Below are 113670 nucleotides of genomic sequence, written 5' to 3' on the forward strand. Positions count from 1 at the left end.
GGTTGGATGATATTGGATATAATTTCCAATATTTACTTCTATGACCAACATTTGTTTTCAAACCTGCAACTTAAAAGATAGTTATTCATTAAAGGAATATTATGGATAATATATATTCTATAAAATTAAGCTAAAAATCATGTTTTAGCAACTAGCAAAAGCGAGTACAACGTAACCACGTCTTTACTCGCTTAATAATATCTAATCATTATCATCTTCCACTAATTTTTTAGATTTATCTATACTGTCTATGGTTTCTTGAAAGTTTTTAGAGACATAACTCATAAATAAAATATCAATAATATGAAGTTGGGCTATTCTTGTTGAAGTTGCTGCGCTGCGACTGATAGCTTCCTTTTTAGGCGAAGAATATATCGCACAGTCCACTAGATCTGACATTGAACTCTTTCCGTATTTAGTAATACCTAAGGTGCGTACTTTTAATTTTTTCGCCTGTTTTAATATGTTTATCGTTTCCTTCGTTTCCCCGGAAAAAGATATAAATATAGCTAAATCGTCCGGACCACAGTGAGCTAATGTAGTTAGAGTTAAATGAGGATCTTCAAAATAATAACTGTTTAACCCCACACGAAGAAATTTTTGCTGACAATCATACGCAATTATGCCTGAAGCGCCGATCCCATAAATAATTATTTTGGAACTGCTCTCTAGCCATTCCAATGCTGTTTCTATCTTTTCTTTTTGAATGTAATCTTTAGTTTCGCTGATCATACTAACTGTATTATATGTCATTTGATCAATGATATTAACAACAGGTTCATTTACTTGTATATCTCTATACTCAAATGAATCACTTTGCTGAAGATCCCCGGCTATTCTCATCTTCAAATCTTGAAAACTTGATAATTTCATTGATTTACATAAACGTACCACAGCTGCTGAGCTGGAATTACTGCTTTCACCTAATTCCTGTGCTGTCATTGTTACAGCTGCGTCAGGATGGTCTTGGATATATTGAGCAATTTTTTTCTCAGAAAGCGGCAGTCTACTCTCAATAATCTTAAGCATTGATAACCCGCCTGATATTTGTGCCATAAACCTACTCCCTACTAAAAAATAATAATAACGACATAATTACATACAATACTACCTATTAAAGAAAAACTAATCCAACTTAATTTAGAAAAAGAGTAGTTTTGCAATTTTACGATTTTCACCGTTAAAATACTAAAAAAAACAAATAAACTTATACTCATAGCCAAAAACATGCTCAAGCTGTCAGATTCAAATGCAGATTGGAAAACCGGATATATGAAAAACAACCCTGCGCTTAATAGCAAAATTAACAGTCCAACAACTTTAAAATTTCTATTAGGAAAAGATATAGACAGCATATTGAACCTCCTATATAGAAGGCTAAAATAATTTTTAGCCCTCTTTTCTTTTTACTTTATTATGATGTTCTTTCTTTCTGCTTTTTATCGCTGTCTATTTCTTCCTCCTCTTCATTCTTTTCCTGTTTTAACAGCTGATTGTCATAAATCTTAAAAAATGGATAATAAATCATACAGGATAAAAAGATATTAACAAATACCAGGACAATCGCCCGCCAATCTCCACCTGTTGCCAGATAAGCTCCTATAGGCGCTGGTAGTGTCCATGGGGGCATCACGTATGTTTCGGAAACCAATCCAAGAACGGTTGCAATATAAGAAAGTGTGGCCAAGATAAGTGGAATGGAAACAAACGGAATAATAAGTATAGGGTTCAACACAATAGGAGCACCAAATATTATCGGCTCATTAATATTAAATAGTCCAGGCACAGCTGTTGTCCGCCCCAGCGTTTTCGAATATTTTGATTTTGCAAATAAAAGCATGACAATCACGAGTCCCAAAGTGGAACCTGCGCCACCAATCCAAATGAACCATTGGAAAAATGTTTCAGGAGCCACGTGAGGAAGGCTGTTTCTGCCATCTGCTACTGCAGCTGAGTTTTCCACCAAGTACACTTCCCAAAACGGGCGGGCAACAGTACCTACTATAGAGACCCCGTGAATCCCAAAAGACCAAAAAAATGTTATCAAAAATACTGGAATAATTACTCCGACAAAACTGTCACCTACAGCAACAATTGGAGCCACTGCCTGTTCTACTAAATGATGAATATCCAATCCAATTAACACAGTTACTATCGAAATACCTACAATTACAATAGCTACTGGAATCAAAGCTTCAAACGAACGTGATACAGAGGTTGGAACCTGGGGAGGCATTTTAATTGTTACATTTTTTTCTTTGCATAAACGCATAACTTCAACTGCGAAAATAGAACAAAGCATAGATACAAATAAACCGGCTGGACCCAGCGGCTCCATTGGCAGTACATATTCGGTTTCATTTATGATTTGCGGAGTGATGGTAAGTAATAATGCTGCTACAGCAATTTGTGCACCAGACAACGCATCTATCCCGTAGCTTCTGGCCAGATTATATCCTATACCAAAAGCTACGTAGAGAGACATTATAAACATCGTGAGCCGATAAGGGATTAATATATCTGCTGCATTGTTACTTGCCCATTCTGTAACTCCCCAATTTTGAGGTAATGGAGGAGAAGCGATAATCAGGAAAAAAGAACCAATTATGATAAAAGGAAGCGCTGAAATAACACCGTCTCTGATTGCCTGCAAATGTCGCTGTTCGGCCAGTCTCGCCATAGGTCCAGATAATTTTTCATCCATCCAATTTGCAAAGTTATTCATTATGCCCGCCTCCCTTTATTGGTTCACTGTGCTATTCATGGTTTCAAGCATTTGTTTACCTCCCATAGGATTGTAGGCATTTGGAGGAATTTGTCCACACGGAATACTTTCAGCCTGCGCAATTTTTTCGATCTTTTTAAATTGATGTCGTATTTGCGGTGCTACCATGCAAACATTCCAGTCATTTTTTATTTCATCCTCTACCTCGCTGCTTCCAATTGCTTTTACGTGCAGCTCTTGCCCATTTTTTTCTGCCTCTTTCTTTAATGCATCCACAGCGATAGCACTCGACATTCCACCTGAACAAATAAATAATACGTTCATCATAAACCCCCTAAAATTTAAAATTTTATTTTAACCTGAGTACATTATATGCTAATATAAAATTAAATTTCAACAATTTACTGAAATTTTTCAAAATTTTGGTTTGAAAGGAGTTTTTTCTATGGATACAACATACGAACAGGACATTTTTGAAATCATTTCTAATGCAGGTGATGCTAAGAGCCTGGCTTATGAAAGCCTGGAAATGGTCGAGAATAAAGATTACAAAGAAGCTGATGAAAATCTACAATTGGCGGATGATCAACTGAAACGGGCGCACAATACACAAACAAGATTAATTCAGAATGAAATTAATGGCGATAAAGTCACTATGTCCTTGCTGATGGTTCATGCCCAGGACCACCTTATGGGCGCTGAATCAGAAATCACCTTGATTAAGCATTTAATTTCTTTACAAAAGCAAATTCATGGCTAAAAAACCAGTTCTTAAGTTATTTTATTTTGAAATTTTATTTCAAAAAAGAAAGGATGATTATAATTAAAAAGCTAGGCATTTCTATTTACCCAAATCACGCTTCTTATGAAGACAATATTAATTACATCCGCCAGGCTCATGAGTACGGTTTTTCGAAAATATTTATGTGCCTTCTCTCCGTTGAAGGTTCAAAATCTGCTATTTTAAGCGATTTCAAAAAGACGATAACGGAAGCAAAACATTTAGGCTTTGAAATTGTAGTGGATGTCAGCCCAAAAACTTTCACCGCATTGGATATCGATTATAATGATTTGTCTTTTTTTAACGATTTAGGCGCTGATGGCCTCCGATTAGATCTCGGTTTTACTGGACTTGAAGAAGCAAAGATGACTCATAATAAATTCGACTTAAAAATCGAAATTAATATGAGCAACGCCACCCACTACATCGATAATATTCTTTCTTATCAGCCCAACCGTGAAAATCTAATTGGCAGCCACAACTTTTACCCACAGCGCTACACAGGTTTATCTTATGACTTCTTTGAAGAATGCAGCCTGAAATTCCTTAAGTACGGCCTCCATACCAGTGCATTCATTACCTCTCCTGAAAGTTCTTTCGGTCCCTGGCCTATCATGGAAGGCATGCCTACTCTGGAGGAACACCGAAATCTTTCATTAAAAACGCAGGCAAAACACCTCTTTGCGACTCAATTAATCGATGACGTTATTATTAGCAACTGTTTTGCCTCAAATGAAGAGATGAGCATTCTTTCAAATTTATCTAAAAGCATGATTACTTTTAAGATTCATTTGGCCGATAACGTTACTGAGTTGGAAAAAACAATTCTTTTTCAAGAACCCCACTTTTATCGCGGGGATGTTTCTGACTATGTTATTCGGTCTACACAAAGCCGTGTAAAGTACAAAGAATATTCTTTTCCGGCTCATGATTGCAACAATATTCAACGCGGAGACATTGTCATAGGTAATGATAATTACGGTCAATACAAAGGAGAACTCCAAATCGCTCTAAAAGAAATGCAGAACGATGGTAATAAGAATATCATTGCCAGAATTGATGATGAAGAAAATATTTTATTGAACTATTTGAAGCCTTGGGAGATGTTCGCCTTTGAATAAATCTTTTTACGGGCAATACATCGTAGTAATAGATGCTGGTGGCACAAAAACTGTAGGGACTCTTGTAGAAATGCAGTCGGAAAAAATTTTATTTCAAATTCAGACCGGGCCGGGCAACATTGTCAGTAATAATGATTCCGCTGAACAAAATATTGAAGATGCCTTAATACAATGTGCTGAACAAATACAAATAAAACCACGCCGGGCCATTATAGGAATTGCTGGTTTTAACACATATAAACACCGATGGCATACCCCTTTGCATTGGTACAACTATATAAACGATAACATTGCAGTTACCAGTGATATTGAATTGGCTTATCGGGCAGAATTCCCTGAAGGAGAAGGTATGCTTGTAATTTCCGGCACTGGGGCCATTATTTGCTTGGAGCATCAAAACAAATTGAAGACTCTTGGAGGTTGGGGGCATCTATTGGGTGATGAAGAAAGTGCATATGGAATTGGCAAAAAGGCTATACAGCAGGTTTTAGAAAGTATGGAATACTGCTACAGATCTATACTTAAAGATCAATGGATAAAAGATGATTATCCCGCCTCAAGCAATAAACTTAAAGAATGGTTTTACTGCCAGGATAAGGAAACCATTGCCCAGCTCTCTCTTTGGGTAGAATCAACAGCTAAAAATGGAAATTCAGAAGCGCAGAGCATTATAAGCGAAGCCTCACGAAAGATGGCAGGCAGTGTTTATAAAGCTATTACATCTCTCGGCTTGCCTTCCAGTATTCCTTTGGTCGTTAAAGGAGGAATGTTTGAAAACAATGAAAGATATTTTAACGAATTCCAAAAGCATATAAGCAATTTTCAATTAACAAATACGGTATCGAAATCAAATAAAAACATATTTGTTGAAGCCGCCTGCTTCAATTATTACAAGGGAGTGAGGAAATGAAAAATATAGATACAGAAAAGCGAAATCCGAAAACTACAAACATTGACAATTTACCAACCAATAAAATGCTGGAGTTGATCAACAATGAGGATCAAACGGTTCCTTTAGCTATTGCAGACATCATCCCAATTATCGCTGAATCGGTTGATCGTATAACTTCTTCCATGAATAAAGGAGGCCGTTTATTATATGTAGGTGCCGGCACAAGCGGACGATTAGGCGTACTTGACGCTGTCGAATGTCCACCGACATTTAATGCAGAACCTTCTAATGTATTAGGTGTAATTGCCGGGGGCGAAAAAGCAATTTTCCAGGCTGCAGAAGGTGCAGAAGATGATATAGAAGCAGGCAGAAAAGATATTCAAAATCTTAATGTAAATAAAAACGACACGATTGTTGGTATCGCCGCAAGCGGCCGGACCCCATATACTATAGGAGCCTTAGAAGCTGCTAAGGAAAACAGTGCTCATACCATTGCATTAGTCTGTTCCTACGGCTCTCCATTAGCTGAAACCGCCGACACCGCTTTGGAAGTAAACACAGGACCAGAAGCCATAACGGGGTCAACACGCATGAAAGCCGGAACTGCTCAAAAATTAATACTAAACATGCTATCAACAGGCACTATGATTCGCCAGGGAAAAGTTTATGGAAATCTGATGGTGGATCTTCAGCCATCAAATATTAAACTTCGTGAAAGGGCTCTTAGTATTATTATCGAAGCCACAGGATGCTCGGAATCTGAAGCCATTGATGCACTGGAAAATTATAAAGAAGTTAAACCTGCTATAGTCTCGCTTTTAACTTCACTTCAAGGTAACGAAGTAGCTAATGCCCTTCTTCGTCATCGTGGTCGCATTCAGGATATATTAAATGGATATCCTTCTGCTGATACTTTAAATAAAAGCTGAACCAAGAATTCAGGGGGTAATTATTTTGAAAAAAAGATTAGCATTTTTAGCAATGGCTTTGATGATGATAATCCCTTATACAGGCACCGCTACCGCTAAAGCAGAGAGTGATTCTTACCAGCCTAAAAGAGAGATGAGAGCAGCCTGGATAGCCAGTGTTGAAAATATTGATATGCCGCCAGGGAAAAATAAAGAAGAATTTAAAGACTGGGCTGCTAACACTATGTCACAGATTGAAAATCAAAATTTTAATTCTGTGGTGTTTCAGGTTAAACCCGCAGGCGATGCCCTGTACCCTTCTGACATAGAGCCCTGGTCCTCTTATATAACAGGAGAAAATCAAGGGACTGATCCAGGGTATGACCCTTTACAAATAATGCTCGATGCTGCACATAAGCGTGGTATTGAATTACATGCCTGGGTTAATCCATATCGATTGACGATGCCGGGAGAAGAGCTATCGGATTTGTCTGAAACAAATGTGGCTGTTAAACATCCTGACTGGGTGGTAAATTACGGAGATCAATATTACTTGGATCCTGGTATTCCAGAAACGCAGAAGTATGTGATAAAAACGATCGAAGAATTAGTGAACAACTACAATATTGATGCAGTGCACATGGACGACTATTTCTACCCTTACAGAATTGCAGGTGAAGATTTTCCGGATAGTGACTCTTTCGATCAGTTCGGAGAAAATTATGAAGATAAAGAAGACTGGAGAAGAAATAATGTAAATACTCTCGTGGACGATATCAATACTGCGATTAAAAGTATAGACCCTTCTGTGGAGTACGGTATATCCCCATTCGGAGTATGGAGAAATGACTCCGTAGATCCAAGTGGCAGTGATACTACAGCCGCTCAAACCAACTATGACGATTTATATGCAGATACTCGTCAGTGGATAAAAAATGGTTCTTTAGACTACATTACTCCGCAAATTTATTGGTCAAGAGATTTCCAGCCAGCAAATTATACAATATTGCAGAAATGGTGGGAAAACGAAGTAGACCAATACTCACAAGTTCACCCTACTAATTTATACATTGGATTAGCTGACTATAAAGTAGGCACAGACACGATCGATGATACATGGAATAACCCTGCCGAGTTAACCGAACAAATCGAAGATAACCGTGATTACTCCCGTATTGAAGGCCAAATGCATTTCTCATGGTCCAAAATTTTGCAAAATAACCTTGGTTATATGGACCTTGTGCAGAAGAACGTTTACCAGACCAAATCTTTAGTGCCTAGCACCCCTTGGAATGGGGGGCAAGAGCCCAAAAAACCGAATAAAGTAAACATTGAAAACGCGAACCATCTATATATCTATGACCACAAGAAAGCAGAAGCTGAAAAATTCGTGGTCTATCGGTTTAAAGGAAATAAAGAAGGTGATTACTCTAATCCCGAAAATATCGCCGGCGTTGTTTATAGTGAAGGCAAGGAAACCCATTTTGTAGATGAAGAGGCTGAAAAAGATCAAGAATACACGTATGGAGTCAAATCATTATCTTCTACAAATATTGAAAGCAAAGATGCTAAAAAGGCTAAAACTAAAAATCATAATTCCTAAAGTGAGGAGAAATGATGACTATTTTAGGTATAGGTTTAATGTCCGGAACTTCTTTAGATGGGGTTGATGCTGCTCTTATTGAAATAAGTGATACTGATTCACAAACAAACTATAAAATTGCAGGCCAGTATAGCGAACCTTTTCCTACAAAAATTAGAGCGATGTTGCATCAATTATGTGAACCTTCTTCTGCCCGAATTGAAAAAATTTCTTCGATGAATGCCTATCTAGGAAATATGTATGCAGGTATAGTGAAAAAAACATTAAAAAAATATCATCGAAGTAGTGATGAGCTCTCTTTTATCAGTTCTCACGGCCAAACTATTTTTCACCAGCCAACTATGAATCAAACTGACGAGCTCGATATCCCAAACACTTTGCAAATTGGTGATATTTCAGCATTATCTTATCACACAGACACTCCGGTTGTTGGAAATTTTCGTGTTGCTGATATTGCAGCTCGTGGTCAGGGCGCTCCCCTCGTATCTTATGTTGATCATCTGCTTTTTCGGGAAGATAAAAAAGACGTAGCTGTCCAAAACATCGGCGGTATAGGAAACGTAACGTATTTACCCCCAAAGCTGAGCCAATCTGAACCTGTGTCCTTTGATACCGGCCCTGGAAATATGCTGATTGATCAGCTGGTAAGCAGGTTCACTAACGGTAAATTGGCCTACGATTCTGAAGGTGAGATAGCTTCAACAGGGTCAACTAGTCAGCAGTTGCTTAAATGGCTCATGCAGGAGCCTTATCTGTCCCGAGAGTACCCGAAAACCACTGGCCGCGAATTATTTGGACACACCTATGTTAATCATATACTGGCAACAGGTGAAAAGTTAGGCTTAAAGATGCCAGATATTATTCGAACAGTTACGGAATGGACAGCTGAAACCATCGCTTTTCATTATCGTCAGTTAAACCCCGCCTCTCCTGTTTCCAAAGTGATTATTGGCGGCGGTGGAAGTCGTAATCCTGTGCTTATGAATGATTTACGCCAAAAACTAACCGGATCTCAATTTCTTTCCCACGATGATTTTGGAATTGACAATCAAATAAAAGAAGCTATGGCTTTTGCGATTTTAGGATATAAACGTTTAACGGGGGATTATAATCAGCTTCCTGTTTTTACCGGAGCCAAATCTTCAGTAATCATGGGAGAGGTAGCTTGTAACACTAAAAATGCATTTAAAAAAGTTCATCGTTTCTATGATTTAAAGTAAATTAATTGATTCGTTAAATGTTACATTACTACCGAGGGTTAGGCTATAGAGCATGTACTCTGAAGATAAATTTAAAATACCTTTATTTAATGTGTTTTAACTGAAGGCATAAGCTACAAGCGCCCTCTTCCCTCATTACTAACTATAGTAAAAGACTGGCGATAACCTCAATAATTAAAAATATTTTTAGCAGACTGAAGGGTTCTTAGACATTTATCTAAGAACCCTTGTTAATCACTTCAAATTATTTTTTATCCGCAGTCTTACCATGTTCCAGGACATGCGTGGCAGTTCTGCCTGCAGCTGCTTGTCTTCCAGGACAGCATTTCCACGGCTGTGCGGTGCTACTTCTTCTTTTTCCTTCGTGTTCACGGCTTTTGGATCATCGTGTTCGAGCACAATATGCTCCACTACCTCTGCCTGTTCAAATGAACGCAGATCATACGAAATGGCCAATGACGCTTCTAAATGCCTGTTGGTCATAAACAGGACCAATTCATTGTGTTCTTCATTTAATACCACGGCACTATCTAAATAAGGCACATCTGTAAACTCTCGGGAATCGTATTTATCCGAATGGATAATTGGCTGCAGTGCTTTTCCCCGTCCGTACACCGACAAATAATAATACGGATAGTAAATCGTCTGCTTCCATGCCCGGCCCTGGTTTTCCGTCATGATGGGGGCAATGACATTGACGAGCTGAGCCATGCAGGCCATTTTCACTCGGTCTGCGTGGTTGATCAGCGTATGCATCATGTTGGCCACCAGCAGGGCATCTTCGAAGTTATAAACGTCTTCCAGCTGCGGCGGGGCCACCTGCCAGGACTCCAGCTGTTTATCCGCTTCGGTCGAATGAAACCATACGTTCCATTCATCAAAGCTGAGGTTGATCGTTTTCTTGCTTCGTTTTTTGGCCTTAATGTAATCACATGTTGAGATGACCGTGCGAATGAACTGATCCATATCCAACGATTTCGCCAAAAAATTGGCCGTATCGTTCTCGTGATTCCCATAGTACTGGTGGAGCGAAATATAATCGGCAAATTCATACGTGTGGGAAAGCGTCGTTGCTTCCCACTCCGGGAAGGTCGGCATCGCCGAGTTCGAGCTGCCGCAGCTTACCAGCTCAATCGAGGGGTCTACGGTTTTCATTGCTTTTGCTGTTTCATAAGCGAGCCGCCCGTACTCGTCCGCCGTTTTGCCGCCGATCTGCCAGGGTCCGTCCATCTCATTGCCAAGGCACCACGTCTTAATATGGTGCGGCTGTTCGTAGCCGTGGCTTTTCCTCAGTTCACTATAGTACGTCCCGCCGGGATGATTGCAGTACTCCAGCAGATTTCTTGCAGCGTCGATGCCTCTTGTGCCGAGGTTCACAGCCATCATGATATCGGTTCCGGCCTTCGCCGCCCAGTCTGCAAATTCATTGGTCCCCACTTCATTTGTCTCGATAGTGCTCCAGGCAAGCTCGAGCCGTCTGGGCCGTTCCTCTCTTGGCCCCACGCCGTCTTCCCAGTTATACGCAGAAACCATGTTCCCGCCCGGGTAACGGACGATGGGGACCTGCAGATCCCTGACTAGCTGCAGGACATCCTGACGAAAACCGTGCTCATCTGCCTGTTCATGATCCGGCTCGTAAATACCGCCATATACAGCCCGCCCCAGCTGCTCGATGAAAGAGCCGTAAATCCGCTCATCCACTTTCGAAATGACAAAATCTTTATCGACAATAACTGAAGCTTTAGGTTGTTTTTTCACCATATTTTATCACTTCCTGAAAATATTTCGTTTTTAAATTTCTGCATTCAACGTGGCGTTCTTTCAATTATAAGTATAAATCATCCGTAACAAATATTATTTATATTGCGAGAATGCTGCAATATCTAACAATTCTTATACGTACAAGTTCTTTCTATTTAATCATGCGCTTTTTTCGATTGCAATCGCTTTCTTCATTTTAATTTATTGTATAACCACTAATTTCATGTAGTTGTTGGTGTTCCAAATTTCCTTCAGTTGTACGCATCTGTATGATACGATAAAAAGAAAAACGAGGTGTATGATGGTCTCAAAATACAAACAATTAAAGCAGCATATTCAGTCTAAAATCCTGGACGGCAGTTTCCGTCCCCACCAAAAGATTCTTTCTGAATACGAATATGTAAAAGCCTTTGGAGTAAGCAGACATACAGTTCGCCAGGCTATCGGCGAACTCGTGAGTGAAGGGTGGCTGTATCGTGAACATGGAGTCGGAACCTTTTGTGCTGATCGATCAAAATTTTCTTCCCCGTCTTTCCGTAAAAACATTGCTATTATTACTACCTATATTTCTGACTATATTTTCCCTTATATTATAAGAGGTGCTGAGAGATATTTAAGTGATAAAGGCTATAATGTCATACTCATGAGTACTAATAACGATTTTGAAAAAGAAAAGCAAGCTTTGGAGAACGTTCTCTCCCAACAGGTCGATGGTTTAATTATTGAACCGACGCGAAGTGCCCAGGCTAACCCTAATCTCAATTATTACCTTAATCTCGAAAATTCCGGTATTCCTTACGTAATGATGAATGCTTACTATGAAGAACTTGAACCGCTGAGTTTAACGTTAAACGACCAGGAAGCTGGGTTTCGAAATGCAGAGCACTTAATTCAGTTAGGTCATAAGAGAATTATTGGATTATTTAAAAATGATGACATGCAGGGTGTGCAGAGAATGAAGGGTTTTCTTAAAGCTCATCGTCATTATAACTGTCCAGTAGATCCCTCTTTGTTAATTACTTATTCTACTGACGATAAGTTTTCCAAACCTGAGCAGGCTGTTGAACAAATCTTAATGAGCCAAACCGAGAGCCCGACCGCACTCATAAGCTATAACGATGAACTTCTGCTTCAACTGCTCGATGTACTTCGCCGCAGAAATTTGCAGGTGCCTCGCGATCTATCTGTTGTGAGCTTTGACGATTCTCACTTCGCTCAAATTTCTGAAGTAAAGTTTTCTTCCATTGTTCATCCAAAAGAACGCATGGGCGAAGATGCCGCTAAATACGTCACGAGTCTGATTGAACAGCCTGATGCCATGCTCTCCTCCATTGTTTACGAACCTCATTTTATTGACCGGCATTCGACAAGAAGCCTTCACTCTGCAGCGGCTGTAGAAACGGAATAAGATTTCAACCTTTAACAAATATTGATTACATTTACACATAAAAGAAAGCTGTCCTTAATAAAAGAGACAGCTTTCTTTTTCAATTTTTACGTATAACTATTTTTCAAAGCGCGGTACTTTCTTTGAGGGCTTCCATATTGTTTCAATCTCTTCTAAGGATTTATTTTTCGTTTCAGGAACAATAGTCATCACAAAGGTAAAGCAAATCACATTAATGATCGCAAACATCCAGAATGTAAAGGCACCTCCAGCGTTATTAATAAGCATGGGCGTAAATTGGCCGATTGACCAATTAGCTCCCCACAAAAACATAGTGGCAATTCCTACCGCTTTTGCACGCATATAGTTCGGGAAAATTTCCGGAATCATTATCCAGGGAATCGGTCCCATCGAGATACAAAAAGCCGCTGTGAATCCCATGATGAACAAAAGCGCCCACATTCCATTTCCTACGTCGAAATAGAAAACGCTTCCAATAAGAACCATAAAAACTGCCATTAAACTCGATCCTAAAGCCATCAAACGTTTCCTGCCTGCTTTGTCAATCAATATAATCGCAACAACTGTAAATATTACCTGGACGGTTCCAATCAAACTTGTGGCTAAAAATTCTGTGTTGTTTTCAAAACCAACCATCCTGAAAATCGTAGGACCATAGTACGTAACCGCATTCATTCCAATAACCTGGTTAAATAAAGCTAAAAATATACCCACCGCCATTGCCTTGCGAAGACCCGGTTTTAGTAGTTCTCTTATGGAAGTACTATTTTCACTTTGAAGAGACGTTTTAATAGAATCTAACTCTAACTCCGCTGTGCGCTTACCATTAATTTTTTCTAATGTGCGGAATGCTTCTGTATGTTGGTGTTTTTTTACTAAATACCTCGGACTTTCCGGAATGAAAATAAGCATGAGAAAGAAAAGTACGCCAGGTATAACTCCGTACCCAAGCATCCACCGCCATCCCGTTTCTACTCCCCATCCATAACTACCAGCATTCGCCACGGCAAGATTAATATAAAAAGTAGCAGAGATCCCTATAATTGTAAATAATTGATACATTGAAGCCAACCGGCCACGTATAGCTGGCGGAGCGCACTCAGCAATATACGTAACTGACAGCGCAGAGGCAAATCCAATTCCAAGGCCGCCCAGGACTCTTGCGAGAATAAGGGAAGTTACGCTCATTGCAAGAGCCGACCATAAGGCGGAAACAGCGAAAAGCACCCCGGAAAGCATGAGGATCTTTTTCCTTCCGAAGCGGTCGCTTAAATAACCTGATATTCCTACCCCTACAACCCCTCCTATCATCACACTTGAAATAATGAACCCTTCCATTGCTGGACTTAAATTATAAAGTTCCTGTAAAAAACCTATAGCTCCTGAAATTACTGCAGTATCGAAACCATATAAAAACCCCGCCATTCCTGCTGCTGAAGCTATCAACAAAACATACCAAACTGAGTGTTTCTCCTTCATTTTGTTCAATGTCTCCTTTCAATCTTTGGAAATGATAACGATTACAAAAAAATTATCACATGTTCGTACAAGAGTCAATTAAATAATGTATTTTTTAACATTCATACGTATAAGCATTGAGCTTCGAGATTTTAGTTAAATTGTTATTCTTTTATTAATATGAAAGAGTCTCTAACAAATGACACCTTTTATGTTCCGATACTTTTTAAGTTTATGTTTTTGACTTCAATACCCTTTTTTGAAGGGTTTTATGGACAATTATTATTAAAATCACAACTAAATACATTAATAAAACTGCCTGAAAGCAGAAGCTCTGATTAATACTGGTACATTAAAAATAAGATTAGTATAAACAACCAATATAGAGAAAGCGGTTGCATGAGAGATAATTTTATGATTAAATGATGTTAACTTATACGTACAAGTTAGCGAGTGATTTAAATTACTAAAAATGTTTTTAAAAGGATTGATGAAAAATGAATCAGTCAGGAGTTAAACAAGCCATTACTCAGGGAGAAACTTCACTTGGGATTGAATTTGGTTCCACACGAATCAAAGCAGTGCTGATTGATAATAATTCCAAAACAATCGCCACTGGAAGTTACGAATGGGAAAATCAATTGGAAAATGACTTTTGGACTTACAACCAGGTGGATATTATCACCGGGCTGCAGGCAGCTTACAGTAACATGAAGTTTGCAGTAGAAAGTAAGTACGGAGTTACCATCCGTACTATTGGCTCGATAGGCGTATCGGCTATGATGCACGGCTATATGCCATTTGATCGCACCGGAGAATTACTCGTCCCCTTTCGGACATGGCGCAATAACACTACCAGCGTTGCGGCCAGTGAACTGACAGACCTGTTTCAATACAATATCCCGGAACGGTGGAGCATCGCCCACCTTTACCAGGCCATTCTCGATGACGAAAAACACCTGCCGCGTATTCACCTGATTACCACTTTAAGTGGATACATTCACTGGCTGCTGACCGGAAAACAGGTACTTGGAGCTGGAGATGCTTCAGGAATGTTTCCATTCGACGAAACGACGCAGGATTATAACAAACCCATGCTTAACCAGTTCGATTCATTAATTACATCAAAAAATTACCCCTGGAAGGTAAAAGATATCCTTCCTAAAACAATTATGGCCGGTGAACAGGCAGGTACGTTAACCAATGCCGGCATCAAAATACTGGATAGATCACAAAACCTGCAGCCTGGCATTCCATTTTGTCCTCCGGAAGGCGATGCCGGAACTGGAATGGTAGCTACAAATAGTGTAAGAAAACATGTTGGAAACATTTCTGTAGGAACCTCTGTGTTTGCGATGATTGTGCTGGAGCAAAAAATTTCTAACATTCATCAGGAAATCGATTTAGTTGCTACACCAAGCGGAAATCCTGTTGCCATGGTTCACGCGAATAACTGTTCAAGTGATTTAGACGCCTGGCTCGGTTTGTTTCGGGAATTTTCAGAGGCTCTGGGACAAAAGCTTGATTCCAATGAATTATTTGAAGTAATGCTGGAAAAAGCTCTCGACGCGGACCCCGATGGTGGCGGCCTGCTCAGCTATGGTTATTTCTCCGGTGAAAATATTACAGGCCTTGAAAGCGGTCGTCCCTTGTTTGTCCGCTCTCCGGAAAGTAATTTCAATTTAGCTAACTTCATGCGAACGCACCTCTTTTCTGCTTTCGGTGCCTTAAAAATCGGCATGGACCTTTTAACGAAAGAAGAAGATGTTGCGATTCATACAATGTTCGCTCATGGAGGTTTGTTCAAAACTCCTGTGGTGGGTCAGAAAATTGTCGCAGCTGTAATGAATGCTCCTGTTTCAGTTATGAATACAGCTGGAGAAGGCGGAGCCTGGGGAATAGCGGTTCTCGCCTCTTATATGAAAAACAAAGAGCGTGATGAAGCACTGGAAGAATTTTTGGATCAGAAGGTTTTTAACGAAATCGAAACGCAGGAAATTCATCCTGATCGTTTTGATGTAGAAGGCTTTAAAGCCTTTATGGAAAGATATAAAAATGGTCTCGCCATCGAACAGACGGCTGTTGATTATCTCACACCAACTAATTTAAAAGAGGACCCTGTGAAAATACAATAAATTTACCAATAAGAAAAGAGGACTAATTATGCCCGCTATTGAAAAAAAAGAATTCTGGTTCATCGTAGGCTCCCAGCAGCTATACGGGGAGGAAGCTTTAAAGGAAGTAAAAGCTCATGCCCAGCATATAACCGATGCATTAAATGAGAGCGGCATGTTACCCTACCCGCTTATTCTAAAAGATTTAGCAATCAATACCGATGAGATTACACGAACCATGAAAGAAGTAAACTATCGTGATGAAGTCGCCGGTGTTATTACATGGATGCACACCTTTTCCCCGGCAAAAATGTGGATTCGCGGAACCAAAATACTTCAGAAGCCACTGCTTCATCTAGCTACCCAATTTAATGAAAGCATCCCTTGGGAAACCATCGACATGGATTTCATGAACCTGAATCAATCAGCTCACGGGGACCGGGAATACGGCTTTATCAATGCCCGGTTAAACAAGCAGAACAAAGTAGTCGCAGGCCACTGGGAGCATACCGGCATCCAGGAGGAAATTGCTCAATGGATGAACACGGCTGCCGCCTATAACGAGAGCTTCAATATTAAGGTTGCCCGTTTTGGAGATAATATGCGCAATGTGGGCGTTACGGAAGGCGATAAAATTGAAGCACAGATTCAATTTGGCTGGGTCGTCGATTATTACGGAATTGGAGACCTTGTCGAATACGTTAACAGCGTTACAGAAAAAGAGATTGAGACACTTCTTTCGGAATACGGGGAGCTTTATGAATTTGATTACGGCAGCTATACAGAGGAAAAGTGGAAAGGAAGTGTGAAAGTACAGGCAGGGTATGAAATTGCTATCAAACGCTTTCTGGACGACGGAGGCTATGATGCTTTCACGACCAACTTCGAAGACTTACATGGGATGAGGCAGCTTCCCGGCCTTGCCGTTCAACGCTTAATGGCGCAAGGATACGGATTTGCTGCTGAAGGAGACTGGAAAACAGCTGCGCTTGACCGTTTAATGAAGGTAATGAGCCATAACGAGGCCACAGGTTTTATGGAGGATTACATCTATGAGCTGACGGCTGGAAAGGAAGCTATCCTTCAATCCCATATGCTTGAAGTAGATCCCACGCTGGCAAATAACAAACCCAAAATCGTCGTATCGCCATTGGATATCGGAAATAAAGAAGATCCTGCCCGCCTGGTTTTTGATGGCAAATCCGGTGATGGGGTCGTGGTTTCCATGGCGGATTTTGGCACCCATTACAAGCTTTTGATTAATGAGGTTTCAGCATTTGAACCGCCTGTGCCTGCACCGAACCTCCCGGTGGCCCGCATACTCTGGAGTGTTAAACCAAATCTCCAGGATGGGATAAAATCCTGGATTGAAAATGGAGGCGGCCACCACACTGTCGTTTCATTAAATGTAACGACCGATCAGATTATTAATTATGCGAAGCTTGTAGGTCTTGAGTACGTCGTTATCAATTAATATATTTCAGCTTAAGCTATTAATCATTTAAGGAGGTTTTCTCTTGCTGGAACAATTGAAACAGGAAGTGTGCAAGGCGAATCAGGGGCTTGTTGATCATGACCTCGTTACGTTCACCTGGGGGAATGTCAGTGGATTTGATCCCGAGACAGAATTACTCGCTATCAAGCCTTCCGGGGTGCCTTATGAAGAACTCTCCCCCGCGGATATTGTATTAGTGGATTTAAAAGGAAATGTTGTCGAGGGCGATTTAAAGCCCTCCTCTGATACCCCTACCCACATCGAGCTGTATAAAGCTTTTCCAGACGTCCGGGGTATTGTTCATACGCATTCCGACTGGGGCACGGCCTGGGTCCAGGCCGGTAAAAGCATCCCATGCTCGGGAACCACTCAGGCAGATTATTTTTACGGGGACATTCCCTGCACACGTCAACTAACAAAAGAAGAAGTGCAGAATGGTTATGAAAAAGAGACAGGAACAGTCATTATAGAAGCCATGCAGGGAAAAAATCCTGTGGAAGTACCGGGAATTGTTGTACATGGACATGCACCGTTTGCCTGGGGCGGCTCTCCCGAAGACGCGCTCCATAATGCCGTTGTACTTGAAAAAGTAGCAAAAATGACGTTTCTTTCCTACCAGCTTTCGGGTGAACTTCCTCTTGACGACTATGTGCTTCAAAAGCATTATGAAAGAAAACACGGGGAAAATGCTTATTATGGGCAGTCTAAATAAAAATAATTAAATTATTTTAATCGTCACCGTTTTTCGCTCTGTAGATATAAAAGGCCTCCGGATTTCATTTCCGGAGGCCTTTGTCTACAATCTAGAAGAAAAGTATGCTTTATCCAATGTAACGAATTGCGATAAATTAGTACATTGCGGTTCATTATCATCATGTTTCAAACTGATACAGAACTTAGAAGCAAAGACAAAGCTTTCTTTAAATTAAGGTCTGGTTTGTTTCAAATACCATTGCCGTGCGTTCGAATATAAAATTTTGTCGGCTGCCTCTTCATCAAACAGTTCCTGAATTATTTCCACATCGGCGTACTTAAACGGCCTCTCTGCTCTCGTGGAGGGGAGATCCGTGCCAAACATGAGCGCATCCGGATTCGTATTGTAAATGGATGCTAATGCGTTCCCAAGGTTTAAATCCACACGCCCAAATCCAGTTGCTTTTACCCGCATTCCTTTATCCACCAATTTCAACAAATAAGGCAGTCCCTCCTCTGACAGCCCTAAATGATCAATGGATACCGCAGGAAGCTTGGCAATCGTCGATTCAATCTCCGGAAGTCTGGCAGCATCCATATAAAGTTCGCAATGCCATCCTGCTATTTCATACACTCTTCGGGCAAAGTAGTCCAGGCGGGAAATGTCTTCGGGCCCGCCCCTTCGGATATTAAACCGAACTGCCCTTACTCCGTGATGGTGCAGTCGAACAATCTCCTCATCGGTGACGTTAAATGGCAGCTGCGTCACCCCGTAAAAGGCCGGGCCCATTTGTTGAAGGGCTTTTACCAAATAACCCTGGTCGAGTCCCTGGAAGGATCCGGAAACTATCGCCCCTCCCAACACGTTAAGCGCTCCTGTGTCCTTTTCATAGTCAACTACTAGATATTCCGGCGGCAGATAACCCTGATTTTCCGCTACAGGAAAATCAAAATCAATAATATGGAAATGTGCATCAAACGTTCTCACCGCCTCCCTCCTTTTCCTCTAGTGTTAATTTGCCAAGCGTTTACGAGAAGAACGAAGAAGCTGTGCCACCATCGCGAGCACCGGCAGCTCGATCAGCGGGCCAATCACCAGAGCCAGGGCCACCAGAGGCTGTCCTGGAAACGCTGTGACGGCGATCGCCAGAGCTACTGGCGAATTTCGTGCTACCGTAGTCAATGTGAGGCTGACCGTATCTGCATACGAAAACCGGAACAACCGCCCTGCCGTCTGGGCTACCGTTACATTAATCACAAAAAATAGAAGAACCGGAAGCACCAGTACAGTAATCACGCTCAAATTATTCAAGAGCGCTGCTCCCTGCGCAGCAAACATCGCAGCCACTGCCAGGGATAAAAAAATTATCTGTGCGTGGGAAAAGAACGGAAGCAGCTTCTGCTCCAGGACATCCGGGCGTTTTCTCCATATGTACTTCGTTCCCTGTGCCAGGAGAAACGGCAGAAGCAGCACTAACAGCACGCTTTCGATGATCGTCGCAAGTGCTACTGTTTCAATTGTCCCCGCAAAAAGGAAAAGATACAGCGGCAAAAGCAGAAACTGTAGAATCATATTCAAAGGAAGAATGGATGTCGACAGTGAAAGATTTCCTTTCGCTATAGATGTAAAAACAAGATACCAATCGGTACAGGGAGTTACCATCAACATGATAAACCCGAGCCATAAAGCCGGATGTCCGTCCAGAAACAACGCACCGAGCCCCCAGGCAAGCAGCGGGGTCCACACAAAATTAATCCCTAGGCTAACACCTAGAAAAGTCCGGTGGGTAAAAGCCTGCCGAAGATCCTTGAGCGGGATGGCCAAAAACAAGCCGTACAGCATCACCAGCAGAAAAGGCACAACCAGCACTTCCGCATAGGCAGCAAGCACAGCTGCCTGCCCGAGGACGAGGCCTGCAATTACCGCCGCCAATATCAATAGCGTCTGAAACTTCTCGATGATATTCATAGACTTTTCCCCTACATAATAAAATCAGTCCGGCACTATATTTTCACATAGCCAGTATATCAAAAAATGGCAGCGCACTTTTCCGGAATTATGATTTTTCACTCCATGCTTATTTTTATCTTTAGAAAAATTTACTAACAATAAACCGCAGGCAGAAAAACCGAAAAGACCATACTGTCAGCTTGGAATTATCTTTATTTTCAATATTTTATGATTTTTAAACTGTTTTTCTGAATTATTAAAGGGTGCCCCGATTTGTATGGCCCGCATAACAATCCGCCGTACCATATGGATAACAAAGGTTGGCAGCGGTATAAAAAAACAAATACCACATGTGAACCTCATTAGTAGAACATCTACTTGTTTTTCCTCTTTTTAGAACCATTGATAGCTAAAAATATTACCACAAACAATGCAATCCATGAGCCTATCCCCATAATCTAAACCTCCTTAACACTCGATTAAGTATCTTATAAAATCTAGATTATACGTAATTTCTATTACTGCCCCTCCTAATTTAATTTTCTTTCCGCCAAACGGGGAACATTCTGCTTTACCGGCACCATTGAATTCGATCATGCTTTTAAATAATTCATAGTCCGCTGGTTGTTCCCATGGAATACACACCAGCTGTTTCGTTTACTCATAGCCCGCAGCGGTTATTTCATCTGAAAAATGGGTGATTGCCGTTTTCTCCGGCGCCGCTGCTAAATGATGTTTAGAAGTGCTGAAGGCAATAATAAAGATCCCGTGATCGGTAAATATCAGCTGATTCCATGCAGTTTTCGAATTCAGCTGTGGAAATTGCTCCTATGGCCACTCCAGAACTTTCTTCGTCCGTCTACGGTGCTCTGAATTTTCTATTTTCTTCAGGTGTTCTGAAAAATTCTCTATGTGTACCCCTCCAGTTAAAATTTTTTTGCTACTCAAGCTTTTTAAAACAGTTTCTATTTATATTTTACCATTAGATAATTAAAAAGAATCCACGACGCGCTTATCAGCGGGCTGGCTAATATTATCTCTAACCTTTGAGATATAAATAAGAGCAGAGGTGAAATACACCCTTGCTTTTTATTGCCTTTTGTCCGGTTTATTTAACTTTGAAGATGCAGCATTAAAACGCCAGCAGCAATCAATACTAAAGATACGAGTTTTTTTCTCGTAAGCGGCTCGTGGAAATAAAGAGCACCAAGTGTTGCCGTTGCTGCGACCATCGCCCCCGACCAGATCGCATACGCGATACTGATGTCCATATATTGAATACTCAACGTCAAAAAATAGATGCATCCAAGAAAGAACAAATAGGCGGCAGCGCTTGGCAGTTTTTTCTGAAACCCTCTGGATAATTTCACCGCCACGTTAGCGATAACAGCAAACACTAAGCTTGTGATTAATAATAATGCGCCCATCACCAAGCTCCTTTATTATCATGTTGCCGTTCAGGAATGTTTAGGCCTACCATTCCCGCCACTACACATACTACTCCAGCGGCTTTGATAATAGACATGCTTTCCCCAAGAAAAACGGAACCGATCAAAACAACCAGCACCGTACCGCCTCCTGCCCATAAGGCATTGACAATTCCTAACTCATAGTTTTTAGTAAGAATAATGTAGCAGCTGAGCGCGACAATATAACAAAAGGCGACCATCAGCGTCCCTTCCAGATTGGCAAAACCATTAGCCACCTTCATGTAGGCGGCGCCTATCACTTCTAAAATAATAGCAAAACTCAGTAAAGTATAGTATTTTAGCATGGAAACTCCTTTTACTTTCAGAATGGATGTGGACAGATGAATATACGCATGCTGGATTATTTCCTGGCTGTCGCCCAGGAAAAAAACATTTCCAGAGCTTCTAAAAAATTATTTATTTCCCAGCCAGCCTTAAGCAAACAAATTAAACAATTAGAACATATGCTGGGGTTCACCCTTTTTGTGCGTTCCTCTTACGGCATGACGTTAACCCACAAAGGAGAAAAGCTATATGAAGATATCGAACCTCTCGTAAGCCAGCTGCAGTCCCGTATGAAAAAACATACAGAAAGCAGAATTATTCACATTGGAGCTGATCCTTTACTGGCTTCGCATTACTTTCCTCAGCATATGGAAACCTTCATGCCTTTTCGCATACAGCTTACACACATCAAGGAAGATACGGTCGATCTGCTGCCACTCCTTCGTGCAGGCAGCATCGACGCGGCTATTGTTCAGGACCGCCCCTATTACTAGGGCTTATCGTCTGCTTTTTTATTTCATGATGAATTTTTTGCAGCAATCCCTGCCAATCATCCGTTGGCTCAGTTTGACCGTCTTTCTATGACTCAATGCTTTCAATACGCGCAAATCCTTACCCCATTCACCCCTTTATATCAGCGAATAACCCGTTTGATGGGGGACTTGAATGTTCAGGCTCCTTCTATTATTGAAGTTCCTTATAACGCTATCGTGGGATTTGTAGCCCAGGGGTACGGCATTTCCTATCTCCCTTCTATGATCGTCCAGAAGGTTGACTATCGAGGAGTGGTCTTTATCCCTTTGGAGGACGCCCCTCTCCACCGTGACATGTATCTTTTTGCTACCGACCGGTCCTATCTGGAAATACTGCAGAAAGGCCTCGATCTATAAACAGCGTAATGGTAAATTCGAAACACGCATAATGCTTATCCTTCATATAGATATAACCAAAAGTTATACCTGCCCAAAGACTCTCTTTCCTTATTAAATATAAGGAGCCCTGCACAAAAGCAATACAACACAAAGAACGCCTGCGGGTAAAGCTGCAGCCGTTCTTTATATTCGAAATTAATTTCGCGACTCCCCATCTTCCCGGTACTCTAAAATATCTCCCGGCTGGCACTCCAATGCCCGGCAAATGGCTTCCAGGGTCGAAAAACGTATAGCTTTTGCCTTGCCATTTTTAAGTATAGAAAGATTTGCCATCGTAATGCCGACCTTCTCTGAAAGTTCGGTTACGCTCATTTTCCTTTTCGCAAGCATCACGTCGATATTAATGATCACTGCCAATTCATTCACCTCAGACCGTTAAATCATTTTCATATTGTATATCTATAGCGTGCTGAAATAATTTTTGAAGAACAGCAGCAAAGACTGCTACTACGGCAGGAGCAAATACAAACCCTGCTCCAATAAGGATAACTCCCGGGGCGTCATCTAATTCCGCGAAGATGTAAAATAACGGCATCCCCGCTACATACAGACCGCTGATAACTACCGCGCAGTACTTAATCATTTTCAACGCATTGAGAGCTAATTCCGAAAACGCTTTGTTATTGTCAATGTAATTCAGCAGTTTGAATGCCTGATACAGAGCGATAAAAAAAGGAATTGCTGCCGCATACATTACAGCTAAAATTCCGTACATCACGTAAGCAAACCCTGTTTCGCTTCCCGCTGCTTCTCTCGCAATCACAGGCAGGCCAAACAAACATAAAGCAAGCACCGGAAGCCCAATACAAATTACAGCTATTTTTAAAAAGAGCGTAGAGGCTTTTTTCATGACAAGCACCTCCTTGTTAATGATTTTATTTTATCATTTTTTTATTGATAATCGATAAATTTTTATTCCTAATCGAATATAAAACACAAATAAAGCAGGACTCGTTTTCATCCAGCCCTGCTTTACTGCAATAAATATTCTTTATCATTTATTCTAGAAGTCAACTATAAATGCTCTTTAATTTTTTGGATAACCTGGTTCGTAGCATCTTCCCCGTCCTCTGCCCGGATCGGGTCTACTTCAATGTAATTGCTGCGGTTAGTTAACTCTTCTGCCCAGCCAATGAAAAGATCTTCTTCATCATCCTTGTCCACAATGGAAATTTCCCAGTGAACGTTTTTGTCCTGCTGCTTCAACTCAAAATAATACTTTGCAATCGGCATTAATTCTGCCCTTGCTTCTCCGTCAAACTGTTCTTCTAAACTTTTTGGCTGTTCAGCCATTAAAAATACTCCTCTCACTTGAATGCTTAACTGCGTGCAAAATATTTTGAAACAGCTCAAATATGCCTGCTTCTATTCCTTTATTTCCGTTTATACTTATTATTAATCGTTAAATATGGAAAACAAAACGACAAGCGATTCATTTAAAATTAATCAATACTGCTTTCTTAGATCACTCAGCCGGTTTAGCCCAAACCAAATACAAATATCCCCACTGAGCCTGTTCATATTTTACGATGTGTAGTCGTGATGCCTCAACTAACTTTATAATATCCCGGTCTTGATGGCATCCACATGCTTTAAAGAATAAGGGATTCAGCTGACGCTGCAACCATTGAAAGCTCTTACGGTTCATGAGCCCGTGCTCAAGCAGCAGAATTTGTCCTTCATTTTTGCACCATTTATTTAAGAGATTCAATACCTGGATTGGATCTTCGTAGCAGCATAAGGAACCTGTGGAAAGAATCGTGTCAAATCTGTTGGCCGGAAAAGAGAGAGTCTCAACTTCAGACAAAATAAACTCAGCGTTCACCCTGTACTCTTTTGCACCAGCCATAGCCCCTTTGAGCATCTCCGGACTGAAGTCAACGCCGGTATATGCGGCATCGCCGGGCAGAAAAGCGTAGTTCATTCCTGCTCCCACAGCTATTTCCAGCGTTTCACCTCTGACAGACCCACATATTCTTTTTCTCCATTTATTACTTGCCTCTTCTTCTCTCTGCTTTTCCTGCTTCCAGGCCCGCCTGTTAAATTTCTGCACCAATTTCTCGTTCTTCATTTATCAGCCCTCCTGTTTTTGTACCTGGACGGACAGCATTTCGAACCAATTGTTGCTGTAATACGAATGGTTTCCTTATATCTATTATACGCTTTTCCACCAGACTGCCGGGATTTTATTGTTCTACAGCTGATAAGCTTTTCGCTGCTGAATTAAAAATAGCCCAACACCGAACAGCACAACTAGTCCGCCCAAAACCTGGAGGAGAACGACTTTTTCCCCGAGAATGAAAAACGCCAGAATGGTGGCCCCGACTGGTTCTCCTAAAATGGTCATCGAAATAGTAGAGGTGTTAATGAAGTTCAGCAAATGATTGTAAATGACGTGGGCAATCGTCGGAAGGATGGCAAGAAGGACAAATATTTGCCATTCTTCTGCTCCGTATCCACGTATCGAAATTCCGGAAACTGCGTTAAAAACGTGTAGGGAAACGCCGGCCACAAAGAATACAATAAAGCTGTACAGCCAGTGGGTGACCTTTTTTACTACACGCTGGCCAATGAGCAGGTATACAACAACCGCTATTACGCTTAAAAAAGAGAGCAGATTGCCAAGCAATGCGGTACTGCTGCTTCGCCCCAGGTCTCCCAGGCCAATAACTACTACCCCCAGCATCGACAGGCTGATCGTGACTAACTGCGGTACGCTGACTTTCTCCTTATAAATCAAAAAGCCTCCAGCTAAAGCCACTACTGGTTGCAGGGCTAAAATAATAGTAGAGCTTGCTACTGTAGTCAGCTTTAACGACCCAAACCAGAGTGCAAAATGCATACCAAGAAAAATACCCGAAAAAATAAACAGTACCCATTCCTGTTTGTTAATGTTTTTGACGTCGTGCCTATTCAGCCAGACAAACGGCAATAAAAACAGGCTAGCAAGATACATGCGGTACATGCTTAAAACGGCAGCCGGAGCATCGGACCATTTTACAAATATTGCTGCGAAGGAAATGGCGACAACAGAGACTACCAATAAAAACGCTGTGGATTTATTCATCCTTTTTTCTCTCCCTCCTTTATCATTTTCTCTTTATGTTATATATTAAATCGTATCAAACGGGCATTTAAAATTCCGGTATATTATTGCCTATTTCCAGTTACTTTTTTCCGGTGCTTAATTACCCATTATGATTCATGATAGTAGCCCTGATCAGTCTAGAATTTCTTTTTGGAAATCATGAAATTTTATTTGAACATTTATAGTATTTAATAATTTATATTTCTTAAAAATATTATAAAGAATTCTATTCTGTGTAAAAATTAAGGAGAATTCGTTGTGAAGAAAATGCTTTCCGGCTTGCTGGCACTGGCTGTCATTATTGCTCTCAACTGACTCGCTGCCTTCTTTTTTCTGCTGCTTTCATTGAATTTTCGTTTCTCACCGGCCTGGCTGCGGTGATTGTGATAGGCTGGTTTACTTCTTCCGGCAGTTTTTCATTGGAGCACGTTCGTATGCAGACCCAGGGAGATGCTGGGATTAGAATGGAGACAAAGTCTCGCAGCGGCCTCCGGTTTTCGGTGCTCTTTTTTGCTGCGTTGATCTATACTCTCCTCACTTTATTAATTACGTTCTATCATTACTGGGATTTTTTTAATACATATTAGCTTTTTTCTTTACTTTCCATACTACCGGCCTTAAACCAAAAAAGCCTTTTCTCAGCTATTCAAACTGAGAAAAGGCTTTTGGTATTGACCAGATTCAACTTTACGTCATTTGCGGCTGTTTCTGGTTCTTCAACCCAAGCGTGTCTTCGGTGGATTTGTGAATTTCTTCGATCATTTCTGGTTGCTCTGAAAGGTTTATGCCGTACGAAGGGATCATTTCTTTTAGTTTCGGCTCCCATGTATCGAGATATTGCGGGAAGCATTTCTCAATGATTTCGAGCATAATGGATACTGCTGTAGATGCGCCTGGCGACGCTCCGAGAAGGGCTGCTATAGATCCATCTTCCGCATTGATGACCTCTGTTCCGAATTGCAGCGTGCCTTTTCCTTCTTCCGTGTCTTTAATGACCTGCACCCGCTGTCCGGCTACAAGCGGCTCCCAATCCTCTGTTTTCGCACTCGGAACAAATTCTCTTAGTTCTTCCATCCGCTGCTCCTTCGAAAGCATTACTTCCTTGATTAAATACTTGGTCAACGGAATATTTTTGAGACCCGCGGCCATCATCGTAAACAAATTATCTGGTTTGACAGAACCCAGTAAATCCATTAGCGATCCAGTCTTTAAAAACTTTGGCGAGAAACCGGCAAACGGCCCGAACAAAAGCGTTTCCTGGTTATTAATATATCTGGTATCCAGATGCGGTACAGACATTGGCGGTGCTCCGACGGGAGCTTTGCCATACACTTTTCCGAAATGTTTGGATACCACGTCCGGGTCCTGACAGACCATAAACTGGCCGCTTACCGGAAAACCACCAATGCCTTTTCCTTCTGATATACCGGATTTTTGCAGCAGATGCAGGCTGCCACCGCCGCCGCCGATGAATACAAAATCCGCCTCGTGCAACTCTAGAGTTTCTTTTTGATGATTGCGCACCTTTACTTCCCACGTGCCGTCTTCATTTCTCGTAATATCATCTACGTCATGGTTATACTTCATTTCTACATTATTCTTTTCCAAATGGTTAAAGAGCTGACTTGTTAATGAGCCGAAGTTCACGTCTGTTCCATCTTCAATTTTAGAAGCAGCTATCGGCTCCTGAATTTTCCGGTCTTTCATCATTAGCGGCATCCACTTTTCAAGCACTTCTGGATTTTCGGAAAATTCCATTCCCGAAAACAACGGATGTGCCGACATTTTTTCGTAACGTTTCCGTAAAAAGGAAACGTTATGGTCACCGCGCACATAACTGATGTGGGGCAGAGGCATGATGAATTCACGCGGGTTTTGAAGCAGATCACGTTTTACCAGATAAGACCAAAACTGCTTGGATACCTGAAACTTTTCATTGATACTGATTGCCTTACTGATATCAACAGACCCATCGGGCTGCTCTTTTGTGTAATTTAATTCACATAACGCCGCATGCCCGGTCCCTGCGTTGTTCCATACATTGGAGCTTTCCTCTCCCGATTTCTCCAGTTTTTCAAATACTTTAATGTTCCAGTCAGGGGACAGCTCTTTTAGCAGTGCGCCTAACGTTGCACTCATAATCCCGGCCCCGATTAAAATGATGTCTTTTTCTCCCTGTGGTTTATTCATTATCTTTCATACTCCCTACATAATAGAAAAAGACGTCTCCGTTTAGCGGAAATCTTCCGCCGGTATTTTATTCACGTCAGGGAGGCATCTTTTTCAGTAATTTTTCACCAAATATAGATTATCATTATTAAGTCCAGATTAAAATCATTATTGTTACTATAATAACCGTTTATTACCTCAGAAAAACAATCAATACCATAATAAGGGCCTCTATGATCTTTTTTGCACTAAAAAAACCGGAACCGGGAAATGCTTCCCAGTTCCGGCTAGCTTCTTTTATGGTAATTAGTCGACTACTGTTACTTCAACGTCCTGACGGCCGAATGCGAATGCATCGGATTTCGTTGGTACGTGAATGTCAATGCGGTCATCATTGATGGCACCGCCTGTGTCCGCTGCTTCATACGTGCCCATACCTTCGATTTTCACTGTGGAACCGAGTGGGATTACATCCGGGTCAACAGCGATGACGTTAGCGTCACGATCGTTGTTCAGGTTAACGCCAGTTGCAGTAATGCCGCTGCAGCCTGCACATTCAGCTGTATACGCCGTAGCTTCCATTGTCATGGTTTCACCTTCACTGCTGCTGTCGGAAGACTCGGAAGTTGATGCTCCTGCTACTTCTTCCTCAGAAGAATCAGAAGATCCGCCAAGTGCTGCCTGAGTTTGCGGGCCAGCTACGCCGAAGTAGTCGCCTGCTGGAGAAGAAATATCGTTAGCTTCCTGAAAGTCTTTCACGGCGCTGAGCGTTCTAGGTCCGAATGTAGAACCAGTATAGCCGTGGAAGTAGCCTTTTTCTTTCAACGTGTCTTGAAGCTCTGCTACAGAGGAGTTAACGTCACCGTAGGACATCGAACCGTGGTCGCTGATGGATGCGTCTGCTGCCTGTGGTGCTCCGAATACGACGCCTGCTGTAATTGCTGTACCGAATAGTGTTTTTTTCATCATAAATAATTCATCCTTTGTGATCATAATATTGTTATCCGCCCTGATGACGAAGTCCATTGAAAAGTTTGCCTATATGTTTACTTGTCTTTGTGCCAACACTGCATGGATTGCCAGGTCGTCTTACCGTCGTTTACTTTTTCTGTGCTTTCTCTCAAACACAACGCTACCGATTATGCCTTGAAAAAGTACAAATGGCAATAACATTAATTTAGTTGTAATCTAACCTTAATAGTTTTTCATATTATGTAAAAATGTTGGGTCTTCGTACGTGTATTTGCCGAAAAAAAACCGTATTTCCACTCATTACTAAACAAAATGCGTTTTAAATATTACGCGTTTATTACAAAAAGCACGTTTTTACGTAACATTATCTGCAGCATAAAGAGAAAATTACTTTTAAATTTTTCAATCACAGGGTAAATTCATTAATTTTTACGCCCGGCTGCAGCCGGCAATATTAAAAACCCCTGCAGGCTTTTCTTCTTAGAAGCCTGCAGGGAGCCAATTCTATTCAACTACTATGCAACTGTAAATTTATTATACCTGTTTATATGAAGTAACCTCTAGTTCTTCATCCACGGTGGCTTCGTATGTTTCTACTTTCGTTTTTCTGCCGTCATTGTTCAGCACTTCGATTTTTACATGCCACAGCCCGTCCTTTTCTTCTGTGGAAGTAATACGCTTTGGTTCGGCTACATAGTTTTCGAAAAATGCATTAACGCTGTCCATCACTTCAGTAAGCCGAGGGCCGTTCTGTTTTGATTTTTTCTTTTTAGAAGGCGCCGATTTTTCTTTGGAGGCATGATTTGCCGTACTTTCTGCGTTCTTTAATTGTGGCCTGCCTTCTTTTTTAGAAACCATTCTTGCTTTTTTGGGCACCTGTCTTTTATCTTTCTTCTCTGAAGACGAACTTGACGTGCCGGAAAGTTTCGCTTTCGAGTTTTCTACGGTCTGCTTTACGCCGTCTTTCGTTTCCCCAGCTTTTTTGAGTGGTTTTTTCAATAAGGAAGCTGCGCCCCCGCTTTTATTTTCATCCTTCGACGAATTGTTTTTCTCCTTTTCCGATTCTCCCAATGACTCGTCCTGGGCATCTTTCTTTTTCATTCCTTTTGTGACCATCGGAATAGCGCCTCCGATCAAACTTCCGGCTGCCATTAGCCCGTAGGTAACTTTATCTTTTTTTTCAGTCATTATGTTTGCCCCTTTCTTTACTATTCGAACTTGAGTAATCCTTTTAAGCCTCTATCTGTCCGCACGAGGTTTAATGGATAAAAATTTTTTCCCGGTTATGCTGCTATCCCCGGCGCTTTCTTTAATTTCTCTAACTAAATCCTCCCAGGCATTTTGCATAACATCGTTTTTCACTTGCTGCTTGAGTTCTTCTTTGACCTCTGTGTACATTTCATCCTTCCATTCCAAGGCTATGGTACGTGTAATATCATGGACGAGCGTTTTCTGTGCAGCTTCTGATAGAAACGAGGAGGAGGCCGGGGCTTTATTTTCTGACAGTGTGTTTTCATTCAGGTCTTCGTTATTATTTTCGGCGGGCGTTTTCTCCGTTCCTTGATACGCTTCATTAACCTGCTTCATAATTTCCTCAATCATCCCGTTTTTATTTTCCGCTGTTACTTGCAGCCCACTGTCTACCGCCAATTTTTTTACAGCCTGCTTTTCCATGGAATAAAGGTTAACCTCTTCTTCATTTCCCTCTTTATTCGTAATAATGACCCCGGCGTAGTTTTCTTTATTTTTTTGGCTGGCAGGCTTTTCTTCTGTAATACCTGGTTTCTTATTTTGAACTGTCAGCTTCGATCCGGCCGCCTGATTTAGGATTTCATTAACCATATCCTGCTTTTTCGTTGCTTTAATCTTTAAGCCGCTGTCTTTTGCCAATGCTTTAATGGCTTTATTACTTAAAACGAGAAGATTGATTCTTTCTTCTACTCCTCCATTATCGACGATGACTACTGCTGATTGCTGGTCTTCACCGGAAATTGGTTTACGTACAGCCACCGTTATCTCCTCTTTTCTCCCCGCTTCCGGGATTTTTCATGAAACCAATTTTTCAGCCAAACATGCTAATGTTCAAAAAACCTCTATAATTTAACAGTCTTTACCTTATATACCCTGGAATCAAACTTAATAAGTACAAACTTTCTTCTACCCGTATTTTTTAAAGATATCACTGCAAAATAAATTTTATTCCCTTCAAGAGTTAAGTAATCTCGAAGGGAACAGATACGGTAACTTATATTCGTCGTCCGATGGCATGTCGGATGACCGCCCCCATTCCTGCCTATATCACTCTAAAGACATAAGTACTTAAGCCTCTCGACCTTCTCCCTTGTGTACTTTTATTTTTGCCTGCTGTCGGGAACAGGAAGGTTAGACTTCAAACAATATCTTATCGAGCAGAAAGAAGGGCGGCTATTTATGGAAGAAACCAAGTACCGGGCAGTGATGCTGCAAAAGGACGAAACATTGGTAGAGCGGCACTATACGAGGAAACAATTATTTGAAGGCGGAAAAAGCGTGAACCTACGAGAAAGCCATTATCATGTGCTTTCTGACGTTTGGGCTGTCGGGTTTTATGAACTACCGGGAGAAATCGAGGAGGTATGGGCTGAAACAAAAGATGCTTCTTTTCCGCTTCCTGCCATCTTTTTCAGCTACAACCAGCATACCGGAGCCATGGCCAATATGAGTGAGACTCTAGTCGAGCAAACAAAAAGAGAAATACAGAAAGCTGAAATCAGTAAACAATAATTCGTGCAAGCAGAAAAAGCAATGCCTCTCCTTTCCCGGACCGGCATTGCTTTTTATTGGAAGTACGCAGGAAATTTAAAGAGGTTTTTCATTGCGCTGGCTCCTGTATGCTCATTGTATTATTCGCTGTAGTCTGTCGTATTTTGATATCCGGCGTTAAAATAATCGTGCGGCTGGATTGTTTTTTTCCTTTAATCTGATCTACAAGCGTCTGGGTAACAATTTCCCCCATCTCCACAATTGGCTGTGAAATCGTAGTCAGCGGGGGATAGCTTAGAACGGCGATGAACGTATCGTCAAATCCTACTACAGAAAAATGCTCCGGTACATTTTTTCCTGCTTCCCTCGCGCCCTGGATGCCGCCGATAGCCAGAAAATCCGTTAAGGCAAATGCTGAGCTGACCGTACTGTCTTTTTCCAAAGCGTCTTTGACAGCATGCGCTGCCTGCTGGGTCGTCATTAATCCTTCAATAATTTTAATATTATCTTTATCTGTTTCTGCCTCTTCGAATGCTGCATAAAACCCTTTCAATCGATTCTGCTCGCTTGAATTATCCAAATCCCCGACCAGCAAAAGAGTTTTTCGGTGATTCAGCTCCAGCAAATGCCGGGCAGCTACATAACCGCCGCGAAAGTCATCCACCAATACAGTACTGACCGAGAGAGTTGGAATATCCCGGGACACAAGCACTACGGGAATGTTCTGCTCCATGAATTCCTTGAGTGCTTTCATATTGTGCATCCCCGTGCCTAACACTACCCCGTCCACCTTTTTTTGGTTCAGCCACCACAGGTATTGCACTTCTTTTTCCGGATCGTTATCAGTGTTGCATATGACTACGCTGTACCCGTTCGCATGCCCCGTGTCTTCAACACTTCTCGCCAGCTCCGCGAAAAAAGGATTCGCGATGTCCGGGATCACCAATCCGATGGTATGCGTGTGCTTTCCCGTGAGTGCGGAAGCTACCATGCTCGGGTGATACCCTACCTCTTCAATGATTTTCAGTATTCGTTTTTTCGTTTTCTGTCCTACATCAGCTTTATCGTTGATGACTTTTGAAACCGTAGCAATCGAAACCCCCGCCCGCTCTGCCACATCGTATATGGTTGGTTTCATTTTTCTCCTCTTTTCCAGTTTTTTATTACCTTTTTTCCTTCACTGTTTAGATTTGTTGACGGTTTATTATAAACAAATAAATATTAGATATACAATTACTCTACTTTCATGCTCTGGCAGCCGCAGGCTTCTCTCCCCAATATTTTCTATTAAGAAAAGCTGGAAATTATCCAGCTTTTCGAATTAATTCTTTTATTTTGCTTAAAGCAGTGTTTGCAATGAATCATAGTTATTTGGCGTCTTTATGACGACTGCGCCTGCTTGTCTGTTTTTGCCTGCTCGCTTTTTGATTTTTGATCGAACCAGATCTGTTCAATTTCTTCGAGCGATTTATTTTTCGTTTCAGGAACGAATTTCCATATAAAGAAGAAGGCGAATGTGCTGACGGCACCGTAAATCATAAACGAGCCGACACCAAAAGCTGCATTCAGCGGCGGGAAGGTAGCTGAAGCTGTCAGGTTAGCACCCCAGAGGAGCGTCACCGCTAAAGACATAGCCTGGCCTCTGATTTTGTTTGGAAATATTTCTGAAAGCATTACCCAGGTAACAGCCCCCCAGGTCATTTGGAAAAAGGCGACAAATCCTAAGATGAATATGAGCGTCGCGACCCCATAGACGCCTGAGAAAAATAGTGTAGCTACAGTGAACAAACAAATCGCACAGCCCGCTGATCCGAGCAAAAGCAGAAATTTCCTGCCGTTTCTGTCAATCAGGCGAATAGCAATTAAGGAAACAACGACGCCGATAGCCCCCACTAATATAGTTTGCAGCATTGAAGCAGACTGTCCGGCACCGAGGCTTTCAAAAATACGCGGAGCATAGTAAAGGATGATGTTGATGCCGATAAACTGCTGCAAAACGGCAATGGTAAAGCCTACAGCCAGAACTAATTTTCCATAGTAAAACAAATTAACCTTCTGGGTTTTGGTATTAATTGATTCCTGGATGCTTGAAAGTGTACGGCTTGCGGCTTCCTTGGACCCCTGTAATTTTTCCAGTACGTTATATGCCTGGGTATCTGCATTTTTAAGTGCCAGGTATCTTGGCGTTTCCGGAATAAACAACAGTAGTAAGAAAAACAGCGCTGCCGGCACAAGCTCCGAGGCGAACATCAGTCTCCAGCCAATGTCATCAACCCATGCGCTTGACTGCCCCCGCACGATTCCCCAGTTGACGATATAAACTACAGTCTGTCCGAAAACGACAGCCATGTTGTACAAAACAACGAGCTTGCCCCGGATATGCTGGGGGCTCATTTCACTGATGTATACTGGTGCGATCGCTGAGGCAAGACCTACACCAATACCACCGAGAATACGGTAAAGGTTAAATGTAATTAACAAAGATAATGTCGGCTCTCCCCGGGTGAAAAAGAACAACTCCGGATAAGCAGAGCCCAGGGCTGATAAAGCAAACAAAGTCGCGGCAATGATCAACGTATTCCGCCGGCCGATACTGTTTGCGATCAATCCTGATATCAAGGCCCCGATAATACAACCTGCAAGTGCGCTTGAGACAGTCAAACCATGAACCAGTGATCCCAGCCCTAAGCTGTCTACCAGATATAGCTGCACTGATTGTTCTGCTCCGGCAATAACTGCTGTGTCATACCCGAAAAGCAGTCCGCCCAGCGAAGCAACGAGCGCCACTGAAACAATATAAAATCTTTGGCTGTTTTTCATTCAAATGTAAGAAGGGAATGATGCCCCCTTCCTTCCTCCTTTCTTTCCTCAAAGGAAATAGGCTCAATATGAGTCTTTGTTTTCGTCATTTCGAGAAAGAAGTTTATAAACCGCCAGCATACCCCTGACTGTTGAAAGCAACTTGTGAGAATTATCTGATCTTTATGCAAACATTTTGTCCGATGCCTCTTTTACATACTGGTAGGACCGCTCTCCTAAGCGGTATTTTTCCATTTCCCAGTAATCGGGCCGAAACAGCTCCAAACCGACCATACGTATAGGCCCTGTTTTTTGTATTCTTTTACCAATTTCTTGTAATGGAATGACGCCAAGGCCTGGAAAAATGCGGTCTTTGTCTTCAAGCTCTTCGATTTTTGCATGCTCTGCATCATTAATGTGAAACACAAATATTTTTTCCGTCGGTATGTGGCCGATAGCATCCAGAGAGGAACCGCCAGTATAAAAGTGAAAAACGTCCAGTACGAGGCCTAGATTCTCACGGTCCACTTCATCCATAATTTCTTTAGCAGCTTCCATAGTTTTAATCGAAAAATTTTCGATGCCTATAAATTCAAGTGCAATGTTTATCTGATATTTACGGCCAATATCGCTCATTTCCTGAAGCATCTGTACGCTGTCTTTTACAATTTCTTCGTTTGAAACCTCCGGCGGCCTTGGGCTCGGTACAGCAATAACGTACGAGGAACCAGCAGCCTGGGCGATCCGGCACCATTTTTCCGTATCTTTTAACACCTGCTCCCGTTCTTCTCCCTTTTTCAGGTTAAAGAATTCGATGGCATTAATGGCGTCTGCCTTAACGGATGACTGTTCGAAAAGCTTATTCAGCTCATCGAGTGTGTGATGCTTTAAAAATGCTTCGAGCTTATACGTTCTAAGCTCTACCACATCGTAGCCTGCATGCTCTGCAACCAGAATATCTTCCTCCAAAGTGCATTGATCCGTCGTAGAACCGTTTAAACCATACAGCATTGTCTTTCCCCCTCTTCTATCCTTTACAGCACGTATACTTTGTCCTGGTACAGCTCCTGCATATTGATCCGCTTTCCGTTATTCATATAGGAACGGGTGGCAGCGAGCGCTACCTGCATGTTGATTTTCGAATCCACGGATGTCACCCGCGGCTGCTCTTCGCCTTTGACACATTTGATAAATTGTTCCAGCTCCTGCACATATGCTTCCCGGAACCGCATCTGGAAATTCGGTACAATCTCATGATTGCTGCCTGTGCTGCTTTGAACCGTGACGTCGCTGTTCCGCAGGGAGCCCACAAAAATGGCCCCTTCCGTTCCAATAATTTCGGCGCGGATGTCGTGGCCGTACGGGGAGTTCCGGCTTGCTTCCACATCACCCGCCCCGCCGTTTTCAAACTCCAGGTACGTAATGGCCTGGTCGACATCGTTGTATTCTTCCATGAATGGATTCATCAAAATCCGTCCGTGACCGGACACCGAGGAAATTTCCGAGCTCATTAAATACCGGGCAATATCATAATCATGAATCGAGCAGTCCAGAAAGATACCGCCGCTGTTTTTGATAAAGGAGGCCGGAGGAGAACCGCTGTCGCGGGTGAATCCTTTAAAATACATCGGCCTGCCAATTTCCCCGGCATCAATCCGCTGTTTGGCATCAAAGTATCCCGGGTCATACCGGCGCATAAAGCCCACCTGGCAGATGACATCTGCTTGTTTCACCACATCAATGACCTCATCTGCTTCTTCAATCGTGGAGGTGAGCGGCTTTTCCACAAATATCTGTTTGCCGTGCGCCGCTGCCTTTTTAATCATTTCTGCATGCGTGCTCGTCGGTGTCACAATAACGACCGCGTCAATGTCCGGGTTTTGGAACACGTCTTCCGGGTGCGCGGTCCACGCAGGCACCCCAAGCTGGTCGGCAGCTCTTTCTGCATGCTCGGCAATCGGGTCGCAAATCAGCGTAAGCTCTGCCCCCTTTACTTTATTCATCATATTGCTTGCGTGAAACATCCCCAGTCTTCCAAGGCCTAAAACTGCTACTCGTATATCCTGCTGTGCCATTGCATGTCCTCCTTTAATTAATTTCCACGCCCTCGGGTTTATAAATTTCAGAGATAGAGGTCCATCCCCTTTTATTCACGGAACGTTCAACCGCCTCCAGGACAGTCTGGTTCATAACCCCATCTTCAAAGTTTGGTGCAGCGCTTACTCCCGCTGAAATATTGTCCATTAGAGAAGCTATTAAATTGACGAAGGTATGTTCATATCCGAGGATATGGGCTGCCGGCCAATAATTCCCCGCAAACGGGTGTGCTGCTTCCGTGCAGTTTATCGTTTTAAATCCCTGCAGCCCGGCTTCGTCTTCTTCAAAGTAAACCTCCAAATTGTTCATGTTTTCCATGTCCCAGCGGATGGAGCCTTTTTCTCCGTTAATTTCAAAGCGGTTGCCCGCACGGTTGCCCCGGCTGAAGCGGGAGGCTTCAAATGTTCCCATCGCCCCGTTTTGGAAGGTGGCAAGAAAAGCGGAAGCGTCATCTACCGTTACTTCGCCCCATTCGCCCTCACGAATTTCTGTCTGGAGATTGTGCACGGTGTCCCCAAGCGGACGCTCTTTAATAAAGGTCTTCATCATTCCAGCCACTTCATCAAATTCGCCCACCAGAAATCTAGCAAGGTCAATAATATGGGCCCCAAGATCACCAAGCGTACCCGAGCCTGAAATATTTTTCTGCATGCGCCAGGTGAGCGGATAGTTTGGATCCATCAGCCAATCCTGCAAAAACGTGGCACGGATGTGATAAATACGCCCAAGTTTTCCGCTGTCAATCAGCTGTTTGGCAAATTGAACTGCCGGCGCAAACCGGTAATTATGACAGAGCATATGAGTGACATTGTTTTTCTTTACTGCATCGCGCATCCGGACCGCTTCTTCTACGGACAAGGCCAGCGGTTTTTCGCAGAGTACATGCTTCCCGGCTTCCGCTGCCGCAATGGCAATCTCACTGTGAGTATCATTCGGGGTCACAATATCAACTAAATCAATATCGCTTCGGTCGACGAGGGAACGCCAATCTGTCGCATGCCGGGCCCAGCCCATCTTTTCAGCGGCCGGCCCAACTCTCGAGGAGTCCCTCCCAACGATCGTGTCCAGTTTCGGTGTTACCGGGCTGTCAAAATAGAAAGGGACGTCCCGGTATGCATGGCTGTGCGCCCTCCCCATCATTTTGTAGCCCACCATGCCAACATTAATCGTTTTCTTTTCTTCTCCCACTGGTTCTCCACCTCCGTGTATTCTCTTTGTGCCGGGAGCTGCTGTTTAATGTATATACTCCCTATATTTACTTAAGCGCTTAAGTAAATATTAAAAACTATGCTTCTTTTAGAGCTTTTATCCTGTTCGAAAAATCTATTTCTTCGCCCGTTCTGGCGCTTTCATAAATAGCATTGATAAGCATAGTTAATTGATAAGCGTCATCAACATCCACAGGAGGGGCTGTTTTATTAACCAGCGCGTCAACAAACAATCTGTCCTCTTCAATGTATCCACCCTTTTCATAAAAAGGAACCTGCGTGTAATCCTCGGCTATCATTTGCTGCTCCAGTCCGGGGGACAGGCGCACCGTCTCAAGCTCTGCGGTTGTAGCTGTAGAATATTTTCCGTAAATTTCGACTGCTTCAAATGGGAAGCTCCAGCCCGAATGGGCAGAAGATACAAGTGTGGCAATACTGCCATTTTCAAACGTTACCAGCACGGCAAAATCATCAAATTCATTATCAGAGATGTTCTGTCTGGCCTCACAGCGAATAGTTTTTACCGCTCCGAAAAAATACGGCAGCAGGTCGATTTGATGAATCGTCGTTTCATAAAGAAAGCCGCCTGTTTTGTTTGAGTCTGCCGTCCAAGCCGGCTTTAGCAGCTCACCGCGGTTAAGCTTAAACTGACCGAGATATGGGTCCAGCTCCCCTTCCCTGATCCACTCCTTCACCTTTTTATAGGTATTTGCATACCGGCGGTTCATTCCTAAATTGTAAATCCCCTTCGATTCTTTTGCCGCTTCCCGAATTTTTTCCGCGCCTTCTTCGGTTACAGCCATCGGCTTTTCACTAAACACATTCAATCCTTCTTCGAGGCATTTAATGACGGGCTCTACATGTGTTGTATTTGGCGTAGTTACATATACCGTGTCGACCCCTAAGCTGATCAATTCGTCCAGCGTTTCGACGGCCTGAACATTTCCTTCAAGAGAGCCCGCTAATTTTCTGGCATTATCCAGCACAATATCTGCGACTCCAGTAATTTCTACTCGTTCATCCTCCTGCAGGATAGAACCGTGCACAGAAGCAATGAAGCCCGAGCCTAAAAACCCTACTTTGATTTTTTCCATGTGTGAACCTCCCGAAAATAGAGTAAGCGCTTTCGTAATATATACTTATTGTAATTAAATCATCTCTATATGTAAACCCTTACAAATAAATTTAATACATTCATTTGAAATTATGTGTGCTTTTCCTTACCTCTTAGTGCTGTATTAGCGCCTGGTCTATAGCGGAATTTTTATAGTATATTTTTATTTGCTGAAAAAATCTAGACATGAATATAGAAATCAATCCGCTATTAACTATCAACCTCTCAAAAGTTTTGTCAGCATTCTGCTTCGTTTTTATGTTTTTCAATAAACAAGCCATTCTTTGCCGAAAACCCTGAATTACGTTGTCTATATTGCACTTGCCGCTCCTGCACTTAATGCAGATCTAAAACTTAAACGTTTCTTTGATGGCACATACTGCATCACCTCTTCTCTTCCAGACGACAAAATGGCAATGCCTGTGGAAGGAATGGATGCTGTATCATTTATTCCGGAAGTATTGGCAGCTGCATCAAAAATCCGCATTTCTGGCGAATTACGTTAAAACGGAATTATCTTAGGGACGCCGGAGAGTTTGTTTTTATATGCTGATGAACTATGGGTAGCGATGCATAAAGATATAGAAGCATTTTTCCATGCTCTGCATCCTTTTGCCATGCAAGGGGTTTTTATTCGTTTTCTTCTTGACGTCCAACCATTAAAAGCTGCCTGGGAATTTTATAATATTGGTGTTTCTTCGCACAGTTCAGCTTACTAGTAAAACATTGTTTTCCCCGTAATCATTGCTGGAGCATGTTTCATATGCTTCCCCTCCCCGCCTTTACAAAATCTTAATAATTCCTTTATTTACATTACAGGTGATTATCCTTTAAAACTATAGAGGGTATTGCAGTTTCCCGTGTTCGATAGACTTCAAGGGGAGGAATCATTGTTTTGGATATACAATCGCTTTTGTTTACATTTCTCGGTGGCTTAGGAATCTTTCTGTTTGGTATCAAGTTTATGGGGGATGGCCTGCAGAAGATTGCCGGTGACGGACTCCGGAACCTGTTGGATAAATTTACGAGCAACCCGTTTTTAGGTGTGCTCACAGGTGCGGTAGTTACGATTCTTATTCAGTCGAGTTCAAGCACCACTGTTTTAACTGTAGGGCTGGTCAGCGCAGGATTTATGACACTGCGGCAGGCCATCGGTGTCATTATGGGAGCAAACATCGGTACTACGGTGACGGCTTTTATTATCGGAATTGATTTGGAAGCTTACGCTCTTCCGATTCTATTTCTAGGAACAGTACTGATCTTTTTCTTTAAAAATAAAAAAACCAACAACATTGGGCAGACCTTGTTTGGCTTTGGTGCCTTGTTTTATGGCTTAACTTTGATGGGCGAAGGAGTAGCGCCCTTAGAGAATCTTCCGGCTTTTAACGACTTAACCATCAGTATGAGTGAAAACCCGTTGCTTGGTGTTCTTGTCGGTGTCCTCTTTACCGTCGGCCTGCAAAGTTCTTCAGCAACAATCGGCCTGCTTCAGGAGCTGTTCAGCCAGGGGGCCATTCCGCTAGAAGCTGCCCTGCCAATCCTGTTTGGCGACAATATTGGAACCACCATAACCGCAGTAATTGCGGCCATCGGAGCTTCGGTGGCGGCCAAGCGGGCAGCGATGGTGCACGTGATCTTCAACATGCTCGGGGCAGCAATTGTGCTGATACTGCTCGTTCCATACACCGCCTTTATCAGCTATCTTCAGGGCGCCCTGCAGCTGAATCCGCCCATGACAATCGCGTTTGCCCACGGCATATTTAACCTGGCCAATGTATTGATTCAGCTGCCTTTTGTCGGAATCCTGGCGTATATTGTCACTAAGCTGGTTCCAAGCCGCGAAGAGGAGATAGATTATCAAACAAAGCACCTTGACCCGCTCTTTATCCAACAGTCGCCATCCATCGCCCTCGACCAGGCGAAGCTGGAAACACTCCGTATGGCTGAGTATGCAGAAAAAGGGCTGAAGCAGAGCGAAACTTATGTAGGGACCCAAAATAAAAAGGCTGCGGAAAAAATCGTCCGCTACGAAGAAGCCGTCAATAACCTGGACAAAAACATCACCAATTATTTAACAGGTATTTCTTCAAGATCTCTTTCTTCTGAAAGCTCACGCCAGCATTCTGTTCTGATGGATACTACGCGCGACATTGAACGCGTGAGCGACCACGTGGAAAACTTAATGGAACTCGTTGATTACCAGGTATCGAATAAAGTAACACTTTCGCCGGAAGCCTATAATGACTTAAATAAGATGTACGAATTAACCACAAGCACATTTTCCCGGTCCATTGAAGCACTCGAGAAGGACGACCGGGAAATCGCCGGGCGGGTACTGACTCAGGAAGAAGACATTGACCGAATGGAACGGCAACTGCGTAAAAAACACATTATGCGTCTCAATGAAGGGCAGTGCTCCGGCTCTGCGGGCATCGTTTTTGTTGATATGCTGAGCAATTTAGAGCGTATCGGCGACCATGCTGTAAACATTGCAGAAACCGTGCTTGATGATGATCGTGAAACCCAGCAAAGCAGTTAAAAATCAGGCAGCGTCCCTAATTTCAGTTGGGGCGCTGCTTTCTTTTGTCCTGATAAACGAACGTGAGCACCAGAAACTGTTTTGGGGGGGCCGTGGCCTTCCATTAATTTCTTCATTTTTATGTTCGCGCTTATAATTTACCATTTTTAAACATATAAACCACATTTCATCTAAATACCTATTGTAAAAGAAATAAAAATCTAACATACTAATTTAAATGATAACTTTTAGAAAGAGGGGCTTGAAATGAAAAAGAAAAATAGTACAGATTGTCCAAAAGTACTGGCCGAGCTGGATGAAAAACAAGCACGTCTTGATAAGTATCGCAAAGAAATACGTGAAGGCAATAACAAAGAAGTTACAGATCTCGGGGATTTAAGCAGACCTCTCCATAACAAAAAAAGATAAACTGGCCTCTATATATCCTGATTTGCTGCATTTTGAAGTTTACAGGTATACGATTGAGCCGGTTTTCCACTCATAGCCTCCGCTTCTTCTGCATTAAAAAGAGCCTTCCCGCTTTTACTGGGCAGGGAATGCTCTTTTTGTTATTGTTAATTTTACATACAGGCGCTTTTTCTTTTTTATATATTTAGTTTTAAGCGTACTTTCCAGTTTTATCATCAGTACCCTCTTCTCTCTTTGAAAGGAGCGACTGAGCCTATGTGGAATTTTATCAAATTGTATTTTGGACTTGCTGTCGGCCTGGCAGTCTTTTTTGCACTGGTTTTACTGGCTGCCGGCGCCTACGGATAAGCCCCCTCTTAAACCGGAGGATGATATTCATCCATAATAAAAGGACTTTTAGACATCTCTCCAGGAGGTCTAAAAGTCCTTTATTTTATAATACATGTACTTCTGTTCTAACTTTAATCCTGCTTGTGCAATTCCATCTCAATATTAATTTTCACGTCTTCGCCAACGAGCACGCCGCCCGTTTCAAGTGTAGCGTTCCAGGTTAAGCCAAATTCTTTACGGTTGACAGTAGTTTGGCCGCTGAACCCGGCTACCATATTTCCGCTCATCGGATCTTTGCTTTGGCCCTCAAACGTGACGTCTAAGGTAACCTCTTTCGTCGTGCCTTTAATCGTAAGATCGCCTGTCACATCATATTCGCTTTCACCTGTTTTTTTAACTTCCTTGCCGACAAATGTCATTTTAGGATAGTTTTCAGCATCAAAAAAATCCGCAGACCGTAAATGGCCATCACGATTTTCATCACTGGTATTAATGCTTGCTACATCAATCACCACTTCAATTTCTGCATCTGTTAAGTCTTCCACATCCACTTTTAACGTTGCGTCAAATTGATCAAACGTGCCCTTCGCTCTTGAGATCATCATGTGCTTTACCGAAAAGCCAATTTCACTGTGCACGGGGTCGACTGTCCAGACTGTTTTCGCCATAAGTAACTCCTCCTAAAAATACATTTATATAAACTAATGAAACTACAGATAGTATAAAGGTATCAAGTCTTTAAATCTACTTTTTCGACTTTAAAATAACAAATATTCCGTTATTTCCAAATAATTGTTCTTATTTTCAAGGAAGTTTTTGTCTTCTACTATGATTTTACTTTACAATAATTGAGAAGGCAGTTACCTATTTGAACCCAGCTGCAGGGCTCTTTTCTTCTGGCCTTTTCGAGTAATACCAGTATGTTAATGTTGAAAGGAGATTTTACGATGAAGTTTTCCGTACCAGCACTTTTTCTTGGCTTAACTGTTTTTCTTTCCGGGTGCGGCGGCAGTGATGGAGGCAATGGATCCGAAAGCACCAGTGAAAATGCCGAGGCTCAAACCATGGATGTTACCGCTACTGACTTCGAGTTCGATCAGGAAGAATATACGGTTGACGCCGGTGAGCCTGTAAACGTCAGCTTAACGAGCCAGGAAGGCGGCCACGGCCTTGCCATCGACAACTTTGACATAGATATTCAAGGCGAAGGCGAAGCAACGTTCACTCCAGAAGAGCCGGGGAGATATAACATTTACTGTAGCGTGCCTTGCGGCGAAGGCCATGCGGACATGACCGCTACACTTATTGTCCAGTAAGCCCAGACAGTTTTATTTAGTTTCCTATTGGATAAAAAAGCCGCCGTTCCTGAATCCAGGGACGGCGGCTTCGATTAGTCGGTTTTTATTCTTTGATAGGAAGCGGCGCTTCGGGCGACACCAATCTTTCTTGGCGCAGCTCCTGCCAGAACCCAGCCGGAATATTAGCGTTTAATGCTTCAAGGTTGTCCTGAATCCGCTGTGGGCGGCTTGCTCCAGGTATTACAGCTGCCACTGCGGGATGGGCCGCTGAAAATTGCAGGGAGGCTGCAATTAAGCTGACATTGTGACGCTCGGCAATAGTCTTCATTTGCTCGACACGGGAAGCAATTTCAGGCGGAATATCCGAATATTCGTACGTCGAGCCGCCAGCCAGAACACCTGAACCAAATGGCGCACCAACAATAATGCTGACATTCTGTTTTTCAGCCGCCGGCATTAAGCGCTGCAGGGCGTGCTCATGGTTAAGCAGCGTGTATCGTGTTGCCTGCAGACTGATATCCGGATTGGAAGTTTCAAGGTCAAGGGCAAGTTCAATTGGTTCTGTGCGGTTTACTCCGATCCCCCAGGATTGGATGACTCCCTCTTCGCGAAGTTTAGTCAGTTCACGGAAGGCGCCTGTTCTTGCTTCCTCAAATTTGGCAAGCCATTCGTCTCCCTGAAAATCCGGGGAAATATCATGCACATATACAAAGTCGAGTCGATCCATCTGCAGACGCTCCAAGCTCTGCTCAATCGACCGGCGTGTACCTTCTGCAGTATAATCATCAATAACTTTGTTTTTGCGGCCATTGGCAAACAGTCCTTCTTTTTCTTCTGTTTCGTCTAAAATGTACCGGCCGACTTTTGTACTTAATACATAATCGTCGCGATTATGCTTAGCTAAGGCTTTTCCTGTACGCAGCTCCGCAAGCCCTGCTCCGTAAAAAGGCGCGGTGTCGAAGTAACGGATGCCGTGCTCCCAGGCTGCTTCAATTGTCTCTATAGCTTCCTCCTCCGGAATTTCGCGGTACATATTCCCAAGCGGCGCTGTTCCAAAGCCAAGTTTTCCTTCCTGCTTTAAGTTTATCATTATCGGTTTCCTCCTTTATAAAGGTTCTTAACAGTCGTATTTAACTTTACTGGCTGCCATACTTCATCTGAAGTGATCCAGCTTCCTGACAATGATCACTTTAAATTAGTTACCGTTCACGGGAAGGTTTAAACATAGGTGTCTCATTCAAAAACTTCAGGCTGGTTTCGTCTCGGCCCGTGTTAATGCTGCCTTCTCATTGCTCACTTGAATATCCAGCTTATAAACCGATATTATTATAAAAACTACATCAATTTGGAGGCTACGTATGAAAAACGGTTGCGACATTTGTATGCCCGGACAGCAGGGCTATACTTTTATTTTCGAAAACGGGCAGTCACCTGCCATTCTTAATCCTTATTTTGCTGAACACAAGAACCACCAGTGGCAGCAATTAGATGACCATATGGCATGGATGGAAGAAACTATTGCTTTTGATTTACTCGATTACCTGGAGGTGCATTACAATCCCAACGAGATTTTTGTCTACCGGGCCACAAAAGATGCTCCGCTGGAGAACACAGCAGCCAGGCAGCCCCTCCGTTCACTTCATGATCATAAAGAAGCAGCCTGGATCGACGACATTATCGATCAGGAGCAAATCCAGTCGCACTACCAGCCTATTGTCCAGCCCAAATCCGGAAGCTATACTATTGTCGGCCACGAACTCCTTTCCCGCGGAAAAGGAGCAGACGGAAGCACGATTGCCCCATTTTTTCTGCTTGAAGCAGCCCGTGTCCGCAACCGCCTGTTTGCGCTTGACCGTGTCTGCCGCATGGCTTCTGTTAAAAATGCAGCCGCCATTAAAGATAAGCTGATTTTCATCAATTTTATTCCAACTGCTATTTATGTACCCGAGCACTGCTTATCAACCACGATCCGCCTGATAAATGAAAAGGGAATCGCGCCGGAAAATGTCGTTTTCGAGGTTGTAGAAAGCGATGAAGTCCAGGACATTGAGCATTTAAAAGCGATTCTTAACTATTACCGGAAGCATGGCTTTAAATACGCTCTCGATGATGTCGGCACCGGGGCCAATGATCTCAAAAAGCTTTCCTACCTTGAGCCGGATATTGTGAAACTGGCCAGAGAGTATTCTGACGGAGTAAGCAGGGATCACGAAAAGCAAAAAGTTGCGGCGGCATTACTCCAGGTCGCTGCCCATACTGGTTCTCAGCCGCTTGCCGAAGGAATTGAACGTAAAGAAGACGCCGACTATTTAGCAGAAATGGGGTACGAATTGTTTCAGGGCTACTATTTCGCCAAACCGCAGGCCCAGCCGTTGGACGCCCTTCCACGCACCTTGAATACTAACCATTGATTTTAAAAGCATGTGTCCGGCACATGCTTGAAGGCAGTATGCCCTACTCCCTCTTCTTTGTTTTAATTCTTTAGTCACAGGGAAAAGTTACGGATGCCACACTTATTATAAATAAATCCTCATATGGAAGGGGTGCTTTTCTCATGAAAAGACTTGAAGGTTACACATCTATAATAACTGGAGGCGCGGGGGGTATTGGTAAAGCTGCGGCTAAGAAATTCCTTCTAGAAGGCGCCAATGTCATGCTCGTGGATATGAATCAGGAATCGTTGGACAGCGTTAAAGCTGAACTCGATGAATATGGCCCTGTAGAAACGACAGTGGCCGATGTTACGAATGAAGATGACGTAAAAAATTATGTAGATCAAACAGTGAAACAGTTTGGAACAGTAGATGTCTTTTTTAACAACGCAGGCATCGAAGGCAAAGTAGCTCCTATTCCAGAGCAGAGCGCTGACGATTTCATGAAGGTAATGAACGTCAACGTATTAGGGAGCTTCCTCGGATTAAAATACGTGATGCCCGTCATGGCGAAGCAAAACAGTGGCAGCATCATAAACACTTCCTCTGTTGCAGGGTTGATGGGGTCCCCGGGCGTTAGTCCGTACACCACCTCCAAGCACGGTGTAGTGGGATTGACCAAAACAGCGGCTCTCGAAGTAGCCGACTCCAACGTTCGTGTTAACTCCATTCACCCATCGCCGGTAAACACCCGGATGATGCGTTCACTCGAGAAAGGATTTAACCCGGACGATGCGGAATCTGCCCGCACCGAGCAGGAGCAGGCGATACCAATGAACCGCTACGGAGAATCTGAGGATATCGCAAACCTTGCATTATTTCTTGCTTCTGATGAATCCAACTTTATTAGCGGTTCCCAGTATCGTATCGACGGCGGAATGGCAGCTAAGTAAAAATTCACTTGTACAGAAGGCCCCCGGCTTCAGCGCCGGGGGCCTTCTATCTTCCAGTCCGAATTATATATCTATAAATTGGTTACCCTTTTCTGTCACTACCGGATCTATATATTCCACCTTTTCATCTTTTTCATCTGTAACTTTTTCGGCTTCAAGCATTGCTTCTTGGATCAAATAATCAAAGTGGGCTTCTTCATTGGAGTTGTCCGGGGAAATCGTCCCTTCTTCCTTAGCAGCAATGCGGGCGATCAGCAGCAGCTCTTTTAATAAATCGTTATTCATACTTCTCCTCCTCCACTACTGACATGTGTTGCAGGTGAAATTTATAAGGTTTTTAATTTTGGCGCTCTTTATGCGCAAGGTTTAACTGGTGCACCGTCCACACCAGCTCATTTTTTTGATCATTGACTTCATCCGGAAAAAAGGCTCCATACATATAGCCTTCGCTTTGTTTTTCTTTCCGCTTTATACATCCGTGAAGAGTGAAATGTTTATGGAGCGCGCGAAAGGAAAAGGTTAAAAGCACACGGTCAGTGACTGGCAGGTTCAAACGGGAGAAAAAACGCATGCCCCCGCCGGAAAGATCATAGATCGCCATACTCCCTTCCGCGCTGTTCACGGTAACGCTATCCATCTGATAAATAAAAAAGGTCCCATGCAGTGGTTGAATTTCAAAATAGTAGCGTAGATTTTTTCTTGAATCCGGCATATCCTTCTCCTTTATCTTCATACGGAATATGTGCTTTATCAATAGTATATAGACTCTATCTTTCGATTTCAAAAGCGTTTTTCCAGCTTCCTCTCTACATTTTTAATAAAGATTGACTTTGTGCTTGCTTCGGAATATGATTAGTATAGATTAAAAGGGGAGTAGCTTTCCTGCATCCGCATCGTCATGACGGGCTTTAGCGCCCCGGTGCTGATGGTAGTTATCAAACTATAAGCGAGACCTTTTCTTCTTCGTAACAGTTACGGGGAGGAAAAGGTTTTTTTACGCCTTTTCCTTCGGATCATTCAGGGAAAAGGCTATTATTATGCCTTTTCTTATAAGGGGAGAAAAGGAATGGATGCAAGTTTATTAATGGAATACAGTTGGGTGCTGGTCATTCTGGTTTTGCTTGAAGGCGTGCTGGCAGCAGATAACGCGATGGTATTGGCAGTAATGGTGAAGGACCTTCCTGAAAAACAGCGGAAAAAGGCCTTGTTTTACGGGTTGTTCGGCGCTTTTTTATTTCGCTTCGGATCACTTTTTATCATCAGCTTTTTGGCGGGTGTCTGGCAGGTGCAGGCGATCGGGGCCGCTTATCTTCTATACATTGCCATTAACCATATTATCAGGCATATGGTCCGCCACCACCAGCACCAAAACGAGGTTGCTGTAACGAACAAAACTAAGTCGCCCGGCTTCTGGAAAACTGTTTTAAAGGTAGAGCTTGCGGATATTGCGTTTGCCGTCGATTCGATTCTTGCTGGTGTCGCTCTTGCTATTACCCTGCCTGCCTCCGGTCTCCCGTCTATTGGAGGCCTTGATGGTGGAATCTTCGCGGTTATTTTATTCGGTGGATTGATCGGGGTTGTTATTATGCGTTTTGCTGCCGGTAAGTTTGTTACCCTGCTGGAAAAACGCCCTGGCCTCGAAATTACTGCCTTTGTTATCGTTGGCTGGGTTGGGGTAAAGCTTGCCGTCTATGCTTTGAGTCATCCGGCACTGCACATCATTCCGGAAGCTTTCTCCCATTCGCCGCTTTGGAAGGCTTCCTTCTATATCATTCTCGTTGTGATCGCAGTTAGCGGCTGGTTTTTATCCAGTCCGAAAATAGAAGATGAAACAGCAAAAGAACGTTAAATAATTAAAATTCTATTCAGTATTATTGCAATTAGCTTTGCATATAAACCAGGCGCCTTTAAGCAGATAAAAGCTTGAGGGTGCTTTTTTTACAAATTCTTCAAGCCTAGCCTGGACGTTTATTTATATAGATTGAAGGTAAAAAGAGATGAGAATAAAATTTAATTTTACGGCTGACAATAATGATTATTCTTTTGGTGGCCTGTCCACCCAGGAATTTACTTACAGGCACCCAGAAAAAACAGAAGCATTTATATTAATCAGCAGCTTTCCAAAGATAATAAGAACGCTTTTGTTGGCCGGAATGTCCTGACTGGGCATCTGGAGCACGTATGAAAATTTGCTTGGAACGCTTGGCGAAGGCCTTGCTTTCACCCGTACAAAAAAGCAGGCTCAGCAGGCACGTATTGAAAAAATATCAAAAGCGGCGATTCAGATGTTTTTGAGGAAATGTTTAATGAACAAGCATAAAGGATATATGTTTATAGTTCATTCTTAATTATCAGGCGCGGCGGTAATGGTTGGATAATAAGCTAACCCATGAGCCAGCAGAAGAAAGCTTTTTCTTTGCTGACTCTTTTTTAATTCCCTGGACCGCTGCCGGTGAAGTTAGCATTGAAATCTGAACTTAAAGGAGTTCCCGGTAACCAGATGGGGCTTTGCCCAGCACAGTTAATTATTAACAGCCTTTTCTTACAGGCTGGCCTATTTAAAATCGAAAAGGAGTAGATATCATGGGTAACACTTCCAGCAAGAAGACACTTCCAATTATCGCGCTTTCAGCCGCAGCTATCGGAGGCGGGGTTTACTGGTATACGAAAAGCTCCGGAAGCACCAGCCAGAGCGGGAGCAGCGAAGGCATCAAGGATAAAGTAAATAAAGCGAACCAGGAAATTGATACGGACGAACTGAAAAGCCGTTTCCAGCGCACTGTGGAGCTTGCCAAGCAGGCGACGACCCAGCTGCAGGAGATTTATAATGATTACGGCAAAGACATTATCGAACAGATTCAGCAGGTGAAAAAAGATTCCGAAGGCGTGGTGTCTACGGCAAAAGAGGCCGGCGATGAGCTGAAGGACGTAGCCGATACCGCCAAAGAGGCAGAGCAGGAGCTCGAAGGAGTAAAAGATCAGGCGAAACAGGGTGCAGAGCAGGTATCTTCTTCTAATTCTTCCTCTGATGATTCCAATAACTCTGATTCTGAGAACAGTGCCAACCAAAACATCCAGGAATCTCCCGAGGAAAAAATAAAACGAAAAGACGATCAAGCGGACATTGAGCCGCAGGAAGAAGGAAAAAATCAGCGGGACCCAAACAGCAAAGGCAATAACTAAACTTTCTTTCCGCAGAGAAAGCAAAAGAGCTTCTAAAAATAGCTAAACCACCGGGCGCCCGGTGGTTTTCTATATTTACCGGTCATATATCGACCTTTTCTGCATGCTCGCCGTTGTCTACGTGCGTAACGCCGAATGGCTTTTTCCCATGCCCGTTATAAAAAACATCCAAATCATGAAATATACGGTGAATCGTTTCCGCCGTCTGTTCTTCTTCGATATCAGATTGTTCCTTCTGCTGAAAGCGCTCGCTCCAGGCAGCAGCGTTACGAAGATCCCTGGCTAAATCTGGATTATCCCTGCTGCCACTATGTATAGGCAGAATAAAACCGCCGGATATAATATCATCCCGCGGTTTACATTTAAATATTCACCTGCATTGTATCATACATAAATTGGCATTTTAAGAATTTGTTTTTAAAAAAGAAGACAGCCAGCAATCTCTGCCTGGTTGGCTTTTCGTCGTTTTTAAAGCCAATTTGTCACATTTAGGAAGAAATTCTTTTTAAGATGCTCCATTTATCCCGTTTAGAAACGTAAGCCCGCTCTTTGAAAACCTGATAATTATTTTTTCGTACCGACTCTAAAATTGCCTGATACATATAGGCAGCTCCCTTAACAGGATATCTGGCATCCTTTGGGTACTGATCAATTGATTCGAGTGCTTCTGCATAAAGCTCCTCTGCCCTAGCGGCGGTTTCTTCCCATGCCTGTACAAATGACGAATCCAGACGGTGCTGGTAAAGCTCCTTCTTAGTATATCCATGCTTTTCCAATATTTCTACAGGGAAATAAACGCGCCCCCTATCCAGGTCTTCTCCAACATCCCGCAGAATATTTGTCAGCTGCATCGCCTTTCCAAGAGCAATGGCCCCCGGCTTCAGATGCTCAAACCGCTCCGGAGAAAGGATAGGCAGAAGCATCAGCCCCACAGTTCCTGCTACATAATAGGAATACCCTTCAACTTCTTCCAATGTGTAATAAAAAAATTTTTCCAAATCCATATACTGCCCCTGAATCATATCCAGAAAAGGCTGTACTTCCATATCGAACCGTTCGAACGTGTCCCTAAGTGCAATCCATTGCAGCGATGGTTGGTAAAAGGGATCACGCAGGAACTGGTGAAACATAGTTTCAAATTCTTTTAATTCCTGTTCCGGGTTTTCTCCTTCATCCACAATATCATCTACCGTGCGGCAAAAAGCGTAAACGGCCCATACACCCTGTCTTTTTTTAAGAGGCAGAATATCAAATGCCTTCGAAAAAGTTTTGCTGTGCATTGTGATGATGCGATGGCATTCCTCGTATGCTTTTTCTAACGTTGGTTTCATACTTCTCATCCCCTCTCCCGCATTTCAGAAGCCAAGCGATGGCTGGTCCCCTGCCGGGTGTATATCAGAAAACATCCTGCTTTCTTCCTACCTTAAGATGCTCTGCTAACAATTTTGCTCCCTGCATGACAATCGGCACACCGCCACCAGGGTGCGTCGAAGCGCCTACCGCGTATACGTTGTTGTACGAAAACGGCTTAAGCTGCGGCCGGAATGCACCTGATTGAGTAAAACCTGGTGCAATTCCGAAGCTTCCTCCTTCATACAACCCGTATCTTTCAGCATCCTTAGGCGTTCGAACCTGCATCCACTGAATCGAAGAACGCAGGTGCGGGAATCCTTTATTTTCGACCGCTTCTAAAATAGACTGAATAAACTCGTCCTGCACCTCCCAGTCGATATTATCTCCTGATGGTACGGGAACAAGTAGATACAGCACACTCTTACCTTCCGGGGCGAGGGTAGAGTCTATTAAAGACGGGTGGAATGCATAAATACTCGGGTCTTCCGGTAATTCTTTCGTGTCAAAAACCTGCTTCATTTGATGATCAAAATTATTTCCCATGAAAAATTGGTGTATAGAAGCCTTTGTATATATTTTGTCTAATCCTAAATAAACTAGCAAGCATCCTGATGAAGAAGTGTATTTTTTTTGTGGTTTCTTTTCCACCAGCTGTTCTGCTGCCGGCAGTTCACAATTACAAATCAGCCGCTCTGCCGGCTCTACCCGCTTATCCGTTTTTAAGGCGGTGAACGTCTTTTCTTTCGCCTGGATGCTTAGTGCTGTCTCTTCAAATCGAAATATTACTCCGCGCCGTTCAAGTTCTTCCCTGATTTTTTCGATCAGTGTGGCATATCCTCCCCGGATATACCAGATGCCGTGATACTGCTCACTGAAGGAAACCAGAGAGTAAATACCGGGGGTAGTGGCAGGATTTCCGCCAATATAAAGAGTCTGAAACGAATACGCATCCCTGAGCCTGGCATCTTCAAAATAATCCGCCACCTGGGATCTAACCGGCTGATAGGCTTTCATCTGCCACAGAGAACGGATGTTACCCGCAGTGAAAAATTCCCGTTTACGCATAAATGAGCGGGATAAAAAATCCCTTTCTCCCTGCAGGAAATTCTTCTTCATATCCCGTATAAATCTTTCAAAGTTTTCTTCTTCTCCAGGGAAAACACGAGCCATCTCATTTTTCTGCTTGTCGGGATCACTCCATTTATAAAATTCCGTGTCATCAGCAAAAACCATCCGATACAGTGGATCAATACGTTCCATAGATAATACTTCCGGGTCCATGCCTGCTTCGGCGAGTATTGCTTTGATTGTCTCCGGCAGCAGTACAATGGTTGGTCCTTCATCAATTTTAAATCCATCCTGCTTCACCCATTTGATTCTTCCGCCGGCTTCTTTGTCCTTTTCCACTATTGTTACTTTCTCACCCGCCTGCGTTAAATAGAGTGCTGTTACCAGCCCGCCGATGCCGCTTCCAACAATAATATTTTTCATTGCGCCCGCTCCCTGGCGTATTTAGCCGTTAGTGCCTGGGCAGTGATTCTGCCGGATACGATAATTGTCGGCAGGCCGCTGCCAGGATGCGTTCCTCCTCCCACCAGCCAACAGTTCCTTACGTCTTCGAACTTGTTATGCGGACGGAAATACATCATTTGATTTAAGCGATGGGAGAGGTTGAACACAGCTCCTTCGTATACATTACTGTCGATCTGCCAGTCCGTGGGTGTATAAATCTTTTCCACTTCAATATGATCCCGGAGGCCTTTAAACGGTGACCGGCTTTCCACCTGGTCAAGCACCAGGTCCCGAAAGCTCTCTTTGTTGTTTTCCCAGTCGATGCCGCTCTGGTTGTTTGGCACCGGGGCAAGCATATAAATTGGTGACTTTCCTGCAGGGGCGAGCGTCTTGTCGGTCACGGCGGGATTATGAATATAAATGGACGGGTCGTCTGAAACAATCTTTTCATGAATCATTTCTTCCACATTTTTTTTATAATCATTGGAAAAAACGATCGAATGATGAGCCGCTTCGGGATAAGTGGCGTCAACGCCTGCGTAGAGCATAAACGCTGAGCAGGAAAAGTCTTTTTCAGCCACTTTTTCTTTTTTCCACTTATTTAAAGGCTCGTCGAACAGTTCAGTAGCTGCATAGGCGAAATCTGCGTTCACCACTACTTCGTCCGCCCCGAATACTTCCCCATTTTCAAGCTCAACCCCTGCAGCCTGCTGTCTTTTCGTCCGTATTTTCCTGACCGGCGCGTTTAAGTAAAGCCGGCCCCCATCCTCTTCAAACGCCTTAGCCATTGCTTTAGGTATCTGATTCAATCCCCCAGTAGGGTGAACAATACCATATTCATGCTCCATATAGGAAAGAATGCTGAATGCCCCGGGGCAGTCCCAAGGCGACATTCCCAAATATTTGGACTGGAAGGTAAAAGAAAGCTTCATCCGCTCATCGGAAAAATACTGGCTCAGCACATCGTACACCGATTTGCCAAGCGCCAGGTGCGGAAGGGCTTTAAGCGTCCGGGGTTTCATGTAATCGAGCAGTGAGCCGTGCTCGTGCTCAAGCACCGGCAGAAGCGCCTCCCACCGTTTCCCCAGGTCATGCATAAAGCGGTCGTATCCCTTTTCGTCACCAGGAAAGGAAGCAGCGATCCTCCGTTTCATTTCCTGTTTATTGGAGGTCGGCCGGAAGCTCGAATTCTCAAAGAACAATTCATACATTGGGTCCAGATAGTTCCAGGAAATATAGTGCGCCAGATCCCTCCCGGTCGCTGAGAAAATTTCCTCGACGATATGCGGCATACTTAAAAATGTTGGACCTTTATCAAAACGATAACCATCTACATCCACATGGGATGTACGACCACCTACTTTGTCATCTTTTTCAAACAAACTTACTTGAAACCCCTGGCTTTGCAGCAGCATGGCAGCGGTAAGTCCTCCGGGGCCCGCCCCAATAACCGCAATATGTGTGTCTCTCACTCCAAAAAGCCCCTCTCTGTCAAAACCTTATGATCACGTCCAAAGTTTTATTCCCGTTTTTCTGCACTCTCAACCTGCCCAAAAATCCGGAAAATAGACATTGTAGAGGCATAAAAAAAGACCTTTCCAAAAGAAAGGTCCGGCTCAGCGGCTTCTGCTGTATAATGCAAGCACCCTGTCCACCTGGGTCCCGTACATTTCTCCAAATACATTTAAATGGACAAGCAAATAATATAGCTGATAGAGAGGCATCCGCTCTTCAAATTCAGCTTCGATCGGCTGAACAGTCTCATAAGCCTCATACGTCCGTTCAGAAAAACCTCCAAACAGCCGGGTAAAAGCAAGATCAAATTCATAGTCCCCGTACCAGCAGGCAGGATCGATCAAATACGGACGCCCTTCTTCGCCTGTAAGCCAGTTGCCGGCCCAAAGATCTCCGTGCAGCTTGACCGGCTGCCGGTCGTCCGGTATCCACTCCCCAAGATGATCCAGAATGTAGCGCAGGCGGCGGGCCCGTTCCTCCGTCAGTTTGCCAAGGGATCTGGCGATTTCCATCTGTGGCCGCAGCCGGTGGTCCCTAACAAAACGAACCCAGCTCGTTTCCCAGGAGTTCTCCTGGGGCAGTTCCCCGATAAAATTATCCTCTTCAAGACCAAAATAATCTCCGGAGGATTGGTGAAGGTGAGCTAGATCGAGTCCCAGCCATTCATCGGTGCGGCTGTTCCCTCTTCCCTGAATGATATCCATAATAATAAACTTCTTTGACCAGTGCAGAACGTCGGGAACATGCACTGCTTCCGATTCACGCAAAAATTCGAGCCCGCGTTTTTCCTGGCGGAAAAAATCATAAGGAGCTTCTTCATGCCATTTTATAAAATAGGAGCGGCGGTTTGTGTCCACGCGGTAGGCAGAGCTGATGCTTCCTCCGGAGAGGCTTGCTATATTAGTTACTTCTGCCTGTGGGTCTACATACCGTATCGCTTTTTGAATATGCTCCATTATACATTCTCCTGCTCTTTAATCCATTGTAGTAAATGGAAGGTACTCGTATTAACCAGTTCAAACACGTCTTTAAAATTATTCTCAAAATAAGGATCCGGCACGTCTTCGCCTGGGCGTTCCGGATGAAAATCCAACAGCTTCCATACCTTCCCGCTTCTTGCAGAAACCTGAAAGTCTTCAAGCATCTCAAGGTTCTGCTCATCCATAGCCACAATATAATCGGCTTCTTCCCCGGCCCCCACGACCCGGGACCGCCCAGGGCCTGCAGGGACTCCGTGCTGTTTAAGAACACCGACTGTGCCTTCGTGCGGCGGCGCTCCTGCGTGCCAATCACCAAGCCCGGCTGAATCCACTATTATTTTATTCTCCATTCCCGCTTCCTGCAAATGCTTCTGAAAAAGAGCTTCTGCCATTGGCGAGCGGCAGATGTTTCCTAAACAGATAAATAACACCTTTACACTCATAGCTTCTCTCCTTTACCCATAGAGATGTATAATCATGCCTTTAATTTCCCCGGCCATGTCGAGAAGAGAGAGGGGCTTTTGTTCCTGCTGCAGCATCTGGTCTGTCATTTCCACTAATTTTTTATCAATTTTTTCAATCAGCTGATGGGTTTTAAGCCTGCCGTCACTGCCAAAGGATCTTTCCTCATGCAGGTTCAATCCGTGGTCCTTCAGCTCCGTGAGGATTTCGCGCACAAGACGCTTATATTCTTTTAATTCCGGAATAGTCTGGTGCTCCATCAGGCGGCGCCCCTGCTGATCGAGCTGTTCGAGCATGATTCCCATTTGCCGGCTGAATGTTTTAGCCTGCTCGGTCTGCATCATTTCTGAAAATGGATTTTTTTCGGCTTTTCTTTCCTTTACGTTAGGCAGTGGTGCCTTTACATTCCCCTGAAGACGCTGAATATCCAATCGTCCGCCTTCCCCCTTTATTCTTCTTCTGCCGGCTCCGTTACGATAGCCGCCATAAATGCTGGTACTTTTACAAATTCTCTAATAAGCAGGCGTTCTTCAGTAGTGTGTATATTTTCATAACCAACACCCAAATTGATCGTAGGAATACCGTAACTTGAAATTACGTTTGCATCACTCCCGCCACCGCTTCTTACGGTTCGAGGCTCCACATCAAGCCGGTGGGCAGCCTGGACGGCCCGCTGCACCACGTCGTCGGATTCTGCCAGCACATAGCCTTCATACATTGGCTGTATATCCACAGAAGCCTGTGCGCCCATTTCTTCGGCTGCTTCTTCGAAAGCCTCCCGCATCGCAGCTACCTGCCGGCTCAACTTATCTGGTTTAAAAGAGCGCGCTTCTGCAGAAATTACAACTTCATCGCACACGACGTTGGTCTGGGTGCCCCCGGCAAAGCTTCCAATATTAGCTGTGGTTTCTTCATCAATTCGTCCGAGCGGCATTTTGGTTATTGCTTTAGAAGCGACACTGATGGCCGATATGCCTTTTTCAGGCTCCACTCCCGCATGCGCCTTTTTTCCGTAAATAGCAGCATGCATTTTCGTCTGGTACGGTGCAGCAGTGACAAGAGTACCTACAGGCCCGTCGCTGTCGAGCGCATAGCCCATATCAGCATGCACGAGACCCGTATCAAGATGTTTTGCTCCCACCAGTCCGGATTCCTCCCCGACTGTAATAATAAATTGAATATCGCCGTAGGAGGCCTCTTCTTCCTGAAGAACTTTTACCATTTCCAGCATGGAAGCAATTCCTGCCTTATCATCTGCACCGAGAATGGTCTCTCCCATCGATACAATATAATCGTCCTGCACCTCGGGCTCAATGCCTTTCCCCGGTTCGACCGTATCCATGTGGGCGGTGAAATAAATCACCGGCTTTATGCTGTCCGTGCCTTTCAGCGTACAGACCAGGTTTCCTGCTCCATGACCGGTGAGGGATTTTGCATTATCTTCTTTCGTTTCAAGCCCCAGCTCCTGAAATTTCCGTTTAATGACATCGGCTATTTTGGCTTCGTGTTTCGTTTCCGAGTCAATTTGTACCAGTTCGATAAATTCCTGTATTAAACGTTCTTGATTTGCCATCACTATTATAACTCCTTTGCGGATTGCTTAGGTTTATTATATATTTTTTCGCCTGCTGTGTTATAATTTGAGCATTAGTTTCCATTGAAAGCGGGGGTTAGAATGCAGAAAGTCATTATTTACATTATGATCTTTGCGCTTGTCGGCAGCAGCCTGTTAATGGGCGGAGCAGTAATGTTTTAAATCAATACCTCTGCTCTGCTTGTATGTATAGGAGGAAGCAGAACTTCCGGGCGCCCATGCCCGGGGTTCTGCTTTTTATTTATTCCTTCGTGCCTTCTGCCTGTTTAATCGCTTGCCCGATATGGTGTGCGTCCGCTTCGGGTCGGGTTTAAACATTTTTTTAATGAGCAGGTATTCTTCAATTTCATACAAAATGTAAAATAAAGAAGATCGTATTTCGAATTCATGCCTCGTCTTTGGCAGCTCCATCTGCTGGATTTCAAGCTTCATCTCGTCAAGACGATATAAGAAATAGCCGGCAGTATTGCCCGGAGAGACGGCGTCGCTTAACTCATCCATATAATCAGCCATTTTATGCCCCTGGGGCACAGACTGGTCAATGGAAGAAATAAACGGCAAAATACTTTCGAGTACCGAAAACTGCTTTTCTCTCATGCGGAAGTAGTGGTAGAAGTAGTCATCATCCCGGAGAAAATGATTGTCTATGTCCCGCAGAGCTTTTCCTTTAGCTTCATCAATAATTTTAGCTGCTTCCGAAAATTCCCCGCCGTCCCAGATGTTATCTCCAAAGCGAAGGTAGTTTGCGTATTCCTCCCAGATTTTGCGGAAAGCGTCTTCGAGGCTTAACTGGTCCTGGGCCAGGCTTTTTTCACTGCTCGGCATGTACAGGTTCATGATTAAAGCTACCCCGATACCGATAAAAATAATTGCCAGCTCGTTCATCCATATGCCTGCGCTCACCTGTCCCTCTGTATAAAGGTGCAGAACTATCACGCTGCTTGTAACGATTCCCCGGGCGGCATTAGCCGCTACGCTGAGTGGAATGCTGATCAGAAACAGCATCGCAACAGCCACTGGATTGTAGCCGATTAGTTCAAAAAATACACTCGCTACTCCCAGGCCGATCACGCAGGAGACGAGTCGTTCAATACTGACTGTCAGAGAGCCTCTTTTGGTCGTGGTAATACAAAGAATGGTAATGACGCCTGCCGATATGTAGTAATCGAGCTGCAGCAGCTGGGCAATGTATACGGATATAGCAGTACCTACTGCTGTCTTCAGCGTCCGATAGCCAATTCGGAATCTCCCCATCTAAAAAACCTCTCTGTTTGTTCATTCGTATCTGTATTATATCGTAAACCCGGGCGCAGGGAAACTGACTAAGATGTTTCAGCCCTGGTCCTCTTGCACGCGCCCATTACATTCCAAACAGCATATAAAAAAGCAAAGGAATAGCTCCTTTGCTCACACATTTATTCATTGGTGCGCCTACCAGGACTCGAACCTGGAATGCGAGAACCGGAATCTCGAGTGATATCCCTTTCACCATAGGCGCTTTTGTCATATGTTTTAACAAGACAATGAATACTATACCAATGAACGAATAGTAAAGTCAACCCATTTTTAAATTATGTTTCTTCGGAAGAACCCTCCAGCATTTTTTCAAACTGGCCGTTGATATCTTCTTCACTGTAGCCTGCTTCCTGCAGCCGTTTAGTGAAATGCTGGGAATACACTTTGGAACGTTCATGCATCTTGCCGAACTTTTTTGCCTCCTGCTTTTTTTTCGTACGTTTCTGGCGGTCTTCGGCGTTGGACATGAGGCTTTCCGTAATAAATAAAGCTTTCCATACCTGCTCCTCTTCGTAGCCGGAGGCGTTTGTATCAAGCTCATCGATGACATTCTGGTAGTAATCGCGAAACTCATCATACGAAATTTCCTCGTCCATATTTAAGTATTCCTGAATTTTTTCATAATACGTTTGAATCATTTGTCTCCGCCCTTTTCATTTATGTAGTCCGAAACAGTATACCATGAATCTAAACCTGAGCGTCAAGACGCCCCTGCTGTCTTTTCTTATTTTTGCAAATGACGTTTAAAGCAAAAGCGATGAAGGGAAGAACCCTTTATAGATCTTACACGAAGAAAGAGGGATAACAAATGGCAGAAGTAACATTCAAAGCTAACATAGGCGAACCTCAGACAACAATTGCCTCCAACGGTAAAACCTTATGGTACAGCGTAACTAAAGAAGAAGGCCCGTCCACCAAAAGCAATGACTTTCGGGTTGGCTTTGAGACCTCTCAGGAATTCGAGCCCAAAACAAGCGAAATCGTGTTTCCGGATGTCGATACTACTGTAGAGCAGGACGGCAATATTTATCATTTAGAAAAGTAAGTGCCATAGGCTCCTCGGCCAGAGAGGAGCTCTTTTTTTGCAAAAAAAAAAGCGCCCCGGAGGGCACTTATTATTTTGCGCAGTATTGATCGAAAGCTTCTTCGAGTTTTTGAACAACCTGAATCGGTTCATGGCCTTCGATTTCATGACGTTCCACCATACGAACGAGTTCGCCGTCTTTTAGGAGCCCAAATGACGGAGATGACGGTGGAAACCCTGTGAAATAAGAACGGGCCTGTTCTGTTGCTTCTTTGTCCTGACCTGCAAATACGGTAACAAGCCGGTCGGGCTTCGTATCATAATTCGTCATGTAAGCTGCTGCCGGACGGGCAATGCCTCCAGCACAGCCGCATACAGAGTTTACCATGACGAGCGTTGTGCCTTCTTTATTCAACACCTCATCGACTTCTTCAGGCGTACGGAGAGACTGGTAACCAGCTTCTTCGATTTCGTCTCGGGAAGCTTGTACTATATCATTGACGTAAAAATCAAAATTCATTAAAATCCTTCCTTTCCTTCACCGAATACCTATATTGTAGCGGATAGGGAGAGAAAATCACAAGTGAGAAGCTCGAAAAGTTATTCATTCAGTGCTTTTTCAAGATTATCGACATTCTGATTCATCAGCGAAACGTAGGTAACCCCGTCAGCAACTTCTTCTTCACTGGCGGACTCAAGGTTGTTTAACGTATAAACCTCCGCCCCGATTTCTTCCTGAAGAACATCCGTCGTATCGGATGGAATATTTTCTTCCACCATAATAGCATTCAGATCATTTTTTTCTGCTGTATCGATAATTTCATTGATTTCCTGCGTGGACGGCTCGCTCTGGGCATTCACTCCGTTAATAGCTATCTCTTCGAGTCCGTACCGTTCCTCCCAATAGCCGTAAGCTGCATGGGAAACGATAAATTGATCTTTGCTGCTTTCTTCTGCAAGAGTTTGGAATCGCTCGTTGATTTTATCGAGTTCTGCTGTCAGTTCCTCATAGTTTTCTTCATAAGCCTGCTCATGATCAGGATCTGCTTCAACGAGCTGTTCTTTAATTACAGTAGCCGCTTCCTTCGCCTGAACCGGATCGATCCATATATGAGGATCTGTGCCCCCGTGATCATGGGCATGCTCTTCTTCACTGTGGCTTTCTTCTTCATGCTCTGCATGCTCTTCGTCGGTTTCCCCTTCTTCGTGGCTGTGGCCTTCTTCATGACTATGGCCTTCTTCTGCGCTTCCCACTGCTTCTGCCACCTTGGCTATCTGCACGTCCTGGTTGCCAATCGTGCTTTCCACTTCGTCGGCAAAGCCTTCCATTCCGCTCCCGGTCATCACGAACAAGTCACCCTCTGCTATGTTTGTGAGCGTCTGCGGCGTCGGGTCGTATGTATGTGCATCCGAGCCCGCCGGTACAACGTTTTCTACTTTTACGTGCTCCCCGCCGATTTGCCTGGTGAAATCCTCCCAAGCAAAGAGCGTCGTATAAACTTCGACCTTATTTTCATTTTCGGATCCCTGATCGCTTTGGTCATCTGCTGCTCCACAGGCACTTAAAGTAAAAAATGCTGCCCCAGCAGCTCCTAAAATAAAATGTTTTTTCATTATCGCACCTCTTCATCGTAATGATTACGTTTTGTATGTATATTGATTTTAGCGCAGGGAAATAGTTTTGTAAATAAGAGTGATTCTTTTTTAAGCATGAAAAAAGAGACTCCCTAAGGGGAAGCCTCTGTTAAATGTTTTCGGTCCCTTTATAATTTTCCAGCCGCTGCTTTAAATCGGCTAAAAACCGCCCGCACAGAAGACCGTCTAAAATACGGTGATCCAGGGAAAGACACAGGTTAACCATATAGCGTATTGCTATCATATCACCCTGCATAACAACCGGACGTTTAACAATTGATTCCACGGAAAGAATGGCGGCCTGTGGATGATTGATAATCGGCATGGACTGCACAGAGCCGAAAGATCCGGTATTATTCACCGTAAACGTTCCGCTTTTCATTTCTTCTGCTTTAATAGTTCCCTGGCGGACCTTGGTTGCCAGAGACTGCATGTCCCGGGCGAGACCACGGATATTTTTTTCATCTGCCCGTTTGATGACTGGCACGTAAAGAGCCTCCTCGCTGGCCACAGCCATCGAAAGGTTTACTTCCTTGCGCTGGATAATCCGGTCACCGTCCCAGGTGGAATTAAGGCTTGGAAACAGCTGCAGGGATTCGGAGACAGCTTTCATGAAAAACGGCAGGTACGTAAGCGAAAAACCTTCTTTTTGCTTAAAGTCATCCTTCACGCTGTTCCGGTACGCCACCAAATCCGTAACGTCTACTTCGATCATCGTCCAGGCATGGGGAATTTCCTGTTTGCTCTTCACCATGTTGTCTGCGATAGCTTTTCTTGCTCCAGTTACCGGAATAATTGTGTCACCTTCACGCTCCTCCTGATTTTCTGAAGGTTTCGTGGAATAGATAGGAAACGGTGAAGGCGCAGCTTCTTCCTGCTTGGTTTTTTCCGCACCTTCCCGGATCGCTTTTTCTACGTCTTTTTTTGTGACGCGTCCTTGTTTGCCGGAGCCTTCGATATTTTCAAGGCTCAGCCCGTTCTCCTGTGCGAGCCGCCACACCACCGGTGAATACCTCTTTTTCATCGATTTTTCTTCCTCCCCGCCTTCTTGTCCCGGGGCCGTTTCTGCATAAGAAGCCGAAGCTTTTTCTACTATGTCCGGCTGCGTTTCTTCTGTTTCCATATAGCATATAAGCGTCCCCACAGCTACTGTTTCGTTTTCTTCAGCAACGAGCTCGCTGATTTCTCCAGTATAAGAGCTGGGGATTTCTGCACTTACTTTATCTGACAGCACTTCTGCGATGGGGTCGTATTTTTTCACTTTATCTCCCGGCTTTACGAGCCACTGGGAAATCGTACCTTCTGTGACGCTTTCCCCAAGCTGCGGCATCGTTACTTCTTTGCGCATCCTTGATACCCTCCTAAAATTCCGCCAAATCTCTTATCGCCTTCGTGATTTTATCCGTATTCATTAAAAATTCTTTTTCAAGTGTCGGAGCGTAAGGCATGGCCGGCACATCGGGAGCTGCCAGCCTCCGGACCGGGGCGTCCAGGTCAAATAAGTTGTGTTCAGAAATGATTGCCGACACTTCACTCATAATGCTTCCCTCGAGGTTGTCCTCAGTGACAAGCAGTACCTTTCCTGTCTTAGCTGCTGCTTCTTTGACGGCTTCCCGGTCGACTGGATAAACGGTTCTTAGATCCAACAGATGCACATCTATGCCTTCGGCGGCAAGCGTATCAGCAGCCTGGCTGGCCAAATGCACACAAAGGCCGTATGTAATCACGGTGACATCCGTGCCTTCACGTTTGACTGCCGCTTTACCGAGTGGTACGGTGTAATCTTCTTCCGGCACCTCGTCCTTGAGCATTCGGTACGCACGCTTATGCTCGAAAAACAGCACTGGATCGTTGTCCCTGATGGACGCCTTCAGCAGTCCTTTTGCATCGTACGGCGTGGACGGAATCACTACTTTCAGGCCCGGCGTATTGGCAAACAGCGCCTCCACTGACTGCGAATGATAGAGGGCGCCGTGCACTCCGCCGCCAAACGGCGCCCGGATGGTGAGCGGACAGTACCAGTCATTATTAGAGCGATAGCGGATTTTGGCTGCTTCAGAAACAATTTGGTTTACTGCAGGCATAATAAAATCTGCAAACTGCATTTCTGCTACCGGGCGGAGGCCGTACATCGCTGCCCCTATGCCTACTCCGGCGATCGCTGATTCAGAGAGCGGCGTGTCGATAACGCGTTCGTCGCCGTACGTGCTGTGCAATTCTTCGGTCGCACGGAACACCCCGCCCTTCAGACCGACATCCTCGCCCAGGACAAACACGTTCTCATCCCGCGCCATTTCTTCTTTCATCGCTGTATTGATTGCCTGAATATAAGACATGACTGCCATATTAGTTCCCTTCTTCCTCGTAAACATACTGTCCAAGCGTTTCTACTGCCGGATACTCCGCTGCTTCAGCGGCGTCAGTGGCGGCATCTACCTCTTCGCGAATCCGCTGCTCCATGGCCTGTTCTTTTTCTTCGGTCAGGATGCCTTCGGTCCGCAGGTAGTTCGCAAAAGCTACGACCGCGTCGGTCTGCTTTTCCTCGTCCATTTCTTCGACCGTCCGGTACAGTTTATCATTATCATCGCTTGAATGCGGTGTAAGTCTTGCCACCATCGCTTCAACGAGGCTTGGTCCCTTACCGGCACGTGCCCGGTCCACTGCTTCTTTTACAGCCTGATACACTTCAAACGGCCTTGTCCCCTCTACGGTTACCCCCGGCATGCCATATCCTTTTGCACGGTCAGCAACATGTTCGCAGGCGAGCTGTTTGCTGAGAGGCACGCTGATAGCATATTTATTGTTTTCACAGAAAAATACGACTGGAAGATCATGAACGCCGGCAAAGTTCATGCCTTCATGGAAATCTCCCTGATTGGAGGAGCCTTCGCCAAAGGTAACCATCGTAACAAAATCTTTGTTTTTCATTTTAGCTGCGAGTCCAAACCCGGCAGCGTGGGGGATCTGGGTAGTTACCGGCGAGGACTGCGTCACAATCCGGTTCTTTTTCTGTCCAAAATGGCCGGGCATCTGCCGCGATTCAGAGTTAGGGTCTCCCTGTTTAGCGAAGGCCGCGAGCATTAAATCCTTCGCCGTCATCCCAAACGCCATCACAAGGCCAAAATCCCGGTAATACGGAAGCAGGTAGTCCTTATCACGGTCAAGCGCCATCGCTGCCGCTGCCTGTGCCGCTTCCTGGCCCTGGCAGGATACGACAAACGAAATTTTACCGGCGCGGTTCAGCAGCCACATTCTTTCATCAAGACGTCTCGCCTGCAGCATGATCTCATACATTGTGAGCGCTTCTTCGTCGCTTAAGCCTACTTCCCGGTGGGTACTGTATTCTTGAATCATATTCGTTGTTCCTCCTTATTTCATCCGTAATGAATGGCTTTTCCGTCTATCGCCAAAGCGCCTTCTGCATAGATTTCCGCCAGTGTCGGGTGGGCGTGCACGGCTCCTTGTATTTCAAGATAAGAAGCATTCATATAAACGGCAAGGGCGCCTTCGTTAATCAATTCGGTCGCTTTACGTCCCACAATATGGACACCGAGGACATCTTCAGTATCTTTATCCACGATCATTTTTATAAAGCCTTCCGGATCGTTTTCTACCAGGGCTTTGCCTATTGTCTGAAAAGGGACGGTGCTCGTTTTGATTTCCAGGCCGGCGTCTTTGGCTTTATGCTCTGTCCATCCTACCGAAGCCATTTCCGGCTCCGAGTAGACGCAGGAAGGCACATGCTTATAATCCAGGGGCTCTGGATGGTTCCCGAGCATGTGCTCTACAGCAATAATTCCTTCACGTGAAGCCACGTGGGCCAGCTGCATGCCACCGATGACGTCCCCGATGGCATACATGTGCGATTCCTTCGTTTGATACATGCCGGATGTCTGGATGAAGCTGTTCTGCACTTCGACTTCCGTGTTGTGGAGTCCCAGGTCTCCCGTATTACCGGTTCTTCCTACAGCGACGAGCATTTTTTCAGCCCCCAGGGTCTCTCCTGCCAAGGTACGGACAGCCAGTTCTTTGTTCTTCGTAAGCGAAGCAGGATCGAGCTCCGTATTTGTATAAATCCGGACGCCCTTTCGCTTCAATCGCTTTTCTGCTTCTTTTGAAACGGCGTGGTCCATCATTGGCAGCAGGCGTTCTCCAAGCTCTATCATCTGTACTTCCACGCCGAAGTCCTGAAGCATGGACGCCCATTCAACGCCAATCACCCCTCCACCGACAATGATAATTGACGAAGGGAGGGTTTCCGCTTCGAGCAGTTCCTCGGAGGATAAAATATATTCCCCGTCAATATCGAGTCCCGGCACAGTCGCCGGACGGGAGCCGGTGGCAAGCATAATTTGTTTAGGCTGCAGCATAATATTTTCCCCTTCGGTTTCTGTTTCTACTGAAATGGTACTTGCCGTTGGTGAAAATATAGAAGCCCCGAGGATGCGGCCGTGCCCGTAATATACATCCACCTCGTGCTTTGCTAACAGCTGCTGAACCCCTTTATGTAATTGTTGTACAGTCTGGTTCTTTTTCTCCCGGACTCTTCCGAACTGCAGCCGCACATTGTCTGCTTCGATGCCGTATGACAGGCTCTCCTGCATTGTTTTGTACATCTCTGCGCTTTTTAAATACGATTTACTCGGGATACACCCACGGTGCAGACATGTGCCGCCAATGTCCCGTGCTTCTACTACCGCCGTCGATAATCCTCTTTTTGCCGCGTGGACAGCGGCAACGTATCCGCCTGTACCAGCTCCTAATATGACCAGGTCATATTCTTTAGCCATAAAAATTCCTCCTGCGGGCTTTCACCCAGGATTTTATTCGTTCATCTCTATTTTATTTTAATGGATTTTTCCGTTTCATCATAGCACGAAAATAGATCTGGTGAAGAGAAGTTTTACCGTTCGGGGATTATTATAGCATATTCCAAGGGCCGTCCCTAAGACAGATACCGGGCTGACATTAAAAAAAGCAGCGCTCAGGCTGCTTTACCGATTCGTTAAAATATGCCGGGAGTGAGGGAGAAACTGTTTTCTTGAGCGATTGACGGATTCGATTCGTTCTTCAGCCAAACGGTTTGCCGCCTGATATGATGGAATGCCGTCACGTTTCGCAATTTCAAACACCCGGGCAATGTTATCATAGATGCCATCGACTTTTTTCAGGGCCCGTTCCCGGTCGTACCCATACAGTTCGTCAGCAATGTTAATTACGCCTCCTGCATTTATAATATAATCCGGTGCGTAAACGATCCCCTGCTCTTCTAAACGATTGCCATCTTCTTCTGTCTGCAGTTGGTTATTGGCAGCACCCGCTACAACTTTGGCCTGCATGCGTGGAATAGTACGGTCGTTCAGTCCACCACCTAAAGCACACGGACTGAAAATATCACACGCTACATCGTAAATGTCCCCCGGGGCCACCGCTTTTGCTCCGTAGGCTTGAACGGCTCGCTCCACCGAAGCTTCCCGGATGTCCGTGACAATTAAAGAAGCTCCTTCTTCATGAAGAAACCGGCACATTTCAAACGATACGTGGCCGACGCCCTGGACCGCAATTGTTTTACCAGAAAGCTCATCAGTACCAAAAGCTTCCTTTGCCGCTGCTTTCATCCCCTGATATACACCACGGGCAGTAACTGGCGAAGGATTTCCGCTCGAACCAGAAGCTGCAGACAGGGAAATACCGGTCACAAAGTTCGTTTCTTCGTGGATAATATCCATATCGTGCTCTGTTGTTCCCACATCCTCTGCCGTAATGTAGCGGCCGGCAAGGCCTTCAATATAGCGGCCGAATGCACGAAACATTTCTTCGTTTTTATCCGTACGGGCGTCTCCCATAATTACGGCTTTTCCCCCGCCAAGATTCAGCCCGGCCGCTGCATTTTTGTAGGTCATGCCCTTAGCGAGGCGCAGCACATCTTCAAACGCTGCTTCCTCGTTATCATACGTCCACATTCTCGTTCCACCCAGGGCTGGCCCGAGTGTCGTATCATGTATGGCAATAATTGCTTTTAATCCTGAGTTCCGGTCCTGGCAGACTACTACCTGCTCATAGTCGTGCATCTCCATGCGTTTAAACAATTCCATTTTGCATGCTCCTTTTGTATAAACTCATATTTATATCTGCTCTGTGCGCAGACGATCAGATACCACTGCGATAAATTCACTATTTGACGGTTTATACGGCAGAGCGCTGTCCTGGCTCCATCCAAATAAATCAGAAATAGCATGCGTATGGCCACGGTCCCACGCTACAACAATGGCATGTCTTAACGCCCGTTCAACACGGCTTGGTGTCGTCTGAAACTTTCGGGCGATTTCAGGATACAGCTGCTTGGTTACTGCATTAATCATGTGCATGTCTTCCATCACGAGCTTCACTGCTTCCTGCATATACACGTAGCCTTTTATGTGCGAAGGAATGCCAACATATTGAATAATATCTTTTATCCGCTCTTCCATGGACTGCTGGGCGGCTATTTTTACTGGGATCGTACCGGTTAACACTTGTGAATTTAAGCTTTCCCTGTGCACGTCCCGGATGTTTGCCATCAGCGCCTCCATATCGAAAGGCTTTAAAACGTAATAAGCGGCTCCATACTCCACTGCTTTTTTTGTTACATCCTCATGGCCAAATGCAGTTAACATAATAATTTTCGTGTTAATGTTATGTTTATTCTTTAAGGCCGTTAATACAGACAGGCCGTCCCGGTGCGGCATAATGATATCTAAAAGCAGCACTTCCGGCTGCTCCTGTTCTACTACCTCAAGGGCTTCTTCTCCATTGTGGGCCGTACCTGCTATCTCCATGTCTTCCTGCTCTTCTATATGTTCGATCAATACCTCAACAAGCTCTTTATTATCATCAGCTACCGCGACCCGTATCATTTTCCCCCGCCCTTCTGCCACTCTCTTTCTCTCTCAACATTATTTTACCATAGCGTGTCGCATAGAAAAAGACAACTTTGATAGTTGTCTTTCTCAAGTGGACATATTCTTTTGGGGTTACACATTGCTTTTCGCCTTCTCTGCCATCTGCAGCAGCTCAGTGGCGTTTTCTCTCGTTAAGGCTGTCACCTCAACTCCAGAGATCATCCGGGCAATTTCATCGATCTTATAATCAGCGGTTAACGGAGTCACAATTGTTTGGACTCGTTCTGCTTTTTCTTCTTTTTGAATATACAAATGACTGTCTGCCATCGCAGCCACCTGTGGGAGATGGGTGATGCATAGTACTTGAGAGCCTCTGGACACTAAATGGATTTTTTCTGCAATCGCCTGGGCCACCCGGCCGCTGACCCCAGTGTCCACCTCGTCAAAAATCAGGGAGGTAACGTGCTGGAAGCCGGATAGAATAGTTTTCAGTGCCAGCATGATCCTGGAAATTTCCCCGCCGGAAGCTACCTTTGCGAGCGGTTTCAATGGTTCACCGGCATTGGCGGAAATAAGAAATTCAATCTTGTCGGCTCCCTTTTCATTAAACACCCACGTCTCCCCCTCCTCCGTTTGATAGGACTTTCCCCGGCTGAGAGGCGATATCTGCACTTCCATTGTAGCTTTTTCCATATACAGGGCCTGAAGCTCCTGCTGCACGCTGCCTGCGAGGGCGTGCCCTGCCTGCCTCCGCAGATCGGTTAATGTTTTCGCTTCGGCAATCAGCTCATCTGCCGCCTGGGAAAGAGCCTGTTCGTACTCAGCGATACGTTCTTCTTTATTGGCAAGCGAATCGATTTCTTCTTCAATCTTTGAGGCATAAACTAAAATATCCTCAACCGAATCGCCATATTTTCGTTTCAGCTTATTCAACTCATCAAGCCGGTTTTCCACCTCATTTAACCTCTCCGGATTAAACGCCATGGAATCAGCCTTATCCCGGAGTGTAAACGTCGCTTCTTCCATCATGTAGTAGGCCGAGCTGACCGATTCGGAAAGGCCCCCCAGATCCGTATCGATTTCTGCGGCTTCTTCTACGCTCGATACTGCCATGCCGGCCCAGTCGAGTGCTTTTCCTTCACCATACAGGTGGTCATATGCGACGCGAATCGCCTCGAAAAGCTTTTCGCTGTTGGCGAGAATATGGCGTTCTTTTTCCAAATCTTCGTCTTCTCCTGGCTGCAGGCCGGCAGCTTCAATTTCCTGGAGCTGATATTGAATAAAATCCAACCGGTTTGCGGTTTCCTGATCACTTTCTTTCAACTGCTTCAATTTTGCCTGCAGCTGATCGAAGCGATGATAGCGTTTTTGATAATCTTCGAGGGCTTCTTCCAGCTCTGTTTTCCCGAAGCGGTCAAGCATCTGCTGGTGACGCTCCGCGTGCATTAAATCCTGGTGTTCATGCTGCCCGTGGATATCTACGAGACTGTGGCCGGTTTCTCTCAATACCGCAAGGGTAACCAGTTTGCCGTTAATCCGGCAGATGCTCTTGCCCTGATGAGTGATGTCCCTGCGCAATACGACCATGTCGTCTTCAATCTCAATGCCTGCGGCTTCTAATTTTTCAACTGCGGGGTGGTTATCCTCCAGGCGGAACAGCCCTTCCATTTCCGCCCGTTTCTCTCCGTGGCGTACATATTCAGCCGAACCCCTTCCACCGATAAGCAGGCCGATCGCATCAATGATGATAGATTTCCCGGCTCCTGTTTCACCGCTTAATACCGTTAATCCATTTTCAAATGAAACGGTTAACTCCTCGATAATGGCAAAATTCTTGATGGAAATTTCTTCAAGCATTTCTGTACCCCATTTCCAATTAGCATTAAAGCATTTCTAAAAACCGGTTGACAATTTCCGGGGAATTTTCTTTCTGCTTGCATATAATAAGTATCGTGTCGTCTCCGCAAATGGTTCCCATAATGTTTTCCCAGTCCAGGTTATCAATGAGAGCACCTACTGCATTGGCGTTTCCCGGCAGTGTTTTCATAACAATTAAATTTTCAGAATGATCGATGCCGACAAAGCTGTCCACGAGCGCTCTTTTCAGTTTTTGCATTGGATTAAAACGCTGATCGGCAGGCAGGCTGTACTTATATCTGCCGTCAATCATCGGCACCTTCACTAAATGAAGCTCCTTAATATCCCGTGATACCGTCGCCTGAGTTACGTTGTAGCCATCTCCCCGGAGTCTCGCTACTAAATCGTCCTGTGTTTCTATATCTGTATTTGAAATTAATTCTCTGATCTTTATGTGCCTTTGTCCCTTATTCATCCCGAAACCTCCCGTGCAAAACTACTTTCATCATAACTATTTCATTATAATTATACAAGTTTATGAGTAAATAGCACGCTCCGTTTTAGGAATTCTTTTGATGTTATGGCCTGAATAGAAAAAAACGCCGAAAAAGATCGGCGTCTACGAAGGTTCAAGTTTTTTCTTAAAGGAGTCATGTGCTTCCCGGACTACAGCAGCTATACGCTCTTCTCCAGGCAGCGGATGTTCACTGCTTGATACAGAACCATAGAGCAAATATTCTATGTTGCCATCTCCCCCGGTTATGGGGGAGAAGTCAAGCGCTTCCGGCATTAGGCCGGTGTCTTCTGCCGACTGAAGTATTTTCTTGAGCACCTCCCTATGAACTGCCGGGTCCCTGACAATACCTTTTTTTCCGACTTTATCACGGCCTGCTTCAAACTGCGGCTTGACCAGCACGCAAAAACCGGCATGCTTTGCGAGTACCTGTGGCATCACAGGAAAAAGCTTTTCCAGCGAAATAAAAGACACATCAGCGATCAGTATTCCGGGCACGCCACGTGCCAGCTGGCTTTTCTCAAGATGCCGAAAGTTCACCCGTTCCATCACCTCTACCCGCGGGTCCTGGCGCAGCTTCCAGGCGAGCTGATTGTAGCCGACATCCAGGGCATACACCAGTGAAGCCCCGTTTTGCAGTGCACAGTCGGTAAAGCCTCCGGTTGAAGCTCCGACATCGAGTACGACGGCATCCTGCAGATCCAGCTGAAACGAGTGAATGGCTTTTTCGAGCTTTAAGCCTCCCCGGCTCACGTAGGGCATCTGCTTTCCCTTCAAGCGTAAAACTGCTTCATCACTAATTTTTGTCCCGGGTTTATCCACTACTTCATCATCTGCCAGTACAAGGCCTGCCATGATTGCCCTTTTGGCTTTTTCCCGGGAATCAAACAGACCCTTCTGTACTATCAGCGTATCAATTCGTTCTTTATTCATCCCCGGATATTTGTTCTTTCTTTGCTGGTCATCGCCATCACCTTTTCCACTACCTTCTCGGAAGTGAGCCCTAATTCTTCATAAAGCTCCGGCACGCTGCCGTGTTCCACGTAGTAGTCGGCAATCCCCATCCGGCGGACCGGCAGCGAGTCATGCTCATGGTCTGCCATATATTCAAGCACTGCGCTTCCAAAGCTTCCCTTTAGTGCTGCTTCTTCTACTGTCAGCACCGGCTTGCCTTCTTCAGCCAATTCTTCGAGCATTTCATCATCAAGCGGTTTCGCGGAACGGGCATTAACAATACGCACACTTGTGCCGCGCTCGCTCAAGACGGCCGCTGCCTCCTCTACGATCGGAAGCATCGTTCCAAACGAGAGGATCGTACAGTCTGTCCCTTCCCGGACGATTTCCCACTTGCCGTAAGGAATGAGTTGAAACTCTTCGTCCATTTCCACTCCGAGACCATTACCGCGCGGGTACCGGACAGCTGTCGGGCCGTCGTCGTTATGAAAGGCCGAATACAGCATATGCTGCAGTTCATTCTCATCCTTAGGCATCAGAATTTTCATATTCGGCAGATGCCGCAGGTAAGCAATGTCAAACACTCCCTGGTGAGTTTCCCCGTCCGCACCGACTAAACCTGCACGGTCGATCCCAAACAGCACATTCAGGTTCTGGCGGCACACATCATGCACAAGCTGGTCGTAGCCCCGCTGAAGGAACGTGGAATACACACCAAATACCGGCTTCATTCCCTGCGTGGCAAGCGCGCCGGACATTGTTGTGGCATGCTGCTCGGCAATGCCTACGTCAAACATGCGGTCCGGAAATTTTTCTGCAAACGTATCGAGTTTCGTGCCGCCGGACATAGCAGCTGTTACGGCAACAAGCCGCGGGTCCATCTCTGCTATTTTTTGCAGGGTATTGCTGAATACGGCACTGTACGCTGGGGCTGCTGCCGGCTTTTTAATTACTTCACCAGACTCTATTTTATATGGCCCGAGCCCATGCCAGGTGCCTTTAGCATCATTTTCTGCCGGCGTGTAGCCTTTACCTTTTTTGGACAATACGTGTACTATCACCGGCCCGTTGGTATCTCTCGCGTATTTAATGTTGGCATGCAGGTCGTCGAGGTCGTGACCATCCACAGGCCCGAGGTACGTAAAACCAAGCTCTTCGAAAAACATACCGGAGAGCACCATCTGCTTCATGCTGTCTTTCATCCGATCGGCATAGGAAGCAAGCTTCGAACCGAAAGCAGGAATTCTGCGCAGCATATGATCTACGTCTTCTTTCGTTCTGCGGTAAGTGCCAGCGGTACGAATGCGGCCGAGCATACTGTGAAGTGCTCCTACGTTCGGCGAAATCGACATTTCGTTATCGTTCAGAATAATCGTGAGATCAGTTTGCTCATGGCCAATATGGTTCAGCGCTTCAAGAGCCATGCCACCGGTAAGAGCCCCGTCACCGATAATGGCTGCTACTTTGGAATCCCCGCCTTTCAGCTGATTCGCAAGCGCCATTCCTTCGGCTGCAGACAACGATGTTGAGCTGTGGCCAGTCTCCCATACGTCATGTTCACTTTCGGAGCGTTTGGGAAAGCCGCACAGCCCCTGATACTGACGCAGCGAATCAAAGCGGTCCGCCCGCCCCGTCAAAATTTTGTGTACGTATGACTGGTGGCCGACGTCCCAGATAAGTTTATCTTTGGGCGTATCATACAGCTGGTGCAGAGTGAGTGTTAATTCCACTACTCCGAGATTCGGGCCGAGGTGGCCGCCAGTGACGGATAATTTTTCAATTAGAAAGGCACGTATATCTTCACCCAGGGCTTTTAGTTCTTTATCGTTGTACTGCTTCATGAATCCAGGGTCTTGGATGGTTTCCAGGTTCATTTAAATCCCCCTACCTGCTATGTTTTTCTGTTGATGATTTCCATCTTCTTTTCTTTGGAATCAGCTTAATTTTCAGCTTATTTTCAATAAAATACAAGATTCTTCCGACCTGAAAAACGATATTGTTCGCATACGTAATCGCAAATGTTTTTCCAAGTGCTTTTCCGCTGACTGTGAGCGCTGCCACGATAGCTGTAAACACAGTACTGAGGATCAGCTGGCCATTGGAGCTGTTATTTGTTCCAATGGTCATACCAAGCTGTACAACAACTGCCGAGCTGGCTGTACCACTTACAACTCCGCTGATATCACCAATTACGTCGGCACAGAAGTTTGCAACCCTGTCGGCATTCCGCTGAATAAACACACTGTGGGATGCACCGGGAACTTTTTTAGCAGCCATTGCATTAAACGGCCTCGGCTTTGCCGCTGTAGCGGCCACGCCGATCACGTCAAAGACAACCCCGGTAAATACGATAATCAGCACGACGATCATGCCGATCGCCCAGCCGACTCCTGACAGTACTGCCGTTGAAACTACTGAAAAGATAGCTGCGAGTATCAGGGTGACAAATCCAATTAACGTGCTCCATCGGAGCGATTTTCTCCATAAATTGTTCATCTTTACTTATCACCAAATTCTTTGTTTTTATCATAACGTACATTTCGTTCTTTTAATATCATTTTGTGTTATGGCCTGGTTGTTTATACCCTAAATGGTTCATATTTACGCTTTTCTCCCTGTGCGAGCCTTCCGTAAAAGAAAAAAGCGCCTGTCAGCGCTTCTTCAACTGCTTATGTATAAAGTTGAATGGTCGCCCGGAGCGTAAACCTTGTGGCTTAGGTCCAGTAGGGTTTCCCACCAGGCAGCCAATTCGTCGCCGAATTGGTGGTTTCCCTTTAATGCCTGGTGAACGCCGTCACCGGCAGTTCGACTGAATTACCACTTAGACCACACTGCAATCCACTCTGGACGTGCGTCAAACAGCCTAGGAGTTTTCCTCGGCAGTTCCGTGCCACTTTCTTATCCTCTTTTGCAGAACAGGTTTCAGTTGTTGGGTCCCATACCAGTTGGCCGACCGGTATGATACCAATAGAACAACTTCCCCGCTGTTCCACTCAAGGCAGGCTACGCTGTTGAAAGGTCTTCCCTTGGCCTTTACAACAGGTCTTACCGCAGGATGCATCCGGGACGGTATCCGTCTTCCGGGATGACCCGGATACATTACTGCAGCCTCCACGGCGAAAGGGTTCACGCCCACATGCCATTGTGGATCGCCCTTACGCCTTAACTCCCAGCACCGACCCAGGGCTGGGCGCCGCAAGCCGACGCCAGGAACTTCATCGATGTGCCCTTCAGCGGATTTTTAGGCCCGCCTTCGAAAATGGAGAACCGACTAGGATACTGCACCATTCAACTTTTCAGCCTTATTTTAGCACGGTTTGACTGTCATGAAAACTAATCCGCTCTTTTTTTAGTGGTTTCGCTGCCCAATATAATGCAGAAAGGAGACTAAAAGAGAAGTATCTACTGTCATCAGCCCAAGCAATTTTTCGGCCTCTTCGATATGATAGGTAAGTTTTTCTTTTGCCCCTTCGAGCGTGAGGAGCTTAGGGTACGTACTTTTTTCTTTCGATTCATCGCTACCGGAGGATTTCCCCATTTCTTCGAGAGAGCCTTCCACATCCAGAATATCGTCCTTAATCTGAAAAACGAGACCAAGCTCCCGTCCAAAAGCACGCCAGTTTTCCACGTCTGTGTTCGGGGCTTCCGCTATTAATGAACCGGAAACGACTGCGTATGTCAGCAGGGCCCCTGTTTTATGATGGTGAATGTATTCGAGCTCTTTTAGATTCAACGCCTGCTTTTCACCTTCCAGGTCGGCCATTTGGCCGCCAACCATGCCTTCGCCTCCGGAGGCCCCAGCCAGTTCCTGAACCAGCTGAAGACGGGCTTCAGCTGAGGCTGGACGCCCCGCCTCAGCAACCCAAGTAAATGCTGTCGTCTGCAGCGCGTCTCCAGCTAAAATGGCAGTTGCTTCTCCAAACTTCCTATGATTCGTCGGCTGGCCGCGGCGCCAGTCGTCATCATCCATCGACGGAAGATCATCATGAACAAGTGAATACGTATGAATCAATTCCACGGCAGAGGCTGCCGGGAGGTCTTCTTCTTCCACCGGGCGGTAGCATTGCAGTACGGCCAGTGCCAGCAGCGGCCGCACACGCTTCCCCCCTGCTTCGAGAGAATACAGCATTGCTGCTTTTAGTGTATCTGGTGTTTTTAACGTACTCACCCGGTCAGTCAAAGCTTGGTCGACAGACGGCCGGTAGGTTTCAAAAAAATGCTGGAGGTCGACACTCATTCGTCCGGGGCCTCATTTTCAAGCGGTGTTACCTCGCCGTTTTCATCCACGATTTCATCCATTTGTTTTTCGACCTTTTGCAGCTTTTCATGGCACGTATTGGAAAGCGTCATGCCTTCCTGATACATCGTAATTGCTTTTTCTAAAGGTACTTCGCCTTCCTCAAGCCGTTCCACGATCTGCTCAAGCTTTTCCATCGCCTGTTCAAATGTTTGTTCCTGTTCTGCCAAAATTACCGCTCCTTTTCCGGATGGGAAAGCGCCTCAAAGCCGTCTTCCCCTTTTTCTTTAATTTCACATTGTAGGTAGCCATCTGTCACATACATTCTCAAGCTGCTTCCTTCGTCTGCCTGGGCAATCGAAGACAGCACCTTATCATTTTCATCGTAAGCAACATTATACCCGCGTTGCAGAATGGCGAGTGGATTCAGCAGTTCAATTGCCTGCAGCGACTTTGTAAAAGTCGCCTTTTTTCGCTCCACCTGCTGGTTCATCGCCTTTTGCAGCCGGGCCCGCTTTTCGTGCATTCTCTCGCGTTCAAGTTCAATTAAACGCTCAGGATGCTGGCGCATAAGCCGTTTTTCCATTTCTTCAAGCTTCTGCCTGCTTGTTTTCACTGTCTGGAACGTCTGCTTTTCTAGCCGCTCCATCACCCGGTCAAGGTCCTGTTCCTTTTGTTCGAATAAGCGCGCCGGATATTTAAACGCGTACGAACGCCGGAGCTTGGCAAGCCGGGTCCGCTGCTCCTGAACTTTATAATGCATCTGCCGGTGCAGGCGGTTTTGCATCTGGCGAATTTTCTCTTCAAGCTCGCTGACCATTGGCACAGCTATTTCCGCAGCAGCAGTCGGTGTAGCTGCCCGTACATCGGCTGTAAAATCGGCGATGGTGACGTCTGTTTCGTGGCCCACAGCAGAAATAACTGGTACATTTACATTCCGGATAGCCCGTGCCACCATCTCTTCATTAAACGCCCAGAGATCCTCAATAGAACCGCCTCCGCGCCCGACGATGACTAAATCCGCACTACTCATTTTTTCCACTCTTTCCAAAGCCCGGGTGACTGATTCCGGAGCCTGCTCCCCCTGCACCAGCACAGGGAATAACGTAATTTTTACTGGCGGGAAACGACGCTTAAGGGTAGAAATGATGTCCCGTATGGCTGCCCCGGTTGGCGACGTTATAACAACTATATGTCTTGGAACAGCCGGAAGCATACGTTTTTGATCCGCTGCAAATAACCCTTCTGCTTCGAGCTGCTTTTTCAGCTGTTCAAACCGCACATACAGCTGCCCGATGCCATCCGGTTCCATCGCGTTTACATACATTTGGTACTGCCCAAAAGGCTCATATACGGACACGCTTCCTGTCACCAGAACCTTCATTCCGTTTTCCGGCAGGAACGAAAGGTTTTTGTTTTTTCCGGCAAACATGACTGCTGATATTCTCGCCTGTTCGTCCTTTAGGGTGAAATACATATGACCTCTACTGTGCTTTTTAAAATTCGAAATTTCTCCGCGGAGCCATACCTTCTGAAGCCCCGGGTTCTGTTCGATAGAACGCTTGATGGCACCTGTCAGCTGGGAAACGGAAAGCCATTTATCCGCAGGCGACTGCATATCTTTAAGCCCCCTGCCGGTGGAATCGTTTTGCAGACTGCAGCGTATTGTAAAGAAGCATCGTAATCGTCATCGGCCCGACTCCTCCCGGCACCGGTGTGAGATATGAAGCCTTCTCGCTCACTTCTTCAAAATCAACATCTCCGCACAGCTTTCCATCATCCTTGCGGTTCATGCCAACGTCTATAACGACAGCTCCCGGTTTAACATCTTTCTTTTTTACGAATTCCTGTTTGCCGATCGCTGCAATCAAAATATCCGCCGACTGCATATATGACTCCAGGTCTTTTGTACGCGAGTGACAATAGGTGACCGTAGCGTTTTTATTCAGCAAAAGCTGTCCCATTGGCTTTCCAACGATATTGCTGCGTCCGAGAACGACAGCATGTTTACCCTCAATCGGGGCGCCGACGTATTCGAGCATTTTAATAATGCCGTACGGCGTACATGGAAGAAAAGCCTCCTGGCCGGTCATCATTCGTCCAATATTGATAGGATGAAATCCATCTACGTCTTTGTCCGGCGAAATGGTTTCAATTACTTTCTTATCTGAAATATGATCCGGAAGCGGGAGCTGCACAAGAATACCGTGAATTTCTTCATTGTCATTATATTCTCTTACAATCTGGAGCAATTCCTCTTCAGTAACGGATTCCGGCAGTTCTTTTAACTCTGAATGGATGCCGACTTCTTTAGACGCCTTCTGCTTTCCTTTAACATACGACCTCGAAGCCGGATTATCTCCTACTAAAACTACGGCGAGTCCCGGTATTTGCTCTCCATTATTCCAGGAAGCGACTTCCTTCTTGATTTCTTCACGCAAAGAAGCTGCTACTTCTTTGCCGCTGATCAGCTGGGCACTCATTCACTCTCTCTCCCTTCACGTTCACAATCACTTAAAATATTCGACAACACGCCGTTGACAAATTTCCCTGCCTCTATACCGCCAAATGCTTTGGCCAGCTCAATAGCTTCATTGACGCTGACATGCAACGGAATATCAGGCACATATAGCATCTCATGGACGCATTCTCTTAAAATAGCACGATCCACGTTCCCAACCCGTTCAAGAGTCCAGTGTTCAAGCTGATCTACAAGCCGTTCATCAATTTCTACAAGGTGTTCCCATACACCATGCACCGCAGAAATCAGAAACTCATCTGCTTCTTCATCCTCGAGCATGGAATTTTTTATTGCCTGGTCTGCGTCAACATCTGTAATATCCATCTGGTACAGTGCCTGTACGGACCGAAGCCTGGCTAAACGTCGATTCATTTCGTGTTCTCCTTTTCTCCTATGTACCCGGAGCCGTATTCGTAAATGAAAGAAGGACGGCTCCCCCGAAAAGCGGTGGCGGGACAGCCCTCCCTGGTCATTTTTCCTGTTCCTGTAACGGCTGCTCTTCTTCAGGGAACTGCAGGCCGATAATGTGTACATTCACCGCATCGATGTGAATATCAGTCATCCCCCGTACGGTCTGCTGAATATTTTCCTGGACCTGCTTAGCTGTGACCGGCAAAGAGCTTCCGTAGTGAAGCAACATGCTGATTGTCACCACTGCACCGTGTTCAGTAAATTCTACCTTCACGCCTTTGCCATATGATTTCCGGCCGAAACGCTCTGCTACATCATCTGCGATGCTGCCCTGCAGACCGTATACCCCCTCGACTTCAAGTGCGGCAATGCTTGCCACTACTTCAATCACATCCCGGGCGATCTCAATATTTCCCAGACTTTCTTTTTCTTCATCTATCGTAAGCAGCGTGTATTCGCTCACAGCGCTCCCCGCTTTCTATGCAGCATGATTTTATTCGTCCTGCTCCGCCTCTGCTTCTGCTCTTTCTTTTTCTTCCGCTTCTTTTTGCTTTTGGACGTACTCGTATTTATACTGGCGGAATACAGGGTATTCAGAAAGATTATCAGGGATCTTTCCCTTTTCAAGTAGAATCAATTTGACAATATCTTTGTTGCGGGCCATATGATATTTTTCTCCATACTCGTTTTCTTCAGCGAATTGTTTAATGCTTTGATAGTCTTCTTCCTGAATGGACACTGTATATTCATGGCCAGGTTCTCCGTACTCATGTTCAAAGCCTATTTCAAATTCCACGATCTGTATTTGGTCGCTTTTCATGTTGCGGGTCTGTTCAAGCACCGCTTTTGCGCCTTCCGTTAAATCATTCCATTCCATATAATAGCCTCTCTTTCCGTATTACCGCTCAAAATTCCATTCCATTATATCACGGTGTTTCTGCAATTTCACCGGTCCACAGCCGCCTGCGTGTATTGTTCAAGAAAAAACGGCCTCCCCAATGGCAGGCCGTTTGTTTTTAGGCACGGGAGGCGTATGCGCCGGTTCTTGTATCGACAACGATCCGCTCGCCTTCTTCAATGAAAATAGGGACCTGTAGACGGTATCCGGTCTCTACCACTGCCGGTTTGGATCCTCCGGACTGGGTGTTTCCTTTAATGCTCGGGTCTGTTTCTTTAACTTCGAGCTCTACCGTATTAGGCACTTCAACACCAAGCGTTTCTGTACCGTAGCTGGTAATAGACACTTCCATGTTTTCTTTTAGAAAGTTTAATTCATACTTCAACTGCTCGCTCGTCAACTCCATTTGATCAAACGTTTCCATGTCCATAAATGTATGCACATCGCCGCTAGCGTACAAGTATTGCATTTTCCGGCGTTCAATATGTGCATTATTTACTTTTTCACCAGCGCGAAAAGTTTTTTCCTGAATGTTGCCCGTACGCAGACTGCGAAGCTTAGAGCGGACAAATGCAGCCCCTTTTCCAGGCTTTACGTGCTGGAATTCGACAACTGTCCAAATATCGCCGTCTGTTTCAATGGTGAGCCCTGTTTTAAAATCGTTAACTGAAACCATAAACGTTCCTCCACTCTTCAATTGATCGATTATTACTATATCACAGCTGCCCGGTTTTTTATATGCAATCCCGGTTAATTGCCGACGATCGTGAGCTCTTTTGCAGAGTAGCTAAGCTTCCGGCTGCCGGTTTCGGTGATAAGAACGTCGTCTTCTATACGAACTCCTCCAAGCTCCGGCACGTATATCCCCGGTTCAATAGTAATTACCATGCCCGGTTCGAGCTCTACATCGCTTTTCGGAGAAACGCCGGGCTGTTCGTGCACTTCCATCCCAAGGCCGTGGCCGAGACTGTGGCCGAAGCGTTCACCGAACCCTTCTTTATTAATGTGATCTCTTGCAATGGCATCTGCTTCTTTCCCGGTCATGCCCGGCCCCACCTGCTCTACAGCTTTCATCTGGGCTTCGTAAACCGTCTGGTATATTTTTTTCATATCATCATTTGGTTCACCGACAGCGAGCGTTCTCGTGATATCCGAGCAGTACCCGTCCACGTAGGCCCCAAAATCAAGTGTCACAAGCTCCCCGTCCTCTATCACCTTATCGGAAGCGATACCATGGGGAAGGGCTCCTCTCCATCCGGAAGCAACGATAATATCAAAGGAAGAGCCCGCTGCACCGTTTTTTCTCATATAAAACTCCAGTTCGTTACTTACATCAAGCTCGGTCATATTCGGTGCAATGATCGATTTGATATGTTCAAACGCATCTTCAGCGATATTGACCGCTGTCTGCAGTTTTTCGACTTCCTCCTTTGATTTGTAGGCACGCTGCTTTTCTACGATTCCTGAAACCGGGGAAAGCGATCCGCTTAGTTTTTCTCTCATATCTTCAAACTGCGCATAGGTTACATGCTGCTTTTCAAACCCAACAGAGCTTACGTCCTCGCTTTGGGCAATTTCTTCGACCGTATCCCAGGCTGAGCCCTTCTGTTCGATAACATCGAAATCGAGCGCTTCATCGTTAGCCTGCTCTACGTAACGAAAATCTGTAATTAGGTGAGCCGATTTTTTTGTAATAATCAGCGTACCGGCCGAACCGGTAAAACCACTTACATAGCGTCGATTATAGGGGCTTTGTATAACAAGCGCATCAAGTTTTTTGTGCTCAAGCTCTTCCCGGATACGTGCTGTGATCTCATGCATTACCGACACCTCTTTTTGGATTAACTTTGCTTCCTTGTTTATCGTAACACAACGCGCGGTAAGGAAACAGACTTCGAGAAAGAGGTGGGCTTCTTCTATATATCACGTGTATTCTCATTAGATTATGGGAATGGTATTAATACAGTGAGAGAATGTTTAAAAGTAGCGCTTTCCATATCTTTATTGTAAAATTTAAGTATTAATTCAATTAACGCTTTTATCCACCCCACGCTTTAGGCCTCTGCAGAATCGTTGTCATTTCTCCGCATTGTTTTACAGCATTACTCAGCGGGTATGGAAATAAATCTTCTTATTAATCTGTACAAAGAATAGAAGAACACCTGGGCATTACTCATATATACTATTACATGTATTATGCACTCAGCTTTTTATATAACTACCTCTGGCCGCTGGTAACGCAAAAAATTTTTACGAAATGAGAGGTGTGTTCCATGCAGCAAGCGCTAAAAAACCCTATTGCTACTGTTGTGCTGGGACTTGCCATTTTAGGGGTGGGTTACCGGCTCGTAACAGATCCGCTCGGTCTGCTTCTCTACCTTGTTATTGGTGCAGCTATCGCTGTTGGTTTATATTTCCTTTTCACAAGAGTCATCATGAAGCGCGCGATGATGAACCAATACCAAGCTGGCTCTAATGCTGCCTCCGGTCGTCCCGGATCTGCAAAAGGAAATCAGGCGAAAAATTTTAAACAAGCCCAGAAGCAGCAGAAGAAAAAATCGGCTAAAAGTTCCAGTAAACGGCGTAACGAGGCAAACCTGAAAGTGATTCAGGGAAACAAAAACCGAAAAAAAGACCGGGCGTGACAAACGCCCGGTCTTTTTTTATTCATACGAGCGCTGGATGTCCCTCAGTGCCTGTACCCGCTCGCTGTCGTCTTCAAAATACTGCAGAACGTCTCCAATACGGTCGATGGCATCCCAGCTGAGATGGTGTTCAATTCCTTCTACATCTGCATATATTTTGTCCTCTTCCACCCCGATAATATGTAAAAACTTTTCGAGCAGCTCATGCCTGTAAACCAGTCGTTTACCTATTTTATTTCCTTTTGAAGTCAACACAAGCCCCCGGTACCGTTCGTAAATCAGATATTCCATTTTATCGAGCTTCTGAACCATTTTTGTTACAGAGGAAGGATGTACTTCCAGCGTTTCTGCAATATCTGATACCCTTGCATACCCTTTTGATTCGATCAATTGATAAATCCGCTCTAAATAATCTTCCATACTAGGAGTCGGCATCGGGACCCTCCAATAAATATGATAAAAACTGTTACACAAAAAAATTGGCTTTCTTTATTTTAACGAAACTATTTCTAAAAAACAAACCTTCTTTTTCTTATAATTAACCCTTATTTCTAATTTGCCCTCAGGAAATTTTTTTGTTCGATAATTAATTTCCTCGCATTTGAAGAGCTTTTCTTTTGTTCAACACTGCATTCTTGTACAATATAAAGTATTGAAGGAGGCAGCATTCATGAGCTATGTGATGTATAACGAATCCATTATTCCAAAAGAGGAAGCCGCTATTTCCTTTGACGATCGCGGTTATTATTTTGGCGACGGCATTTATGAAGTGATCCGGGTGTACAACGGAAAATTGTTTCTCCAGGAAGGGCATCTCGAACGGTTTCAGGACAGCGCTTCTAAACTCGATTTGACAGTCCCCTACTCCCCTGACACGATGAAGTCGCTTCTTCGCCGTCTGATTGAGAAAAACGGACTTACTACGGGATATGTCTATTTTCAGCTGACCCGCGGTATTCAGGCCCGGGATCACTTGTACCAGCGCGGAACAGCCCCGGTGTTAACCGGCTTTACGAAAGCTTCCGAAGTGCCATTTGCTAAACAGGCTGACGGCATAAATGTGTACGCCACAGAAGACATCCGCTGGCTTCGCTGTGACATTAAAACCATTAACCTGCTCGGAAACGTGCTTGCCAAACGGGCCGCGGAAGATCACGACTGTGCGGAGGCGCTTCAGCACCGCGGAGAGGTTATTACGGAGGGCTCCTCTACCAATGCCTTTATCGTTAAAGACGAAACGGTCATCACTCATCCGCAGAGCAACTATATTCTTGAAGGTATTACTAAGCGCTACGTCCTTCAGCTGGCAAAGCAGTTGAATATTCCCGTCGAACAACGCCCGTTTACTATCGACGAAGCCATACAGGCTGACGAAATGTTTATGACGAGCACTTCGATTGAGATCGTGCCCGTCCGTTCTATTAAAGGCTCATTTCAAGCCGAGTACGGAAACGATCCAGTAACGAAGGAGCTTCTTGGAGAATTCCGCCGCGAAGTCGAGCTGTTCGAATCCGGGGACACCCAGCCGCTTGTTACCTACAACTAATTGGCCGCAACATCCCTTATATAAACGACCGCCCCGGGGGCGGTCGTTTGTTTTTTAATTGAGGGAGAACATCAGCGCCTGAAATTCCACTCATCGGTCTCGTATCGTTCTGCTGCCAGCGCCTCTACTTCTTTCTCCTGATCCGCAGTTAGCTGATACTCTTCAAGGTCGGCATGCAGACCGTCGGCAAATCCTTCTTTAAAAGCACTCCTCAGATCTTCCAGCGTGAATGGTTTGTCTGTAAGCTCGTTGATCGCGACGGCTTTATTTTTAAAAGCCTGCTGCATTCTTTCCCGAACGCGCTCACTCGGATACTTAAACAAATCAAATAACTTGTCCTCATCCAGGTCCAGAATAATTGATCCGTGCTGCAGGATGACCCCGCGCTGTCTTGTCTGGGCACTTCCGGCAATTTTCCGGTCCTCTACGACCAGCTCATACCATGACGAGGCGTCAAAACAGTTAGCCGAACGGGGATTCTTTAACGAGTCTTCCTCCTCCTTCGTTTTCGGCACGGAAAAATAAGCATCCAGGCCAAGCTTTAAAAACCCCTGCAAAATTCCTTCCGAGAGTACCCGGTAGGCCTCGGTCACCGTTTCCGGCATTTCCGGATGATCTTCTGAAACAATAATGCTGTAGGTCAGCTCCTGATCGTGCAGAACCGCCCGGCCTCCCGTCGGCCGGCGCACAAAACCTACACCGTGCTTTTCCACTGCCTCCATATCAATATCCTTTTTTGCCTTCTGAAAGTAACCGACTGACAGCGTCGGCGGATTCCATCCGTAAAACCTTATCACCGGCGGAATTTGCCCTTCACTGTGCCACTGCAGCAGTTTTTCGTCGAGAGCCATATTATAGGCCGGCGACCGGTTGCCTGAATCTATAAAAAGCCAAGTATCTTTTGCCATTAACGTTCATCTCTCTTTCTCAATTTTTCCACTTCCATTGTAGCAGAGATCACTGCGTTCCATATATAAAAATGACCGCCCATTAATTAGAAATCTGGCAAAGCAACGGGGTTATGCGTTATAATTAATTTGCAATCGACCTGGAAAGAGGTGAAATAATATATATGATATTTGAATGGTTATGGGTAGTGCTCATTGCAGTATTAGTTTTTCTGATTGTACGCCGGTTTGTCGGACCGAAGGACTTAACTGCATTACCACAGGAAGATTTTATCAAAGGCTATCGTAAAGCCCAGCTTATCGATGTGCGTGAGCCGAAAGAATACGATGGCGGCCACATTCTCGGGGCCCGGAATATTCCCGTTTCGCAAATGAAGCAGCGGATGGTTGAAATCCGGGAAGACCAGCCTGTTTATTTATACTGCCAGTCTGGCATGCGTTCAAAGCAAGCCGCAAAGCTGATCAAAAAGCATAAGGGAAACCGGGATATTTACCACCTGAAAGGCGGATTTAAGCGCTGGACAGGCAAAATCAGTAAAAAGAAAAAAAGCGCATAATTAAAGGGACGAGCAGGCGCTGCTCTTCCCTTTTTGTGTTTAATTTTCCTTTTATCGTTATTTCATGGATTTGAGCGAGGTTTCAGTATTATACGTCAGTACCGGTTTTCGTGCTGCCAGCGTCTCATCCAGTCTTCCGACTACGGTAGTATGAGGCGCTTCCTGTACCATTTCCGGGCTCTCCTCTGCCTCCCTGGCAATTTCAATCATGGCATCTGCGAAGGCATCAAGCGTTTCTTTGGCCTCGGTTTCGGTCGGTTCAACCATCATGCACTCTTCGACATTAATCGGAAAATAAATCGTTGGCGGATGATAGCCGTAATCCAGCAGTCGTTTAGCTATATCAAGCGTTCGTACTCCAAGCTGTTTCTGGCGCCTTCCTGATATAACAAATTCGTGCTTGCAGTGACGGCCATACGGAAGGTCAAAATACGGCTCGAGCCGTCTCATTAAATAATTGGCGTTCAGCACTGCATATTCCGAAACTTTTTTGAGTCCCTCTGCACCCATCGTCCGGATATAGGTATAAGCACGTACGTTAATGCCAAAGTTCCCGTAATACGGCTTTACGCGGCCGATGGAATGCGGACGGTCTTTGTCCCAGTAGTACTTATCATTTTCTTTCGTGAGTACCGGCCCGGGCAGATAAGGGATCAGCTCTTTTTTTACGCCCACCGGACCGCTGCCGGGACCGCCGCCTCCATGTGGGCCGGTGAATGTTTTATGGAGATTTAAGTGTACAACGTCAAAGCCCATATCTCCGGGCCTTGTGATGCCCATGATAGCATTGGAGTTGGCTCCGTCGTAATATAAACGCCCGCCAGCCCGGTGAATCGTATCCGCTATTTCCATAATGTCTTCTTCAAACAGCCCAAGCGTGTTTGGATTCGTGAGCATAAGGGCAGCCGTTCTTTCGCCCGTAACTTCTTTTAGATGCTCAAGATCCACCAGGCCCCGGGCGTCCGTCCGGACCGTCACATGATCAAATCCTGCCACTGTTGCTGAAGCAGGGTTCGTTCCGTGCGCAGAGTCGGGGACGATCACTTCGGTGCGTTCCGTTTCACCGTTTGCTTCGTGAAGCGCCCGTATCAGCATCAGGCCGGTCCACTCTCCCTGGGCGCCGGCTGCCGGCTGCAGAGTGACTTCGTCCATGCCGGTTATTTCAGCCAGGGCCTGCTGCAGGTCGTGCATCATTTCGAGATTCCCCTGCACCTGAGTCTCCGGCTGATACGGATGCGTCGCGGCAAATCCAGCCATGCGGGCAGTTTCTTCATTGATCTTCGGATTGTATTTCATTGTGCAGGAGCCGAGAGGATAAAAACCAGAATCCACCCCGTAGTTCCGGTTCGACAGGGCCGTATAGTGGCGTACTAACTGGAGCTCGGACACTTCCGGGAGCGCCGGTTCTTCGTTGCGGATACTAGCCTCCGGCAAAATGTCACTTAGGCTTTGCTCAGGAATATTTGTTTCGGGAAGCGAATACGCTACCCGGCCTGATTTGCTCTGTTCAAAAATTAATGGCTGGTTAGGCTGTTTCATGTACAAGCACCTCCAATTGGTCGGCAAAGGTTTCAAGCTGTTCTCTTGTCCGAAGTTCGGTCACACATACGAGCATCTGGCCTTTTTTATCCGCTGAAACCTCCCCTAAATCATAACCGCCAATGATTCCATGCTGAAATAATTGTTCATTTACCTCCGATGCCGGCCGGCTGAGATTGATGACAAATTCATTAAACGACGGTGATTCGTGGACCACCTGTATTCCTTTTTGCTTTAGCAGCTGCTTTAAAAAGTGAGTACCTTTAATATTTCGTTCTGCTGTTTCCCTCAAACCTTTTTTACCGAGAGCTGTCATCGCTACAGAAGCCGCCAACGCATTCAAAGCCTGGTTCGAGCAAATGTTGGAGGTCGCTTTATCCCGGCGGATGTGCTGCTCTCTTGCCTGGAGGGTCAGTACGTAGCCGCGGCTTCCGTCTTCATCTTCAGTCTGCCCGACAAGCCGTCCGGGAACTTTTCGAATGTGTTTTTTGGTAGTCGCGAAAAAACCACAGTGCGGTCCGCCAAACTGCATCGGGATGCCAAGCGGCTGGGCGTCTCCCGCAACAATATCCGCCCCAAAGTGCCCAGGGGGCGTCAGTATGCCCAGGGACAGAGGATTAGCAGAAACAATCATTAAAGAATTTTCTTTGTCGGCTGCCTGTCTTACAGCCGCTAAATCTTCAATGGTTCCGTAGAAGTTCGGGTATTGTACGATTACTCCTGCGGTATCAGCATCGATCGTCTTTTCAAGCTTATCCAGATCCGTGCGGCCATCTTTTTCAGGAACAATTTTCACTGTAAGGCCGGGGCCTGCCGCATAGGTTTTCAATACATCGAGCGCTTCGGGATGGATGGTTTCTGATACTACAATGGTCCGCCGTTTCCCTCTGTTCTCACTCGCAGCCATCAGCGCTGCTTCAGCAAGCGCTGTTGGCCCGTCATACATTGACGAATTAGCGATATCCATTCCCGTAAGTTCACTGATCATCGTTTGAAATTCAAATATTGCCTGCAGCTCGCCCTGCGAAATTTCAGGCTGGTACGGAGTATACGCCGTATAAAATTCTGAACGCCGTAGCACATGGTCGACGACCGTTGGTATATAATGCTCGTACACCCCTGCTCCGAGATAGGATACACAGTCCTGCACGTTAGCGTTCCTGTCACTAAGGCGTTTCATTTCCTTTAGAAGGTCCGTTTCCCCAAGAGCCTTTGGCAGATCCATTTCTCCGGCAAAGCGAATATTTTCCGGCACATCTTCAAATAATTCATCGATGGCATCCACGCCAATTGTTTTGAGCATTTCTTCTTTATCTTCACCAGTGACTGGCAAATAGCGATAATCCATTTTTGACGCCTCCTCGTATTATTTTTTCCGTTTGTAAAAAGGCACAGCTGCCACTTTCGCCCGCTTGGCTTTTCCACGCACATCCACCGCTACCGCCTGATCCAGGTTGCTCCATTCGGCATTTAAAAGTGCGAGTCCTACGTTTTTTTTGAGCGTCGGGGACTGGGTGCCTGTCGTGATCCATCCTATTTCTGCTCCGTCATCATTTCGTACGCCGTATCCCGGACGGGGTATCGCCTTATCGACCATTTCAATACCGACCAGCTTGCGTTTCAGTCCTGCTTCTTTTTGTTCCTTTAAAGCTTCTTTTCCGATAAAATCATTTTCTTGCTTCAGTTTTACACAAAAGCCGATGCCGGCTTCAAGCGGGGTGATATCTGCACTCAGTTCCTGTCCATACAACGGCAGCTTCGCTTCAAACCTCAGGGTATCCCTTGCGCCAAGTCCACAAGGGACAATGCCTCTGCTTTTTCCAGCTTCCATAATAGTCTCCCAGCAGTAAAGCGCATCCCCGGAGCGGCAGTATAATTCAAATCCGTCCTCACCGGTATAGCCAGTTCTTGATATAAGAACGTTTCCTGTTTCTCCGATAGAAGCACTGGCAGCAAATCGAAAAGGCAGTATTTCTGAAAGAGATGCGTCGGTTACTTTCTGTAGTATCGTTTCCGCCTCCGGGCCCTGCACCGCAATTAATGCTGTCCTTTCTGAGATATCCGTGATGCTTACGTTTTCCGTCCCGTGCCGGCGAAGCCATTCGAGGTCCTTCTCAATATTGGCTGCGTTTAAAACAAGCATGTATTTTTCTTCTTCGAGCTGGTACACGAGCAGGTCGTCAACTGTGCCGCCATTTTCATAGCACATAGCGGTGTACAGCGCTTTGCCGGGCTCCAGGTTTTTTATGTTATTTGTGAGCATGTACTGCAGAAAATCAGCAGCCTCTGGACCCTCTACGATCGCCTCGCCCATATGGGAGACGTCGAACAGGCCGGCTTTTGTACGAACCGCTTCGTGTTCGCTTTTGATGCCCGAAAACTGAACTGCCATTTCCCAACCACCAAAATCGACAGTTTTAGCTCCGTATTTTTCATACACTGAATACAGCGGAGTTCGTTTTAGTTCTGCCAAAGAAATCACCTCGTTTAATTATTTTTTCTGAAAAATCAAAACAGTAAAAAACAAAAAAAGACAGAGCTCCCATGAATTATGGAAGCTCTGTCCTATAACCAGAAAGTTTCTCCTTTCCGCAATGCAGAAAGAGTGTCTTCGTGGGTGGCTTCAAAAGAAGCGCTCTCCAGAGGAGCGTCCAGTAAGAGTCTGTTTGCCTGAGAGATTCACCTGTTACGGTTTGCTCCTTCGGCGCTGCCTGGCAGTCTCTCCCCTTACCATCATCCGCGCATTATATGTACGTTCTTATTTGCTCATATTTTATCATTAATTCATATAAAAACCAATGCTAAAAAAAATGAAACCGAACATTTTCAATAAAACCATATTAATTATTCGTATGTATGTGCAGATCGGTTATTTCTTCCGGGAAAAATATTGTTTATACTAAAGACAGTATACTAATTGGAGGGAAACTATGAACTGGAAAACAGCTACCGCTTGGACCACTGCAGACAAACTGCTATGTTCTGTACGATAATGATAAAAACGCTGTTATTATTGACCCGGCCGGTGATGCCGATAAACTGCTCACCTTTCTCCAGGAAAACGAGCTTCACCCCGTAGCAATTCTGTTAACACACGCCCATTTTGATCATATTGGGGCGCTTGATACTGCTCGGGAAGCATACAATATCCCGGTTTATCTTCACGAACAGGAAAGTGACTGGCTTGAAGACCCTCAGAAAAACGGTTCGAGCCGTATGATGCCAGAGGCTGCATTTACCACGAAGCCTGCCGATCACTTGCTGCAGTCAGAAGGAAGGCTTCAATTTGGCGGTTTTGAATTTCAATGGCTTCACACACCGGGGCATTCCCCGGGAAGTGTTTCCTATTGGCATAAAGAAACTAACACAGTATTTTCTGGTGACGTGTTGTTTTCAGGCGGGGTTGGCCGGACCGATCTCTACGGCGGCGATATGGATACACTGTTAGCCTCCATACACGAGCAGCTGCTTGACCTTCCTGAAAATACGGTTGTAGCCTGCGGCCACGGCCCCTTTACAGATATCGAAACCGAAATGAATTCCAATCCGTTTATTAATGGATTTGGTGCATAATGTGATAAGGACCCCTGTTTTTAAACAGAGGTCCTTTTATAATATATTACAGTGTTTGAAATTATCTTGAGCCCGGCTCCCTGTTTTCATCTGAATACTAAGATGCCCGTTACTCTGCTTCTTCCATCCATTGATATACGTGTTCATGCAGCTCTTGTTCCGTTTCTCCGCCTTCAGCCGGGTGCTCTGCTTCAGCCATCGGTTTTACCGTATATTGGTCTTCAGGGCCCGGAACTACCTGAGTAAAGTCAACGTTTGGGTTCGTTATGTTTATTTTTTCCCCGTCTTTTTCTATATCGAATGTTGCAATGCCGCCTGTATCGGTATAGTCCGTATCCTGCCCGGAATAAAAATTACCAAGCGAATAATAAACCAGCGTCTCATTGCCTTCTTCGCCCTCCACCCATTCCATCGGCTGAAGCACGTGAGGATGGTGGCCAAGAACTACGTCCACTTCCAGATCTGCAAGAAACTGAGCCAGTTCTTTCTGTTCTTCATTGGGGAGTCTTTCGTATTCACTTCCCCAGTGCATATTCACTACCACAACATCCGATTCATCTCTCATCGCTTCAACGTCTTCCTGTATTTGTTCCTTATCAATTTTCTGAACGACATAATCGTGCTCCTCCGGAATCGAAATGCCGTTCAACCCATACGTATAAGATAGAAAACCAATATCAACGTCTTTCACGTTTACGATACGCTTGCGCTCTGCATCCTCTTCGTCTTTATATACCCCTACGTAGTCCATGCCAATCTGCTCATAATGATTAATCGCGTTATTTACAGCTTCCATTCCGCGGTCGAGTGTATGGTTATTGGCCCCGGAAAGCATGTCCACTCCGGCATCCTGAAGATCATCTACAATCGCGTACGGGCTGTTAAAAGAAGGATAAGCTGACAAGCCGAGCTCTTCCCCGCCAGGGATCGATTCCTGGTTCACAATCATATAATCCGGTTCCTTAAGCATGGGCGTAACTGCCTTCAATGCCGGCGTGAAGTCATACTCTCCGTCTTCTTCCATCCTTTTATATACGCGTCCATGCAGCAGCACATCCCCAGCTGCTCCAACCGTGACGCTCTCATCTTCCTGTTTTTGCTCCTGTCTTTCAGTCTCTTTTTGTGTCTCTGAATTTTCGTTTTCCTGCGCTGATTCTTCCCCGGTGCTGCAGCCGCTCAGAACAATAAAACCAACAGTTATGCCTGCATAAAATTTTCGCATGAGTCCCTCTTTTCATTCAAATAGAATTACTAGTCGAAATATACTATAAGTTTACTAATAACTTCATAGAAATTGAAGGGGTTTCATAGCTTTTCATGGCTGCCGGGGAGAAACGTTTTTTCTTCCACGGATAATTAGTATTCCCAAAATACATAATAGCGGTACAATCACCCACCATTCCTGAGTAAGCAACGGATAGGAAAAGTTTTTCGTGGCCACTGGGTATAAAAGCTGGGTGCCATTTCCAAGAAAGTCAATCAGCATAGAGCCCGCCCCCAGCGTAACAAACGCAGCCGCCCAGGCTTTAGGAAATCCTCCACCCAAGGCAGGGCGAACAACTGCAGCGAGCGCCGCAGCAATAAACGGCATTGTTAAAAGCGTATGAAAGATATAGTTGCCAAATAATTTTGGAATATCAGGCACTAGTACTATCGCCCCGAATGCCATGATTTTCAGGCGATCTGAACTGATTAACCACGGGCTTCCGTAAAATATATACATTATCGCTGCACCAGTCAGCAGGTGAAGCAGTGTGCTTGGTACATGTTCAATTAAAATTTCAATCACAGGCGGTCCTTCTTTCTGCTGGAGATGATTGTTTTATTCACGGTTTTTTATTTTCATAAACTTTATCCGGGGTGCTCTAATTCACCAGGTTGGATTATACAGCTGTCAGGGTATGAAAAGAAAAGCACACAATTTATTTTCAGGAGTGATTTATAATGATTTCCGTGGAAAAACCTTCTGCACTCAACCGGGCGAGAAAGAAAAAAGTTGAGGCAATGAAGGCTGAAGGAGACTTTGCCAGCCAGTTGAAAACCATTCTGGTTTTTCAGCACATGGATAAGCACTCAGCTGATAAAATGGACAACAGCTTTCGCCCGAAAAAAGCTATTTTTGCTCTTACCGGGGAAAAAATGTCCTTAAAAGACATAGCTTTTGTCATTAAATTAAAAGGATTTAACGGCCTTTATCGTTTGTTTTCCGCTTATAGTACTGTTTCTCATACAAATGAGTCTGGCGAAGCAGTCGTTATTTTTCAGCGGCGCCGTTAATGGAGACTATATAAAAAAACCAAATCCGTCTTTTATTCTTGCCTAAGCACAGCATACGGCCAATGGTTTGTATAGACAAACCGTTACCTGCTTCCATATACTATTAATAGGTGAATAGACAGAAAAAGCGGGGCCTTTTTGTTTTTCCTGTCGAATTTTAAATTTCTACATATTACAGAGGAGTGGGTAGTTTAACGCAAGCACCGTTTCGAGCGGAACATGCTGGGAATTTCCTTCGTCCGGAGCGACTTAAAAAGCCCGGTAACGGTATTCAGATGGTGAATTAAGCGCCGAAGCACTATGGGCCGTTACTGCAGGAAGCTGAAAAACATACGCCGCTTGAACAACCCGGTTTAAGCCCGCAGTGCGGCTTTGCTTCTACCGAAGAAGGTAATATTTTTACAGAAGAAGAGCAATGGGCGAAAGTACGCCACGTCGTTTCTCTTGCCGAAGACGTCTGGAATTAAGTATTCGGAAAAGAAGCCGGCGCCCCGGCTTCTTTTTTTATCACACCCACGAAGAGTAATGATTTATCTCTTCGCTGCGTTCGAATGCATAAATCTTTTCTGGCATTTATCACGGTCCCAATATTATAATTTCAGTAAGTATAAAAAAGGTGGAAGATAAAATGGTGATGGAAAGAGATATGGAAGCAATCAGGAAGCTGTTGATCGACTTGAAGGAGCAAAAACCCGGCTTCAGCCTGACATCCAAAAACGAAGAAACCGATTATTACATGTATTTGCTCACCGAAGGAGGCCTGATTGAGGCTACCCGCCACAAAACATTAAGCAAGCAGGTAACAAGCTATCACAATATTAAAATCACTTTTGCCGGCCATGATTTCATTGATGTGGCCGAGGATGAGGATATTTGGAACAGAACTCAGGAAAAAGCCATGGAAAAGGGCTGGTCAATGTCCAATATCCCTCTGACCGTTTTGACTGACCTACTTAAAACTACGCTCTACCAGCATTTAAGCAATGACTGACAGGCAGAATTAATCACAACTAATTTCTTATGTTTCAGGTTTTCTCACATAGCTCTCTTTAAGCCCCCTGGTTTATCAGGGGGCTTTTTTCATTTGTATACCCTGGCAAATGCTTTCACCTCCCTTTCTTTGCTTATTTACCTTCCACAATTTTTTAATTCTATTACCCACTGAAAAATTGGTACATTCTTCTTGCTCAATTAAAATCATACTGTTTTTTCGCTATTTTAATTTGTAACATTACGTTCGCGTTATTGGAAATATGACTTAGGAAAATACTTTTTATCTCTTTATTAATAAGGGTTTTTTAATATTACACATAATTTTTCATATATTTCAGAATGCTTAACCTTGTTACGTTTGCATTACATTCGTCCTATTTAACTTGAAAGTTTTTCTGCTTCAAGTTAAATTTACAAACATGCGACAGGCTAATTCACCATACGTATCTCAAAACTTATTTGCTCACATTCATTAACATTAAATACTTACAAATAAAAATTTTTATACTCTCTGAGGAGGAATTTTTTAATTATGATGAAAACTACGAAAGCTTCACATTGGATCGGCGGCGCAGTTCTTGGTACAGCTTTAGCTTTTGCAGCACCAGCGGTAAGTGACGCATCAGACAGTCTGCTTGTTCAGGGCGATTCCAATGATTCCGTATCCGAAGCCCAGTCTGTACTCGACGATAAAGGGTACTACGATTACGAAGTGGACGGAATTTTCGGTTCAATCACTGCAGCTGCTGTTCGTGATTTTCAGGCTGACGAAGGTCTTACGGTCGATGGTATCATCGGGCCAAATACAAAAGCAGCACTTTACGGGGAAAGCTCCAGCAGTTCCAGTGAAAATGAGGCTGTAGAAAGCTCTGAAGCGGACGGCAGCGGCAAGGAAGCAGTAGAATCTGCCTCCACTTCTGAAAGCAGCAGCTCTAAAGACACTTCCGGCGGAGAGTCCATGACAGTTGAAGCTACTGCTTATACAGCTGACTGCGCAGGCTGCAGCGGCATCACTGCTACAGGGGTTAACTTAAATACCAACCGTTATGCAAAAGTAATAGCTGTAGACCCTGATGTTATTCCACTTGGCTCTGAAGTACAAATCGAAGGCATGGGTACTTATACGGCAGCGGATACTGGCGGAGCCATTAACGGGAATCGCATTGACGTTCACGTTCCAAGCAAATCTGAAGCATATTCTTTTGGGCGCCGAAGCGTTGAAGTAACCGTAGTAGACTAATCTACTTATTGGATTTTATAGTGAAATGAAAAGACGCCTTTCCATTTTGATTGGAAAGGCGTCTCTTTTATGATGGCTTTAGTCGTTTACCATTTTGTGTACGGGAGAAATTTACCGTTCAACGTGACTACTACCCGGTCTCCACCTGGATCCTCCTCACGCTCTACGTCCATTTTAAAATCGATGGCGCTCATAATGCCATCACCGAATTCTTCATGAATAATTTCCTTTAATGTGGTGCCGTATACCTGAGTAATCTCATGGAATCGATAAATAAGCGGATCTGTTGGAACGTCTTCGCTTAATGAGCCTTTGTACGGTGGCGTCATCAGTTCATGCTTGATTTCCTCATAAGGAATTTCAAGGTAGTTCAAGAGCGCTTCTGCTTCTTTTTCATCCATCGATGCCTGGCCCTGAATAACAGCAGCCACCCATGTTTTATTGCGACCCACAGCTTCCGCTAGATCCTGATAAGTAGCTCTTTTTCGATTTTTTGCTTCTATCAGCTTGGCGGTGACTTCACTCATATCCATTTATTTTATCTCCTTCCTTGTTTTGTTCTATTTCACCTTAACATGCAGCCATTACCTGAATATATGAATACCGTCATCTTTTTTAATATAAATTAGAAGCAGCAAGCGTTAAATCTAGTTCTAACAGTTCATTTTTCCTCAATACCCCGTTTTATTGTTTCAAAAAGATGCGTCAGGGATATATGTATAGTTACCTGCCCATTTTTATGCTGTTTTTAAAAGTGACTCTACCAGTCTTCAGCAGCAATGAGTTAGACCATTGGGAGCTAATCATAAGCTGAAAAGAAAAAGCCCGAGCGCTGATTCTTTTTAGTTCCAGGCATGCATCGGGTGCTTCTGTGACTAAACCAGATTATTACTATTACCCCATGAAGGAGTGCTTGCAATGTCTTATTCTTCTCCCTATATTGTTACAACGGTTGCTGACGCAAATTATGCGGAGCATACAGCTGTTTCCCTGACTTCCTTGCTTACGAACACAGCGAAGCCGGAAAGTATCGAATTTCACGTTATCGAAACTGGCTGGAGCAGCTACCAAAAGCAAATGCTCGAACAACTCGGAGCTCATTTTAAATCCCGTGTCGTCTTCCATGCGATCGACACAAACAAGTATAAAAACCTTTTTCAGGCAAACCATAAATATTCTTATCACATTACTAACGCTGCCTATTACCGGTTATCCATTCCATACTTGTTTACCGACGTAAATAAAGTATTGTATATCGACTGCGATACCATCATTCAAGAGGATATTACAGTACTCTGGAAGGTTCCCTTGCGGCGCCAGGTTATTGCCGCAGTAGAAAACTTCGGCGGTTTTTACCGTAATGATGACCTATTTATGCCCCCCGAAGCTAAGTATTTTAATTCCGGAGTGATGATGATTCAGGTTCCGAATTGGAAAAAACACCAGGTGACCGATCAAGTCGTTCAGTTTATCCAGAAGCATGAAAGCCGGATGCTTTACCACGACCAGGACGGTCTGAATGCTGTGCTTTATAACCATTGGTTCGAGCTCCACCCGAAATGGAATACGATGACCGATATGTTCCTGAAGGCTGTGCCCGATACCAGGCAGGGAAAAAAGGTAACCAGCGCTGCCGGAAACCCGGCCGTTGTCCATTATACCGGCCCGGAAAAACCGTGGCAGCCAAACACCAGGCATCCTTTAAAATCTCTGTATCATAAATACGCCGCCCAAAAAGAAGAAATTGTAGTAAAACCAACTTCCCTATAATATTCCTGCCGCACTTCATCTATAAATGTGCGGCTTTATTTTGCTTCAGACTCCTTGCTGCTGCAGATAAATATTAAATAATTAATATCTTTGTCTAAGTCCCAGATAATAAACGGATCAATCACTTCCCGGGGCATCAGAGCCAGTAAATTTGTTTCTTCAATAATGCTTTTCACAAGTGTCGTTTTCGCGGCTTCAATTTCCTCGGCATGGCCTTCCTCAATAAGCTGGCGCTCTACCGGGGTCAATACACTGGTTCGTTCAATCAGTACTACGCGGTGGTTTAAAGGCTTTGTATCTACTACAGCTGAGAGCCCTTCTTTATTTTCTCCCGCTTTTTTCACTACGCTGTTTACCTCTTCCTGCCATTTATACGCTGTGCCGGATTCCTGCTCCAAAGGCGTATCGATTGTACCAAAAATGACCCCGGAGCGATGGTGCAGGTTCCAGTTCGTGTAAATGTCGAGTATTTCCTCTCCAGTCACTGCTTCAAGCTCTGCTTTAATATCGGCATACAGGACACCCATCAGCATCTCCCTAAGCTCTTCCACTTTTCTGCCCTCATTTTTTTGAATCAAAATTTGTTCCATCGGTACCAGAAAATCACGAATATGGACACAAAAATACGGCGGTGCCCATGTCGTATGTACAGAGATTGGGCCTTTTCCAAAACTCTTCCGCAATACCTTTCCGATATATCCAGCTATTGCTGATTGCACTTCCTTTACTTCTGACATGACACTCTTCTCCTTTTCTTTCAAACCTTATCTTGTTGTACAAGCTTATATACAGCAACCTAAAGAAACGCGCGAAGCCTTATAAAAGCATAAAAAAAGCCACAGAGGAAAAATATCCTTTGTAGCTTACCGTTTAGCTCAAATGTCTAACGATCCTGCATCAATCACTATGTTATTTGGTTGTACGTGGAGTCCTCCGAAAAAGGGTCCATGAACCTTATCTTCCGTCACTATAACGACTTATTTTCAGCCCTATTGTCTAAAAATTTCTATCGTCTGTATAAAACATTCATTTTTTATTCACATTTCACTTTACCTGTTTTGAATCAATTTTGCAATGAATGGATTTACTGGATGGATGCTATAAAATAAACGCCGCTGCCAGGCCACAGATAAACAAGGGGATATTAAAGTGTAGAAATGTGGGTACACATGTGTCCCAAATATGATCATGACGGCCATCAGCATTCAGCCCCGCTGTTGGGCCGAGTGTGCTGTCAGAAGCCGGGGAGCCCGCGTCTCCAATTGCTCCAGCAGTGCCGATTAAAGCTGCTGTAGCAAGCGGTGAAAAGCCGAGTGAGGCACTCAGTGGCACAAACAACGCTGCAAGGATAGGAATCGTTCCAAACGAAGAGCCGATGCCCATGGTAATCAATAGCCCTGTTAAAAGCATTACTACTGCCCCGAGCAGCTGGCTTCCTCCAAGTATGTCAGAAGTAACTGCCACTAATTCCTCCACTGCTCCTGTGTCCTGGAGCACGGTAGCATATCCGGAGGCAAGCAGCATAACAAAGGCGATCATCCCCATCATGCGTACACCGTCATTCACTGTCTGGTCGGCTTCTATAATTGGCACCACCCGGAAAATGAACATGGCTGCAATACCTGTCAACGCACCAATTACTAAAGATTCTGTCCATACCTGAACCACGAGCGCACAGACGATCGCAATTAACGTCAATAGATGTGACAACCGGAATTTATTTGTGTTTTTCAAGCCATTTTCCGCTTCTGTAACGTCTACGTTTCCTGCCCCGGTTTCTTTTTCCCTGCGATACGTAATGAATACAGCCACCAGCAGACCGGCCACCATGCCCACTACTGGAATAAGCATCGCCTGCCAAATCTGTCCGAAAGCAATATTCATGCCGTTTTCGTTCATGCTCTCCTGTATAATTTGATGAAATATTAAACCATATCCTGCAGGAATCAGCATATACGGCGCCTTTAAGCCGAAAGTCAAGCTGACCGCCACCGCCCGCCGGTTGATTTTCATATGGTCAAACAAATACAAAAGCGGCGGGATGAGTATTGGTATAAAGGCAATATGTACTGGGATAACATTCTGCGACAGGCAGGCCACCCCTGCAATAGTCAGCAGTAAAGCCGCCCGTTTATTCTTTAACAGCTTCACTAAATGCGTAACTAAAAAACCTGTAATACCCGAATAACCAATCATGACAGCAAAAACACCGAGCAGGATATAGCTGAGAGCGGTATCCGCCCGGCCGCCCATGCCTGATACGAGCATTTCGACGGAATCGGTAAATGAAAGTCCGGCGATCAGTCCTGCGGTGACTGCTGCCCCCATTAGTGCAAGAATGACATTCAGCCGGAAGAGACTCAGTACAATTAATACCAGCACTGAAACAATAACTGCGTACTCCACTTTGTTTCCCTCGTTTCTCTTCTTTGATCGTTTATGTATATGAATGTGTGTTAAACGCACAAAGAAGATTTTAGCATAAATCCTTTAGCCTGCTCAAACTTTATCAGAGTAAAACATTGTTCGCCACTTAAAACTCCCACTCGTAATGAGTCCAGGCACTTTTTGCCCCGCCGAGCGACTCGTAAAGCCTTCGTGCTTTGTGATTCATCCGGTCTGTTTCAAGCACCATTCCGGCAAAATCCTCCGACTGTACATAAGAAAGCACAAATTCGAGAAGCTCTTTCCCGTAATGATGCCCCTGAAACTCCGGAGTGATATACAGATCGTTTAAGATAGCTGTTTTTTTAACCTTAAGGGTGCTGAATGTCTGGTATAAAGTAGCAAAGCCGATCAGGTCACCGTAATGCTCCACAATAAATTGAATGCCTGTTTCTGGCTGGGCCAAAAGTTTTTTAATTAACGTTTTTAATTTGCCGATGCCGGGATCGGGGTGATCATAGTGGTCTACAATGTATGTCTGCATTACTTCTGCAAGTTCCGGAATATCTTCTGCTTCTACGGTTCGGATTCTTATACTCATGACTGCCTCCTGCATAGTTCTATTACCTTGCTCATAATTGCCTCATCGCACTATAGTTCATCTTATGGCACATAGAAACAGGATACAACCCTGAAACTAAAAGCTGCTGCCGGAAAATATCTTTTTAATTTCATAAAAAACAGGAGCAGCGTAAGCTGCCCCCGTTTTTATCAGTCATGAAAATTTGTGCCGTCAGTAGTTGCTTCAATATAATTTGCGCGGATAACGAAATCCCCAAAATGCTCTCCTTCATACCTCTCTTTGGCAAAACGGGCAAACATTGGTTCAAGCTCGCTTAGTATCTCTTCTTCCCCGATATTTTCCCGATAAAGCTTGCTAAGGCGGTCTCCGTTAAAGCTTGCTCCTAAATACATGTTATATTTACCGGGAGCTTTTCCGATAAAGCCGATTTCCCCAAGCGCAGAACGGGCACAGCCATTTGGACAGCCCGTCATGCGGATTATAATATCTTCATCCCGCAGGCCCTGCTCCTCAAGCATCACTTCAAGTTTATCGACCAAGGACGGAAGGTAACGCTCGGCTTCTGCCATCGCGAGTCCACAGGTCGGGAAAGCCACACAGGCCATAGAATTCCGGCGGAGAGCAGAATAGTGTTTTCCATCTGTAAGGCCATAATCCTCAATCAATTTATTGATCTGCCGTTTTTTATGGCTCGTAATATCAGAAATAACCACATTCTGGTTCGGTGTCATTCGAAAATCACCGGTGTGAATTCTGGCTATTTCACGAAGGCCGGTCATTAATTGATAGTTCTCCTGATCCTTGATTCTCCCATTTTCGATAAACAGGGTAAAATGCCATTTACCGTCATTGCCTTTAACCCATCCATACTCGTCCCCGTTGCTTTCGAACTCATATGGACGGGCGGCCTCTACTTCATAGCCGAGACGCTCGTTCAATTCGCTTTTCAGCCATTCAACCCCGTAGCGGTCAATCGTATATTTGAACCGGGCATTTTTCCGGTTGGAACGGTTGCCGTAGTCGCGCTGGATCGTCAGCAGCTTCTCGGAAGCATTCACCACTTCTTCTTTTGGCACAAAGCCGATCACACGCCCAAGCTGCGGGTACGTATCCGGCTCACCATGCGTCATCCCCATGCCGCCGCCAACGGAGACGTTAAAGCCCTGCAACTCCCCATTTTCCACAATGGCAATGTATCCGATGTCCTGGGAGAAAACATCAATATCATTGGACGGGGGCACTGCTACGCCGATCTTGAATTTTCTCGGCAGATACGTTTCGCCGTAGATGGGTTCAACTACTTCTTTACTGTCCGCCACTTTTTCTTCATCAAGCCAAATTTCATGATAGGCCGTGGTGCGCGGCAGCAAATGGTCGCTGATCTGTTTGGAATATTCATATACTTCTTCATGCACATCGGATTGATGCGGGTTCACGTTACACATAACGTTTCTGTTAACGTCTCCACAGGCGGCAATCGAATCCATCATGGCTGCATTAATTTCCTGCAGATTCTTTTTCATATTCCATTTGAGAATCCCGTGCATTTGAAACGTCTGCCGGGTAGTGAGCCGGAGAGTGCCGTTGCCGTATTTATGCGACACTTCGTCCATTGTGAGCCACTGTTCCGGTGTAATGACGCCTGCCGGCAAACGTACGCGGAGCATAAACTGGTATGCGGGTTCAAGCTTTTGCTGGCGGCGCTCGTTGCGCAGGTCCCGGTCATCCTGCATATAGCTTCCGTGAAACTTCATCAGCTTTCCATCTGCTTCAGGAATGCTTGCAGTGATAGGATTTGCCATTGTTTTAACAAGCGTACCGCGTAAGAAGTTACTGTCTTTTTTCAAGTGCTCCATGCCATCTAACGGGGCATCTTGAATGTTTTTTAAGCTAGTGTATTCTGACATATGCGTTTAATTCCTCCCCGGTAGTTATTAATATACGTCACGCTGGTAGCGTTTTTGCTGCTGAAGATCGAGCATGTACGCTTCAGCTTCTTCATGGGTCATATTTCCTTCATTTTCAAGCACGGTCACGAGAGCTTCATGTACGTCATGGGCCATCCGCTTTTCATCACCGCAGATGTATAGGAACGCGCCATCCTGCAGCCACTGGTACACCTCTCCACTGTTTTCAAGAATCCGGTGCTGAACGTATACTTTTTCTTCATTGTCTCTCGAGAAGGCTACATCCATTTTGGATAAGGAACCGTCTTCAAGCCACTGTTGCCATTCTGTCTGATAGAGAAAATCGGTCCGGAAATGCTGGTCTCCGAAAAACAGCCAGGATTTTCCGTCCGCTTCCACTTCCTCCCGCTCTTCAACAAATGAACGGAATGGCGCGATTCCAGTTCCGGGCCCTACCATGATCACAGGGGCAGACGGGTTCTCCGGAAGCTTGAAATTCGGGTTGTGCTGAATGTAAATAGGGAGCGTATCCCCCGGCTCTGTGCGTTCTGCACACTGTCCAGAACAAACGCCAGTGCGTGGCCTCCCGTGGGCATCGTAGCGAACTGCGCCTACCGTTAAATGCACTTCATCCGGATTGGCAGATGGGCTGCTTGCAATGGAGTACAGGCGAGGCGGTATTTTCCTCAGATTACCCACCACGTCGGCAGCTCCCCCCTGCCACGGTCCATAATCCTTTAATAAATCTAACAGGTCGCGTCCTTCAAGGTACGTGCGCAGCTCATCAGCCTGTCCTGTTTCCAGGAGTTCCTGAAGCTTTTCGTTATTTGTCAGTTTGCTCATTTTTTCGAGCAGTGGTTTCGTTAATACTGTAATTTCAAAATGAGAGAGGAGTGCTTCCCGAAGCGAACGAATATCTCCCTGCTTGTTCAATACTACCGTTTCTTCCGGGTTCCAGTCCATTTCACGGATTAGCTGGTCCACCAGAAGCGGATCGTTTTCCGGGAACATGCCGAGGCTGTCCCCTGGTTCAAAGGTTAAACCTGAGCCTTCAAGCGATAGCTCTACGTGGCGGGTTTCCTTTGCGGATCCTCTGCCGTTTAAATTAATGTTCTCCAAAATTTCGGCCCGAAACGGATTTGTCCTTGAATATGCCGGCTGCTCTGCAGTCGGAGCAGTTGGTGCGGCTGCTCCTGCAGGGGCCGCTGCTGCCTGTGCTGTTTCTTCCTGAAGCTCATTCAGGCTTGATAGAACCCCCTGGATCCATTCTTCAGCATCGTCGTCAAAATCAACATCACAATCTACTCTCGGATACAGACGAGTACCTCCAAGGTTTTCGATCCGCTGATCCAGATCTTTACCTGTCTGGCAGAAATGTTCATAAGAAGTATCACCGAGTGCAAGCACAGAAAAGCGTGCATCTTCAAGTTTCGGAGCTTTACGTCCGTGCAGGAACTCATAAAAGGAAAGAGCGTTATCCGGTGGATCGCCTTCTCCGTGTGTACTTACAATAACCAAAAGGTTTTCAATCTTTTTCATATTTTTTGTCTTAAAATCGTCCATCGAACTTACGGTTACATTATATCCATGGTCCTTCAGCCTTCTCGAGCTGTCTTCGGCTATCATTTGGCCGTTTCCAGTCTGAGAGCCAAATAGAATAGTTACTTCTTTGGAAGCCGTTTCGGCCTGTTCGGCCTGCTGTGCCGGTGTTTCTTGGACAGCAGGTGCTTCAGCTGTTGCCGGTGCTGCTCCCGCGCTCGCCTGGGAAGCTAAATACCCACTTAACCAAATTTTCTGATTTTCTGTTAATGTTGGCAGGAGCTGGTTCAGTAAATCTACCTGCTCCTGGCTAAAAGGACTATTGGTAACCTGCAATTGCACTCTCTCCACCTCACAAATAAATTTAACTGCAATCTTATCATTCTAAGGACAAAATAATTTTTTCTCTGTCTTTATTTTATCCATGTGTATAAACTGGTCATTTTATTACGCTCAATTTTATCCGTATAATTCTTATGTGTCAAGTCGGTTTTAAATCCTTAAGGGAATAATGAGCAGTCTTTTATATTCTATCATACCCCTAAGTCCGTTACGTTCGCTTTAAAAAATTATTTACTTGAAAAAAATGGTAGATTATTGCGCAGTTTTACCATATAATAAAATTACTTTTCAGAAAGAAGGTGAGGCCTTGACCAATATCGAATCGTTTACACGGCAGTTGGTGCAGCAGGCAATAGCTGCAGGGGCATCGGATATTCATCTGCTGCCGTCTTATGCAGAAGCTTCTCTATATTTTCGTATTCACGGACGTCTCGAGCTTTCAGACACTTATTCAGCGGCTTTCGCACACAGGCTCATTACCCATTTGAAATTCAGAGCCGGTATGGATATCGGTGAACGAAGACGTCCGCAGGACGGCTCTCTTACGTACCGCTCGCTTCATCCTCCAGTACACCTTCGCCTTTCTACCATGCCTTCAGAACGTATGGAAAGCTTTTCTATCCGGCTGCTTCCGCAAACCTTTCACTATACCTTTCCACAGCTGTTTTTAACTTCCCACACTACCCGCTCATTCGAAAACGTGCTTGCTTCCCGTAAAGGGCTGGTTCTTTTAACCGGTGCCACAGGCTCGGGAAAATCTACTACTCTTTACGCTATGCTTGAACATCTGCTTTCCACCCAGCCACAGCGTATCATCACGATCGAAGACCCTGTCGAACTTCGTCTTCCCGGCTGCATCCAAACCGAAGTCAATGATAAAGCCGGCCTGACCTATGCTTCTCTGCTGAAAGCTTCCATGCGGCATGACCCGGATGTAATTATGATAGGGGAGATCCGGGACGGGGAAACAGCACATCTGGCACTGCGGGCGGCGCTCACCGGCCATCTGGTGCTCACTACTCTGCATGCCGGCAGTACGTTCGGGGTGCTCCGCAGATTGCTCGACCTTGGGCTCTCAAAAACAGATTTGTTTGAAACTATTACCTTCATCGCCCACCAACGGCTCGTTTCCACTTCTTCTCTTTCCGCTCCCAGGCGACTAGCGTTATTTGATTTTTCCACACGTCCAGATATTCATTCCATGCTTCATTCCGATCAACCACTCGATTTCTCCCGAATGAATGACCAGTTGAAACGAGGATACGCGCTCGGCTTATTTGGTAAAGAAACCTTTTCAGAGGCTCCTTTATGAGCCGGCTGTCAAAAAAGAGCTGGAAGCCGGAAGCGAAAGCGCTGTTTCTTCAGCAGCTAGGTGAACTGCTTGGCAGCGGCTATCATCTGGATCAATCCATTCAAATGCTTTCCTGGGAACAGCCTGCTTTCGTCACTGACTCTCTTCGAAGCATACGAAGACACCTTCGAAGCGGCCGGGAACTGCATCAGCTTTTACTTGACCATCATTTCCCCTCCGACATTGCTGCTTTTGTTTATTTTGCAGAACAGTCCGGACGTCTTTCCGAAGGATTAGCTGCAGCAGGCAGCCATTTTATGAACCGGCTGGAAGCATGGAGCAGTTTTCGTAAAGTTTTGTATTATCCAATGTTTCTTCTGTGGCTCCTGATTGTTCTCGCTTATGTTTTTGTGCGCTATCTTTTCCCCCAGTTTCTCGAGCTGTTTGAACAGCTGAGCATGGACCTCCCCTTTTATACCAGAATGATGATGAAAATGATTTCCTTTGCCCCTGTATTTTTTGTATCCATTTTTATGCTGCTGGCGGGGTTCGGGCTGTTTTACGCTTTTGCTGTCCGGCCAAAGCCTGCTTCTACACGGATTCTTTTTTGGTCAAGGGTGCCGTTTCTCCGCCCTTTTATTGCTATGAGGACTACCTCCTCTTTTGCGGAGCAGTTCGGCTACCTACTATTAAATGGCCTCTCTCTTGCCGAAAGCTGTCTTGTCTTAAAAAATCAGGCACACTCTCCGTTGTTTCAGGAAGAAGGAGGGCGCCTCGAGCAATTGCTTACTTCCGGGACTCCTCTGGCAGAAACGTTCCGGCCTCCCTGGTATCTCGAAAGCCTTAGGCAGGCGGTTCAATACGGGCAGTCCACTGGATCTCTTGGCAAGGTGCTTGTACAATACAGCAGCCAAACGCAGCATAAACTCGAAACGAGCATCCAGCGGTTGACCATGGCCGCCCAGCCTATTCTTTTCTTTTCCGTCGGCATTCTAATTTTAAGTCTTTTTGCTGCCGTATTTTTGCCTATGTACCACATGATTACTTCTATACAATAAAAAGGAGCGACTATTTATGCAAATACCTCACGATTATTTTTTTGAACGACTTTTGGTTCTTGAAAAACGCTTGACGGATCTTGAAAACCATAAAGAAGAAGACATCGCTTCTTTACTTCAGCTGCTTCGCCAATCCCGGGCCTCCAGAAAGGAAAAAAACTATGTTTAAAGACAGTAAAGGTTTCACCATGGTGGAAATGCTGATTGTGCTGCTTATTATTACCGTGCTTCTTTTAATTGCGATCCCAAATATCGGTACAAACAATCAGGTTGCCCAGTCTAAAGGATGCGATGCCACTATTCAGCTTTTAGAAACCCAGGCCGCAGCATACGAAGTGGAGTATGGCAGTGAACCCTCTTCCCTGCAGGACCTTGTGGAGGCTGATTATGTAGAAACTATTACCTGCCCGGACAATACCCCGCTCGTTTACAGTAACGGAGCTGTAAGTAAAGGATCCTGATGTCTTTTTTCTGTTCACGGGGCTATACCTTCCCGGAAGCTATCGCAGTACTGCTTATTTTCAGCGTACTTGCTGCCGTGCCGTTTATTCATTTCTCATCAGCATACGAGAGTGCACGTGAAGATCACTTCGTCAAGCAGCTGGAGGCGGACCTCGTTTACAGCCAGCACTATGCGTACTCCTATAACACCTCCACCCGCATGGAGTGGAACCAGGAGGAGAACTATTATATTCTTAGAGGCAACGACCGCAACAAACTCTACATCCACCGGACCATCCCCGAAGGATTTTTTTCGCCTACCACCTCCAAGATTTTCTTCGAAGAGATATCCTATAATGGAAATGGCGCTATTAAAAAACCAGGGACCATAATTCTCCACGGCCCGTCCCAGTCGTACCGTTTTATCTTTCAAATCGGAAGGGGGCGGCTTCGTGTTGAGAAATCCCCGTAATGGCTTTACCCTGATCGAAGCCGTCAGCGCTCTCTCACTTCTATTCGCTGTGTTTTTATTTACACTTCCCCTGCTTCATCAGACTTACAAGACCTGGGGCAGCCAGCAGCTGTATTACGAGCAGCTGTACGTGATGGAAAAGGAAGCAGGGCGTATTCACCAGTCTGCTTCTGCTGCTGTCGCCCCCGCTGCCTATACGAAAGGAAAAATCCATGTCCATATTAAGGTACACAAAAAAGGCTATAACGTGTGTACTTCCATCGAAGACACGAGAAACGAGCAGTGTGTCTATGTACTTCCGAAACAATAAAGGCATCACGCTTCCTGAGATGATTATTACGCTTATACTGTTCAGCCTCTGGGCTCTCGCCGCCGCAAAATTCAGCAGCCTGCTTTTAACCGACGTCCCTGCGCCTGATACTGAAGCGCGTTTATTTGTTCAGCAAATGGAAGAGGATATGCAGACCGCTCACACACTAACGTATGAAGAACAGCGATTCTACATTGAAGCCCATGAAAACACGTACGAATATTTCATGTCAGAAGGCCGGGTGATACGCCGAGTAGATAATGAAGGGTTTGAAATTATGCTTCAGGGAGCCTCTGCTTTTTTTGTTGAGGCCGGGGATTATGGCGCAGATGTGGAGGTGATCTTAAATAATGGACAGCCGATCCGCACCTTTCTTTCCTACCATACAGCCAAAGAGAAACTCCGCCCTGCGTGAAGGCTTTATCCTTCCTTCCACCATCTTCTTTCTTCTGTTTATCTTTTTATTCATGATACTGGCTGCGGGGCTTTTAAAGCTTCAGCTGCTTCAGCAGAATGAAGAGTTCGGCTCCCAGGATGTGAAATGGATGATACGGAATGCTGAAAATATTTATATTGAAGCTCCTTCCGAAGCCGGCCTCCTCTCCATGCCCGAGGGGAGCGTGGAGTGGGAAGAAAGCAGGCATGGCGAAACTAAATTCACGGCCCGCCACCGTATGGGATTTTCCAGACAGGTGGTTTACCCAACAGAATGGAAATCTTCTATTTATGAAGCCCGCTCCCGTACAGAGCATAAGTAAAGCCGGCAGAATTATTCTGCCGGCTTTACTCTCGTGCTATTGTTTTCTTGCGTTCTGCACGGACTCCATTTTCTTTTTCATTTGTTTTCCTTCTGCGTCCCGGCGGTCATCAATACGGATATTTGTTGATACTCGCTGGTAGCCTTCCTGAAATGGGATCTCGTGTATCTCTCTGACTGCCTGAAGCAGATCATCGATATTTCCTTCGAGAAGTGTACTCATCGGTGTCATTTCAATATCGATTTTATCGTTATGCTTTTCGAGCACGTCCTGAATTTTTGCCACGGTGTCCGACATCCCAGTCCCCTGTTTGTCTATAGGAGAGACTGTCACATCAACAATTGCCATAGATAACTGCTCCTTTCGTTTTCGTCGGAGCCGGTGTGGAAATTCATGTTCAGCCAGCGTGCGAAAAGCCGTAATTGCGGTTTGAACATGTACTTTCTCCGGCACCGAACAAGTAATGTTTCGTTGAAGCCAATACGAAGGCTTCAGCCATGTTTTTCTGCTGCCTGCAAAGTGCCGTTGAAGCACTTTTTCTGCCGCAAAAGCCATTGGTAGTGATATATAGGCACTGACAGCTATAAAAACATTTCCCGGAGAAGAAACAATGTAAACCGGAGACGCCATAACAAGAAACAAAATGAAGTATATAAACACAATATTGGTGGAGCAGTGGGGATTTGTAATTGAAGCAAGCTTGATTCTTCTCCAGGAGCTTTTTCGCGGGGCCCCCGAAAAGCTGAAAATTTTGTGTTCCGCCCCGTGAAACTTTTTAAGCTGTTCCGGAAAAATAAAATGTGTTCCCATGGCAAACAGCAGAAATGTATAAAACGGAAGCAGTTGAAAGGCTGCGGCTGTGAACCATGCCGCAGCTGCAAGCTTGTACCACCCAGGCATGGCACTTGCGACTGCTGTCATTACCTTTAAGTACGACCGCAGGGAAAGCGGAAGCAGCTCATTGTGGATCTTTCCTTCCCTGTCAATATAGGCTCTGCTGATAGAGGAGGCTCCAAAGAAAAACACTCCACGCTGATAAGAAAGCCCGCGGATTTTCATCCCGCCCTTTACTCGCCGTACATGAATCTAGAACCGGCGATCCCCGGCTTAGTCATTTCTTTGGCATCCAGAATTTCATCAAGCTCTTCTTCCGACAATATTCCCCGCTCGATGCAGATGGAGCGTACGCTCTGATCGGTCTCGATGGCTTCTCTTGCGATGCGGGCTGCTGTTTCGTACCCAACATGCGGGTTAATAGCTGTAATAATGCCTACGCTCCGCTCCACCATGTTCCGGCAGTGGTCAATGTTGGCTGTAATGCCTTCAATCGTGTATTCCTGAAACACCTTTAAGCCATTCTGCAGCACAGACAGCGACTGAAGCAGATTAAATACGAGGACCGGTTCCATTACGTTCAATTCAAGCTGGCCCGCTTCCGAGGCATGGCTGATTGTATGATCGTTCCCAATCACCTGAAAAGAAATCTGGTTAATTAATTCGCACATTACCGGGTTCACTTTTCCTGGCATAATCGAGGACCCCGGCTGTCGGGAAGGAAGGTTGATTTCATTTAAGCCGGTCCTCGGGCCAGAGCTCATCAGGCGGAGATCATTCGCCATTTTGGAAAGGTTAATGGCATGTACTTTAAGCGCCGCAGATAATTCAGTGTAGGAATCCGTATTCTGCGTTGCATCCACCAGATCGGTGGCGCTGTAAAAAGGCATCCCAGTATGCTCGGCAAGAATCTCTGCTACACGCCCGATATATTCAGGCATAGCATTAAGCCCTGTACCGACAGCTGTCGCCCCAAGGTTAATTTCATACAAATGATCCACTGAACGTTTAATTCGCCGCAGATCTCTTGTAAGCACCCTGCGGTAGGCTCCGAACTCCTGGCCGAGGCGGATAGGCACTGCGTCCTGCAGATGTGTTCGTCCCATTTTAATCACATTGTCAAACTCTTCTTCTTTCTCACCCATCGCCTCGATTAAGTTATCAAGCGCAGTTACAAGACCCCTGGAAAGGCGCAGTGCTGAAATATGAATAGCGGTCGGAAAGGAATCATTGGTGGATTGGGCCATATTTACGTGAGTGTTCGGGCTGACCCGCAGGTAATCCCCTTTCTCGCCTCCGAGTATTTCAATGGCTCGGTTGGCGATGACTTCGTTTGCATTCATATTAAAGGAAGTACCTGCTCCGCCCTGAATAGAGTCCACGATAAATTGATCATCAAATTTGCCTTCAATGACCTCATCTGCTGCTTCGATGATCGCCTCGGCAATTGATTCATTTAAAAAACCGACTTCTGTATTCGCCGTGGCCGCAGCTTTTTTAACGTACCCAAACCCTTTAATTAATTCCGTGTGCGGCGGGTACCCGGTTATTGGAAAATTTTCTTTTGCCCTGAGCGTCTGGATGCCGTAATAAGCGTCTTTAGGCACTCTCTTCTCTCCTAAAAAGTCACGTTCCACACGGTAGTTTTCCATGTTTTTAGCCCCTTTTTAACAATCGTTTTTTCTGTCTCAGTCGTTCATGTAATGCTGTTTCGCCAGCCACGCGGCTCCCGCTACGCCAGCGTCGTTCCCGAGGTCCGCAATGACAAAATTTGTTCCTTTTTTTACTTTGTCGAGCGCGAAAACATCAAAATGAGCACGAAGCGTATGCAGTAAATCGTCACCGGCAGCTGCCACCCCGCCTCCAATCACGATCCGCTCGGGGTTCAGGGTGTTGGCAATATTGCCGACGGCAAGCCCTAAATAATACATAGCATGATCAATCACGCCGGCACAATAAGGGTCCGCGGATGTCGCGTACGCGAACAAGTCCTTGGTGGTAATTTCTTCTCCGCGCTGATGCACATCATAAATCGGAGAGCCCTCTGCTTCGTCTATATGCTCCAGAGCCCCCCGGACCATGCCCGTGGCTGATGAGATAGTTTCCAGGCAGCCACGCTTCCCGCAGTTACAAAGCCGGCCTCCCTCTGGTTTGACGGTCACATGGCCAACTTCCCCAGCCATGTTGTCTTTGCCGTTCACCAAATTCCCATTAAGCACAATGCCCGCGCCAACGCCCGTACCGAGGGTAATAAAAATCATGTTCCGGACGTCTGTGCCGGCGCCTTTCCAATATTCCCCTGCGGCTGCCAGGTTGGCATCGTTGTCGAGCGCTACGGGGAATCCAAGCTTATCTTCAAGAATACGTGCGACCGGATAGTCTTTCCAGCCTATGTTTGTTGCAAATTCAATAATACCCTTTTCTATGTCAATAAACCCCGGAAGCCCCGCGCCGGCGCCGGCGACTTCCGTCAACGGGATGTGCTTTTCTTGAAGCTCATGCTGAATGGATGCGGCTATTTCATCGAGCACGTATTTTCCGTTTTCTTCCTTACTCGTCTTGATACTCCATTTGTGGTCCATGCCGCCGTTTTGATCGAACAGAGCCATTTTCACTGCAGTGCCGCCGATATCGATTCCTATTACATATTTTCCAGCCATTTGTTTACCCCTTTTCCTGCTCGATTCGTCGTTCTCTTTTTATCGTCAATAAAGCAGTCTGATACATTCTGACATCCAAAAGACCGTTACGATACGCTTCCTTGATTTCTTCTTCCATTAAATCTAAGTCCATCAAACGATTTTTTGTATAAATGAAGGCTCCGACCGTACGAAGCCACGTCCGGATTTCTGTCATGGATTCCATCGTTATCCTGCTTCCTTTCATTATAGCAAGCGAAAGGCAATTTTCTACTACGTATTTTGTTCAGCTCCACCGGTACATGCCGATAGCGAAAAAGGTGGCGAATGCTAAAATAAACATCACAAATGCTCCTATACGCACAAACTGCCAGCGGTGACCCGGCAGGTGCACAAACACAGAAGCAATGAACCCGCCAATAAGACCACCGATATGCGCCCCGTTATCTACTGCCTGTACGGTAAATCCAAATGCCAGGTTGATGCCGAGAATCACAAGCACATTCATGCCAAGCGTACGGAAAAACAGGCGCTGATGGGCCAGTCCCAGATATAAAAGAGCGCCAAAACAGCCAAAAATGGCTCCGCTTGCTCCTGCCGAGACTTGTTCGTTCATAGCAAAGCTGACCGTCGAGGCGAATACACCAGCAGCAAAATAAATAATAATAAACCGCCCTGTGCCGTAAATACGTTCTGTGATACCGCCAATAAAAAACAGGGCCAGACTATTCATAAATAAGTGCAGAAAACCAATATGAAGAAACATAGCAGTAACCAGCCGCCACCATTCTCCTTCGACAATACTCGGATTGTACTTCGCCCCCAGCTCAATAAGGGTGTTGATATTCATGCTGCTGCCAGCGCGTTCCAGCACTAAAAAAATCGCAGCCAGTAATGCCAGCACAGTGTAAGTGACAATTGGCTTTCCACTGGAAAAAAAGGACATATCCTGCTGTTCAAGCTCCCGCTGTTTGTTCTCTGCCTGCCGGCGGTAAAAAGAGGCTCTTTGTTCATGCTCTTCGGGATCAAGCTCTTCTTCGAGCTCTCCCCATATCCATTCATTAGTCTTTAAATACGTACTGACGGCCGAAGGCGGATCCGCTATGCCGCGTCCATTGTCGTCGGCGAACAAAAAGGAATAGGCTTCATGTTCTCCGCTCTCCATTGGCGCTTCCATATCAGCGGGCGGATACGAAGTAATATAGACATTGGCAAATTTTGCTTTCCTTAAGGCAAGCCTGCGCTTCCAGCCGTGAAAGCTTTTTTCAGCCTCTCTCCTGTCCTCTTCTAACCGTTCAAGGCGTTCATATTCTACGCGCGCCATGCGTACCACCCACGGCTGCCCGTTCACGTCCCCCTGAAGCCATATACGTTTTCGGTCGGGCCCGACATCAATCAGGCGGAACGATTCTTCTTCCATGAGCTGCTCTGTAAATTTCCAAAACTGGTGCGTTTCCCGTTTAGACATCCGAACGCCGTCCTTCTTCCGCTATTTCTTTTAAATACAGGGCTGCTTTGTTAAAATCGCTAAACTTTCTTACTGTCTTCGACGAATGATCGTTTTCTTCCCCCCGGGTGTTTACATAAAAGGCTTCCCACCCTGCATTTTCCGCTCCCTTTACATCATGGTCCCAGGAGTCTCCGACAAACAGCGCCTGTTCTCTGCGGCTGCCCAAATGCTGCAGCGCTTCGTCAAAAATGGCCGCCTTCGGCTTCGGGGCTTCAGCCGTTTCCGAAATAAAAAGATGCCTGCGATCTATCCAGCGGTCAAGCTCGAGCTGATAAAACTTTTCTTTTTGGAGCTCCTCCGACCCATTGGTAATAACCCCCAGGCGCACGTTGCTTTTTGTGAGCGATTCCAACAAATCAGGCACGCTCTCATATAGTTCGCTGAATTCGGGCAGACGCTGCTCGTATTCCTGATGAAAGCTAAGTGCTTCGCGGGCCGAACTCGGAAGTCCGAACACATGCATGGTTTCTTCATACCGCTTGATCCGGTACTGCTCCTGAGTAAGACTACCTTCCTCGTATTCCTGCCAAAACAAATCGCAGTGATATTTAAACACTTCGAACCATTTGTCTTCATGAACAAACGGGGCTTCGCTATTTAATTGCTTTCTGATGGAGACAAACACAGCCTTGATTGTTTTCTGAAAAGCTTTTTCGTGATCATAAAGGGTGTTGTCCAGATCGAAACAAATTGTTGTCCAGCGCATGTACTTGTGCCACCTTTCTTCCTTCCATTATAGCAACCTCCCGCAAAAGGCGAAATCAAAAGGAAAAAAGAAGGGCAGCGTACAATGCTGTAACTATCATCCCGCCGCCAAAAGA

At 45.2% G+C, this 113670-nt stretch carries 117 protein-coding genes, 1 tRNA gene, 3 pseudogenes and 2 riboswitches (1 of these 123 only partly in view); of the genes and pseudogenes, 40 read left to right on the plus strand and 81 right to left on the minus strand.

Annotated elements, in window-relative coordinates:
• Window positions 1–201: 201 nt before the first annotated feature.
• The 3 genes from ACTTK6_RS03360 to ACTTK6_RS03370 all read right to left on the minus strand — a co-directional run bounded on the left by ACTTK6_RS03360 (window position 202) and on the right by ACTTK6_RS03370 (window position 3049).
• Entirely contained in the window at window positions 202–1056 is an 855-nt protein-coding gene (locus ACTTK6_RS03360) for a MurR/RpiR family transcriptional regulator (RefSeq protein ID WP_462832685.1), read from the minus strand.
• A gap of 358 nt (window positions 1057–1414) precedes the next feature.
• Entirely contained in the window at window positions 1415–2725 is a 1311-nt protein-coding gene (locus ACTTK6_RS03365; RefSeq protein ID WP_094908888.1) for a PTS sugar transporter subunit IIC, read from the minus strand.
• Between the two features lie 15 nt (window positions 2726–2740).
• Complete coding sequence (locus ACTTK6_RS03370; RefSeq protein ID WP_094908889.1) at window positions 2741–3049, minus strand: PTS sugar transporter subunit IIB; 309 nt, start codon at window positions 3047–3049, stop codon at window positions 2741–2743.
• A gap of 121 nt (window positions 3050–3170) precedes the next feature.
• Here ACTTK6_RS03370 and ACTTK6_RS03375 point away from each other — a divergent pair, with 121 nt between their 5' ends.
• The 6 genes from ACTTK6_RS03375 (at window position 3171) to ACTTK6_RS03400 (ending at window position 9250) form a co-directional block, all read left to right on the plus strand.
• Window positions 3171–3485 carry a PTS lactose/cellobiose transporter subunit IIA gene (locus tag ACTTK6_RS03375; protein WP_462832686.1) on the plus strand — a complete coding sequence of 105 codons (315 nt, stop codon included), beginning with the start codon at window positions 3171–3173 and terminating at the stop codon, window positions 3483–3485.
• 62 nt (window positions 3486–3547) lie between these two features.
• Window positions 3548–4627, plus strand: coding sequence for a DUF871 domain-containing protein (locus tag ACTTK6_RS03380; protein ID WP_462832831.1), 1080 nt, complete (start codon window positions 3548–3550; stop codon window positions 4625–4627).
• The gene (locus ACTTK6_RS03385) at window positions 4620–5537 is read left to right on the plus strand and encodes a BadF/BadG/BcrA/BcrD ATPase family protein (RefSeq protein WP_462832687.1); all 918 of its coding nucleotides are present in this window, start codon (window positions 4620–4622) and stop codon (window positions 5535–5537) included. The genes ACTTK6_RS03380 and ACTTK6_RS03385 overlap by 8 nt, the downstream gene beginning before the upstream one ends.
• A complete protein-coding gene (gene murQ, locus ACTTK6_RS03390) occupies window positions 5534–6448 on the plus strand; it encodes an N-acetylmuramic acid 6-phosphate etherase (protein WP_094909095.1) in 915 nt (304 codons plus the stop codon). The genes ACTTK6_RS03385 and murQ overlap by 4 nt, the downstream gene beginning before the upstream one ends.
• A gap of 25 nt (window positions 6449–6473) precedes the next feature.
• A complete protein-coding gene (locus ACTTK6_RS03395) occupies window positions 6474–8030 on the plus strand; it encodes a glycoside hydrolase family 10 protein (RefSeq protein ID WP_462832688.1) in 1557 nt (518 codons plus the stop codon).
• Between the two features lie 11 nt (window positions 8031–8041).
• Window positions 8042–9250: an anhydro-N-acetylmuramic acid kinase gene (locus ACTTK6_RS03400; protein ID WP_462832689.1), complete on the plus strand. Its 1209-nt coding sequence runs from the start codon at window positions 8042–8044 to the stop codon at window positions 9248–9250.
• 234 nt (window positions 9251–9484) lie between these two features.
• Here the strand turns inward: ACTTK6_RS03400 and arfA are convergent, their stop codons facing one another.
• Window positions 9485–11011, minus strand: coding sequence for an arabinosylfuranosidase ArfA (gene arfA, locus ACTTK6_RS03405; RefSeq protein ID WP_462832690.1), 1527 nt, complete (start codon window positions 11009–11011; stop codon window positions 9485–9487).
• A gap of 298 nt (window positions 11012–11309) precedes the next feature.
• Between arfA and ACTTK6_RS03410 the strand changes: the two genes are divergently transcribed.
• Window positions 11310–12419 (plus strand): GntR family transcriptional regulator, encoded by a 1110-nt coding sequence (locus ACTTK6_RS03410; protein ID WP_332908344.1) that lies wholly within the window; start codon window positions 11310–11312, stop codon window positions 12417–12419.
• Between the two features lie 96 nt (window positions 12420–12515).
• Here the strand turns inward: ACTTK6_RS03410 and ACTTK6_RS03415 are convergent, their stop codons facing one another.
• Window positions 12516–13898: a sugar porter family MFS transporter gene (locus ACTTK6_RS03415; protein WP_094909091.1), complete on the minus strand. Its 1383-nt coding sequence runs from the start codon at window positions 13896–13898 to the stop codon at window positions 12516–12518.
• A gap of 476 nt (window positions 13899–14374) precedes the next feature.
• Here ACTTK6_RS03415 and ACTTK6_RS03420 point away from each other — a divergent pair, with 476 nt between their 5' ends.
• The 3 genes from ACTTK6_RS03420 to ACTTK6_RS03430 are packed head-to-tail and all read left to right on the plus strand — an operon-like array spanning window position 14375 to window position 18198.
• Complete coding sequence (locus tag ACTTK6_RS03420; RefSeq protein WP_094909090.1) at window positions 14375–16012, plus strand: xylulokinase; 1638 nt, start codon at window positions 14375–14377, stop codon at window positions 16010–16012.
• A 28-nt stretch (window positions 16013–16040) separates the two neighbouring features.
• Complete coding sequence (gene araA / locus ACTTK6_RS03425) at window positions 16041–17465, plus strand: L-arabinose isomerase (protein ID WP_462832691.1); 1425 nt, start codon at window positions 16041–16043, stop codon at window positions 17463–17465.
• Window positions 17466–17508: 43 nt separating this feature from the next.
• A complete protein-coding gene (locus ACTTK6_RS03430) occupies window positions 17509–18198 on the plus strand; it encodes an L-ribulose-5-phosphate 4-epimerase (RefSeq protein ID WP_462832692.1) in 690 nt (229 codons plus the stop codon).
• 213 nt (window positions 18199–18411) lie between these two features.
• On the opposite strand, the gene ACTTK6_RS03435 is transcribed toward ACTTK6_RS03430, so the two are convergent.
• The 5 genes and pseudogenes from ACTTK6_RS03435 to ACTTK6_RS03455 all read right to left on the minus strand — a co-directional run bounded on the left by ACTTK6_RS03435 (window position 18412) and on the right by ACTTK6_RS03455 (window position 21904).
• The gene (locus ACTTK6_RS03435; RefSeq protein WP_462832694.1) at window positions 18412–19167 is read right to left on the minus strand and encodes an amidohydrolase family protein; all 756 of its coding nucleotides are present in this window, start codon (window positions 19165–19167) and stop codon (window positions 18412–18414) included.
• Between the two features lie 24 nt (window positions 19168–19191).
• On the minus strand, window positions 19192–20148 hold the full coding sequence (locus ACTTK6_RS03440; protein ID WP_462832695.1) for an arsenic resistance protein: 957 nt from the start codon (window positions 20146–20148) through the stop codon (window positions 19192–19194).
• 450 nt (window positions 20149–20598) lie between these two features.
• Window positions 20599–21042: pseudogene (locus ACTTK6_RS03445) on the minus strand (iron chaperone).
• 200 nt (window positions 21043–21242) lie between these two features.
• Window positions 21243–21557 (minus strand): DMT family transporter, encoded by a 315-nt coding sequence (locus ACTTK6_RS03450; protein WP_079476725.1) that lies wholly within the window; start codon window positions 21555–21557, stop codon window positions 21243–21245.
• Complete coding sequence (locus ACTTK6_RS03455) at window positions 21557–21904, minus strand: DMT family transporter (RefSeq protein ID WP_462832696.1); 348 nt, start codon at window positions 21902–21904, stop codon at window positions 21557–21559. Before ACTTK6_RS03455 ends, ACTTK6_RS03450 begins: the two co-directional genes overlap by 1 nt.
• Window positions 21905–21940: 36 nt before the next feature.
• On the opposite strand from ACTTK6_RS03455, the gene ACTTK6_RS03460 reads away from it, so the two are divergent.
• Window positions 21941–22378 carry a LysR family transcriptional regulator gene (locus tag ACTTK6_RS03460; protein WP_462832697.1) on the plus strand — a complete coding sequence of 146 codons (438 nt, stop codon included), beginning with the start codon at window positions 21941–21943 and terminating at the stop codon, window positions 22376–22378.
• Window positions 22379–22393: 15 nt separating this feature from the next.
• A pseudogene (locus ACTTK6_RS03465) lies at window positions 22394–22774 on the plus strand (LysR family transcriptional regulator substrate-binding protein); the annotation flags it as partial.
• A 177-nt stretch (window positions 22775–22951) separates the two neighbouring features.
• Here the strand turns inward: ACTTK6_RS03465 and ACTTK6_RS03470 are convergent.
• The 9 genes from ACTTK6_RS03470 to ACTTK6_RS03510 all read right to left on the minus strand — a co-directional run bounded on the left by ACTTK6_RS03470 (window position 22952) and on the right by ACTTK6_RS03510 (window position 31055).
• Window positions 22952–23173, minus strand: coding sequence for a helix-turn-helix domain-containing protein (locus ACTTK6_RS03470; RefSeq protein ID WP_079476728.1), 222 nt, complete (start codon window positions 23171–23173; stop codon window positions 22952–22954).
• A gap of 10 nt (window positions 23174–23183) precedes the next feature.
• Entirely contained in the window at window positions 23184–23666 is a 483-nt protein-coding gene (locus tag ACTTK6_RS03475) for a DUF2975 domain-containing protein (RefSeq protein WP_462832698.1), read from the minus strand.
• 164 nt (window positions 23667–23830) lie between these two features.
• Window positions 23831–24109: a hypothetical protein gene (locus ACTTK6_RS03480; protein WP_079476730.1), complete on the minus strand. Its 279-nt coding sequence runs from the start codon at window positions 24107–24109 to the stop codon at window positions 23831–23833.
• A gap of 172 nt (window positions 24110–24281) precedes the next feature.
• A complete protein-coding gene (locus tag ACTTK6_RS03485; protein WP_462832699.1) occupies window positions 24282–24887 on the minus strand; it encodes a class I SAM-dependent methyltransferase in 606 nt (201 codons plus the stop codon).
• Between the two features lie 123 nt (window positions 24888–25010).
• On the minus strand, window positions 25011–25883 hold the full coding sequence (locus ACTTK6_RS03490; RefSeq protein WP_462832700.1) for a DMT family transporter: 873 nt from the start codon (window positions 25881–25883) through the stop codon (window positions 25011–25013).
• 708 nt (window positions 25884–26591) lie between these two features.
• Window positions 26592–28094, minus strand: a complete 1503-nt coding sequence (locus ACTTK6_RS03495; RefSeq protein ID WP_462832701.1) for a malate:quinone oxidoreductase — start codon at window positions 28092–28094, stop codon at window positions 26592–26594.
• Window positions 28095–28379: 285 nt separating this feature from the next.
• Window positions 28380–29042, minus strand: a complete 663-nt coding sequence (locus ACTTK6_RS03500) for a 3D domain-containing protein (protein ID WP_158219216.1) — start codon at window positions 29040–29042, stop codon at window positions 28380–28382.
• Between the two features lie 537 nt (window positions 29043–29579).
• Window positions 29580–30233: a hypothetical protein gene (locus tag ACTTK6_RS03505; protein WP_462832702.1), complete on the minus strand. Its 654-nt coding sequence runs from the start codon at window positions 30231–30233 to the stop codon at window positions 29580–29582.
• Between the two features lie 51 nt (window positions 30234–30284).
• Window positions 30285–31055, minus strand: a complete 771-nt coding sequence (locus tag ACTTK6_RS03510) for a hypothetical protein (protein ID WP_462832703.1) — start codon at window positions 31053–31055, stop codon at window positions 30285–30287.
• A gap of 420 nt (window positions 31056–31475) precedes the next feature.
• On the opposite strand from ACTTK6_RS03510, the gene ACTTK6_RS03515 reads away from it, so the two are divergent.
• Window positions 31476–31808, plus strand: coding sequence for a hypothetical protein (locus ACTTK6_RS03515; protein ID WP_462832704.1), 333 nt, complete (start codon window positions 31476–31478; stop codon window positions 31806–31808).
• Window positions 31809–31896: 88 nt separating this feature from the next.
• Here the strand turns inward: ACTTK6_RS03515 and ACTTK6_RS03520 are convergent, their stop codons facing one another.
• From ACTTK6_RS03520 to ACTTK6_RS03545, 6 genes are all read right to left on the minus strand, one after another.
• The gene (locus tag ACTTK6_RS03520) at window positions 31897–32925 is read right to left on the minus strand and encodes a LacI family DNA-binding transcriptional regulator (RefSeq protein ID WP_462832705.1); all 1029 of its coding nucleotides are present in this window, start codon (window positions 32923–32925) and stop codon (window positions 31897–31899) included.
• Between the two features lie 242 nt (window positions 32926–33167).
• Window positions 33168–34607, minus strand: a complete 1440-nt coding sequence (locus tag ACTTK6_RS03525) for a sugar porter family MFS transporter (RefSeq protein WP_462832706.1) — start codon at window positions 34605–34607, stop codon at window positions 33168–33170.
• Between the two features lie 162 nt (window positions 34608–34769).
• Window positions 34770–35597, minus strand: a complete 828-nt coding sequence (locus ACTTK6_RS03530) for a sugar phosphate isomerase/epimerase family protein (protein ID WP_462832707.1) — start codon at window positions 35595–35597, stop codon at window positions 34770–34772.
• Window positions 35598–35620: 23 nt separating this feature from the next.
• A complete protein-coding gene (locus ACTTK6_RS03535) occupies window positions 35621–36661 on the minus strand; it encodes a Gfo/Idh/MocA family oxidoreductase (RefSeq protein WP_462832708.1) in 1041 nt (346 codons plus the stop codon).
• A gap of 13 nt (window positions 36662–36674) precedes the next feature.
• Window positions 36675–37871, minus strand: coding sequence for a Gfo/Idh/MocA family protein (locus ACTTK6_RS03540; RefSeq protein WP_462832709.1), 1197 nt, complete (start codon window positions 37869–37871; stop codon window positions 36675–36677).
• A gap of 97 nt (window positions 37872–37968) precedes the next feature.
• A complete protein-coding gene (locus ACTTK6_RS03545) occupies window positions 37969–38985 on the minus strand; it encodes a Gfo/Idh/MocA family protein (RefSeq protein ID WP_462832710.1) in 1017 nt (338 codons plus the stop codon).
• 304 nt (window positions 38986–39289) lie between these two features.
• Here ACTTK6_RS03545 and ACTTK6_RS03550 point away from each other — a divergent pair, with 304 nt between their 5' ends.
• The 3 genes from ACTTK6_RS03550 to ACTTK6_RS03560 all read left to right on the plus strand — a co-directional run bounded on the left by ACTTK6_RS03550 (window position 39290) and on the right by ACTTK6_RS03560 (window position 41952).
• Entirely contained in the window at window positions 39290–39511 is a 222-nt protein-coding gene (locus tag ACTTK6_RS03550; protein WP_462832712.1) for a hypothetical protein, read from the plus strand.
• Between the two features lie 383 nt (window positions 39512–39894).
• Window positions 39895–41544 carry a Na/Pi cotransporter family protein gene (locus ACTTK6_RS03555; RefSeq protein WP_462832832.1) on the plus strand — a complete coding sequence of 550 codons (1650 nt, stop codon included), beginning with the start codon at window positions 39895–39897 and terminating at the stop codon, window positions 41542–41544.
• Window positions 41545–41790: 246 nt separating this feature from the next.
• Window positions 41791–41952 carry a hypothetical protein gene (locus tag ACTTK6_RS03560; RefSeq protein ID WP_158219059.1) on the plus strand — a complete coding sequence of 54 codons (162 nt, stop codon included), beginning with the start codon at window positions 41791–41793 and terminating at the stop codon, window positions 41950–41952.
• Window positions 41953–42413: 461 nt separating this feature from the next.
• Here ACTTK6_RS03560 and ACTTK6_RS03565 read toward each other — a convergent pair whose 3' ends face one another.
• Entirely contained in the window at window positions 42414–42950 is a 537-nt protein-coding gene (locus ACTTK6_RS03565) for a YceI family protein (protein ID WP_079476746.1), read from the minus strand.
• Between the two features lie 279 nt (window positions 42951–43229).
• Between ACTTK6_RS03565 and ACTTK6_RS03570 the strand changes: the two genes are divergently transcribed.
• Window positions 43230–43598: a cupredoxin domain-containing protein gene (locus tag ACTTK6_RS03570; RefSeq protein WP_462832713.1), complete on the plus strand. Its 369-nt coding sequence runs from the start codon at window positions 43230–43232 to the stop codon at window positions 43596–43598.
• An 85-nt stretch (window positions 43599–43683) separates the two neighbouring features.
• On the opposite strand, the gene ACTTK6_RS03575 is transcribed toward ACTTK6_RS03570, so the two are convergent.
• Window positions 43684–44670, minus strand: coding sequence for an aldo/keto reductase (locus tag ACTTK6_RS03575; RefSeq protein ID WP_462832714.1), 987 nt, complete (start codon window positions 44668–44670; stop codon window positions 43684–43686).
• 268 nt (window positions 44671–44938) lie between these two features.
• Here ACTTK6_RS03575 and ACTTK6_RS03580 point away from each other — a divergent pair, with 268 nt between their 5' ends.
• Both ACTTK6_RS03580 and ACTTK6_RS03585 read left to right on the plus strand, forming a co-directional pair.
• Window positions 44939–45991: an EAL domain-containing protein gene (locus ACTTK6_RS03580; RefSeq protein WP_462832715.1), complete on the plus strand. Its 1053-nt coding sequence runs from the start codon at window positions 44939–44941 to the stop codon at window positions 45989–45991.
• Window positions 45992–46134: 143 nt separating this feature from the next.
• A complete protein-coding gene (locus ACTTK6_RS03585) occupies window positions 46135–46905 on the plus strand; it encodes an SDR family NAD(P)-dependent oxidoreductase (protein WP_079476750.1) in 771 nt (256 codons plus the stop codon).
• Between the two features lie 63 nt (window positions 46906–46968).
• Here ACTTK6_RS03585 and ACTTK6_RS03590 read toward each other — a convergent pair whose 3' ends face one another.
• Window positions 46969–47190 carry a hypothetical protein gene (locus ACTTK6_RS03590; RefSeq protein ID WP_462832717.1) on the minus strand — a complete coding sequence of 74 codons (222 nt, stop codon included), beginning with the start codon at window positions 47188–47190 and terminating at the stop codon, window positions 46969–46971.
• 52 nt (window positions 47191–47242) lie between these two features.
• The gene (locus tag ACTTK6_RS03595; RefSeq protein ID WP_158219060.1) at window positions 47243–47617 is read right to left on the minus strand and encodes a PilZ domain-containing protein; all 375 of its coding nucleotides are present in this window, start codon (window positions 47615–47617) and stop codon (window positions 47243–47245) included.
• Window positions 47618–47971: 354 nt separating this feature from the next.
• Between ACTTK6_RS03595 and ACTTK6_RS03600 the strand changes: the two genes are divergently transcribed.
• Together ACTTK6_RS03600 and ACTTK6_RS03605 are read left to right on the plus strand one after the other, a co-directional pair.
• Entirely contained in the window at window positions 47972–48754 is a 783-nt protein-coding gene (locus tag ACTTK6_RS03600; RefSeq protein ID WP_462832718.1) for a TerC family protein, read from the plus strand.
• Window positions 48755–49488: 734 nt separating this feature from the next.
• Window positions 49489–50088 (plus strand): hypothetical protein, encoded by a 600-nt coding sequence (locus ACTTK6_RS03605; protein ID WP_079476755.1) that lies wholly within the window; start codon window positions 49489–49491, stop codon window positions 50086–50088.
• 488 nt (window positions 50089–50576) lie between these two features.
• Here the strand turns inward: ACTTK6_RS03605 and ACTTK6_RS03610 are convergent, their stop codons facing one another.
• The 7 genes from ACTTK6_RS03610 to ACTTK6_RS03640 all read right to left on the minus strand — a co-directional run bounded on the left by ACTTK6_RS03610 (window position 50577) and on the right by ACTTK6_RS03640 (window position 57483).
• Window positions 50577–51419 carry a phytoene/squalene synthase family protein gene (locus ACTTK6_RS03610; protein WP_462832720.1) on the minus strand — a complete coding sequence of 281 codons (843 nt, stop codon included), beginning with the start codon at window positions 51417–51419 and terminating at the stop codon, window positions 50577–50579.
• Between the two features lie 64 nt (window positions 51420–51483).
• Window positions 51484–52932, minus strand: coding sequence for a phytoene desaturase family protein (locus ACTTK6_RS03615; RefSeq protein ID WP_462832721.1), 1449 nt, complete (start codon window positions 52930–52932; stop codon window positions 51484–51486).
• Window positions 52929–54425, minus strand: a complete 1497-nt coding sequence (locus ACTTK6_RS03620; RefSeq protein WP_462832722.1) for a phytoene desaturase family protein — start codon at window positions 54423–54425, stop codon at window positions 52929–52931. The genes ACTTK6_RS03615 and ACTTK6_RS03620 overlap by 4 nt, the downstream gene beginning before the upstream one ends.
• Before the next feature lie 144 nt (window positions 54426–54569).
• Window positions 54570–55424, minus strand: coding sequence for a fructosamine kinase family protein (locus ACTTK6_RS03625; protein WP_094907919.1), 855 nt, complete (start codon window positions 55422–55424; stop codon window positions 54570–54572).
• Complete coding sequence (locus ACTTK6_RS03630) at window positions 55424–55891, minus strand: low molecular weight protein-tyrosine-phosphatase (protein WP_079476760.1); 468 nt, start codon at window positions 55889–55891, stop codon at window positions 55424–55426. Before ACTTK6_RS03630 ends, ACTTK6_RS03625 begins: the two co-directional genes overlap by 1 nt.
• Window positions 55892–55903: 12 nt before the next feature.
• Window positions 55904–56341: a YaaR family protein gene (locus tag ACTTK6_RS03635; RefSeq protein ID WP_079476761.1), complete on the minus strand. Its 438-nt coding sequence runs from the start codon at window positions 56339–56341 to the stop codon at window positions 55904–55906.
• A 17-nt stretch (window positions 56342–56358) separates the two neighbouring features.
• Entirely contained in the window at window positions 56359–57483 is a 1125-nt protein-coding gene (locus ACTTK6_RS03640; protein WP_462832724.1) for a M20/M25/M40 family metallo-hydrolase, read from the minus strand.
• A 102-nt stretch (window positions 57484–57585) separates the two neighbouring features.
• On the opposite strand from ACTTK6_RS03640, the gene prli42 reads away from it, so the two are divergent.
• Window positions 57586–57666 (plus strand): stressosome-associated protein Prli42, encoded by an 81-nt coding sequence (gene prli42, locus ACTTK6_RS03645; protein WP_156847924.1) that lies wholly within the window; start codon window positions 57586–57588, stop codon window positions 57664–57666.
• Between the two features lie 75 nt (window positions 57667–57741).
• Here the strand turns inward: prli42 and ACTTK6_RS03650 are convergent, their stop codons facing one another.
• The 3 genes from ACTTK6_RS03650 to ACTTK6_RS03660 form a co-directional block, all read right to left on the minus strand.
• Window positions 57742–58758, minus strand: coding sequence for an aromatic acid exporter family protein (locus ACTTK6_RS03650; RefSeq protein WP_079476763.1), 1017 nt, complete (start codon window positions 58756–58758; stop codon window positions 57742–57744).
• A 169-nt stretch (window positions 58759–58927) separates the two neighbouring features.
• Window positions 58928–59002, minus strand: a tRNA-Arg gene (locus ACTTK6_RS03655).
• 73 nt (window positions 59003–59075) lie between these two features.
• Window positions 59076–59438, minus strand: coding sequence for a hypothetical protein (locus tag ACTTK6_RS03660; RefSeq protein WP_244897377.1), 363 nt, complete (start codon window positions 59436–59438; stop codon window positions 59076–59078).
• A gap of 170 nt (window positions 59439–59608) precedes the next feature.
• On the opposite strand from ACTTK6_RS03660, the gene ACTTK6_RS03665 reads away from it, so the two are divergent.
• A complete protein-coding gene (locus ACTTK6_RS03665) occupies window positions 59609–59845 on the plus strand; it encodes a hypothetical protein (protein WP_079476764.1) in 237 nt (78 codons plus the stop codon).
• Between the two features lie 70 nt (window positions 59846–59915).
• Here the strand turns inward: ACTTK6_RS03665 and ACTTK6_RS03670 are convergent, their stop codons facing one another.
• From ACTTK6_RS03670 to ACTTK6_RS03775, 22 genes are all read right to left on the minus strand, one after another.
• Entirely contained in the window at window positions 59916–60344 is a 429-nt protein-coding gene (locus tag ACTTK6_RS03670; RefSeq protein ID WP_079476765.1) for a BrxA/BrxB family bacilliredoxin, read from the minus strand.
• Between the two features lie 80 nt (window positions 60345–60424).
• On the minus strand, window positions 60425–61438 hold the full coding sequence (locus ACTTK6_RS03675) for a metal ABC transporter solute-binding protein, Zn/Mn family (RefSeq protein ID WP_462832725.1): 1014 nt from the start codon (window positions 61436–61438) through the stop codon (window positions 60425–60427).
• 130 nt (window positions 61439–61568) lie between these two features.
• Window positions 61569–62807 carry a dihydrolipoamide acetyltransferase family protein gene (locus ACTTK6_RS03680; protein WP_094907923.1) on the minus strand — a complete coding sequence of 413 codons (1239 nt, stop codon included), beginning with the start codon at window positions 62805–62807 and terminating at the stop codon, window positions 61569–61571.
• A 13-nt stretch (window positions 62808–62820) separates the two neighbouring features.
• Window positions 62821–63804, minus strand: coding sequence for an alpha-ketoacid dehydrogenase subunit beta (locus ACTTK6_RS03685; RefSeq protein WP_094907924.1), 984 nt, complete (start codon window positions 63802–63804; stop codon window positions 62821–62823).
• 1 nt (window position 63805) lies between these two features.
• Complete coding sequence (locus ACTTK6_RS03690) at window positions 63806–64813, minus strand: thiamine pyrophosphate-dependent dehydrogenase E1 component subunit alpha (RefSeq protein ID WP_462832726.1); 1008 nt, start codon at window positions 64811–64813, stop codon at window positions 63806–63808.
• 20 nt (window positions 64814–64833) lie between these two features.
• Window positions 64834–66249, minus strand: a complete 1416-nt coding sequence (gene lpdA, locus ACTTK6_RS03695; protein ID WP_462832727.1) for a dihydrolipoyl dehydrogenase — start codon at window positions 66247–66249, stop codon at window positions 64834–64836.
• Window positions 66250–66453: 204 nt separating this feature from the next.
• The gene (locus tag ACTTK6_RS03700; protein WP_462832729.1) at window positions 66454–67554 is read right to left on the minus strand and encodes a Leu/Phe/Val dehydrogenase; all 1101 of its coding nucleotides are present in this window, start codon (window positions 67552–67554) and stop codon (window positions 66454–66456) included.
• Between the two features lie 30 nt (window positions 67555–67584).
• Window positions 67585–68355 (minus strand): sporulation transcription factor Spo0A, encoded by a 771-nt coding sequence (spo0A, locus tag ACTTK6_RS03705; RefSeq protein ID WP_079476772.1) that lies wholly within the window; start codon window positions 68353–68355, stop codon window positions 67585–67587.
• A 117-nt stretch (window positions 68356–68472) separates the two neighbouring features.
• Window positions 68473–70197 carry a DNA repair protein RecN gene (gene recN, locus ACTTK6_RS03710; protein ID WP_462832730.1) on the minus strand — a complete coding sequence of 575 codons (1725 nt, stop codon included), beginning with the start codon at window positions 70195–70197 and terminating at the stop codon, window positions 68473–68475.
• A gap of 25 nt (window positions 70198–70222) precedes the next feature.
• Complete coding sequence (gene ahrC / locus ACTTK6_RS03715) at window positions 70223–70672, minus strand: transcriptional regulator AhrC/ArgR (protein ID WP_079476774.1); 450 nt, start codon at window positions 70670–70672, stop codon at window positions 70223–70225.
• Window positions 70673–70816: 144 nt separating this feature from the next.
• Entirely contained in the window at window positions 70817–71644 is an 828-nt protein-coding gene (locus ACTTK6_RS03720; protein ID WP_079476775.1) for a TlyA family RNA methyltransferase, read from the minus strand.
• Complete coding sequence (gene dxs, locus ACTTK6_RS03725) at window positions 71641–73539, minus strand: 1-deoxy-D-xylulose-5-phosphate synthase (RefSeq protein WP_079476776.1); 1899 nt, start codon at window positions 73537–73539, stop codon at window positions 71641–71643. Before dxs ends, ACTTK6_RS03720 begins: the two co-directional genes overlap by 4 nt.
• A gap of 10 nt (window positions 73540–73549) precedes the next feature.
• Complete coding sequence (locus ACTTK6_RS03730; RefSeq protein ID WP_462832732.1) at window positions 73550–74161, minus strand: hypothetical protein; 612 nt, start codon at window positions 74159–74161, stop codon at window positions 73550–73552.
• Between the two features lie 853 nt (window positions 74162–75014).
• On the minus strand, window positions 75015–75902 hold the full coding sequence (locus tag ACTTK6_RS03735) for a polyprenyl synthetase family protein (protein ID WP_094907929.1): 888 nt from the start codon (window positions 75900–75902) through the stop codon (window positions 75015–75017).
• Window positions 75899–76132, minus strand: coding sequence for an exodeoxyribonuclease VII small subunit (xseB, locus tag ACTTK6_RS03740; protein WP_261763971.1), 234 nt, complete (start codon window positions 76130–76132; stop codon window positions 75899–75901). The genes ACTTK6_RS03735 and xseB overlap by 4 nt, the downstream gene beginning before the upstream one ends.
• Before the next feature lie 2 nt (window positions 76133–76134).
• A complete protein-coding gene (gene xseA, locus ACTTK6_RS03745; RefSeq protein ID WP_462832733.1) occupies window positions 76135–77520 on the minus strand; it encodes an exodeoxyribonuclease VII large subunit in 1386 nt (461 codons plus the stop codon).
• A 4-nt stretch (window positions 77521–77524) separates the two neighbouring features.
• A complete protein-coding gene (gene folD, locus ACTTK6_RS03750; protein WP_462832735.1) occupies window positions 77525–78385 on the minus strand; it encodes a bifunctional methylenetetrahydrofolate dehydrogenase/methenyltetrahydrofolate cyclohydrolase FolD in 861 nt (286 codons plus the stop codon).
• A complete protein-coding gene (nusB, locus tag ACTTK6_RS03755; RefSeq protein ID WP_462832736.1) occupies window positions 78382–78795 on the minus strand; it encodes a transcription antitermination factor NusB in 414 nt (137 codons plus the stop codon). The genes folD and nusB overlap by 4 nt, the downstream gene beginning before the upstream one ends.
• Window positions 78796–78892: 97 nt before the next feature.
• On the minus strand, window positions 78893–79297 hold the full coding sequence (locus ACTTK6_RS03760) for an Asp23/Gls24 family envelope stress response protein (RefSeq protein WP_462832738.1): 405 nt from the start codon (window positions 79295–79297) through the stop codon (window positions 78893–78895).
• Window positions 79298–79327: 30 nt separating this feature from the next.
• A complete protein-coding gene (locus ACTTK6_RS03765) occupies window positions 79328–79711 on the minus strand; it encodes a hypothetical protein (RefSeq protein WP_079476783.1) in 384 nt (127 codons plus the stop codon).
• Between the two features lie 139 nt (window positions 79712–79850).
• On the minus strand, window positions 79851–80408 hold the full coding sequence (gene efp, locus ACTTK6_RS03770) for an elongation factor P (protein WP_079476784.1): 558 nt from the start codon (window positions 80406–80408) through the stop codon (window positions 79851–79853).
• Between the two features lie 74 nt (window positions 80409–80482).
• Window positions 80483–81553, minus strand: a complete 1071-nt coding sequence (locus tag ACTTK6_RS03775) for a M24 family metallopeptidase (protein WP_079476785.1) — start codon at window positions 81551–81553, stop codon at window positions 80483–80485.
• A 452-nt stretch (window positions 81554–82005) separates the two neighbouring features.
• On the opposite strand from ACTTK6_RS03775, the gene ACTTK6_RS03780 reads away from it, so the two are divergent.
• Window positions 82006–82377: a hypothetical protein gene (locus ACTTK6_RS03780; protein ID WP_079476786.1), complete on the plus strand. Its 372-nt coding sequence runs from the start codon at window positions 82006–82008 to the stop codon at window positions 82375–82377.
• Window positions 82378–82395: 18 nt separating this feature from the next.
• Here ACTTK6_RS03780 and mntR read toward each other — a convergent pair whose 3' ends face one another.
• A complete protein-coding gene (gene mntR, locus ACTTK6_RS03785; RefSeq protein WP_079476787.1) occupies window positions 82396–82812 on the minus strand; it encodes a transcriptional regulator MntR in 417 nt (138 codons plus the stop codon).
• A gap of 235 nt (window positions 82813–83047) precedes the next feature.
• Here mntR and dat point away from each other — a divergent pair, with 235 nt between their 5' ends.
• Window positions 83048–83923, plus strand: coding sequence for a D-amino-acid transaminase (gene dat / locus ACTTK6_RS03790; RefSeq protein WP_079476788.1), 876 nt, complete (start codon window positions 83048–83050; stop codon window positions 83921–83923).
• 71 nt (window positions 83924–83994) lie between these two features.
• On the opposite strand, the gene ACTTK6_RS03795 is transcribed toward dat, so the two are convergent.
• Entirely contained in the window at window positions 83995–84831 is an 837-nt protein-coding gene (locus tag ACTTK6_RS03795; protein WP_079476789.1) for a lipoate--protein ligase family protein, read from the minus strand.
• A 164-nt stretch (window positions 84832–84995) separates the two neighbouring features.
• Between ACTTK6_RS03795 and ACTTK6_RS03800 the strand changes: the two genes are divergently transcribed.
• Window positions 84996–85388, plus strand: a complete 393-nt coding sequence (locus tag ACTTK6_RS03800; RefSeq protein WP_022793593.1) for a rhodanese-like domain-containing protein — start codon at window positions 84996–84998, stop codon at window positions 85386–85388.
• Window positions 85389–85445: 57 nt separating this feature from the next.
• Here the strand turns inward: ACTTK6_RS03800 and gcvPB are convergent, their stop codons facing one another.
• Genes gcvPB through gcvT form a run of 3 tightly spaced genes read right to left on the minus strand, consistent with a single transcriptional unit; the run spans window position 85446 to window position 89400 of the window.
• Window positions 85446–86927 (minus strand): aminomethyl-transferring glycine dehydrogenase subunit GcvPB, encoded by a 1482-nt coding sequence (gene gcvPB, locus ACTTK6_RS03805; protein WP_462832740.1) that lies wholly within the window; start codon window positions 86925–86927, stop codon window positions 85446–85448.
• Entirely contained in the window at window positions 86914–88275 is a 1362-nt protein-coding gene (gene gcvPA, locus ACTTK6_RS03810; protein WP_462832741.1) for an aminomethyl-transferring glycine dehydrogenase subunit GcvPA, read from the minus strand. The genes gcvPB and gcvPA overlap by 14 nt, the downstream gene beginning before the upstream one ends.
• A gap of 18 nt (window positions 88276–88293) precedes the next feature.
• Complete coding sequence (gcvT, locus tag ACTTK6_RS03815; RefSeq protein ID WP_094907935.1) at window positions 88294–89400, minus strand: glycine cleavage system aminomethyltransferase GcvT; 1107 nt, start codon at window positions 89398–89400, stop codon at window positions 88294–88296.
• 85 nt (window positions 89401–89485) lie between these two features.
• Window positions 89486–89572: riboswitch (glycine riboswitch) on the minus strand.
• 3 nt (window positions 89573–89575) lie between these two features.
• Window positions 89576–89664: riboswitch (glycine riboswitch) on the minus strand.
• A gap of 224 nt (window positions 89665–89888) precedes the next feature.
• Between gcvT and ACTTK6_RS03820 the strand changes: the two genes are divergently transcribed.
• The gene (locus ACTTK6_RS03820) at window positions 89889–90500 is read left to right on the plus strand and encodes an MBL fold metallo-hydrolase (RefSeq protein WP_462832833.1); all 612 of its coding nucleotides are present in this window, start codon (window positions 89889–89891) and stop codon (window positions 90498–90500) included.
• Window positions 90501–90609: 109 nt separating this feature from the next.
• On the opposite strand, the gene ACTTK6_RS03825 is transcribed toward ACTTK6_RS03820, so the two are convergent.
• Together ACTTK6_RS03825 and ACTTK6_RS03830 are read right to left on the minus strand one after the other, a co-directional pair.
• Window positions 90610–91722: a CapA family protein gene (locus ACTTK6_RS03825; protein WP_094907936.1), complete on the minus strand. Its 1113-nt coding sequence runs from the start codon at window positions 91720–91722 to the stop codon at window positions 90610–90612.
• Between the two features lie 93 nt (window positions 91723–91815).
• Entirely contained in the window at window positions 91816–92289 is a 474-nt protein-coding gene (locus ACTTK6_RS03830; protein ID WP_094907937.1) for a metal-dependent hydrolase, read from the minus strand.
• A 155-nt stretch (window positions 92290–92444) separates the two neighbouring features.
• On the opposite strand from ACTTK6_RS03830, the gene ACTTK6_RS03835 reads away from it, so the two are divergent.
• The 4 genes and pseudogenes from ACTTK6_RS03835 (at window position 92445) to ACTTK6_RS03850 (ending at window position 95010) form a co-directional block, all read left to right on the plus strand.
• On the plus strand, window positions 92445–92777 hold the full coding sequence (locus tag ACTTK6_RS03835) for a hypothetical protein (RefSeq protein WP_462832743.1): 333 nt from the start codon (window positions 92445–92447) through the stop codon (window positions 92775–92777).
• A gap of 326 nt (window positions 92778–93103) precedes the next feature.
• Window positions 93104–93244 (plus strand): annotated as a pseudogene (locus ACTTK6_RS03840) (5-methyltetrahydropteroyltriglutamate--homocysteine S-methyltransferase); the annotation flags it as partial.
• A gap of 161 nt (window positions 93245–93405) precedes the next feature.
• Entirely contained in the window at window positions 93406–93768 is a 363-nt protein-coding gene (locus ACTTK6_RS03845) for a DUF2513 domain-containing protein (RefSeq protein ID WP_079476797.1), read from the plus strand.
• Between the two features lie 534 nt (window positions 93769–94302).
• Window positions 94303–95010, plus strand: coding sequence for a 3D domain-containing protein (locus ACTTK6_RS03850; protein WP_079476798.1), 708 nt, complete (start codon window positions 94303–94305; stop codon window positions 95008–95010).
• Between the two features lie 86 nt (window positions 95011–95096).
• On the opposite strand, the gene cynS is transcribed toward ACTTK6_RS03850, so the two are convergent.
• Window positions 95097–95543: a cyanase gene (gene cynS / locus ACTTK6_RS03855; RefSeq protein ID WP_094907939.1), complete on the minus strand. Its 447-nt coding sequence runs from the start codon at window positions 95541–95543 to the stop codon at window positions 95097–95099.
• Between the two features lie 385 nt (window positions 95544–95928).
• On the opposite strand from cynS, the gene ACTTK6_RS03860 reads away from it, so the two are divergent.
• Window positions 95929–96780, plus strand: a complete 852-nt coding sequence (locus tag ACTTK6_RS03860; protein WP_079476800.1) for a glycosyltransferase family 8 protein — start codon at window positions 95929–95931, stop codon at window positions 96778–96780.
• A 35-nt stretch (window positions 96781–96815) separates the two neighbouring features.
• Here the strand turns inward: ACTTK6_RS03860 and ACTTK6_RS03865 are convergent, their stop codons facing one another.
• The 5 genes from ACTTK6_RS03865 to ACTTK6_RS03885 all read right to left on the minus strand — a co-directional run bounded on the left by ACTTK6_RS03865 (window position 96816) and on the right by ACTTK6_RS03885 (window position 103536).
• Window positions 96816–97517, minus strand: coding sequence for a Na-translocating system protein MpsC family protein (locus ACTTK6_RS03865; RefSeq protein ID WP_462832745.1), 702 nt, complete (start codon window positions 97515–97517; stop codon window positions 96816–96818).
• Window positions 97518–97878: 361 nt separating this feature from the next.
• Window positions 97879–99186 (minus strand): Na+/H+ antiporter family protein, encoded by a 1308-nt coding sequence (locus ACTTK6_RS03870; RefSeq protein ID WP_079476802.1) that lies wholly within the window; start codon window positions 99184–99186, stop codon window positions 97879–97881.
• A 127-nt stretch (window positions 99187–99313) separates the two neighbouring features.
• A complete protein-coding gene (locus tag ACTTK6_RS03875; protein ID WP_079476803.1) occupies window positions 99314–99766 on the minus strand; it encodes a GNAT family N-acetyltransferase in 453 nt (150 codons plus the stop codon).
• 170 nt (window positions 99767–99936) lie between these two features.
• Window positions 99937–101655, minus strand: a complete 1719-nt coding sequence (gene cysI, locus ACTTK6_RS03880; RefSeq protein WP_462832746.1) for an assimilatory sulfite reductase (NADPH) hemoprotein subunit — start codon at window positions 101653–101655, stop codon at window positions 99937–99939.
• 27 nt (window positions 101656–101682) lie between these two features.
• The gene (locus tag ACTTK6_RS03885) at window positions 101683–103536 is read right to left on the minus strand and encodes an assimilatory sulfite reductase (NADPH) flavoprotein subunit (protein WP_079476805.1); all 1854 of its coding nucleotides are present in this window, start codon (window positions 103534–103536) and stop codon (window positions 101683–101685) included.
• Between the two features lie 307 nt (window positions 103537–103843).
• Here ACTTK6_RS03885 and comGA point away from each other — a divergent pair, with 307 nt between their 5' ends.
• The 8 genes from comGA (at window position 103844) to ACTTK6_RS03925 (ending at window position 107866) form a co-directional block, all read left to right on the plus strand.
• Window positions 103844–104848 carry a competence type IV pilus ATPase ComGA gene (comGA, locus tag ACTTK6_RS03890; protein WP_179124134.1) on the plus strand — a complete coding sequence of 335 codons (1005 nt, stop codon included), beginning with the start codon at window positions 103844–103846 and terminating at the stop codon, window positions 104846–104848.
• Window positions 104845–105885, plus strand: a complete 1041-nt coding sequence (gene comGB, locus ACTTK6_RS03895; protein ID WP_462832747.1) for a competence type IV pilus assembly protein ComGB — start codon at window positions 104845–104847, stop codon at window positions 105883–105885. The genes comGA and comGB overlap by 4 nt, the downstream gene beginning before the upstream one ends.
• 16 nt (window positions 105886–105901) lie before the next feature.
• Window positions 105902–106054: a hypothetical protein gene (locus ACTTK6_RS03900; RefSeq protein WP_158219063.1), complete on the plus strand. Its 153-nt coding sequence runs from the start codon at window positions 105902–105904 to the stop codon at window positions 106052–106054.
• The gene (gene comGC / locus ACTTK6_RS03905) at window positions 106047–106346 is read left to right on the plus strand and encodes a competence type IV pilus major pilin ComGC (RefSeq protein WP_079476808.1); all 300 of its coding nucleotides are present in this window, start codon (window positions 106047–106049) and stop codon (window positions 106344–106346) included. The genes ACTTK6_RS03900 and comGC overlap by 8 nt, the downstream gene beginning before the upstream one ends.
• Entirely contained in the window at window positions 106346–106798 is a 453-nt protein-coding gene (gene comGD / locus ACTTK6_RS03910) for a competence type IV pilus minor pilin ComGD (protein ID WP_462832748.1), read from the plus strand. The genes comGC and comGD overlap by 1 nt, the downstream gene beginning before the upstream one ends.
• Window positions 106779–107108, plus strand: a complete 330-nt coding sequence (locus ACTTK6_RS03915; protein ID WP_462832749.1) for a hypothetical protein — start codon at window positions 106779–106781, stop codon at window positions 107106–107108. Before comGD ends, ACTTK6_RS03915 begins: the two co-directional genes overlap by 20 nt.
• Window positions 107089–107523, plus strand: coding sequence for a competence type IV pilus minor pilin ComGF (locus tag ACTTK6_RS03920; RefSeq protein WP_462832751.1), 435 nt, complete (start codon window positions 107089–107091; stop codon window positions 107521–107523). The genes ACTTK6_RS03915 and ACTTK6_RS03920 overlap by 20 nt, the downstream gene beginning before the upstream one ends.
• Window positions 107524–107653: 130 nt before the next feature.
• A complete protein-coding gene (locus ACTTK6_RS03925; RefSeq protein ID WP_462832752.1) occupies window positions 107654–107866 on the plus strand; it encodes a hypothetical protein in 213 nt (70 codons plus the stop codon).
• Between the two features lie 36 nt (window positions 107867–107902).
• On the opposite strand, the gene ACTTK6_RS03930 is transcribed toward ACTTK6_RS03925, so the two are convergent.
• The 7 genes in view from ACTTK6_RS03930 to ACTTK6_RS03960 are tightly spaced (at most 60 nt apart) and all read right to left on the minus strand, a layout consistent with a single transcriptional unit that may run on beyond the window.
• Complete coding sequence (locus tag ACTTK6_RS03930) at window positions 107903–108925, minus strand: MTH1187 family thiamine-binding protein (protein WP_462832753.1); 1023 nt, start codon at window positions 108923–108925, stop codon at window positions 107903–107905.
• Window positions 108926–108933: 8 nt separating this feature from the next.
• A complete protein-coding gene (gene aspA, locus ACTTK6_RS03935) occupies window positions 108934–110352 on the minus strand; it encodes an aspartate ammonia-lyase (RefSeq protein ID WP_079476814.1) in 1419 nt (472 codons plus the stop codon).
• A gap of 36 nt (window positions 110353–110388) precedes the next feature.
• Window positions 110389–111360 carry an ROK family glucokinase gene (locus ACTTK6_RS03940; protein ID WP_079476815.1) on the minus strand — a complete coding sequence of 324 codons (972 nt, stop codon included), beginning with the start codon at window positions 111358–111360 and terminating at the stop codon, window positions 110389–110391.
• A 4-nt stretch (window positions 111361–111364) separates the two neighbouring features.
• Window positions 111365–111565 (minus strand): YqgQ family protein, encoded by a 201-nt coding sequence (locus ACTTK6_RS03945; protein ID WP_079476816.1) that lies wholly within the window; start codon window positions 111563–111565, stop codon window positions 111365–111367.
• 60 nt (window positions 111566–111625) lie between these two features.
• Complete coding sequence (locus tag ACTTK6_RS03950) at window positions 111626–112807, minus strand: rhomboid family intramembrane serine protease (RefSeq protein ID WP_462832754.1); 1182 nt, start codon at window positions 112805–112807, stop codon at window positions 111626–111628.
• Window positions 112800–113555: an HAD family hydrolase gene (locus tag ACTTK6_RS03955; RefSeq protein WP_462832756.1), complete on the minus strand. Its 756-nt coding sequence runs from the start codon at window positions 113553–113555 to the stop codon at window positions 112800–112802. The genes ACTTK6_RS03950 and ACTTK6_RS03955 overlap by 8 nt, the downstream gene beginning before the upstream one ends.
• A 55-nt stretch (window positions 113556–113610) precedes the next feature.
• A protein-coding gene (locus tag ACTTK6_RS03960) for a DUF92 domain-containing protein (protein ID WP_094907954.1) crosses the window boundary here: on the minus strand, window positions 113611–113670 show its 3' portion. It continues 711 nt past the right edge of the window; 60 of the gene's 771 nt are visible here — the last part of the coding sequence; the start codon falls outside the window, past its right edge — the gene reads right to left on this strand; the stop codon is at window positions 113611–113613.

The sequence above is a fragment of the Marinococcus salis genome (assembly GCF_054971365.1).

Excerpts from the sequence above, each read along its gene's own strand:
- dxs (WP_079476776.1), bottom strand. The coding sequence starts at position 73,539 with ATGAACCTGGAAACCATCCAAGACCCTGGATTCATGAAGCAGTACAAC.
- ACTTK6_RS03945 (WP_079476816.1), bottom strand. The coding sequence starts at position 111,565 with ATGGAATCCATGACAGAAATCCGGACGTGGCTTCGTACGGTCGGAGCC.
- ACTTK6_RS03685 (WP_094907924.1), bottom strand. The coding sequence starts at position 63,804 with ATGGCAGTCATGTCTTATATTCAGGCAATCAATACAGCGATGAAAGAA.
- ACTTK6_RS03460 (WP_462832697.1), top strand. The coding sequence starts at position 21,941 with ATGAATATACGCATGCTGGATTATTTCCTGGCTGTCGCCCAGGAAAAA.
- aspA (WP_079476814.1), bottom strand. The coding sequence starts at position 110,352 with ATGGAAAACTACCGTGTGGAACGTGACTTTTTAGGAGAGAAGAGAGTG.
- ACTTK6_RS03365 (WP_094908888.1), bottom strand. The coding sequence starts at position 2,725 with ATGAATAACTTTGCAAATTGGATGGATGAAAAATTATCTGGACCTATG.
- dat (WP_079476788.1), top strand. The coding sequence starts at position 83,048 with ATGAGCTATGTGATGTATAACGAATCCATTATTCCAAAAGAGGAAGCC.
- ACTTK6_RS03800 (WP_022793593.1), top strand. The coding sequence starts at position 84,996 with ATGATATTTGAATGGTTATGGGTAGTGCTCATTGCAGTATTAGTTTTT.
- ACTTK6_RS03545 (WP_462832710.1), bottom strand. The coding sequence starts at position 38,985 with ATGGAAAAAATCAAAGTAGGGTTTTTAGGCTCGGGCTTCATTGCTTCT.
- ahrC (WP_079476774.1), bottom strand. The coding sequence starts at position 70,672 with ATGAATAAGGGACAAAGGCACATAAAGATCAGAGAATTAATTTCAAAT.
- nusB (WP_462832736.1), bottom strand. The coding sequence starts at position 78,795 with ATGAATCGACGTTTAGCCAGGCTTCGGTCCGTACAGGCACTGTACCAG.
- ACTTK6_RS03535 (WP_462832708.1), bottom strand. The coding sequence starts at position 36,661 with ATGGCACAGCAGGATATACGAGTAGCAGTTTTAGGCCTTGGAAGACTG.
- ACTTK6_RS03415 (WP_094909091.1), bottom strand. The coding sequence starts at position 13,898 with ATGAAGGAGAAACACTCAGTTTGGTATGTTTTGTTGATAGCTTCAGCA.
- ACTTK6_RS03570 (WP_462832713.1), top strand. The coding sequence starts at position 43,230 with ATGAAGTTTTCCGTACCAGCACTTTTTCTTGGCTTAACTGTTTTTCTT.
- ACTTK6_RS03795 (WP_079476789.1), bottom strand. The coding sequence starts at position 84,831 with ATGGCAAAAGATACTTGGCTTTTTATAGATTCAGGCAACCGGTCGCCG.
- ACTTK6_RS03500 (WP_158219216.1), bottom strand. The coding sequence starts at position 29,042 with ATGATGAAAAAAACACTATTCGGTACAGCAATTACAGCAGGCGTCGTA.
- ACTTK6_RS03735 (WP_094907929.1), bottom strand. The coding sequence starts at position 75,902 with ATGAGTGTCGACCTCCAGCATTTTTTTGAAACCTACCGGCCGTCTGTC.
- lpdA (WP_462832727.1), bottom strand. The coding sequence starts at position 66,249 with ATGGCTAAAGAATATGACCTGGTCATATTAGGAGCTGGTACAGGCGGA.
- ACTTK6_RS03360 (WP_462832685.1), bottom strand. The coding sequence starts at position 1,056 with ATGGCACAAATATCAGGCGGGTTATCAATGCTTAAGATTATTGAGAGT.
- comGD (WP_462832748.1), top strand. The coding sequence starts at position 106,346 with ATGTCTTTTTTCTGTTCACGGGGCTATACCTTCCCGGAAGCTATCGCA.
- ACTTK6_RS03845 (WP_079476797.1), top strand. The coding sequence starts at position 93,406 with ATGGTGATGGAAAGAGATATGGAAGCAATCAGGAAGCTGTTGATCGAC.
- ACTTK6_RS03610 (WP_462832720.1), bottom strand. The coding sequence starts at position 51,419 with ATGAAACCAACGTTAGAAAAAGCATACGAGGAATGCCATCGCATCATC.
- ACTTK6_RS03375 (WP_462832686.1), top strand. The coding sequence starts at position 3,171 with ATGGATACAACATACGAACAGGACATTTTTGAAATCATTTCTAATGCA.
- ACTTK6_RS03775 (WP_079476785.1), bottom strand. The coding sequence starts at position 81,553 with ATGCATGAGATCACAGCACGTATCCGGGAAGAGCTTGAGCACAAAAAA.
- ACTTK6_RS03865 (WP_462832745.1), bottom strand. The coding sequence starts at position 97,517 with ATGTCAGAAGTAAAGGAAGTGCAATCAGCAATAGCTGGATATATCGGA.
- ACTTK6_RS03495 (WP_462832701.1), bottom strand. The coding sequence starts at position 28,094 with ATGAATAAACCACAGGGAGAAAAAGACATCATTTTAATCGGGGCCGGG.
- ACTTK6_RS03440 (WP_462832695.1), bottom strand. The coding sequence starts at position 20,148 with ATGAATATCATCGAGAAGTTTCAGACGCTATTGATATTGGCGGCGGTA.
- prli42 (WP_156847924.1), top strand. The coding sequence starts at position 57,586 with ATGCAGAAAGTCATTATTTACATTATGATCTTTGCGCTTGTCGGCAGC.
- ACTTK6_RS03630 (WP_079476760.1), bottom strand. The coding sequence starts at position 55,891 with ATGAGTGTAAAGGTGTTATTTATCTGTTTAGGAAACATCTGCCGCTCG.
- ACTTK6_RS03835 (WP_462832743.1), top strand. The coding sequence starts at position 92,445 with ATGATTTCCGTGGAAAAACCTTCTGCACTCAACCGGGCGAGAAAGAAA.
- ACTTK6_RS03420 (WP_094909090.1), top strand. The coding sequence starts at position 14,375 with ATGAATCAGTCAGGAGTTAAACAAGCCATTACTCAGGGAGAAACTTCA.
- ACTTK6_RS03900 (WP_158219063.1), top strand. The coding sequence starts at position 105,902 with ATGCAAATACCTCACGATTATTTTTTTGAACGACTTTTGGTTCTTGAA.
- ACTTK6_RS03585 (WP_079476750.1), top strand. The coding sequence starts at position 46,135 with ATGAAAAGACTTGAAGGTTACACATCTATAATAACTGGAGGCGCGGGG.
- ACTTK6_RS03690 (WP_462832726.1), bottom strand. The coding sequence starts at position 64,813 with ATGATTCAAGAATACAGTACCCACCGGGAAGTAGGCTTAAGCGACGAA.
- ACTTK6_RS03480 (WP_079476730.1), bottom strand. The coding sequence starts at position 24,109 with ATGGCTGAACAGCCAAAAAGTTTAGAAGAACAGTTTGACGGAGAAGCA.
- folD (WP_462832735.1), bottom strand. The coding sequence starts at position 78,385 with ATGAGTGCCCAGCTGATCAGCGGCAAAGAAGTAGCAGCTTCTTTGCGT.
- cysI (WP_462832746.1), bottom strand. The coding sequence starts at position 101,655 with ATGTCAGAATACACTAGCTTAAAAAACATTCAAGATGCCCCGTTAGAT.
- ACTTK6_RS03455 (WP_462832696.1), bottom strand. The coding sequence starts at position 21,904 with ATGCTAAAATACTATACTTTACTGAGTTTTGCTATTATTTTAGAAGTG.
- ACTTK6_RS03575 (WP_462832714.1), bottom strand. The coding sequence starts at position 44,670 with ATGATAAACTTAAAGCAGGAAGGAAAACTTGGCTTTGGAACAGCGCCG.
- ACTTK6_RS03670 (WP_079476765.1), bottom strand. The coding sequence starts at position 60,344 with ATGAATTTTGATTTTTACGTCAATGATATAGTACAAGCTTCCCGAGAC.
- ACTTK6_RS03925 (WP_462832752.1), top strand. The coding sequence starts at position 107,654 with ATGATACGGAATGCTGAAAATATTTATATTGAAGCTCCTTCCGAAGCC.
- ACTTK6_RS03860 (WP_079476800.1), top strand. The coding sequence starts at position 95,929 with ATGTCTTATTCTTCTCCCTATATTGTTACAACGGTTGCTGACGCAAAT.
- ACTTK6_RS03950 (WP_462832754.1), bottom strand. The coding sequence starts at position 112,807 with ATGTCTAAACGGGAAACGCACCAGTTTTGGAAATTTACAGAGCAGCTC.
- mntR (WP_079476787.1), bottom strand. The coding sequence starts at position 82,812 with ATGCCGACTCCTAGTATGGAAGATTATTTAGAGCGGATTTATCAATTG.
- arfA (WP_462832690.1), bottom strand. The coding sequence starts at position 11,011 with ATGGTGAAAAAACAACCTAAAGCTTCAGTTATTGTCGATAAAGATTTT.
- ACTTK6_RS03625 (WP_094907919.1), bottom strand. The coding sequence starts at position 55,424 with ATGGAGCATATTCAAAAAGCGATACGGTATGTAGACCCACAGGCAGAA.
- ACTTK6_RS03720 (WP_079476775.1), bottom strand. The coding sequence starts at position 71,644 with ATGAATAAAGAACGAATTGATACGCTGATAGTACAGAAGGGTCTGTTT.
- ACTTK6_RS03930 (WP_462832753.1), bottom strand. The coding sequence starts at position 108,925 with ATGAAAATCCGCGGGCTTTCTTATCAGCGTGGAGTGTTTTTCTTTGGA.
- ACTTK6_RS03410 (WP_332908344.1), top strand. The coding sequence starts at position 11,310 with ATGATGGTCTCAAAATACAAACAATTAAAGCAGCATATTCAGTCTAAA.
- ACTTK6_RS03565 (WP_079476746.1), bottom strand. The coding sequence starts at position 42,950 with ATGGCGAAAACAGTCTGGACAGTCGACCCCGTGCACAGTGAAATTGGC.
- araA (WP_462832691.1), top strand. The coding sequence starts at position 16,041 with ATGCCCGCTATTGAAAAAAAAGAATTCTGGTTCATCGTAGGCTCCCAG.
- ACTTK6_RS03660 (WP_244897377.1), bottom strand. The coding sequence starts at position 59,438 with ATGATTCAAACGTATTATGAAAAAATTCAGGAATACTTAAATATGGAC.
- ACTTK6_RS03730 (WP_462832732.1), bottom strand. The coding sequence starts at position 74,161 with ATGAACAATTTATGGAGAAAATCGCTCCGATGGAGCACGTTAATTGGA.
- ACTTK6_RS03665 (WP_079476764.1), top strand. The coding sequence starts at position 59,609 with ATGGCAGAAGTAACATTCAAAGCTAACATAGGCGAACCTCAGACAACA.
- gcvPB (WP_462832740.1), bottom strand. The coding sequence starts at position 86,927 with ATGAAACAGCCTAACCAGCCATTAATTTTTGAACAGAGCAAATCAGGC.
- ACTTK6_RS03875 (WP_079476803.1), bottom strand. The coding sequence starts at position 99,766 with ATGAGTATAAGAATCCGAACCGTAGAAGCAGAAGATATTCCGGAACTT.
- ACTTK6_RS03675 (WP_462832725.1), bottom strand. The coding sequence starts at position 61,438 with ATGAAAAAACATTTTATTTTAGGAGCTGCTGGGGCAGCATTTTTTACT.
- ACTTK6_RS03940 (WP_079476815.1), bottom strand. The coding sequence starts at position 111,360 with ATGGCTGGAAAATATGTAATAGGAATCGATATCGGCGGCACTGCAGTG.
- murQ (WP_094909095.1), top strand. The coding sequence starts at position 5,534 with ATGAAAAATATAGATACAGAAAAGCGAAATCCGAAAACTACAAACATT.
- ACTTK6_RS03955 (WP_462832756.1), bottom strand. The coding sequence starts at position 113,555 with ATGCGCTGGACAACAATTTGTTTCGATCTGGACAACACCCTTTATGAT.
- ACTTK6_RS03825 (WP_094907936.1), bottom strand. The coding sequence starts at position 91,722 with ATGCGAAAATTTTATGCAGGCATAACTGTTGGTTTTATTGTTCTGAGC.
- ACTTK6_RS03605 (WP_079476755.1), top strand. The coding sequence starts at position 49,489 with ATGGGTAACACTTCCAGCAAGAAGACACTTCCAATTATCGCGCTTTCA.
- ACTTK6_RS03560 (WP_158219059.1), top strand. The coding sequence starts at position 41,791 with ATGAAAAAGAAAAATAGTACAGATTGTCCAAAAGTACTGGCCGAGCTG.
- comGB (WP_462832747.1), top strand. The coding sequence starts at position 104,845 with ATGAGCCGGCTGTCAAAAAAGAGCTGGAAGCCGGAAGCGAAAGCGCTG.
- ACTTK6_RS03450 (WP_079476725.1), bottom strand. The coding sequence starts at position 21,557 with ATGGGCGCATTATTATTAATCACAAGCTTAGTGTTTGCTGTTATCGCT.
- ACTTK6_RS03400 (WP_462832689.1), top strand. The coding sequence starts at position 8,042 with ATGATGACTATTTTAGGTATAGGTTTAATGTCCGGAACTTCTTTAGAT.
- ACTTK6_RS03595 (WP_158219060.1), bottom strand. The coding sequence starts at position 47,617 with ATGCCGGATTCAAGAAAAAATCTACGCTACTATTTTGAAATTCAACCA.
- recN (WP_462832730.1), bottom strand. The coding sequence starts at position 70,197 with ATGCTTGAAGAAATTTCCATCAAGAATTTTGCCATTATCGAGGAGTTA.
- ACTTK6_RS03640 (WP_462832724.1), bottom strand. The coding sequence starts at position 57,483 with ATGGCAAATCAAGAACGTTTAATACAGGAATTTATCGAACTGGTACAA.
- ACTTK6_RS03850 (WP_079476798.1), top strand. The coding sequence starts at position 94,303 with ATGATGAAAACTACGAAAGCTTCACATTGGATCGGCGGCGCAGTTCTT.
- ACTTK6_RS03680 (WP_094907923.1), bottom strand. The coding sequence starts at position 62,807 with ATGCGCAAAGAAGTAACGATGCCGCAGCTTGGGGAAAGCGTCACAGAA.
- ACTTK6_RS03590 (WP_462832717.1), bottom strand. The coding sequence starts at position 47,190 with ATGAATAACGATTTATTAAAAGAGCTGCTGCTGATCGCCCGCATTGCT.
- ACTTK6_RS03515 (WP_462832704.1), top strand. The coding sequence starts at position 31,476 with ATGGAAGAAACCAAGTACCGGGCAGTGATGCTGCAAAAGGACGAAACA.
- ACTTK6_RS03530 (WP_462832707.1), bottom strand. The coding sequence starts at position 35,597 with ATGCTGTATGGTTTAAACGGTTCTACGACGGATCAATGCACTTTGGAG.
- ACTTK6_RS03780 (WP_079476786.1), top strand. The coding sequence starts at position 82,006 with ATGCAGCAAGCGCTAAAAAACCCTATTGCTACTGTTGTGCTGGGACTT.
- ACTTK6_RS03475 (WP_462832698.1), bottom strand. The coding sequence starts at position 23,666 with ATGAAAAAAGCCTCTACGCTCTTTTTAAAAATAGCTGTAATTTGTATT.
- xseA (WP_462832733.1), bottom strand. The coding sequence starts at position 77,520 with ATGCAGTCGCCTGCGGATAAATGGCTTTCCGTTTCCCAGCTGACAGGT.
- efp (WP_079476784.1), bottom strand. The coding sequence starts at position 80,408 with ATGGTTTCAGTTAACGATTTTAAAACAGGGCTCACCATTGAAACAGAC.
- ACTTK6_RS03615 (WP_462832721.1), bottom strand. The coding sequence starts at position 52,932 with ATGAAAAATATTATTGTTGGAAGCGGCATCGGCGGGCTGGTAACAGCA.
- ACTTK6_RS03920 (WP_462832751.1), top strand. The coding sequence starts at position 107,089 with ATGTACTTCCGAAACAATAAAGGCATCACGCTTCCTGAGATGATTATT.
- ACTTK6_RS03650 (WP_079476763.1), bottom strand. The coding sequence starts at position 58,758 with ATGGGGAGATTCCGAATTGGCTATCGGACGCTGAAGACAGCAGTAGGT.
- ACTTK6_RS03525 (WP_462832706.1), bottom strand. The coding sequence starts at position 34,607 with ATGAAAAACAGCCAAAGATTTTATATTGTTTCAGTGGCGCTCGTTGCT.
- ACTTK6_RS03600 (WP_462832718.1), top strand. The coding sequence starts at position 47,972 with ATGGATGCAAGTTTATTAATGGAATACAGTTGGGTGCTGGTCATTCTG.
- comGC (WP_079476808.1), top strand. The coding sequence starts at position 106,047 with ATGTTTAAAGACAGTAAAGGTTTCACCATGGTGGAAATGCTGATTGTG.
- ACTTK6_RS03700 (WP_462832729.1), bottom strand. The coding sequence starts at position 67,554 with ATGGAATTGTTTAAACGCATGGAGATGCACGACTATGAGCAGGTAGTA.
- ACTTK6_RS03580 (WP_462832715.1), top strand. The coding sequence starts at position 44,939 with ATGAAAAACGGTTGCGACATTTGTATGCCCGGACAGCAGGGCTATACT.
- ACTTK6_RS03505 (WP_462832702.1), bottom strand. The coding sequence starts at position 30,233 with ATGACTGAAAAAAAAGATAAAGTTACCTACGGGCTAATGGCAGCCGGA.
- ACTTK6_RS03490 (WP_462832700.1), bottom strand. The coding sequence starts at position 25,883 with ATGAATAAATCCACAGCGTTTTTATTGGTAGTCTCTGTTGTCGCCATT.
- ACTTK6_RS03765 (WP_079476783.1), bottom strand. The coding sequence starts at position 79,711 with ATGGAATGGAATGATTTAACGGAAGGCGCAAAAGCGGTGCTTGAACAG.
- ACTTK6_RS03485 (WP_462832699.1), bottom strand. The coding sequence starts at position 24,887 with ATGAAGAACGAGAAATTGGTGCAGAAATTTAACAGGCGGGCCTGGAAG.
- ACTTK6_RS03520 (WP_462832705.1), bottom strand. The coding sequence starts at position 32,925 with ATGAAACCAACCATATACGATGTGGCAGAGCGGGCGGGGGTTTCGATT.
- cynS (WP_094907939.1), bottom strand. The coding sequence starts at position 95,543 with ATGGATATGAGTGAAGTCACCGCCAAGCTGATAGAAGCAAAAAATCGA.
- spo0A (WP_079476772.1), bottom strand. The coding sequence starts at position 68,355 with ATGATACGGGTCGCGGTAGCTGATGATAATAAAGAGCTTGTTGAGGTA.
- gcvPA (WP_462832741.1), bottom strand. The coding sequence starts at position 88,275 with ATGGATTATCGCTATTTGCCAGTCACTGGTGAAGATAAAGAAGAAATG.
- ACTTK6_RS03370 (WP_094908889.1), bottom strand. The coding sequence starts at position 3,049 with ATGAACGTATTATTTATTTGTTCAGGTGGAATGTCGAGTGCTATCGCT.